The following is a 102,957-nucleotide window of genomic DNA, read 5'->3' as shown; positions in this document are numbered from 1 at the left end:
CAGTTGATTTGCTTACAGTCGCCGCGACTATCGCCGCGGGCTACCCCTCATACTATCTATGTCTTACGTGTTGCGGGGGGCCGATGGAACCACCCCAGAGTTAGCCGGCAGCGGCCGGCCGCTCATAGTATGAGGGGGTGCGCAGCCGCAGCCTCGCACCCCCTCCCCGGACACCGACTAGCCGGCCGACCAACCCGGCCGGGATCCCCCGCGGCATGTCGACCGTCTATCAGGGACGGGTGCGGCAGCTACTCCACGCGCCGGTCAAAGCTGATGCCCGGCACGGACGTTGACCGGGCTCAGCATCGTTCCCCGGGACCCGCCGTTGTGCATGTGCCAGTGCTGGCCATCCCAGTCCTTGGCGCCAGCGCGGAACGCCTCCACGCACCCTTCGGACAGCTCACTGACATGGCCAGCGTACCCGTGTCCCTGCAAGCTCTGGTACTTCTCCACACTGATCTCTGCCGTCGCCATGCCATCTCCTTCACATACCGCCATCCACCATCGAAATCCACGATGGTGGACAACCGCACCACACCCCTAACTGAGCGGCACTGGCGCTAACGGAACACTACAACGCCGCCGACGTTGACCCTCTCAGCGGAGCGTCCAGCGGACATGATTTCTTCGATGCTGCGGGAACAGCCCCTCGGCGCAAAAGGAAGCTCTTTATGGAGTCCCCCCGGCACGCGGCACGCGGCGCCGACGATCCGGGGTGCCGCGGTACCCGGCGGCCGGCACCGTATTCTTATAACCATGACGCACCAGATCAAAACGACCATCACGGGAACAACCCGCGACCAAAACGATAAAGACGGCAACCCCCGGTACACGGTGTCCACCACCGATGGCACCTGGAAGACTGTCGCCGGCGGTCAGGTCGGCTATGGAATCACAAACTCCGAATTCCAAGGTGACGTCGTCCTCACCATCGACGACAACGTCATCGTTGGTGTCGCTACAGCCGATGGACAACACTTCACCGGACGCCAGTCATAGGACCGACGATGATCTCCCTGCTGTCACACGGCCGCTCTCCCGTGTGAGTGCCGAAGGCTGGGGCTTCAGTCCTCCTGTTGAGGGGCATTACGCCGTCAGCCTGTCATCGTGGGCTCTGGCACAGTCGGCCGAGTTCAGCGGCTTGCCGGGTCGTAAGTTCGACGGTGATACTGGCCTCATCGTCCTCGGTGATGTTACGTACACAAAGGTGCCCATCCGACCAAAAGGCCTCGAGGACATCCCCGCCAGCGTCTGTGAATTCGGCCATTACTGTTGAAACCCCCTAACGCAACCAGTCTCGCCGAGCCACCCCGGCTCCGAACTCTGACACGCCAGATCGCAGCGATCTTTTGTTTCGACCAAGTGCCCTCGGATACAGAGCGGAACGACGCTGCAGACCTAGAATTTTCACATGCGCATGTTGGTTATCGCCGATCGATATGATCGCGACTCGGAGCCTGCACTGGCCGATGTGGTTGCCGAACACCGGGTCGACGCGGTAGTCACCGCAGGGGATCTCATCGGCCCGATGCTCACTGGTATCAGCGATGTCCCTGTTCTGACGATGGGTGTCTACGGTAACCATTGCAACGGGACATACCTCGATAAGCTCGGAATCGAGAACCTCCATCTCAGACGAGTTATGCATCATGGCATTTCCTTTACCGGTTTACAAGGTTGCGTTCGATATAAAGCCGGTTCGAGCGACCTTCTGTACACCCAAGACGAGTACCACGCCCTGGTTGCTGCGTTGCCGCCGGCCGACATCCTCGTCACTCACTGTCCGCCCCGGGGCATCAACGATCACACCGACGCCGCTCACGTCGGGATCGACGCTCTTGTTGGTTGGATGGATCGGGCCCGGCCGCGGATGCTCATTCATGGTCACACTTACCCGAAGGCGCCTATCACGATGTGCCGAGGCACTCGGATCGAATACGTCTACGGCACACGAATTGTCGATATCTGACCTGCGGCGACCAATGCGCGTCCGGTCATGAAGCGGCCGCGGGGCTACTGACCGATGGTGGGTGCAGCAAGATCGTGCGCACCGTCTTCGAAGAACCATCCCTGATCGTCCGAGTAGTCCGAAGCGCCCCGGTATTCCGTAGGAGACCCCGCGACCTGCCAGCATGCTTGGTGCCACACGGTGCTGTCTTCTCCAACCGCGCACTGGTACTGGCCGAGGCTGCCGTACCCGTCATAGCTGCCCAACAAGATGCACCCATCCGGTGTAATCGCCACGCCATCATTCATCCAGCGGTTGATCACGCTGGTAGCGCGAGATGAAAGTATCGGGTGCCCACAACCTTTGCAGTTGGCGCTGAAAACCCCATTATTTTGACCTTCCCATCAGACAAGTTGCACTGTATGACCTGCCACTGACAAGTCCTCGACGGATCTGCACCCACCCCCGACGTGCACGGGGATTAGTGGCCGAGTTCCTTGATGCGGCCCTGCACATCCTCCAGGTCGAATACCAGCTGTTCCTTCGAACGCGATCCAGGTATCGCGGCGTCGATCTGGTGCTCAAGCAGCCTTACCATCTGCTTCGCGGTGTCCAGATCCATGTCATCTACGTACATTGCGTCGTTCCTCTCATGCGACCAGCCTCGTCGGGCCTTACTTCAGATGGTCTTCACCGAAACAGTCCACAGCAGCGGCCAGTTCGCGGTCGACCATCGCCTGGAGCTCCTCACGGCTGTACCCGCCGTCGCCTTTGAGAATCCGAATCTTGTAGCCCTCGTTGGCCATGGTTTGCGCTGTTTCCCAGTTACCGATGTAGTCGTAGACCGCGCCGTCGCGCGTGAACGCCAACGCCACGTCGAACCCTTCGGGCGGTTCTGCGCTTGCCCCGGCTGTCACGGGCCCGCGATCTTGCAGCGAGGCGCAGCGTGCCGCGCGGCGCCCGGTCGGCCTACCTTGGCGGTGACACCGCTGTTCATGCTGGTCGGCCTCTGTGGGCCAGCATGGTGTCGATCTGCTTGACAAGTTCGGCGCTCGCGGCCGTCAGAGAGTCGCCCTTGCCGAGCTCGCGGATGCGGTCGACTGCCTCCAACAGATAGTCGAGTTGGGTCTGTAGGTGCGCGAGGGCGCCTGCTGAGGCATGGTAAAGGCCCTCACTGAGGACGGTCTCCAGACTGGCCAACACGGCTTCCGCAGCGTCGAGCACGCTGCCTTGGAGGTGTTGGCGACGCCAGCGCTGGGTGACGCTGACGAGCAGCGTGCGCGCGGCCAACAGCTCGGTAGGCTCATCCATCGTGGTGCTCGTATTCAGCGCGGACAGCGGCGCTGGCTTCCTCGATCGTGCGGCCCTCACCAGGTGCGGCGAAGAGACCTAGATCCCAGTGGCCGCGGTTGATATGCTGGTCCTGGTAGTGGCCTTCGACGACGCATTCGACGACGATCTCGTCGTTACCCCAGTGGCCTATCACCGTCCACGTCTTCGGCGCGTCCGATTCGGTCACACTCATCGATTCTTTCCTCAATCTGCGGGTCGCCGGGGATGTCAACGCGGGATGAACCAGGCAAGTGCTGTTTCATTGCGCACCTTGGCCCGCGCCCCAGGATCCAGGGATTCGCTGCCGAGGTTAAACACGGTGTGTCGGCCGCAATCGACGTTGCCGGCTTTGGTGAACCACAGGTTGACCCGCTCGCCCTCGCGGTCGAACACCACATTGCCGGGCATAGATGAGTGGTAGATCGACCAGCCGTTGAACGCCGCGGCCTCAGTGATATCGCTGTACGCGCTCATGGTCTTCCTCCCTCTACCTTCGCTGAATCGATCTGACAGGATCTCCGCCAAGCCGACTTGTGTTCGTGCCGCTACTCACATCGGGTGGTCGTGGATGGGAACGATCGGGGGTGCGGTCAGGCCCGGGATCGCGGGCAGCTGGGCATCCCGGAAGCCTCGGGCCACGCGGCCTGTGAGGCGGTAGGTGTTGCCATCGCGGGATACCGGCGCCAAGTACCAACTGGTGCCCGTCGGTGTTCCGAGCGTCCCTCCGCTCCGGTATTCGGTCGTGCTCTCGCCGGTGTCGACGTCGACGGTTGTCCACTGCTGTGCCCACTGCACAGACACCAGTGCGTAGAGCTGGTCGGGGTGTTCTGCCGGGACGCCGCCATTGGGAAACAGGTCGACCGGGGTTCCGGCGTCCGGGTGCCGAGGGAACGAATGGACGTGTCCGATCACGAGGATCGTGTCTTGGCTGCCTGATGTCGGTGTGGCTTTGTAGGCCATGTGCTTGGCTCTCTCGATTCTGGCTGTGCGGGGTCAGGGGTCAGGGGTCAGGGATGCTGGATGACGAATGTCGATAGGCAGTCCAGCGCGCGGCGGTCTCGAGGCATCATGTCTCGTGTGTGGTAGCCGTTCTCGTTGCGGGTGGCGGCGATGTCGTCGAGCAGCTCTTGCCGTGCCACGGCGCATCCGCTAGCGAACGCCCCTAAGACCCGTCCCACGCTCCCCTGTGACTGCCACCACGAAGCGATAGTGACCGCGGTCTCTGGTTCGACTTCGCGGCCGCCGCCGCCGTACACGGCCTCAACGTCACGCCGCGCCTGATCGTCGCTGATAACGGTTGCGCTGACTTGAATTGTCTCGTTCATCGGATTCCCCCTTGCGTGGGTGTGGTAGTGATCTGGTGGCGGTTTCGTTCAAAACTGCGGTGTTCGGAGAGCAGCAGCGAGTGTCAGCTGGATCACTGACAACGTTTCCCACGCCGCTCGTCCGTTTCCTCCGTAGCTACCTGCGGTCGCCGCGGTAGACGTCACCTTCGATGTAAGTCAGGAGATCACCGTTCGTGTCTTGGGCCATGAAGTAGTACGTGGCGTTCACCCACACGATGGGCCACCCCGCCTCACGCAGCGCATCGATCATTTGCCTGTCACCGCCAGAGCCGGGGAAGAATGCGTCTGCGGTGTCTTCTTTGTGGTAGTCGTCGGCATTGAATGTCCTGTTCAGGAAGCCGATCACTTCGCTGACGGTTTTAGCTTTCTCGATGTCATCGAGGCAGTCATTCACTGAATTCCAGAACGCTGTCGACATAGTTTCCCTTCTCCGCTATCTACTGCGACTGGCCAACGATCTGTTGCGCCGCACAGTCACATGCCGCGTGCGTACGCATTGTTATCGGCCCGGTGGCGGTGGTCGGGGATGAGCGCATGTGTCGGCCGACTATTTTCCGTCCGCTCGGCGGGCCTTGATCAGGAAGTCAGAACGAGTCTTGGGAATAGTCAACGCCGTTGATGAAGACTTCGCAGGTGGAATCAGCCCCATCGCGAGAGTCGAATACTTCGACGGTTCCTCGTTCACTGTGGCCAGCGACGTCGACCACGACCTTGGCGCCGTCCCGCATGGTCAGAGTGATGCGAGCGCTCTCGCCGTGGCTGATGTCCAAGGTGTGCATTGCTGTCCTTCGTCTTGGTGGTCGCGCCGTAGTAGCGCCGGTTCGGGCCGCGATGGGCCACGTCTAGCGGGCAGCGATATCAGTGCAAAACCATGTTCTCGTCGATCCAGCGAATCCAATACCTGGCTGCGAGGTCCTCCAGCGCCTGGAGGGCCGACTGCTGGCTGTCGCTGTTGTCGTACGCAATTCGAATCATGTGTGAAGCGGCGGTGAGGGTGTCGCGGATCTCGGCGTGATCTTTGAACTCGTCCATCACGGCTTTTCGCTTCTCTGCGGTCAGCGGACTGATATCGGCCGTCACCCCTGGAATGGCACGTAGGCCTGGCGTCAGTGCGCCGATATGCATCGCACTTTCCGACGGCGCGTACACGAGTACATACGTGCAATGTCTCACTACATTCTCCAGTCGTGATGCCGGCTTCAGTCAGGTGTCGCTCAGTGGCAGACACCAATCCTGTTGCGGCCGCGGAATTGAACACATGCGGCGTGAATCGACTCCAGGAATTCCAGACACGATCCGTAGTCACCCCAGCCATTGGGTGGGTTGAGTGGCCGGTAACGCTCGGGGCAGGCTCTCATCGCCGCGATCGCATTTTCGAGTTGGCTGACCACATCGGCGGTGGTGCGGCCGTGGAAGGTGGCGAGGTCTGCACCTGCGAGCCGCCACATGGGGACGAGGTTGCTGGTCATGTTCGCTTCCCACAGCACTTCGTCCTCGTCGTCGCACGAGTAGATCAGGATGTCGTAACTCACAGCGAGACTCCTGATCGGAGCGCGGCTGTCATACGGCGGCCAGCCTTCCGGCCTGCGTGATACACGAACTGATTGCGGCGCTGATCAGTCGGGGCGCCTCATGGAGCAGCATGTGGCCGGCCGTGGGAACTTGCTCGAGCTTGGCCCCGGGGATTCCGGCCGCGAGTTCGTGGGCATGCTGCAGCGGTGTGAGAAGGTCTGCACCACCACCGATCACGGTTGTGTCAGCGGTGATGCGCCCCAGCGTCTGGTACTGGTCATAGGTGCGCAAATCGTGTAGGAATCCGGCCTTCGTCGTCAGGGGCGTCGCGTTGATAGCCCCCGCCGACATCGCGACCATGGCCGCATTGGGTGATCTGCCGTACCCACCCCGCCGAGTCAGCGCTCCACTGATTGGCCGCGCTAAGGCACGAACGGCGTGGTCGGCCGCCGAACGGGGAAGGTGCGCCGCCAGGGCGTACAACGTTGCGGCGGCGGGGGTCGCCAGGAGTCGGCCCAAGCCGCGCTCTGCGAGCTTCCCGGCGGCGGTCGCGACCAGGACCAGCCCTTGAGGGTCCACGGGTCGGTCGGCGGCATTACGGGACAGATACGCCAAGGCCGTCATGCCCCCCATCGAATGACCGCTTAGCGTGACAGCACCGGTCACATCCAGTGCGGCGAGCACATCAGCCAGGTCGTCAGCGAGCTGGTCTACCCGGTAGCTGTGCATTGGTGCGCAGCCTGATTCGCCGTGCCCACGGTGGTCAAAGCAAATGATGCGAATCGCATTGCCCCACTCGCGTTTCAGCTGGCGAATCTGAATTCGCCATGATTCCTTCGTCAGACACAGGCCGTGAAGGGGTACCACGGTGTGATCGGCCCCTTGATCTCCGTACTCGTCGACTGCGAGCTTCACTCCGTCTCTCGTGGTAACGATGTGACGGCGTGCCTGGAGACGCACACTCGCGTCGGCGCTTCCGTATTCCACCTGAGCAGATTCGGTTTGCGCCGAGGTAACCCGGACGCTTTCCACATCCCGTCGAACAGTGTCTACTGATGCCGCAATGTGCATGTGTCCCCCCTGGATTGCACAGCGCCGGGCATATCCTCCGGTTATTCAAATTCTGATCTGCAACGACACCCGCGTGGCGGACGTCGGCTCGTGTCGCCCCTCGAATCGTCCGAGAGCCGAGAACAGCTGCACCGTCAACGGCCGCGTCCCCACCGCCGCCGTCCTAGCGGGCCGATAACGCCGATGCGCTCAAACGCCCCGAGCCCCCGGGGCCGCGCACTGGTGGTCATCGCGCGGGCGGCAGCTCCACGGGCGTCCTTGTCCCGCCAGGACGGCGAGGGCGCTACTTCGCGTTGGCCGACAAGGCGCGCAGCGTGTCGGCGTAACTGAGCCAGTTGCGCTCTTGCAGGTAGCAGGCCGCCAGGCCGAGGTGGGTCCGCAGTTCGTCGACTGCATCCGCTCGGGTGTCTGCGCAACCCACGGTGAACGTGGCGGTGGTGTGTTCGGAGGCGCCGTCGATGTGGACGCGAGCCAGTGCCAGCGCGCAATCGCGGCGGCCGTTGTCGTAGGCCAGTGATTCCGCCATTGTCAGCGCGGTCTGAACAGTCTCCGCCGGAGCCTTGATGTGGGTGCTCACCGCAACTTTTGCTACTGCCGGGCAGCTGGGTGCAAGTGGTGGCATGGTCGAGCTACCGGCTGGCCGGTGTAGTCGCGAATGGATGACCACTGACGCGAGTCTGCTCAACGCGGCCGCCACACGGCGCCGGCGACGTGCTGGGCGGGTCCGCCGGTGGTTGACCACGTCCTTCGAGTTCCCTTCTCCTGCTGCAGAATTCTGATTGCGTGGGCCTGCATACCTCCGTTGGGAGGTGCAGGTGTGGCCCCTGCGTCCTTCGCGTCGGCCTGACGTTCATGTGTCTTAGATCGCTAACGCGCCGGCCAGGTGGCCGAGGTAGTCGAGGATGTCGGCGTTGCGGAAGTCGAGCATGACGATCTGATGTTTGATCTGCTGCTGTTCGGACGTTGGGGCGATCTTCATCGCGGCAATCACGTTCCCTAGCGGGATGCTGTTGAGAAGGCCGCTGGGCCCTTCCTTCTCGAACCGGTGTTCACGATCGAATCCCTTCTCGTCGACGAAGCAGTCGATCCATTGAGCAAACGACATCGGCGCCCCCCTGGCTAGCCCATCGTCAAGACCTGCAACTGCGGCCATTGTGATCCCGGGTAACGCTGGTTCGGTCGTGTCGTGATCGTGTCGAGGTGGTTTTTCGGCGGGGCGGACATGGATTACCGCGGCGGTCCACAGCGGCGCACCGCCCCGTGCCTTGTGCTTTCTACTGCCTGTTCGTAGAAGGTGTGGGGTTTAGACCGTTGCGAGGTCGTCAGCGAGCTTGTGCAGGATGAACTGCTGCAATTTGCCTGAGTAGCCACTGCGTGCGGCGGCCTGCTCGAGGGCTTCGCGTTCCGTCGGCAGCAGGCTCAGTAAGAGTCTCTCGGTACGTTGCCGTTTGTTGGTCCCTTGGCGGCTTGTCCGTTTCACGGAGATATCCAGCTCGGGAACGTCAACCTTCTCCAGTTCGGCTGTATGCACAGTGCCCCGCCTCTCGGACTATTTGACCTGCTGTTTTGCTCTGTAACTGATCGTTATGCCCATCTTAATGAATCATCTCTCGCTAGCCCGTATCAGCCACGGCGTGTCGCGGATAGCCGCGCACGGCTGTTCTGTGCTGTAACAATGCATCGTTGCGGGTCAGTCAGCTACAGACAAGCGGCCTGAGGAGCTACGATGGCTCGACCGACCACACCGAGGACACGCCGATGGGACTTCAAACCCGACCAGAACCTGGTCGGCCCATCATCACCGCTGCCCAAGCCGCCAGGATGCTGCGGCGCGACCTTCGCACCATTCGCCGCATGATCAGCGACGGCCAGCTGGAGGGTGGCGCAAAGCCCGGCAAGACACAGCGCCGTTGGTACGTCTACCTCGATCAAGTCCAACCGGTCGCGTCACCGCCACTGGCCGCGGCCAAAGGCCTCCACGAGGACTCCAGTGAATACCGCAGCCTGCGAGAAGAGGTTGCCGAGCTACGCGCTCAAGTCGCCTCAGTCAACGACGCCAATCAACTGCTCCTGGCTACTCAGGCGCTGATCTTGTCGGCCAATGAGCAGTATCAGCAGGCGTCAACGCAGTTCGCCGACATCGCAGAGGACCAACGAACGCTGACAGATCGCTACCACGCCGCGGCCGGCGCCTATCGCGATTCAGCTCACAATTTCGCCGATGCACTTCGCCACTATCGCGACATCATTGCGCAACTGACAACTCCAGGGAACCTCAGCACCCTCACCGGCCCGGCCGACCAGGACCTATTCCCGTAGTGCGAGCTGATCGGCCGCGACCGGCGGCCGACTGTCCTGCGTGAGGCATGCTGACCCCTGCCACAGGCATTCATTTTCACTCGCCCAGCGGCACGGCCTGGGCCGGAGTTCTCTGTGCGACACCAGAAAAACCGGTCGACACAGACACCGCATGCCAGCCTTGCAGCAGATCCCCTCTAGCGTGACGTTCATGACCACCATCACGGGATCTAGGTGACCATCGGTGCGGGCTGACAATCACGACCCCGTACAAATCGCTGACGGACTATGGGTTTGCTTCGACCCACTCGATATACCTGAGGACCATCCCGATCCAGACCCTTACCGCTACTTGTGGACGCTGACGGGAACCCCGGAGCGTCTCGACACCCGCACCGTGTATTTCCCCTCACCGCCGAACGCCGGCGCTTTGATGCGCGCCAACAATGGCACCGTGAGTGGGCACGCCGACAGCATCGACACTGCCATCTCAGCAGCTCGCGCGCTCTACAGCCGCGTCGCTGGTATTTAGCGAGGAGCCATGGGTCGCACCGCTTCTCGTGTGACTGTGACAACGACTGACCATGCTCGATTCAGTTCGCCTTCGGCGGTGTGGCGGTTCCGTCCAGGACTGCTGGGTACTTCGCCTGACGGATTGGGTGAAGTCGCCTACGAATATGGCCTGGTGGTGTGCATTGGCCCGCTGATCACCGATGTCTATGCCGCGAATCCTGACGGGTCGCTCATTCTGATTGACGACTACCCGATCCAGCTGCTCTCCCGGTATGCCCTATTCGCTGATACCCCTCCCTTGACGATGGCCCAGCGACTGAGTGCACACGACTGCACCGCCATCACCGATTAGTCGAGAACGAATCCCGGCGGGTATAGGCGCGTCACGCCGCCAGGGGACCTCATGCAACCAGTGCTATACACGCTTTCTTAGCAAGGCGACGGTGCGGGGGTTGCGGGATCAGTCGTTGATATTGGGCCAGAAGTTCACTATGTCAGTGACGGTGTAGTGGGGGTCGTAGCTGGGCGGCAAGTTGAATTCCGGCACGATAATCTGGTCGGTGATTGCCTCGCTCAGCAGGTCACCCAGGGTGTCGTAGTCGCCCTCTGCCCATGCCTGAACCGCCTCCGGTTCAACTATGAGGATCGCGTAGTCGTCGCCGGCCGCGGTGGGGATGCGTTTGCCGGGGTAGTCCTTGCCTTTGATGGTCAAGGTCCCTATTGTCTCAACTCCGACGCGCTGCGGTTCGGGTGGCGGGGGCCGGAACACGCCTGGCGGGATCGGCGCCGGAGGTCGCACTTTGGGGTCAAGCGAGTCGCGCCAGGCGACGACTCGCCGCTCGCTGACACCGAGCGTTTGAGCGAAGGCCCGGATTCCGCCGGCGCGGTCGATGGCGGCCCACCTGTCGAGCCACGCTTGATCAACGCCCGTCGGAAGTTCGTTTCGAGCGGCCCAGCGGGCAATGGTCGACTCGGCGAGGCGGCGGCGACCGCTTCGCGTGGCCACACGCCTGGTCATTTCCACCCGCGCACGGCGGGCTGCCTCTGCTAGGCGTGCACGGTTCGTCCGACTGTCCCAGACGCCACCGAGCTCCTGATACTTGCGGGCCTTCAAGTCATTGAAGGCATCCCGGAAGCCGCGGGGGGGCGGGCCTGGTGCTGGCGGCTCGGCCATCCGCGCCCAGCGCACTACGCCGCCTCCGGCTCTTCGACGTGCTTGATGCGGTAGCTGCCGTTGGCGCGGTTGCCGTCGGGCCGCAGCGGTGTTTCCAGCTTCGTAACAGCGAAGTCGGCGGGAACACGGTAGAACCAGGCGTCGGCGAGGACCTCGATCGGGTACAGAGTGTGGTCGGCGGCGATCTGCGTTGCATAGCGCAGTGCACGCCAGCGAGTTACGGCTTCAATCGCCGCATACCAAGCGGGCTGCTGGAATTTGAGCAGCGGGTATTTCCATGCGCTGTCCCCCCCCGCGGAGAGTCGACCCAAGAAGCTGGTGTAGATGGCTTTGATCATCTCTTCGTAGTCACCGCGACCCGCGGCCCGTGCCGCGGCCATCTTGCTGCGCAACGCGCCGGCCCACCCTTTGAGCCATTGGTGTTGTTCTGGCCACACCCAGGCGGCATCGATCGCCAGTTCCATAGCAGCAATGCCGGCGCCGCCCTGGATGGCGGGCGCAGTGAGTTGTTTTACGTCAACGGTGGTTGCCCAGAATGTAGCCGGCTTGTCCCAGAGCATCGCCGGGTGCGGCAAGGGGAGTTTCGGTGACAGTCCGTCGAGGTCGCGGCCCGCAGGTGTGGTGACGAAGAACATGCCGAACGGGGGGTGTTGCTCACCGAAGACCGCGGGGTCGACGTCACTCCAGCCGGGCTTGCCGTAGCCGAGGTAGATGCCTTCTGCTGAGGGAAGGTACGCGGACTGCTGATCCAGTTCGACGTCGATAGTGCCGGCTCGGGTTCGGTGCGGTTTCTTCAGTGTTCCTGGCCCCCACCATTGGCTCGGTAGCCGGCCATTTGTGGTGATTTCCTTCGGCAGCGGGGAAGCCGTCAGGGGCGGCGCGGTCTTGTTGTTCTTGGATTTGGGCTTGGACCGTTTGATCGCGGCCGCGGCCAGCCGACCTCCCACTTGTGACCATCGGGGTGCGGCAAGTGCGCCGTCGAGTTCGAAGAGCCACTCGACACGGTCCGCGAGCAGATGCGCCGCCTCGACTTCATCGTCGGGTAGTTCGGTGTCGGTGCCGTCGATACCAGCCAGGCCACGGTCGTTAGGGCGCGAGGGCGACGGCTCCATCGGGAGGAAGGGCAACAACACGACCTCGGCGGCGCACGACTTACCGTCTGCAGTGAATTTGCAGGTGAACCACCCGGCCTTGTGATAAGTCACTTCACAGCCGAAGAATGCAGCAACGACATCGGGGACGTCATCGGGCACAAGTCCGTCGATCGGAAACCCGATCGCCTCAAGTGCTTCTGGGAACATCCACACCTGCGGGGTTTCCTCGTCCGATACCGACCATTGATAGTGGCTCACGAGCTTGCCGAGATGGTCGGGGCTCTCGAACGGGCGTGACACCACCGCTCCCGCCGGAGTGACGATGCCCCGACTGGTGGCTATCAACACACGGCGGTCCGCTCCTGAATATTCCACGTCGTCCCACTGGCGTGAACGTCTCGCCCAGTGCCCCGAATTCTCGGGTTCCTCCGCCGGCGCGCTGGCGAGCAGATCGGCTGCCGCGGCGTTCTCGTCCTCGGCGGCCGTCGGCGGGGTGCCCGCGAGATAGTTCTGGACGGTGGACTCCCACCATCCACGTGTTGCCCCTTGTTCCGGGTCGCCGATCATCACGTCGGGTGCCGGAAAGTCCGATGGCACCCCGCGGCCCAGCCGGGCCACCACTTGCTGACGCGATAACGCCACCAGGGGGCCATCGATCGGCTCCGCATGCAATTCGGTCAACAAACACACTACGTCGCCGGCGTCACCGCTGGCGTGTATCTGCCATGTCCCAGCAGAAGTGATCAAGTGGTCAGCCATCGTCTCAATCCTCTTCCTCTACTGGCGGTTTGGGTGGTCTGGGCACCATGAACGCCAGACCGGCCGCGAGCTGTCCCCGACGCCATTTGGCCCTGAGTCCTTCCACTGCAGCCGCGGTGCGGCCGAGCCGCAACGCCGCCTCGGGCACCGGGATCGTCATGTCCAACGCGACCAGAGCGTCTTCAACCGACCAGCGAACGCGATGCTTATTGGCGTCCGCGGTGCGCTCGGCGCGCCGACGCGTGTATCGCCGGCGTTCTGCCGCGCTCTTTCGCCCATCCTGGGGGGGCTGATCAGACACCGTCGACCATGCTTCCCTTGTTGTTGGCCAACGCGCTGATCAGACCCTGATATCTCGCGTAACTCACGACAACCGCGACTGGCTGGTCATTCTTGGTAATGACGTACTCGGAATCGTCGGTGGCGACGGCGTCGAGGACCGCCGTGACCGCATCATCGACGATCGCCATTTCAGGCAGTTGCCGGCCGACACTGTGAATGTCACCTGTCATGCCGCCTCCGAATTTCCGATGCCGATCCGAATCACAAACCTACTATAGCCCTCATACTAATAGTTTGAATAGTGTGAGGGTTGAGCCATGTTGGCGAGGCGGGCCATGTGTAACTGATGTGCCAACGTGATCGTCTTCGTCGGCCCGTTGCGATGTTTGCCGATAATGACGTCCACCTCCCCCGCTCTGGGGTCATCCGGCGAGAAGGCATCGGGCCGGTGAAGCAACAGGACAACGTCGCTATCCTGCTCGATACTTCCAGATTCGCGCAGGTCAGAGAGCTGTGGACGCTTATCAGTCCTTTGCTCAGGGCCTCGGTTGAGCTGGCTTATCGCAATCACCGGAACCTCAAGTTCCTTGGCAAGGAGTTTAAGGTTTCTAGATAGCTCGGCAACCTCGACCTGGCGTGATTCGGACCGCTTTCCTGAGGACATCAGCTGGAGGTAGTCGATGACGACCAGACGTAGGTCAGCCTTTTGCCGCAGTCGCCGCGCCTTGGCGCGGATCTCCATCATGGTCAGGTTCGGCGAGTCGTCGATGTAGAGCGGCGCTTCGCTGATTTCGCTCATCCGTCGCGCCATCCGGGTCCAGTCGTCGTCGCTCATCCGCCCCGCCCGCATGTCAGCGAGTTTGATGTTCGCCTCTGCTGCCAGCAACCGCATGACGATCTCGGACTTGCTCATTTCCAGCGAGAAGATGACACTGGCCATCCGGTGCTTGATCGAGCAGGACCGCATGAAGTCCAGACCGAGTGTGGAGTTGTGGGTCGGTACCATGCCCGCCCCCGCCAAGTAGAGATGGTCGTCGTTGTCGACCTGCACGCAGCGCACCGCGACACTGGGCACCCGTCGCACGTCATCGACATGGATCGCCGGCGCCAGAACCGCGGTGCCAACCGCTGAGGCATGCTGTTTCCCCGAACCGGCCGCGGCGATGCTGTCGAGCCCGCAGCGCAGCTGCGCCGTGGTGCGGATACCGGCAATGGTGGGCCACTGATGTGCGGCATCGGCAACAATCACCGTCCCATCCGAAAAGCGCACCTCGTAGCAGGGCCGGCCCAACAAGATCCCGGTGGCCGCCACCACCCGGGTCGGCGCCCCGTCGGCGCCCAGTAGCACGTCGCCGACCTCGACGTCACCCATCGTGGTCCACCCAGTTGGAGTCGGCAACGGCGTGTCCAGCGCCAACGCCTTCCCCACGCCCGGGCGGGCAGCAACAACGATCATCTGGCTGGGGTGCAACCCATTGGTCACCTCGTCGAGCTCGGTGAACCCGCTCGGCACCCCACGCGAGGCACCGCCGTGCGAGGCGATCGCGTCGATCTCATCCATCGTGGGTTGCAGCAAGTCCTCCAGCGGCACGAAATCCTCGGACATCCGCCGTTCGGCCACCGCGTAGATCTCCGCCTGGGCCCGATCCACGATCTCGGCGACATCGGCCCCCTCCGCACCGGCGTAGCCGTACTGCACCACCCGGGTGCCGGCCTCCACCAACCGGCGCAGCAGCGCCTTCTCGGCGACGATCCCGGCGTAGTAGCCGGCGTTAGCCGCGGTCGGCACCGTCGAGATCAGCGTGTGCAGATACGGCGCACCCCCCACCCGAAGCAACAGACCACGCCGATCAAGCTCGGCGGCCACCGTCACCGCATCGGCCGGCTCCCCTCGCCCGTAGAGGTCCAAAATGGCGTCGTAGACGTTCTGGTGCGCCGGGCGGTAGAAGTCACCGGGCCGCACCCGCTCCAACACGTCGGCGATCGCATCCTTGCTCAGCAACATCCCACCCAACACCGACTGCTCGGCGGTGAGATCCTGCGGCGGCTGCCGGCCGGGGTCCTCCCTCGGAGGCTCTCGCACACCCGACGGCGCAGGGGCATCGAGATCGGTGTAGACGTGTTCTCGAGGCCGCCGACGGTGATCTGTGGCTGTCATGCGCTTGCCCGGTGCGAATGTGCGCGCGGCGCAACCAGCTCGGTGGCATCGGCGGCCGCCACGGTCCAGCCGCCGGCCACAAGCGACCTGCTCGTCCCCACATGAGGATCGATCACATCCCACACCGATTCCGCGGTCGGGTACGAATTCCGGCCATACCAGGCGTAGTGATCACCACCAGGCAGGTAGACCAACCATCCTGGATTGCTTGTGGACTGCGTAGACATCGAATGATTTCCTTCCCCGGACTTTGTGAAACAGGTTGTGTTGTCGTCGTTTACGTAAAATTCTCGTTCCTCAGCAGGCCTCCTTACTTGCCCCGACCGTCGCCAGTGCCGCCCCCACGGGAACCGAACCCGAGTTACTGCAGTGGTCATCGCTGTCATCAGTGCTGATGACCTCCCAGCAGTCCTGGCAGACGGGCATAGGCTGCGGCAACTCCTCGCGGGTAATAGCTCCGACAGATCCACAGCGGGCACAGCGGCCAGCCGGAGTCACCGCGAGCAAGTCTTCGATCGTGAGCAACAGCCCCTCCCGGACCGCATGTTGGTCACTGTCGCGGAACTCCGAGGCTGTGGGTTCGTGGACTGCCAACCATGCACGAACAGCGACCCGAAGCGGTTCGCCAGTGAATTGCCGCCGAATAACCCGGGCGGCGTTGACCGCGGCACGCTGGTCATGAAGCACGCCGGACTCCACAGAACGGCGTCCCGGCAAGTTCTTACTGGTGCGATACCGGTCGGCGGTAGCCATCCGTGCGGCGATATCGTGGCCGACTTCAGCGACGATCGCGGCGTACTCCGCCGCGATCCGGTCGACGAAGCGATCAGCATCTGCGGCATGAGCGTCGGTGACCGAAACTGCTGACGCCGAGCAGTTCTTATGAACTGCTGCAGCTGATCTGGCGTGACCGGACTCCGACGAGCCGGGACGGTCAGGCAATCGCCGCAGCCGGGAGGCCAGGAATGCTCCGGGCTTGTCGATCCGGTCGGGCCAAGTCAGCCCCGTCAGCCGCATGTCTGCAACGAGTGCGTCACGGATCTGCTCAGCTGTCCAAAGCTGTGGATCGATACCAGCACTAGTGATTGCATCGCAGATCGTCCCGATGTGGCAGCTCTGCAGACCCCGGCAGAGAGGATCCCTGCGGCCGGCGGGCGTGACGAGTGCCGCCGCCAGCCGCTGCACCTCCAAGGGCCGAGGCGCGGCGCCGCGGCGCCGCGCCTGACGGCGCCGGCCCGTGTGGATTGAAGAATTTTTCTCGGGCGTGCGATCACGCACGCTTGGTGAGTAGTTCTTAACAGGAGGTGTAGAGCTAGTTCCGCCTAACGGCGGTAGCGGGACATTTTCCACAATCCCCGCCTGAGGCGGCAGCGCCGCCGCGGGGGCCCGATCTGTTCGTTGGCAACTCGTGAGGTGCCAAACACTGGGCCGGCAGGCTGCACTCGGCTTAGTGGGTGAGCCGTGCCCACGCGCGGCTTCCATCGCCCATCCCCCGACAGCGAGGATTTTCCATGCGCGGCTGACGGTCTTTACCGCGCAACCCACTTGTTGGGCGACCCGGCCTCTTGTGATGGCGACGTTGCGTCCCGTGCCGTGATCGGCGGCCTCGGCCCACACCGCGGCGATAGCGATCAAGGTCGCTGCTGTCATGGATACGCGCATAGCCCCGCACGTCGCACGAAACGCGGCGGTCTCCGCCCACACGCGAACGCCCTCGATCCACGCCTCTCGTGATGACCACATCGGCACAGTCGCGGGCACCTGACCGCGGCGGCACACTTCGGCACGCCTGGCCTCCACAGTCTGGGCCTTGCCTAATCGTGAATACAGGGCTGCGCCAGCGTGGCACCGAATCGGCTGCGGGTTAGGTACTTGGCCCATCACGCAGCCCCCTGGCCGACCCGGGTGCTGTGTCGACGCTCCGACAGTGGACCGCAGACAGGGGATCCGCGGCGTATTAGGCCGTGGATCGACCTCGATGCAGTCCAGTAACGCAAAGCAACCCGGCGTGCGAGCAAACTCCGCCGCAAGGGCGCGATCCAGCACTGAATCACGCCGCGAGATGCAGCATCACAGCTGGTCAGAACGCTGTGTGGCGGCGCTTGGTCGGCGGCGGATAGACCTAAAAAAGGCAACAACAAACCGCTGGTGCTACTGAGCAAAGTCAGTGCCCTTCTTTACTGGGGCCGCCTAAAGAGGCATTTCTCCGCTACGGCGGCGGCAAGACTTCGTCGACGACCCTTGAACTGCTATGGAATTGGCTGCGTCACGTTGCGGCTATCAGTACGCATCCCCCCTTTTCGTCTGTGTGAAGTGGGGAGAGCTGACTCACTGACGAGGCGCTGCCGCTCTGCGTGGAGCAAAACGTCGCCCGCCGGCGAAAAGGCCGCGGCGAGATCTCGTCGTGCGGCGGCAGGGACACGTGCCTGGCCAGGCAGCCTGTTGCGGCACGGATGGAACCGTTCCTGCGGTGCGGCGAATCCTGTAGCCGACCGACTGGGGCGCTCGAAGGACACGTTGTTACCGGGCCTGGGTGCCGCCCCTTGGATGGAGATGCGGCCATGCCGCAGTGAAGGTGTGCCACGCCAGAAAATCGTGGCCGCGGCGTCCGGCCCCAACCGGGTGCGGAGTGCCCCGTGGTGGCGTGCGGCATCTCGGCGCCGTCAGGATTCCGGTAAGTACGTCCGCCGGAGGACCCTGAGTGATAAGCATGCGGTGCAGTGCTTGTCATGCTTGCACCGCTATCAGGGTATGAACTACCCTGGACCCTGGCATGGTGAAGTCCCTTCGTGTTGCGAGGGGCACGGGATCGAAGTTGGCGCTTCATCTCAACGGCCCGGAGTTCGAGCTCCGGTGGTAGGCATTTCGCTTCCAAGTCCCCCCCTTCAAGGGGGGAGTGCCGTCCTGGCCCCTCTATGTAATTGTTTTTGCTGGTCACATGCCCCGATTGGGGCCCACGGCCCGGTCGCCGCTAAGCCGCCCCTCTCCCACCTGGTCGCCTGAAACGTGCGCGGATATCCGCGCCGCAGGTTAATCGGACCACGACCTCGGGCGATATACGTGGACCGACACGACAACGCGGTTCCGTCGACCCACGCCGACCACCCGATCCCCACTCCGCGCTAAGCCGGCCGCCGCACGCCAACGTCGATCTGCCCAGTCCGGCGCCCATCAGACGGCCTCGCCCCTGCCCCGCCGGTCAAGCAGGACTAGATGGCAAGTGTCACACCGCGGCCGACCAGCCGAGGGCTCTCCGCCACAGTCGACACACAAGTGCTGGAGGTAGCGTTCGTTCTGCTCCGGGGTACTCGCCGCCACGACCGACCCCGACCTCGGGCCCAGGCGCTCCTGGTTGCCGGTTGCGCGCACAGCCGGCAAGGAAGCCATGATCGTCATGACGCCTCCCCAAAATCGAAGCCGATCTCCATCGGCTTCCCAAGGCGCCGTACCACCAGCGGCAAGTAATCTGGCTCCCTCTCGATCGCGATACAACGCAGGTGCTCATGGATGCAGGCCTCCGCTGTCGTCCCGGACCCTGCGAATGGATCGAGCACCACTCCGCCGCGCGGGGTGACAAGACGGACAAGCCAACGCATCATGGCTAGAGGTTTGACTGTCGGGTGGGAAACTCCATCAGCAGTAGGGCGTTCCGAATCGGGAGCCTTGGCCTCATACCGGAACACCGGAAAGAACCGTGACGCGCCTCCTTCGTCGGCCGCGCGGTGCGCGACACATTCGGACTGACCAACGAAGTCGCCGTAGGCGTTCCGGAATTTATCGCTGCCCCTGCGGGTCGGATTCGCGCCGGACTTTAATAGGCCGCTCTGCCGATCGAGTTCGGCGGCCTGCACATCATCAAGCAGCACATTGGGCGGCCACCGTCCCTGGTCGGTAGTACCTGCTGCTCTGCTACCGCCAGCCAGCGAGCCGTCCATACGGCCCTCGTAGGTTGAGTTCTTGGTCTCCTTGTAGTCCCCCACCCGAAGAGGCCGCCCTTGCGCCTCTATCGCCTCTATCCGACAGCCGTTGATGTTGAGTGCCCCGGTTCCGTACTGAAGGACGTTTTCAGCGACTGTTCCGGCGAGCGGTTTGCGGGCCACTACGATCGGTTCGAATGCGGGCTTGAGGCCGGTCCCCCAGCCTTCCCACTGTTTGCCAGCTTCGGTGGCTGGGATCGTCACCGGAATGGCCCCAGGTGTCACCGCTGTCAGGGTGTCGCGATAACCCTGTTCGACGCGGCTGACGCGTTGCAGGCTCGATTGGCCAGCGGAATTGAACCCAACCACCTCACGCTCTGCGCCTGCGGCCTTGTCGATCGCCTTGGATACGTCGAGCGATTTTGGAAATCCCGATCCGTTCAACCACGCAATGTTGTCGCGAATCTCGAACCCGGCGTCCTCGATCGCCGCAGCGAGACGATGCCAGGTACGGCTGCCCCCGAAGGCGATTAGATGGCCCCCCGGCTTGAGTACGCGCGCCACCGCTCGCCACGTTTCGGGGTCAAACGCGATGCCGGTGGCATCCCAGGACTTGCCCATGAATCCGCCGCCGGTGCCGATTCGGCTGCGTCCAGCAGGAGAATTGACATTCAGCGAAGCTGCACCAGTACCGCCCCTCTTGCCGGCGGTCAGATCGTAGGGCGGGTCTGTGACGACTGCGTCGACCGATTCGTCGGGGAACAGCTGATGTGTGCCGTAGCCCAGTTCCCAGTCGTAGCCGAGGTCGTCAGAATTTAGTCTGGTGATGCAGTCGCCACTGTAGAGAGTGACCGCGTCATCGACGTAGTGCGGCGCGGTCCATGGCGCCGTGGCGTTGTCCAGCTTCTGTGATGGTGACTGCATCGAGGACTGCTCTCCAATCGTGCTATGCGGTTTGGGCCACGTAGGCGGCGGCGAGTCGCTTCATGCGGTCCCTGTGTGCTTGTTGCTCAAGTGGATTCGGCTCTCGAATCTCTTCGTCAGGATTCAAGAACTCCTGTGCCTGTAGCGCTTTAAGGTCGAGGGTTTCCAGCATGAACGGGTCGGCGCCGGCGTCGGTGACGCAGAAAATAGCGTCGACATCCTCGAGTTGCCCCGGGCGACACACCCGCCCGATCGCCTGCTTGTGGAAGCCTGGTGACCAGTCGAGTTCGCCGAACACCGCCGTCGAGCACACGTCCTGCAGGCCGTCGAGGCCGACTCCGGAGCGCAGCGACATGATCAGCAACCGACAGTCCCCGTCTAGAAAGGCGTCCACCGCGCGATCCTTCGCGGCGGCGGTCTGCTGCCCGGTGTAGAAACGTGGCTGATAGTTCTTCAGTAACTCGGACCAGATGCCGTAGACCTCCAGATGCCAGCCGAACAGCAGGATCTTGTCGCGGCCGCCGTCGAGCAACAGTTTGACGAAGTCGGCGACGAACGGTGCTTTGGCGATACCGGTGGCCTGACGGAGCCGCCAGTCGAGTTCCCCAGACAGCTTGAACCGGTCCTTAGGATTGGTGTTTTGATCCAAGATGAGCCGGGCCATTTCGACCGCGTTACCGCGCAGCTCCTCGAGAACTTGTGGGTCGGAGGGCACGAACTGCTGAATCGGGTTGGACCTCGGCCTGGGGATGCCCGCCTTGTCGTAGTCGCAGCGATGCATCAACCCTTGCGCCTGCAGATGGGCATGCAGGGCCTGCGGGTTGAGAACCAGAGTCTTGGCGTCTAAACCGCTAGTGCCGCACCATTGCCGAGCGAATTCCTCCTCGGTTCCCAACGAGCCGGGCTTGATCGCGTCGATCACGTAATAGGCCTCGGCGCCATAGTTGTAGATCGGAGTTCCCGACAGGCCGATTACATAGTCGGCGTTCGACGCGATCACCCGCGCTGCGGTGTATTTCTTCGAGTCCTGACGGCGCAGCTCCTGGACCTCGTCGAAAATCACCGTCTTGGCAACCGCTTTCAATTCGTGCTTCCACTTGTCGAGTTTGTGGTAGTTCATCGTGACCAGGTCAGGAAGCCGGCCATCGACCTCCAGGGCCTGCTTGTCGCCGTTGCGCAGCTCCAGACACGTCAGATCCGGATAGAACTTTGCGAGTTGCTTGCGCCACTGCTTCGGCATCCGACCTGACAGGGTGACCGCGACCGCCGGCCGCGCCTGCGGGTTCTCCAACAACGCCAACGAGGTCAAGGTCTTGCCCAGCCCCAGGTCATGAACCGCTAGAGTCCCTCTATTCGCCCAAACCAGATCGCGGGCCTGGCGCTGATAGCCCCGCAACTCAACCGTCGGCTGCACCCAGTCAGGATTAGGCTCCAGCGGCGACTGGCCGGCAAGAATCTGCTGCACAACCGCCTCGGTCCGCTCATGAGCTGCAGCTTGCTGCAGCAGCCGCGCACGATCGGCCGCACAGGCGCTCATAGGCCAGCGCTTCATCACCCATGCGAGTTCGGCGGCAACCTCAGGTGTCGCGGCAAGCCGGATCGCGCCAGTGAAAGTGCAAGCACAGCGAGGGAAAATGCGGTGAAGCCGAACCATCACATCTGGATCGGCCACGACCTCCCACGCACCGCGGACCAACTGGAAGCGACCAGCCATCCGTGGGCTCAGCGCCACCTCTGCTACCTCTGCCACCGCGGTCATCCGAGTAACCCCGACCCGCGAAGGACCACCGGGTAAACCGGCACGTCGTGAATCGTCAAACGCATGCCCTGCAGCGTGACGAAACTCGGCGAAGCCAAAATGATCGCCGCAACCCGTCCATCCTCGGCGTACCGGCCCAACTGCCGAAGGACCTGGGCGCGCGGCGTCTTCAGCTTCACCTCGATCACAACCTGCTCTTCAACGAAGAAGTCCGGTCGGTCGCGCCCCGATAGCCGGAACTCTCGCTCGAACACCAACCCGGCGGCGCTGAGCGCCCGAGCAATCCGGTCCTGGACCTTCTTCTCTCCCCGAGACGGATAGACATGGTCGCCCAACCCCTGCACCACACGACGAGCGACGTCGGCCACGTGGGGATCCACCAGCGCCGCGCTCATCCGGCACCCCCCGGAAAATCTGTGCGTCCGCGGCCATTACCCTGCCCAGGGTGTGTCGGGAGCACGTGGCCTCTGCGATGGGAATTCATCTGGACCCCACCATGTCGAGGCGGTTCGCGGTTGGGTGTTCGCCCCATATGCGGCCATCGAGCTCGCGTCCCGCAGCTGTTTTGCCGACGCGTCGCATCTGAGCCCATGGCCCGATATCTGTTCCGGGCTCCATGGAGATGTCCGGGTGAAAGGGAACGGATTCCACTTGATCGCTGGTGTCGAGCTCCGGGTCGGCGATGCGGTATGCGCCCCATTGTTTGAAGAAGAACGCGACGTCGGCCTGGTTGCATTCGTCGCGCAGAGAGCGAGCCCAATCGGGATGCATCGGCCTGGCTTTCACGCCAGATTCTCCGCCGACGATCGCCCAGTCGAGGCTCCGCAGTAGGTCACCGCCCTGAATGGGCCCCAGGAGTGGCTCAAGGGACACGATGCGGCAGCTTGCGGGTGTATCACGCAATGCGGCGACGCGGATGTCGAACCACCGCTGATTCTCAGCGCTGACACCCAGCAGGACGTTCGGCAATGGCCACATCAGAGCATCAGCCCGCGGCCAGCTGGTCCCCCGAGCGTTGTTGCGCATATTGTGGGCGGCGTTGCGGACCATGGCTTCGAAGGAATGCCCGCATCCTGTAACGTCACGTGACGTTAGAAGTGCCCGCATCCTGGCATGCCGCTTCGTGAGCACAATGAACCTATGCCGCGGTGAAAGCGCCATGACCGCGAAGATCTGGGCGATGTAGGTTTCCGGCACCTGGTTGTGGAACAGGTCGCTGGTGCTGCAGACGAAGATCCGGCGTGGCCTCCGCCACCGCAACGGCTTCTCAAGCCGCTCCGGCCGCAGCGTCACCGCGAACCCGTTGGGCCACGCTTTCGTGCCCGCGAATCGCCTCGCGATGGATGCGGCGTAGCACGAGTTACAACCCTCGGAGGCATGCTGGCATCCGGTGACAGGATTCCATGAGGAACCCGGCATCCCATCGTCACCGCGAGTCCACTCAATGGCGCTACGTTCACCCATGATGCGGCCCTCGTGAAGTAACTGCCGCAACGGGATCGACACCGCCGACCGCGGCCGGCGAAGCCGGGGTTGTCGCCTTGCCCGCGAGGTAGTCAGATGCCCACGCGGACAACCTGTCCCAGTCCGCGTCTATGTAGCGCGACAATGCATCGCCCGGCCGGCACACAGAACCACGGCCGCCTTCGTTGAGGGCCGGGCCAGCTGGCGGTACGACGCCGGCAATGACGGCACACACCCACCGCAGAGCACCAGAACCGCTCAGCCCACTGGCCAGACGAGCTGCGCGAACAAACCCGCGAGGCCCAGACGGCGCGTCATCTCCGGTGACGACGGCAGCTGATGGAGAGGAATCGAGCGCCATCCAGCACAACACGAACAGTTTTGCGTCGCTGGTCAGGTCGGTATCCAGAGCCGCCTCGATCATCCGGCTAGACCCTTGGCCACCTGTGCCGGCCCCCCGGCGACGGTTATGTACGCCGGCTCCAGGCGCTGTGCGGCTACGAAACGCGGCGATGTCGGTGACGTTCCCGGCCCGTGGGCTGCGCGGTGCTCGCAAGATCACGCCGCTCCCCCGATCAGCTCACTGAAACGCCGATCATGCATGCCGGGTACGCTCCACGACGCAACTCCCGGATGGAGCTGCGGTGTAAGGCACAGCGGAACAGCGGATTCTGGTGCATCCGTGGCAGGCAGCGGTTGTGCGCCGCCGGCCGCCCATCCGAGCACGGCCAACGACCCGCCGTGATCGACAACACCGCGCCACAGCACACCGGTGGCCTCACGGGCCCGCTGCGCTCCGACCTGCTGTCCCCAGGCGAGCACGACCAGGTCGCGTTCGTGTGCGATCGCGCTGAGATGTCCGTCGTTCTCCTCGCCGACTGGATCCCGCTGACGCCACAGTTCGGCGGCGTCCTTAGCGGCGAACCCGTAAAGGTAACCGACGTCGACGCCGCCGTACCCCCACGACCTCGCGAGCTGACACATACGTCCTACCGGGCCCGCCGCGTGCCGCTTGCGGGAATTCCAGTCGTTACGGAGGATGCAGCCCAACAATGGCTCTGAACTATCCCATTGCTGGGTCAGCCGGTACCGGTACCTACCGCACGAGCTCGCGACGCAGTGTTCGGTGCTTGCGCCTAAGCCGAACGGCAAGTGCAGATGACCCCCGGACATGAGACGACCCCCCTATCGCCCGGCCCGCGTGCCGGCCGGGGCTGGTGTGCCCGCAACCTCGCCGGCCGCGATCCGCTTCGCTCGCAACAACATGACGGACTCGTCGCTGGCGTACTTGATCTGAACGGCGCCGAGACGGATTGCTTTGGCCCGCACGGTTTCTGTCACGTCGTAATGGGATTTCCAGGTCCCTGGATACTGTGCCCAAGACCGCTTGAGGCCGAGTTGCGCCGCGAACTCGTTGAGTTCAGCGTCGGTATCAGCCATCAGGTGTGACCATCGCGCGGTGATACGGCCAACGGTGGCGTGCATCCGCATGTCATCGACGTACACAGTCATGACAGCGGACCACCAGGCCACGGGAGACCATATGCGGTCAAGCATGTGGTGCAGATGTCGATACCCTCCGGAGTCGACCCCTTACAGGCCGAGCAAGCACCGCCGGCGGTAGGCACGAACGTTGCCACCAGAGCATGGGGCTGATCCGATCTGGCGAGAACTGCCGAGTCAGGAGGCATGGCGAACCACCCGGTAGCCATCGTCGAGCGCGGTCGTGAACGGCCGTGGTCTGCCGCTACCGAGGGGCTCGGCAGTCACGGTGATGGTGTCGCCGTCAACGACCCGCTTGTCTCGGATGACGGACTGCACATCACCCTCCAAAAGCGCTATATCACCCAGCTGTAAATCCCTGGCCGCGCAGACATACATGCGGTTCCCCCCAGTCATCTCCCATTCCCCCCTGTCGCGTAACTGACGCGGCCAACTCCGATCGGGTAGACGCCGGACTCCCCCACCGGATCGCCTGTGCGCGAAGTGTATGAAGAGGTGCCGACACATCCGGGCCGCCAAGTAGCCGGCCCGCCGTTGTTTGCTGGCCCAGCAACCGACTGCGCGAAACGAAACGCGCGGGCGAGCTGTCCAGCGAAGGCGTTCTTCGTCATCGGCGGCAACATGGTCGCCGCGAGCTGGCCGAGCGATGCGGAATCATCGGATGCCCGGTGACGTAAGACATCGACCCACCGAGCCCGCCACACCGGCGTCGTGGACAAGGGGCGCGATAGACCATGAGCGCGCAGAACCTCGAGCGCGGCGCGAGCGGCTTCTGCTTGCCGGGCAGCGGCCCGCTTGGAGCGTTCTTCGTTGGCGGCCGTGAAGCAGTCCGGCACGTCGTCGCGGCCGGGGATCATCGCGACGCCTCCGGCGATAATGCCGCGTCGCGGCGGGATACGGCCGGTAGTGCAACGCCGCCGGCGATCCCGGCCGCCGGGGCCGGGACCTCCCCCCGCCGGCGGCGTTGCAAGATGATGCTGTTCACCGGCCCCCTCCACCGGTGAACAGCAGACTCGGGGGTCGACCTCCGGCCGACCGCAGGTGGCGGAGGCGTCGCCGGCGGGAGCCCCCCCAGCCGCCGGCGACACCTCAGCTCGATTGAACTCATGCCACTGCACCTTCCGTGTGGGCAGTGAGTTCAGGCTTGTGGGTTTGCAACGCATCGCGGGCTGTAGAGAACACCGCGGCGATGTCTTCGCGGGTACGCCCTTCCACGTCGTTGAAAGCGAGGAGATGACCATCGGCTACGCAGCGGCGCAGCTGCAGGATGATCGCTGCGAGCGGAACGATCTGTCCCTGGGCCTTCCACGCCCGCTTGGCGCAATGGTAGATGTCGCAGCGGTCCTTTTCCCACGACCGAAGTGCTGTCATGCGTCCCGCTTCGAGGGCGTTGATGACTCCGTCGATTCCGGTATGTTGCCGGCCCGCCCGCCAGGGTGATGCTGTCGCGGCCATCATCCGGCCCGCCTTGTGTCGACCGTAAGAAGCTGGCCCTTCTTCAGAAGGCGACGCTCTCGCTCGGACAGTCCGCCCCAGACACCAAAACGCTCATCGTGAGACAGGGCGTACTCCAGGCATTGCGTGCGCACTTCGCATCCCAGGCAGACCTTCTTGGCCTCCTTGGTGGAACCGCCCTTCTCAGGAAAGAACGATTCGGGATCGGTCTGGGCGCACAGTGCGCGCTCCTGCCAGCGGTCCAGCTCATCGAGCGAGCTGTCCGGAGCCAGCGAGAGCGGGGTGTATGGCGAATTTGATCGGGCACGCCCGGTGTCGGTTCGCAGTGATGGATCCTGCGATGGGCTAAGCTGATTGGCGTCGTACAAGACAATTTCCCCTGTGGAGTTCCGAACGAGTTCGCACCTCGCTCGGAGCGATGGATCATGGCTGGCCCTCGGTGACTACCCCCCTGTTCACCGGGGGCTCGCCACTTTCTGAGGTTCATCGGACCGATCCGACAGGGTGTCTAGATGTCGCTCTGCCGGGGGGTCGCAAGCGTCAGTTTTGAATTGGTACCGCCTCCTCGTTTCCGAGTTCTTGGTTCCGGCTTCCCTCTGGTGTGTTGAGTGTCGCCGTATGGATGCTGACTGTAATCCCTAAAAAGGGACGCCGTCAACACCCAAATAGAGTCAGTGCTGATTTTTGCTCCCGTGTGACGACCAGATGGGGCCACTCGGCGGACATGAATACTCCAAAAAGGGACAAGATTCGGCGCTATCTTGTCCGTTTGGGACGCTAGGTGCCTCTCTGACCTGGACGTATCATGTGATGTATGACCGGAGCGACCGGTGGAAATGTCCGCCTGCGGGCCGCCCGCGAAAGCCTTGGCCTGTCGTCGCAAGCAGACTTCGTCGACGCCCTCAACACCACAGCTGTCGAGCTAGGTATCGGGGACCTGTCGGTCACAACCAGGACGATCCGACGCTGGGAATCAGCCACCCCCCCGTGGCCCCACCGCCCCCACATCCAAGTACTCGAAGCACTTTTCACACGACCGATCGAGGATCTGGGCTTCACCCCGCGCCGACGCAACAGTGACGCCACCCCTCCACCGCTCGGACCGACACCGCCCAGCCGCGTACCCACCACACAACCAGCCGCGCGGCACCTCCTTCGGGCACCCCTCCCCCACACCGTCACCGCCGAGTACGAGGCGCTGACCGCTATCTACCGGCGCCTGTACTGGTCGGTCCCAGCCCCAATCCTCCAGCCCACCCTGTCGCGCCATGCGGAACTCGGGATGACGCTGTTGAGCGCTGTCCCCGGCGATCAACGAGCCCGCTTCGCGGCCGCAGCGGCGGAATCATGGCTGCTGGTCGGCCGCATCCAGTTTTTCGACCTGCAAGAACCCGAGTCCTCCAAACACAGCTTCGTCTGCGCACTGGAATGCGCGCACGAGGCCGGCGACCACGAGATCGCCGCGGCGATTCTGGCCCACATGGCGTTCGAGCCCGCGTTCACCGGCGACCCCAGCAGGGCAACAGCGTCGCGGGAGAAAATGCGGATGGCCCGCACCTTCCTGCGGCGCGCCGGAGACCCCGCCATCCTGAGCGCGTGGCTCGATGCCGTCGAATCAGAAGTGGAAACACGGTTAGGAAACCCCGATCGCGCCCTGTCCCTCGTTGCACGCGCGGAACAGACCTATTCCGCGACAGCAGACACCCCGGCATGGCTTGATTGGTTCTCGATCGACCGCCTCGGCGCGTTGAAGGCCAACACGCTGCTGGCTGCGGGCCGATCAGTCGAAGCGCGGGTGACCCTAGAAGGCGTGTTGCGTGAACTTCCGGCCGACGCCGTCAAGCAGCGGGCCGTCGTCTACTGCGACCTGGCCGCAGTCGCCGCGCTCACCAGGGAGCCCGACAAGGCCTGCCAGATGCTGACGAAAGCCCTGGATGAGATGGGCGTCGACTGGTACGGGGGAATCGCCGACCGCATCAAAATTGTCCGCAACACCCTCGAAGAATGGGCCCCCACTGCCGCCGTCCGTGCGCTTGACGAGCGTGTCTATGACTGGTCAGCAACCATAAGCGCGGTCTCATGAGCGACGCAGTGTGGGCGAATGCCATTCGCTCCAAACGCGCAGAGCTGGGCCTGTCGCAGACCGAGCTCGCCCGCAAGGCCGGCATCCCCAAGCAGACGTTCCAACGGTATGAAACCGGTGAACGAGAGCCTCAGTTGACGGTTGCGCGCGCGATCGCCGAAGCCCTGGACATCTCGCTGGCGGAAATGGCGGGCCAAATCCAGCCGGCCGAGCAGCTCGAAAGCTCTACGAAGGTGTCGGTGGTCGCTGACATCATCCATTCCCGCAGGTTGGAGCTGCGATTGCCGCAAACGCGGGTGGCCGCCGCGGCCGGTTGCCCGCTGACCGAATACCAGGGCTACGAGTCCGGCGAACTGGAACTCACCCTTGCCGCCGCGACGGCGATCGCCGAAGCCCTGGACATCAGGCTGTCGGTCTTGGCCGGCACTGAACCGAAACCGATCGACTTCAACGGACAGTGGTGGGCGACCTGGCAGGGCGGGCTCGATCGCTCCTCTGAGATCGACCTCCATACCGTGACGGCGCTCCGCGCCGGCGAATCGCTGCTGCTTGATACAGGCTGGCGCGGCGAGCTGCGCCTGTTTGGCGGTGAAGTCGCTATCGGCTGGTACCGGCCACCCGGCGGGGCCACCCGAAGCCGTCAAGGCGTGTTCCTCTGGCTTCCTGCCGGCGACGATTATCTGTACGGCCGCTGGACCGGCGTGGGAGAAAACAACTCCATCACCTCCGGATGGTGCGTGCTCGCCCGCGACGAAGGCAAATCCCGGGCGATCATCGACCAACTGGTGACATCAAATATCCAACCCCGACCCGCGCTGCGCCTACCGAGCCTAAGTAACTGGGGATCGGTAGGTTGAGTCCTTTCCCCTGCTCACGCCTGGCGAGGACGGGAAAGACGCCGCCTGACGCGCTCTCAAGCCCGATCGGTCAGTAGCGCGCCACCGGTTCCGACAGTGAGGCGTCTGCGAGCTTGCTCAACTCACGCGCTTTTGCGAATCGAACGGGTGTGCGAATCTATGGGTAGTATCTGGGCGTGGTCACTTTGCACGTCCAAAAACTGGTTCCCGGCTCTAGCAGGGTGTGCACCGTGTTTTACGCCGGTTGCATCAATGCCACGACGGTGGGTGGGCCGCTCGTTGAGGGCAACGAGTATGCGCGGTGGCTCGTCGGCGATCGAGAGATCCGCCTACGCTGCCAAGACGGCGAGATAGTCGCCGAGGTGAACTGCCCCGGTGAGGGGCGGACGTTGGTCGTCGAGCCGACCCCCTCCCCCTGGCACTTCGACTCCGCCCGCGGTGACTGATCTCCTTCGCGGCGGCCGGAAATCCGTGCTGCCTGCGAGATCTGCAGGCCGTAGGCCGCGGCGTCCGCGTAGATAACGCAGCGCTGTAGTGGCGCCATCACGGTTCATCGGCCCTGGCCGGTCGGCGGCGTCCCGCGCTGGCGCAACGGCGGCGAGCTGGGCGTAGCCCAACTCGGCGCGCAGGTCGCGCACGGTACGGATACCGACTTCCAGGAGTGCGTGCAGTACCGCGCTTTCGGAGAGATCTCCATCTGGGACGGCAGCTAGGTCGGACAGCGCCTGACGGCTGTCGCTGTCGGAGAGCTCGTGTAGGGCGTCGAGGTCGTCCCGTGTGAGTGGCACCTGGCCGCGACGCACCACTGGAAGGCTGAATCGTTTACCCATTCACTAAGTGTGTCAGTGAGTGAATCAAGCTGCCTAGCGGAAAGCGCGGGGCCGGACGTCGTGCCCGCATGCTTGAGGGCGTAGCGGCGATAGCAGCGCAAGCAGTGCAAGCAGCGCTAGGTATGACCTACCGGTGCGTTACCAGCCCCCGTGATGCGCTGACAAGAAAAGCAGTGCGTAGTTGTGTCGTGCACCGCTCTACGTAGCGGAGGGGCGCATTCTGATGGCGTGCTGGGCGGTACATCGGCCAGCACAGGAGGGCAATAAGATGCAGAGCAACGCGGCTACCAGCACCGCAGGGCGGTGCGATGCAGCGCAGAGCTATGCGGCAGTGCGCAGTGCGGTGCTGGACGGTGCATCACATCGAGTCGTAATACAACGCAAGGCCCGCATCGCGCAGCAGTGCAGCGACATGCACACATTGCCAAGCGACACGCCGCAACATACTGCACTGAATGCGATGAGATGCGGGACTGCGCGGTACGGTGCCATGTATCGCTATGAAAGCGATGCTATACAAGCACTGCTAGCAGTGCTAGGAGAGCAACCACATGGAGCGCGGCAAGTACCGCTGCCGTCGCTAGTCGGGCAAGCAGTGCTTCATTGAGTAGCCAGGAGAGCAACGCATGAAAAAGACGGCTATCGCCAACCAGAAGGGCGGCGTCGGCAAGACCGCCACGACACTGGGGCTGTGCAGTGCAGCCACAGCCCTAGGCCACCGCATCCTCGCCATTGACCTAGACCCGCAGGGCAACCTGACACGCGGACTGGGGGTGACCCAAGACGACCTCGCAGAGGTCGCCACGGCAAACGAACTACTCGTCGACCTCCAAGAAGGGACAGCACTCGACGCCATCACCAAAACCCCGTGGCCCGGCATCGACCTCATCCCGGCCACCCTCGAACTGGCAAACCGGGACCTCGACGGCGCCAACGATGTCATCTTCCGACTCCGCGCAGCATTCGAAACCTGCGATCTATCCGAATACGACGCCGCGATATTCGACTGCCCACCCAGCGTCGGACGCCTACTGGTCGGAGCACTCGTGGCAGCTGACCAGGTCGTCTACGTCACAGAGGCAAGCACCGACGGCCTGGGCGGCATCAAGAACGTGCAAGACACGACCGAATTCGTGCGCAAACGCGTCAACGCCAACCTCGAGGTCGCCGGGATCGTAATCACTCGCCGAGAGAACACCGGAGAACAAGACTTCCGTGAGCAAGAGATCCGCGACTACTACGGAAACCTCGACAACGGCGGCCTCGTCGCCCGAACCGTAATCCCCAAACGCGCAGCCTGGAGCGATGCCAACGGACTCTCTCAACCGATCCACTCCATGAAGGGCAACGGTGCGCGAGTACTCGGCAACGCCTTCATCGACCTCTACAAAGAACTCCCAATTGTCAACCATCGGACGAAGGACTAAGGACCATGAGCCTAGAACGTAAGCGCGTACTCGCCCCGGCACGCGGGGACCACCCCGTGTCCAGCCTGATCGACCAAGCCCAAACAGCGCCCGAGCCGCCGCCGGCACCGCCGCGACCCCGGCCTGCTGCCGTACCACCACCGGAACCGAGCGAAGCGGTGGCTCACAAAGAACGCGCGAAAAAGCAGGTCAACTACCGCCTTGACCCCGACCTCATCGACGAACTCGGGCGGGCCAGCATCATCCACAGCTACCGGCAGCAGAAGAAATACAGCCAGAACCACATCGTTGAACTGGCCCTGAGGGACTGGCTTACTGCCAACGGCCCGTGGGAGGAATGACCCACTGACCGCGATTCGCCACTGAGCCGCATAGTCAGCACCCCTCACTGGCTCAACCCAGACGCTGACGGAAAACCCACCCGCCATGACTCCTGCCGCGCTGCGCAGCCTGCAGGATCGCCACCCATCAAACCGAGGGAAGCCCACCATGACCACGCCAGCCGTCGCCATACACCCGCGTGATTCGGCCGCGCCCGCTGATCGATCACCTCGCCTTGGAGACGACGCCGACCAGCGCCGCGCGAAGCGCTTCTTCTGGACCGTGCTCATCCTCGCGACCTGCGCATCGGTCGCGGGAAATGTCACCCACGCCATCCTTAATGCCACCCACGGAACGGCCCCGATCGCTGCCGCCGTCGCCATGGTCCCGCCGGCCGTCCTGCTGGCATCCACCCACGGAGTAGCCGTGCTGGTGCGGGTTCGCGCGGCCGCTGGGTTCATCTACTGGTGCGCCATGATGATGACCATCGGCCTGGCAGTCTGCGCCTTCATCCTGTCTTTCGACGCGCTACGTGACCTTGCTGTCGCCGCCGGAATACGCGCATCGCTGGCGTGGCTGTGGCCGCTGGTCATCGACCTCTCGATCGCACAGACCACGATGGCACTGCTCTCGTTGTCGCGGTGCGCACCCAACCCGAGCGAGCCAGAGCCGGCCACATCTCACCGACCCCACCTGGTCTACACAGCACCAGAACCGGCAGCCGAAGACAACGCTCGGGAGCTGTCGACGCCGACCGAAGCAGACCCAGCCCCTGAGATCTGGCCACCGGGGGAGCGGGCACTGACCGTGAAACTCAACGCCGCCCGGCACCGGCACCCGGCACCCCACCACCGACTCAGTACCACCGAACTGTCCGAGCCAACCGTGATCCGCTGTGACGGTGAAGCCTGCGGCACGGTCGAAGACGCCGACGAAACAGTCCCCGAGCACAGCTCCGCGGCCCGCCACGCGCGCGGCTGGAGGTCCGAGGGCAGCAACGGGTCACACCGACGTGACTACTGCCCGAAGTGTGCACGTTCGCTCTCAGCTGTCACGTGACGAAATAACCCGCCAAGGGGAAAGTCGACATAGCGCGCCGAGGTGGACACTCGGGCCTATGAAGGGGTCAGGGGATGGGCCCCTGGGAATCGGGCAGCAGCGACGCTACCTTTCTGGGGATCGACCTCGATGGGTAGCGTGGCTGTCCGCTCTGACCGCATCTGGGGCATTCTCATTCGGCGGCCAACCCACTGGTGGGCGGGGCATTACGAACGCGTTGGATTGCACCATTGCTGATATCATCAGCGTGATATCGGAGGTGATTATGGAGCAAATCCTGATCCGCAACCTACCTGCGGGCACCAAGGCCGCGTTGCAGGCACGCGCCAAACGGCACCACCACTCCGTCGAGGCCGAAGCCCGCGCGATCCTTACCTCAGGGGTGTCAGAAGAAGAGGTCACGATTGTCGACCTGCTTGCCGACGACAGCCCCGACAGCGACTTCGACTTCGAGCCGGAGCGCCTCCCCCTGACCGCCCGGACCCCGGAGCTGTGACCTACCTCCTCGACACCAACGTGGTGTCGGCCCTACGGAAACCCGACCGCAACCCTGAGGCACGCGCGTGGGCGGTATCGGTCCCACCAGCCGAGCTGTTCGTCGCAGCGAACACCATCGCCGAGATCGAACGCGGCGTCATCGCCAAGGAACGGACGGACACCACTCAAGGCGAGGTGCTACGCAGATGGTTCGAGGCCCGAGTACTGCCCACCTTCGACGGCCGAGTGCTGCCCTTCGACCTGCCAGCAGCTCGCATTTTGGCCACCTATCGGGTACCCGAACATGCCTCGTACGCCGACGCCGTCATCGCCGCGGTCGCAGAATCCACCGACAAGGTGGTCGTGACCCGCAATATCCGGCACTTCCAGCCTCTCGGCGTGCGATGCCTGGATCCGTGGGACCGGTGACGCCGAACTTCGCGATCGAAGCGAGGTCAGCGTGGGGCCTCAAGGTCACCTGCCCCAAAATCAATGAGAATGCCCCAGATTCGGTGAGAACGTACAGTGGCGGTATGAGCGAGATGGTCCGCACAGACGGCCGCGGTCTGGAACCAGCCGTGGTCATGCCGGCGGCACAGGCGAGCTACCTTGCGCTCCCGGCGCCCGACCGTGCGCGTATCGAGGAATTCGCCGCAGACCCGGCCGCCGCAGTGAAACGCACCTATGAGCGGCGTCGGTAACCGTGCCCATCAGTCCTATCAGTGCCTGAATTGAGACATTGCTCGACACCGAGAACATGCGGCGACGATGCCAAGCCCATGACCGCTGGATGCGAGAACATCCCCGTATTGGGGCGTTCAGCGAGCCGTGGGCCGATCGTAATCTCGACGAGTTGGCCAAGCGTTGATGCCAGCACCTGATCACCACGAGGAACCGGACAGGGCCACGAGGGAGGGGGAGGGGCCGATCGGGACCCTCGTGGACGTCATCAGTGGAGCCCACGAGGGCGAACGGCCTTAGCTGACCGGCGGTGCGAGAACCTTGGCCGGGTCTACTACCTCGGCCTTGACGTACTTGAATCGCGTACTGGAGAAAGAGTCCGCGAGCTTCTGAGCTTCGCTGAGGTCATCAAGCCCCTTGAAACCGATCACGACCGTCGCCTGGACCGTCGCAACCTTGTCGCTGTCCGTGCCGTAGACGGTGTCAACCTCGGTGAGGTTATCCTTCCCATCCGGCACTGAGCCGCCAAGATCAACCTTGTCCGAAAAGAACGCGCGCAGTTCGGCGTTCAAAGACTTGATCGACTCTTCGAGCATGTCCACCTTGAGATCATTCCAAGGGAATAGCTCGGCCGAAAACAACACGGGAATCGCCATAGTGGGTGCCCTCCAGACAAACACATTTCTTACGGTCAAGTTTAGGCTAGCAGCGCAGATCGGAGGCCCCTGGAGGCCGACACCTAAACGCCCACACAAATTTTGCGGCCCCGCGTCGGCAGGCTCCCCGCTACGCCAAAGGCCCCCACGTGCCATACGCGGGGGCCTTTGAGCGATGAACAGATCGAGCGTTAGCCGCCCAGCAGTCCGCGAGCCATCTGGTCCGTATGGACGAGGTCCTCGTGGCCCTGGCCGGCCGCCTGGTGAAGCAAGCCGATGAGCTCGTGCTCCTGGGCACGCTGCTGCGTGGCCAGCTGCGAGAACTCCAGACCCGAGTCAACACCGGAACCGGCGTTGTTGTCGCCGAGCTGCCCATAAAGGGTCTGCATGTGGCCGTCCAGGTCCTGCTTGGAGGCCAGGGCCGAGTGAATGCCGGCCAGCCCGCCAGCGATACCTGCGTCATTGTGCAGGATGAAATCCGTCATGTCGTCTCCCTGATGTCGTTGGTGGTCGGATTACCGTCAGATCACATCGCGGCGATCGCCGCGACCCGCGCTGCACCCTGATGGATGGCATCTTCGGACATGTCGGCGAACTGACCGACTCCCTGGTACTTGTCGGTCTGAAGCTGCACGAGCCGGTCAGCAGTCGCCTGCATGTCGGTGGCCTTACCGAAGATCGCGACACCCAGACCGCCCTGCATGTGCGTGGAGGCCAGTTCCTCGGCGATCGACGTGATGTGGCGGGTGTGGCCGCTGTAGTCGTCGCATGCCGACATGCCAGAAGACGAGATCTGCCGCATCTGGTCGTGGGTCAACTTGATGACGCTTTGCATTGAGAAACCTCTCTGTTCGCACTATGTGTGGGTGCGGTTTCTCAACTAAAACCCGGCACCCCCTGTGCGAGAAAGTGTAGCCCGGCTACCCCGCTACGCAAGGGTTTCAGGGCAACGCGCCGTGGATTTTAGGCCGATTTCCAGCATCAGAAAACGAAACGCCCCACATTGGCCGCGCTGACACCCGCCGGCCGCTGACCCGGCCTAGGCTTGGGGCCGATCAGAATCCGAATTCGCGACAAGGCAGGGGGGCCAAAGCGCATGTACCCGGTGTTGGACGAGATACGCGCCAGTATCGCGGAGCTGGAAGCCGTCGACGAGCGCCGGCGGGCGGCCTATGACGAAGCCGTGGGTATCCACCTCAACGATCCCGTAGCCCCGACGGTGATGGCACTGGTGTGGAGGGGCCGTGTCGCCGACCTGAAGTTGGCCGACTCGGTGTGCCAGTTACCACCACCCGACGCCGCGGCGTTGATCAACGCCGTAGTGATCAACGCCTTCAACGCTTGGCACAGCGACTACGTCCGCCGATTAGGCTAGAACCGACCACCGCCGACGACTGGATAGCCGGATGCCCGACACCCCTGACCAGATGAGCGCAGCCCTCGACGAGGTGCGCGAGATTCTCGCCGGGATCGGCTTGGACCCCTCGTCGCACGGGGATGCGGCCGACGCTGTGCGGGCCGCCCTTGCCAAGCGAGGCACACACCTTGATTCTGTTGCTGATGCTGCTCGTGCGGTGTCGCAGGCGGTCCGCGATCGCGCTGCTCTGCTCGCGGTCCGCGACGCACAAATGCCCACCGATGCAGAGATCAGCGCGGCCCAGCAGGCGGTGATCGCTGCGGCGTCCGCGGCAGCCGACGGGACTGGCAGTCAGGCAGACGTGCAAGCAGCCGTCCAGCGACTGTCGGACCTGTTGGCGCAAAAGCAGGCTGTGCAGGAGCAGTTCGAGCATGGGGAGAACAATCTCGCGACCACCCTCGACGACGCCACTAAAGACCTACCGGACGCCCCGGACCTGCCGGGCTTGGGCGGTGGCAATCCTCTGGCCGCACTTCTTTCAACACTCGGGCAGCTGCCTCGCCCACAGCTGCCGATGGGCGGCGCGCCGATGTCGGTCAACCCGGCCGCGGATCCTGCGGCAACAACTCCTGCTGGGGCAGTTGATCCGGCTGCGCTGCTGGATGCGCTCGAGCCAGACAGCGGCGGCAACAGCAGTAAATGGGGTGAGAGACAGCTCGACGACGGTATGACGCCCGGTGAGGGACAAACCCACCTCTCATCGGGATCGTTGCCTGCCACCCCAACCTTGTCCGGTGTGCACACGGCCGCCGATGTCTCCGGAAGACCAGCGAACCCGTTCACGGTTGCAACCCCACCGGGTGCCGCCGGGTCCAGCACAGGCGCCGGCGGTGGGGGAGCGGGTGCCCCGATGGCGCCGATGGCTCCGATGTCGGGATCACGCGGCGCTGCTTCAGGCAAAAGTAAGAACGGCAGCCCTATCATCAATAGGGATCCAGATTTCTCTGGAGCCGACATAGATGTGGAACGCGCTACCAGCGGAATTATCGGACGCGACGAGAAGCATCTAACCGGGGGGAATTGAGAAAGCGCAATGACTACATCGACACCGTATCCAGGAAACGGCGGATCGCTGACGCCGCCGCATCTCGCGGAAATCCCCGGTATGGTCGGCGGCGGCCATTCGACGATCTTTCACGACGTGATTCGGGCGGGGCTCGATCCAGGTGCTGCGTTCGGTGGGGCGTTTTCGTTGCAGCGGGTCGTCGGCGCCGACAGGGTCAATGAGGCCCTGCAGCGCTACGCCGGCAATGGTCCGAGTGCTGGCGGCGGCGTGCCCGATACGGTGCACAGTGCCACGCCCACGCCCAGTGCTCCAGCTGCGTCTCCGACCGCTCCGGCCTCCGGCGGGGCGCCTACTGGCGCACCTCAGGCCGGCGCACCTCAGACCGCCCCGCAGACGAGCTTGGATGGTTCTGTCGGTAGCCCGATGGATAACCCCACGGTGTCGATGCAAAATCCTCCGGCTTCGCCGAATCCCGCCGGTGAGGCGCACGCGAACGCGCCAGCGGCCAGGCCGGATCCTGCGGCCCGGGTTGCGTTGGCCGACCCTCCGCCTTCGGCGGCCGGAAAGGCGGCGGTCAAGGACGCCGAACACACAATGTCACGGATTTTCGCCGAAAAGGGTGCGGCTGCGGCCGTGCGTGAGGGCGGTGTGCTGGCCGCGAAACGCGGCGCTGCGTTGGGCGGGAAAGCGCTGGCGATGACGTTGCTGCGTGCCGGTACGGTGACGCTTCCTGTTCTGGGGTCGGGTATCTCCGTCGCGATGTGGTTGATCGACACTGACGGTCGGAAGGCCTTCAACAACCTGATCGCCTCAACAATTGGTGGCGGCAGCGCTGCCCCGGAGCTCAACGCTCCGCCGGCACCGCCGCGAACCCATTTCCTTCCGTTGACGAACGACGGCAATCGCGACGTCACCATCGAGCAGATGGACCACGGAATGTGCCGTACCAACACGGCCGCGTTCGGCCTGAATCCCGATGATGTGTGGCCAACCGACTCGCCGACCGTTTCCACGCTCAGCGACTTCGGTTCGGTCGCTGACAAGGTCAACGCGTTGAACGCTCAGCTCACCCAGGTCGTTGAGGCCGTGACCAACGTGTACCAATCTGCCGCCAGTGAGCCATACGTCGCTCAGGCATGGACCAACACTAAATCTGGTGTGGAGGCTCTCGCCGACTTCCAGTCAACGGTTCTGCCTGCGATCGGTGCACAGTTGATGGCCGGCGCCACGGCCGCCAACAACGCATATCAGGCGTTTCGCGGTATCAACCTGAAGAACCGGCAGGAGATCAGCAACTCCACCAGCGGCTTGATCCCCTTCTGGACGAACCACGTCAACGCCGGCAATATGTCGGACTCGACTGCAGAACTCAAGACGGCAACCGACGACATGGAACGCATCGCCCAAAAACTGGCGGCCGCGGCCGACCCGTTCGTGATCAAACCCAACTTGGCAACCGCACCCACCTCGCAGCGTCAACACAGTGGCGACGACGTCAGCCATGTCACCCCGCAGACCCCGCCGGCCAGCCAGACGCCGGCGGCCTCGTCGCTGCCGGGTACCACGGCACCGGCCGGGGGCAAACCTGCCGATCCCGCCAAGGACCTCGCGTCGCTACTGCGTAACGCCGCCCCTGGAATGGGGTCGGGAATGCCCGGCCTCGGAGGTATGCCGCAGGTGCCCGGCCTCGGAGGAATGCCGCAGGTGCCCGGTGCGGGCGCCGGCGCTAAGCCCATGAACTTCGATCCCAAGCCGATCGATAAGGATGAGCTGAAAAAGGCGCTGGACGACAAGAAGAAACCCGTCGACGACGCGAAGAAAGCCCCGGGCGAGTCCGGACTGGGAACGCCGGTGGGCACGCCAGGCACCGGCGGGAAAACCCCTCCGGCCACCGAACGGGCCGCAGCAACCCCAGAAAACCCGGCCGCGGCAACCAACACCACCGAGGTCGGTGGCCGAAAGTGGACATTCGACAACCCGAAGGCCGCTGCCTTGGTACACAACCTGTCCGGCACTGACGGTATCGGGCACAAGAGCATCCAACAGGCCGCATCAGAAGCTGGCTACAAATTGCCGCCCCCCGGCCAAGACATCGGTACCCCGGTCGCAGGCATCAATGACCTCAAACCCGGTGACGTCATCATGGGTGCCAACAACCGCAACGGGGTCTTCCTCGGCGTAGTTGACGGGCAGGCGATGGCCATCAACGAACAGGGCGAAGTCAAACCACTCGACCAGGTCGCCGTGTTCGACGGCCCCCACCAGGGAATGTTCCACCTGGCCGACGACGGGGCGCCAGCCACCGGCCAAGTGCAGCAGACCGCTGCCCAGATCCCGCCAGCCGCACCACAGGGCCCACCGACGACCGAAGCCACCAACCCCGGCCTGGCACCCGGCCAGCACACCGGACAACCCGGTCTCGATCCCGGCTCCGTGCCACCAGGCAACTAAGCGGTGAAACAGGTCCGCCATGACTGAAGTACCAGACTTCGCAAATATCCGCGTCGACGAGTCAGGCACCCATACCGCCTACACCCAGGCGCAATCGACACTGCGTGATCACCGCGAAAACATCCTTGATCACGACCCAACCGGCATCGAGGACCCGGCCATCTCCCGGGCACTGCACGGCCACAACGAGACGACCCGCAGCCATATCGACGCTGCCGACGAAGATCTAGACAAGGGCAAACGGGCGGTCAACGCCCTCGGCGAAAGCGACCGCAACAGCGCCGCACGCACCCGAGGCATCGGCCCCGGCGGCATTGCGGCGCTACGCGACGCGCTAAGTCAACCCCAAGGAGCAGCCAACCCCTTCGCTCAGGCACCCGCACCCGCCCCAATGATGCCGGCGCCGGCAATGCCCGCCCCCCAAATGCCGATGCCCACCTCGACGCCGATGGTCAACCTCGCACCTGCAGCGCTCGCACGCTTGATCGCAGGCGCAAATCAACACTCATCCGGCGCCCCGGGCGCACAGGGTGGCGGCAAAGCCCCGCTCCCTCCATCCGGCACCGCACTTCAACCCACCGGCGCGGGAACACTGAGCAAAAGCCAACTCCTGGCAGTGATCGACAAGTCGCTGGACAACAACGGCATCAGCACCAATCCGGAAGTCCGCGCCATATGGCGCGAGATCCAGTACAACCAGATCATGCACGAGAGCAGCGGTCGCGCCGATGCCGTCAACAGGATCGACGACAACGCCGTAGGCGCCATTCAAAGTGACGGAGCGCCAGCACAATCCAGCCGTGGCCTAGCCCAAGTGATCCCCGAAACGTTCGCGCGCTACCACGTCGCCGGCACGTCGAACAACATCTACGATCCCGTCGCGAACGTCTCGGCATCCATCTCCTACATGATGGCCAAATACCACGTGTCAGCGGACGGAAACGGACTCCACGCCCTTCACTCCGAACGCATGGCCGCCGGCTACGGCGGCTACTGAACCACCTGATACCAAGAAGAAGCCCTTCATCTTGGTGTCGCTGCCACAGCCGCGCCAGGCAACCGTAAACTCCGCTTTATGAAAAGCCCCAAGGTGACCGACAGCAGCGGCTGGCGCGCGCCCCGCCCATCCCTGTGGCACCGCTTGATGTACCCGGCTCTGGGCATCCTTGCCCTTATCGCCACGGCCGCGGCCACGCTCGTGCTGACCCGCCATCCTGCACCGCCACCACCCGCCGCGCCTCCGCCTACGCCGACGGCTCACGCGTTGAGTGCACTGGAGGTCGTAGGAATCAACACACTGCTCGAAGCGCAACGCACCGGCGCCCACAAAGCGTCAGGCACCATCACGGTCAACGGGCACACCTTCGGGATACAACTGTCCTACACCGACGACCTAGCGGCCGGGACGGGCGCTGTGACCGCCGGCGGAACTCGCGGCGATGCGCTGCTGGACTCGGGTGTGACCTACCTGCGCGGCGACGTCCGATTCTGGACAGCTCTCGGGGTCACCGGGCCGGTACCGCCCGAGCCGGGCTGGGTCAACATCGGCTCGAGCTTCCTGGACGGCAAACTGTTCTACCCGCCCGTGAAGTGGACAACCGCGCTGGCCCCCACCGCTGAGGCGCGCCTGGATGGAGACAACTACACCGTGGGGAAAGCCTCGGCCAAGATCGGCCCTTCCGGCATCACCCATTACTCCGTCGCAGACGTCAAGGTGAACGTCACAGCGATCCCTGTGAATGCGGTTACCGATATCGCCGCACCCCTAAACGCAGAGCGAGGTCCTGTGCTCGATCTGGCCCGCACCACAGTCGCGGGCCGCTGGGCACTGCCAGGCCCGCCTGCCGAGCCAGAACACCAAGCTTCGCCGACGTCGACGGCATCGGCGCCCACAAGCTCCGCAGCGTCCGCCCCGGCTCCCTAAGCAGCGCGGTTGCCGCGGGTCATCGACCTGACGGGGCTACGCGCCATCTGACCGAGAGGGTCTTGGCGCTGCGGCGCTGGATAGTTCCGTTCCGAAAACAGCAGGTCAGGGCTGATAAACTGAGCGCCTCGCGGGTAGCAAGAAAGGGGGACAGCGTGACCGCCACCGCAGATCGTCCCGCTGCGCTGTTCTCCTATGCTGAGTTCGCGGAGATGATCTCGGCTGGTGAGGACTGGCACTTCGCTGCACGGCTTCTCCGGAACCTGGTGCTTGGCAGCCAGCGGGCCGACGGCACCGACGCGCAGGACTTCATCCACCGCGACCCCGGTCTGACCGGCATCCGCGGCTGGGACTCCATCATTGGTGGCGTCGCCTCCATGACCGGCCGCGGCCGTGTGTCGGACCCCAAGCTTCTGCGGTGGTGCTTCGAACCGGAACGGTACTGCACCGACGAGATATTCAGTCCCTTCACCGTGCCGACGAAATATTTCTGGATCGACTATCTGCGTACCCCAATCGAGCTGCGAGTCCGCAACGTCAGTTTCCCGTCCGGAAATTTGGAAGGTGTTTGATCGTGGGTAGCAGGTCATTGACCGCAGAGGAGATGGCCTGACTCGACGAGATTGAGCGCTATTTGTAGCTCACCGAGCCGAAGTGGATGGGCTCGTCGAAGCCGTCGACGAGCCATTGGTTGTTGTTGCTGAGGATCATCTTCAGGGGAGCATCGATCATATTGAAGGTGTCCTCGCTCGCTGAGGCCTTCGCCGTGACGAGCACGTGGACAGTGGTGCCAGGCTTCGCCGTGGCAGTGTCGGGACTGTCTTTGGCGGCGTTGATGGCTTTCACCTCGATAGTCGCATAGGGCGACGCTGCGATCGCCGTGTCGGTGAAGTTTGAGGACACGAAGCTGCCGAGCCCCCCGGGCTGTGGCTTGCCCGGAAGGGATGGCGGGGGAGCGTAGTAGGCGGTCATGAACTCGCCGACCTTTTTCCCCAGCGGGCTGTTGGTCCCGATTCCGTTGGTGTAGTAGGACTTGACCTCGACTGCACGGGAAGTGTCGTTGACAGGCCGCGGCCACAGCAGTGCCTTGAATGCCCCACCGGCTTGCAGCATCGTGACGCGGTAATACGAACGCACGGACTCTCCCGAATCTGGCCTGATCACTGTGGCCGCCATGGTCAATGCCCACTCGGTCTCCTTACCCGCTGCAGTGCGCAGAACCGGCGGCACGGGGTCGATGTTCAACACCGTATAGGGGTCGCGATTCATTGTGGGTTGCCCAGGCTTGGTAGTCATCGACGCGAGTTTGGCGGCCTCAGAGGTGCCACCTCCGATCGCCACGAGCAGGAAGTTCCGAGCAAAGAACTCCGCACGGATGTAGTCGTTGATGGCGTTATCCACGTCGACCGGGCGGGGCAACGCGCGAAACTTCACCGCGACCACACCACCGCCGACGACCACCAGGGCAAGCGCCAACCAAGCCGCGATCGCGGTAGCGAAAAAAGCTCGCCGTGTCGCGGTGGCGGTGAACTCAATTCGAGGTAAGAGCGGCATGATGAAAGTGTCTTTCCATGAGGTGAGCAACTCGCCGTTATCATAAAGTCAAGTTGATACATCGGACCGGAGGCACGTGCGGAAGTGACGCAAAAGGGGGGCTTCGCGCTCGACCCAGAGGACATGAGCGCAGCAGATAAGCGGCGCATCCATGCCCAGGTCGATGACTTGCTGTCCAATCCGGCGCTCAGCGACGACGCAAGCCTCGAAGCTATCGACGCCCTCGTCAATGAGGTCCTGCCGTCGCCCGAACCTCCGGCGCCTCCGATGGACCTCCCAGCACCGCCCCCCTTGGAGGACTGGGCATTAGACCATCGGCCAGCGCGACAACCCGGCGCTGACGGCGGCGGTGGAAGAGCTGAGTCCGGATTCCCGTCACCGCCGCCTGTCAATGCCCCTGATGAACCCGACGAAGCCAGCGAAGCGGCGACCCCGGATTGGGAGGACCGATTCGCGCTGTGGCACCCTCCGCAACCCGAGCCCATCAATGTGCCTGACGACGTCGCAGACATCACACCAGTCGCCGACCCTGCGCCGCCGCAGGCGCCAGACATGGCAGCGACTGAAGGACTCACCACGTCACCTGCCCCGCAGTCCCCGTTTTCCAGCACGCCGTCGCGATCCCTAGCCGGCGTGTGGGCGGCAATGCCGGCGTGGCTGAGGATCGCGGCCCCCACGTTCCTGATTCTGCTGGTCATCATCGTCGTCGTCATCGCGCTGACTGGTCGACGCGATGCAGGTACCACCCTTGACGCACCACCGCCCGAAGCGGTCCCACCGGAAACATCAGCCCCACTGGTTGACGACATCCTCCATCCCCAGCTGGTAAAGGGGTACTGCGCGGCACCCAATTCCGACGCCTCACTGGCATTCGGTACCGACGATTCCCAGGCATGGGAATGCACCCGCCTGTTCAACGTCGACCACGCAGTGCTTGAAGCTGGCTTCAACCAGCCAGTGGTCGTATCGAAGATTTGTGTGATGCCGGGATTCAAGTTCATCGAACCCAACGGCCGTGATCACTGGAATGAGCATCGTCTGGTGACCCGCATCCTGTGGCGCATCGGCGGCACCCAAATCACACAGAACATCATCCCCACCCGAGAACCGGCGTGCATGACGGTTGCCAACATCGCCGCCCAAACTATCTCGGGCACGATTCAGGCCACTGAGCGACCGCCTGCAGTTCACGAAGGCGGCCCGCTGCCGGGCGTACTGTCAGGCCCGGACAGTCAGAAAGTGGACGAAACGTTCGCGCTCGGCCATATCAGCATCTACGGACACCCGGCAGGGGGAAAGTAGGCACATGCTGACACCCAGGCTGGCGCAACTATGCCACCGCACCCACAACACGGGGAGCCGCACTCAATGAACCCAGAGCTGATCCGCTACTTCGGCAACGGCCTTAATGCCTGGCTGCTGCACCACAGCACCGCGTCCGCCCGCGAAAACTTCCTGTGGTGCACCGAGCAGATCGACGGCACACAATGCGATCTGTACCGGGCACTGGCGGCCCTCGACGACACACCTGCCCCGCCGGCGCTCATCGAGCAGATCTATAAGACCCTGCCCACGTGGGGTCGGCTACTGACCGCGACAGGCCAATCTCTGCAACAGAACCTCACCGAGGACGGAATAATAACCACCGTCACCGCGATCAAAGACCTGGGAATCACGTTCCCGCTGCGCACCCGCACCATCGCCCACCTCGGCTACGCCGCTGTGCTGATCGAAAATGGCCGCTACGACGACGCATTGCAGAGTATCTCCACAGCACCGTCAGCCATCCCGATCACACAGCTGGTTAAGACCAACATCTACTTCAAATCCCAACGCTGGCAAGACGTTATCGATCAAGCCGAAGAAATACGCGCACCGCTGCGCTACGACACCTACGAAAGGCAGACGCCCCCGGGAGATACCGACGCCTTGATCCAGGCGGCTGCCTACCTGATGAGCGGCGCCGGCTACGCCCACCTGGGCAACTTTGTCGCCGCAAAGGACTGCCTCAAAAGGGCTGACACCCACCAATACATCAACATCGGTGCTGAGGCCTGCTACTACCTCGGCCTGATCAGCCGCGCCGAGGGCGACGAGGACGCCGCCAAGATCTTGTTCAACAGCGGCCTGGCCTACGCCAAAACCGAGAAGCTGGTCTCCGCCCTGGCCGACCAGACCATCAGGCTGCGACAAACCACCGCTGAACTCATCAAGCAGCGCACTTCCTACTGGGATATCAACACCGAACCAGACCTCATCGAGATCCAGGCCACCGAACGCGCGGAAAATCAGAGCAGCCTGCTCGCCGCAGCCGGCGAAGAATTGGCCGGCCAGATCGGCATGACCGAAGTCAAAGAACAGGTCCGCCGCCTCAAATCCGATGTCGCCTACGCCCAGGAAGCAGCTCGCCGCGGCCGCGAAACCCGCGCCAAGTCGCTGCACATCGCATTCACCGGCCCGCCTGGTACAGGAAAGACCACGATTGCCCGCGTCATCGCCAGGATCTTCTGCGGCCTAGGCATACTGAAGAAAGATGTCATTGCCGAAGTCCGTCGCGACCACCTTGTCGGTGCACACATCGGTGAAACCGAACTCAAAACCAACGCGGTAATCGACAGTGCCCTCGACGGCGTCCTGTTCATCGATGAGGCCTACTCGCTGGTGGCCCCGGGCAGCAAGAACGACTTCGGCAAAGTAGCCCTCGACACCCTACTTGCCCGGATGGAGAACGAACGTGACCGCCTCGTGGTGATCATCGCCGGCTACGAAAACGAGATCAGCGAAATGCTATCGACGAACGAAGGCCTCAATTCGCGGTTCTCGCGCCGAATCCGCTTCCACTCCTACACCCCAGACGAAATAGGCGAGATCGCCGAAGTCATCGCCACCAAGGGTGGCGCTATCCTGCCGCCGGACTCACGTCAGCTGATCGCAACCGAAACCAGGAATCTACTCATGGTTTCGGATCAATCAGGTAAAAAGCTTCTCGATATAGCCGGGAATGGACGCTTCGTCCGCAACGTCGTCGAAATCGCCGAAGAATACCGCAGCGCACGCCTCGACGGGGCCAACCTCCAAGCGATGTCCGACGAAGAGTTCTTCTCACTCACTCCCGACGACATCGCCCCGGCCCTACGCACGGTCATCGACCCCATCCTCGGCCGCAGACCACCCACCGAACCCGCAGCATCACCGCAGAACTCACATCACGCAGGGGAGAACTGATCCATGGGACGGTCGCAGACCACCAAAGCCCAACTGTCGGGGTATCGGCTGCTGGTACGCCGCATCGAACAAGGAATGACGCGCCGCGACCCACGGCTGCTCACCAACCCGTTCTCAGCGCAGACCGTAGCGTTCATCGTCGGCGGATTCTTGGCATGCTTCGTCGTCGCCGCCGGCCTCTTCATGTCCTTCTTCTCCCCACGGGCAGACCAAAACGGCGCCAGCATGATCATCACCAAATCCGGTGGCATGTACGTGATGTACGACAACACACTGCACCCGGTGACCAACCTCGCCTCAGCGCGACTCATCGTCAACAAAGCCGACACACCCAAAGTCGTCAAAGATGAGGCGCTCGCCGATCAGCCCCGCGGCCAGCTGATGGGTGTCCCGTCGGGCCCGAACAATCTGTCGCAACGCACTGACGACGCGGCCCAGTGGACCGCATGTGACAAACACACCGACGCCGGCGACCTGTCGCTGACCAAAACCGACGTACTGAGCACCACCTTGTTCGCAGGCACCGATTCATTGACCGACGCCGTTGCCCCACTGCGGCCTAACGACGCGGTTCTGGTGAAACTAGCCGCCGCACCAGACCAGCAATGGATGGTCTACAAAGGAGAACGCACACTCATCGGGCCCCAGGATATGGCCACCCGCGCCGCGCTTGGACTCACCCCCGCGGTCTCGACCAGCGCGATCCCCATCTCTGAGGGCCTGTTCAACGCCATCCCCGCCGCTCCCGCGCTGACCGCCCCCTACATCGCCGACCGCGGCCAGGTCAACCCGGCGCTACCCGACGTCCGTAACGGCGACATCATCGTCACCAGCGGAGCCGACGGATCCCGCCAGTATCGGGTCGCACTAGCCGGAGGCGTCCAGCAGGTCAGCGAATTCATCGCCCAACTACTGCTGAACACCGGCAGCGCCGAGATCACCACCCTCGATCTCACCGACCTGTCCCACGCCCCGTTAACCAGCGACATCAACACCAGCCACTACCCGGACCGGGCGCCAACATTTCAGCAGCCACACGTGCTGTGCTGGACATGGCACAAGGGCGCCCACGATCTACGCGCCGCCACCGCAGTGCTGTCGGGAGAGGCGCTGCCGATCTCCCAAGACAACCTGCAAAACCGTGTGCCGCTGTTGAAATCGAACGATCCAGCAGCAACCGCCAACGCCTCATACACCAAGCCAGGACGCGGATGGTTCGTCAGAGTCACCGGATCTGCGCCAGAATCACACGCCGACGAGCAACTGCTCTACATCGACGACACGGGAATCCGCTACTTCATCGGCCCCGACGATCAGGGCAAATACGATTCCACGGTCGCAGCACTGGGCCTAGGTGTCCGCGCCCCGCTACCCATCCCGTGGTCGATCGCCAAGCTATACGCACCCGGATCCACGCTGTCACGCGAGGCAGCACTGACCATCCACGGGCTACTTCCCGACGATCTTCATCAAAGAGCCGTCCCACCGCGCGGTGCAGCACCCGCCGCCGCGGCGGACGAAGACGACGACGAAAACCCATAGCCACCAATAACAATCTGACCGCCACACATTTTTCGACCCAGGGGGAGTTTCGCACCAATGGCCACCGAACCGTTCGTCTCACCGCCACGCACCAACCCTGAACTCAACGACCAGCGCATCATCGTCGACGACCCCGAGCCCCTCGAGGATCAGCAATCAGGCCCCTTGATGACCCGCTTGATTCCGCTGTTCATCGTCCTGATGATGGTCGGATACTTCGCCATGATCTTCGTGACCATGGGATCACGCGGAGCGATGTCGCCGCGCATGATGATGGCACCGATGGGGATGGGCATGATGGCCCTGATGTATCTCGGCGTCGGCGGCCACGGCGGCGGTCAGATGACCGAGCTCAACGGCAAACGCAAGGACTACTTCCTTGGCCTACGCGAAAAGCGCCGACTCGCCCACGAGAACTGCGCACAGGTTCACCAACTCCAAGCCAAGTGCTACCCACATCCAGCCACACTGCTGTCACGGTGCGGAACACCGACGATGTGGACCGTGCGCCCCACCGATGCCGGCCCCGCCGGCGCCGACACCACCGAGGCGCCCCAGGCCATCAAACCCTGGCTCACAGCCCGCGTTGGAGTCGGCCTCGCACGCACCTGGCCCGCCCTAAAGGCCAATGAGGACAAGCAACTGGTCGACGAAAAGCAAGAGCCGGTCACCGCACTGGCACGCCGCAGGTTTTTGCGCACCCAAAAATTCGTCAGCAACTGCCCGCAGGGACTGAGTCTGTGCGAGCTGCCTGCCTACGGATTGCGCGGGGACCCCAAAGCGATCCTGGCGCTAGCACGGGCCATGATTGTCTCGCTCGCATTCAACCACTCGCCACGTGATCTCGCGATCGGCCTCGTCTGTGACGATCCTTCCCGCGCGGAATGGGATTGGCTCAAATGGCTGCCCCACACCCAAGATCGCCATCGCCGCGACAAGTCGGGAACGGCCCGCCTCGTATGGCGGTCCTTGGCAGAATTCAGCGCCGAAAGCGGTGCGCCGGCCGCTGCCGGTGACCCCCATCCCCGCCATACGGTCGTTTTCATCGACACTCCGGACGCCGATGCTGCCTTGCCTGGCGATGTCAGCACCTCCGCGACCACATTCGTTGTTCTGCGTTCGATCAGCGAGTCGATGACCGAACTCGCCGGCAGGTTTCTGGTCTCGGCGGATCATCAGTTCTCCAGCACCCGCCAGAAGAACGTGGCTCGGGCCGATGCCGTCACGGTCCAGCAGGCACGACTGATCGCACAGAAGATGAGCCGCTATCGGCCGCCGAACTGGGACAGTGGCGTCACCGAGACAGTCGTCGACGTCGGCCAGAAGGGCTTTTTTGACGCCATCGGCGTCGGTGATATCGACACTTTCGATCCCCGCCCGACCTGGGCGAAGAACGCCCACGACCCCCACTTCAATATCCCCATCGGCTTCGAAGGGGACGGCTACACCCGCACCAACAACATCGTCACACTGGACTTCGCTGAGGCATCGGTGATGGGCACCGGCCCCCACGGAGCCATTCAGGGGATGACCGGCGCGGGGAAAAGCTACTTCCTCAACGGTGTTGTCTTGAGCTTGGCTACGATGTTCGGCCCCGACAAACTCAACTTCATCCTGATGGACTTCAAGGGTGGGGCCACCTTCGACGGGTGCCAGGATCTGCCACACGTTATCGCCAACATCACCAATCTCGAAGAAGAAGCCGAACTCATCGAGCGTGCCGCCGATGTCATCGAGGGCATCATCCGTAAGCGGCAGCAACTGAACCGTCAGTACAAGGTCAAAGACTCCGTCCACTATCGCCGTTTGCGCGCCAAGGATCCCGACAAGTATCCGCCCTACCCTGAAATCTTCATCATCGTCGACGAGTTCCACGAGTTCATGAAAGCCCACAAGGAACAGGGCTACCTGCGGCTGCTGACCAGTGCTGGAGCCGTTGGTCGGGCCCTGGGCATCCACGTCCTGCCCTGCTCTCAGTTCATCGATGCGAGCCTGCTCCAGGACCTGATGAAACACCTCACGTTCGGAATCTCCATGAAAACTCCCGACGGCGGTGCATCTCGGGTCCTGCTCAAAACCACCGATGCCGCCAAGGATCTACCCATGGGTACAGGTGCGGCCCTGTTACGCCGCGATGTCGGCGACCCCTTGACGGCCTTTGTCAGCTTCGACGTCGAAGCCCCCTACATCGCCCCGCGCAGCAGTTCGCGCACCAAGACCAGCGACATGGACCTGTCGACCACCACCCGCCTGCATTCGTTCGCACTGGCTAACAAGTTTGTCGCGGACGGCGAAACCGATACCGCGCAACCGGACGCCGACAAACCCCAGGATTACCCGAGTCAAAAAGATGTCCTGATTAAACGCATCGCCCAGTTCAACGAGGTGAAGGCCCTCGAACTCTGGAAACCATCGCTGCGTGCTCCTATCACCTATGCCGATATCGATATCACGCCGGCCACCTCGCCGCGGCTGGAGTTCCGGCTCGGCGACACTGACGCCCCCAGACTGCACACACGCCTTCCCTACACAATCGCCCCAGAGGGCGGCAAGGCACACATCCAGGTCCTCGGAAAGGGGCACTCAGGCCGCACCACCGCGCTGGAGGCGATCGTCTGCGGAGCAGCCCGCGCGTACCCGCCGCAGTTCTGCTCCTTCTACTGCATCGACTACGCCGGCGGCAAGCTTGGTGAGCTCCAGAACATGCCCAACGTCGGCGCCTACGCCCGCAAATCGGACACCGACCGAGTCGACCGCCTCATCGGTGAGACCTTCCGACTGCTGGCAATTCGCGAACGCGAATTCGGCTCCCGCGCCAACGTGACCTCGCTGGACCAGTACTTCGAATCACGAAAGGACAACCCGCCCGAAGACGACCCGTACGGGCACTTCTTCCTCGTGATCGACGGCTTCCCCAGCTATGTCGATGACCACGACGAAGCGAAGGAAACATTCGTCCGACTGCTCACCGAAGGGGCCCGTTACGGCGTGCACCTGGTGATCACCGCGGAGTCCTACCAACGTGTCCATATGAAGATGCACGAGCACTTCGGCACCACCATCCACCTGGGAGTCGAAGATCCCAGCATGTCTCTCATGCTCAACAGCCGCACCAAATCGCTTGTGCGCGCCATCCCCGACAACCAACCCGGCCGTTGTGTCGACCTCGAACGCGAACTCGCCGCCCGCATCGTGGTTCCACAATACGAACCGATCCAGCCCACCGGCTTTGAGGGCGGCAACCCCACCTTCGATGAGCACGCCGACTACGGCCACGGGATTGCACGGTTCGTCGAGTCGATGCGTCAGCGATACCCCGAAGCTGAGCACGCACCGACCGTAGACCCGGCCCCGCCGGAAATCGACTACTCGGTCGTATGGGACGTCTACAACCGGTACCGCACCACACTCGTCTCCAAGAGCATCGGGCATACACCGGACCGCGGCGAGCTCGACGCGTGGTGGTCCCGTCAGCCGGCAACGGACAAGCACCTGCCGATCGGTGTCAGCATTGAGGATCTGCGCATCGTCACCGTCGTCGACCAGGTGTCTCCACACCTGCTCGCGGTCGGTGATCCAAAATCGGGAAAGACATCGCTGCTACGCGGCCTGATCAACTCGATCGTCAACACATTCACACCCGAGCAAGCACAAATCGTCATCCTGGAAAGCAAATACGACCTCATCACCGAACAGGCAGAGCTGAACAAGCGCGGGTACCTACTGGCCTACGCCGGCGACAAGAACTCGGCTAAAACCGCCTTCGAGGCAATCGCCAACGAGGTCGGCGCACGCATCCCGTCAATGGATCAGAACCTGACCGCCAACGTGATCAAGAACCGTTCGTGGTACAGCGGGCCGGAGGTGTTCGTCCTGATCGACGGCGCCCAAACCTTCGCCAGCGGTGGCTACGAATTGAACGCTCCGATCACTCCGCTCATCGAGCTGATCGAAGCCCGCAACGACCTCGGATTGCATGTCTACGTCACCGGCGCTGCTCAAGGATTCCCCTCGACGAGGATGAGCAACAAGCTGTACAAAGCACTGGCCGGGTCCAATGCGGCCACACTGCTGTTCAGTGGTCCGATCGCCGAAGGCACGCTCTGGCAGGGAACCGGTATCAAGTTCAAGCCACGCCGACCCGGCCAGGCCGCACTCATCGATCCCGAAACCATGGTTCCCGAAATCATTCAAACAGCGCACGCACGCCCCTGGGAAGAGCACTAGGCGCAAGCAATTGCAACCGTTGTCCGGCGCCAGAGAACTAACGGCTCAAACGCCGGCGGCCTCCTCGAACGTGCTGGCCGTACCGGCGCCGGACAACCGTTCGTAGAGCACCTCGGCGAACCCATCCGCGAAGCGCTCAACCACGTCGAGATGGCCGTTGATGTTCTCGATGTGCTCGGCGGTGATGTCGAACGCGAACATCCCCAGATGGTTGCGGATCAACTCGGCGTTGTCCGAATTCAGACTCGCCATCATGTGGTTGACGCCGTGATAGCGAGCATGGTTCACCTCGAATTCAGTAGGCTCACCCACTGCATCCGCTGGCTTGTACGCACCGAGATCGATCACGGTCAGGTGGCCATTCGTGAAGGTGCCATCGACCATTTCACTACGACTTGAGCCGTCGATCACCTTCACCGTCTGCCCGGGAACACGGTGTTTGACGATCAGCGTCAGGTTCTTGTCGCGCTCGCCAGGAACGGATTTGGTATCGAGGTCGACCTCGGCGAGTTTCGCGGTGTCGTCGAATGTGCGGGCCCAGCGCATACGCCCAGAAGTTAGCCGCACGTAGCCCGGTTCGGTGCTGCGATGCACGTACACGTACTGGCTTCGATCGGTGAGCGCCCAAAAACTACCATCCGGAGCTTCCGCGTTAGCCCACACCGTTGAGCCCTCACCGAGGAACCCCCGCCGGTACAGCTCGGCGAAATCGCTGAAGCATTGAGACAGCACGCGCGCTTCTGCGCCGGCCGGGCTGGCGTAGATGTAAGCCTTCATGCCGGGAGCGTAACCCCGCCAAAGTCACGGCAGGGGCATCACAGGGCCGTGTCGGGGGCCTATTAGGGTCATGACGGGGCTCACACATGGTCAGCGATAAGGCGCTGAATCCGCAAATGGGGTCCAGGTGGGGGAGCCGCTAAAGGTATAGCGTTGCTATAAACGGGTGCATCGCAGCATCAGCAAGCGGTGCAACACACACACGAACAGAAACGGAACCAGCGGATTCGTTTCCGTTCTTCTAGGAGCGCTATACACGCACCCACCGATAGCGGGGCGAGCGCGGGGGCCTGCTCGGCACTCCTGGAAGGGCGAGTAGAGGGCGATAAGGACCTGCCCTGGGGGTACTCAGGGGATCGGGTGATGCAGGACGTTGGTTAGGTTCCAGGCCCAGGTCTGAACGCGGCGCCGGCCCCTCGGCGAACCCCGGCGGGAGGTGGCCGGACATTCACCATCGGTTGTCCACCGGGCGTCCAGATTATCGACTCGCGTCGCGGCCGCCGGCCGGCCCCTGGATCCGCGCCCTTTCCGTTTCGCAGCCCAAAGGCTCGGGCAGTTTGCTGACAAAGAGCTGCTGCGAACAGGCGGTGCTCGCCGGAGTCGCCCCACAACTAACCCCTCGGTGCCGTCTCGCGAAGTACGGCGATGAGAGCCTCCGCAAACCGCCGGTTCTCCACACGCGTGCCCTGCGGCGTGACGCGAATCCACGAGAAGCCGCCCGCCTCGGCAGCTCACCGCGACCCGCACGCGGGCGTGCGCGATCGGCGATGGCCCCACCAAGAACGGGGCCTAAAAACGAAACGCCCACGTGAAAACGAAACGCCCACAAGGGGCCCCGTGCACGACTATTTGCCCGCGCCGTAGTTGTGTCACCGGCGTCGACCCCCACGCAAGGCTGCTACCTTCGCACCGAGAGCAGCCAGAAACATGGGGCTGCTCCTGAGAAGAACGGGCCCGCGCGCCACCACCAAACAGGGCGACGCGCAAACAACAGGGGGAAGTCACATGCTTGATGTCGTCGAGCCTTGGGTTACCGCGTTCGCCGCGCACTCTGACACCGTCCGGTTCCTGGCTGACATCACCAGTGACGGAACTTCCAACGGGTCGATCATGTCGATCGTCCGCAAGGTTATCGCCGGCTGCGCGGTGATTCTCGCCGGCGGCTTCGCCGTTCTGGTCCTGAGGACGGGTATGGCGAAAGAAGAAGGAGGCCCAGGCGGCGGCGGCAAGACGAAGAAGCTGACCGACGAGGCGAAGAACTTCGCCTACGCAGAAGGCCTCATCGCGGTCGTCTGGGTGATCGCCGAAATCGCCGCTCAGGTCTTCGGCGGCGCAGGCTCCTAAAGCAGCGGAATTCGACCGACCACAATGCGAGCCTTCCGTGTCTTCAACGACGTCAGCCGTGTCGATGTCGAATGGACAATCCTCGGGCAGCGTTACCAGTTCCCGTCGATGAGTCTGATCGTGGCCACCTTGGCCACCGGCGCCGCCGCGGCGTTCCTCATCAACGCCTGGGTCGCCGCACCGCTCGTGGTCATCTGTGGGGTGCTCGTGGTCTTCGGCAACTGGCGGGTCAATCAGATGAACCCCACCGGAGCACTCGGGGAGGTCACCCAGCTGAGGATCGTCTGGCGCACAGCCCGCCGACCGATCATCACCACCGGAAGGACATTCAAACGTGGGTGACTACATTCCGCGGATCAGCAAGCGCCCCGGGAATCTGATCTTCAACCGTGACGACGGCACTGTGTGGGCCAACTATCTGCTCCGGGGGATCAACACCAACCCCTACGACACCGACAAGGTCGAGGCGTGCCAGGCCGACAACGATCTGCTGTTCAGCCAGCTGTCCAAACTGCCGGCCTCCGACTTCCTCCTGCTCGGTATCAAAGCCCAAACGCCACACGACACCGTGATGGCCCGCTGTGTCGCCGACATTCCTGGGTTCAACGAGCCCGGCCGCTATCCAGATCTGCTCGCCCAATACAACGCTCTGTACTCTCGGCTCATCTCGGGCGAGCACGCCGAATTCCAGCGAGTCTTTCTCCTCTCGATCGGCTTCCCCGTGAGCCGTTCGATCATCGAATCCTTGATGTCGTCAGTCGCGGTCACCGACCCCCACCGCAACGTCAGCAACCGCGCTATCGAGGAACTCGAAGAGCGCTACTTCCGGGCCCTACCTCGCCAGTTCATGCCTGCCCGAACCACACCCGACCACGTGCGTTGGGTATGGGACCGGGCACGTCAACGAGGCATTACAGTTCCCTCGCCGCCGGACCCCACCGTCACCCGGGCCGCAGCCGATGGCCCGCGCAGCTTCGCCGAGGTGATGATCAACAAGAACGCCGATACCGACGCTCTCTACGAAGACCTCGTGGCCAAAGTCGCCGACGACAACCCGGCCGTCATGACCCGCGGACGTTCAGGGCTTCCCGGTCTCGGGCTGATCATCGCTTTCTGGGTCGCCGCCATGGCCGCGCACCTACTCCCCGGATCCGGCCACCAGTGGATCAGTCCCGGACTTACCCTGCTGGCGGTAGCGGCCACCGTGTTGGGCAGTATGCGGATCAAGCAAACCGGACTACCCGGACGTCATGTTTTGCGGGAGAACTTCCGCTCGACCCGCTGGGCGCGCGCGCTCAGCGTCCACAATGTCGAGACTCGCAGCCCCGAATTCCCCGACGGCTACACCAGCTACCAAACGCAATTGGCGATCGCCCGATTCCCGTCAGTGGAATCCTTCGGAATCAACAGCTTCACCTACCTGGTCGACCAGGAGATCGGCGTCGATGCGGACTTCGCGCTTCGCTTCGACTTCTCCCAGGAGCTCGTCACCAAGACCGGGATGCGCAAGGCACGAAAAGAACTCGACGCCGAGGACAACGCCAACACCCAAGATGAATTCGACGCCGAAGACTACGCAGACCGGCGTACCGAGATGGGGGACTTCCGCCGCGCGGTCAAGGATGAGCCCGCTGCACGAGGCATGCGCATCGCCGCGATCTTCTCCTTCGCCCACCAGAACCGGGAATTCCTCGCCGAGCAGGTCGACGCGATCATCAAGCACTTCACTGACCACGACTTCACCCCGCTCCTACCGGTGGGCGGCCAGTTCGACCTGTGGCAGGCCATGATGCCCGGTGCCTCATGCCCCCCAACAGTCGAAGACCTCAAGCAAACCACGACCGTGCGGTTGTTCAGCGCCTGCATGCCAGTGCGGCGCACTGTGCTCGGCGACCCCATCGGGGTCCCGATCGCCATCAACAAGGAAAACGCACTCGGCCAGATTGTTCACTGGGACATCCTGAACGCCACCGACAAAGGGAATGCGTCGACGGCTTTCTGCGGCGCTCAGGGGGCCGGGAAGTCCGAAGGCCTGAAGGTCACGTTCGGGTTCATGATCGACATGAGGCGGCCAGCGTGGGCGGTCGACCAAACCGACCATGGCGAACTTGAGGTTTTCGCGCAAACCCTCACCGAGCCGGAGATCATCCACATCGCCGACCCGACCGCGTCAAGCACTGGGCCACGATCGCTTGATCCCCTCAAGTGTTTTCCTCCCGCTCTCGCCGCGCAGCTCTTCATGGATTGGTGGCTGCCGTTATTGAGGGGGATCGACGAGGCGTCCGAGGAGGCAGACCTCCTGTCGACGTTGCTGGTCCCGGAATACCGCAAGGCTGTCGGCCTGCACTCCACCCGCGATCTTTTGGACCACCTCACGACGAAAACTGGTGCCGCTTCTCGAAACCTGCAGCTGGCGTTCGGGTTCTGGGCCCGCCAGCCCTACACCCACGCCTTCATCGACCCCGTGATCAACGGCAAGACCATCGAGTACGAGGCGTTCAACCCCACAAAGCTGTGTGTCATCTTCCGCACCCACCAGCTCTCGGTGTATCGGCCAGGCGACGGGGTCGCATTCGAGGATGCCGAAGCCTCACAGCGATTCACCGCCATGGCCTATACCGTCATCGCCCGGCTCACCGCGAAACACTTCAGTGAGATCAAAGGCCCCTGCGGCTTCTTCGGGGATGAGATGAAGTTCTTGAAGGGATCGGCCGTCCTCAAGACACTGATCGAGCAGCCAGACCGCACAGGCCGAAAAGGCGGCAACTTCGTCGTCGCCGCCGCACAGCTGGCCGAAGACTTCGACGACCACTACAAGCTGATCCGCCGCAAGGTCATGCTGCGTCAAGAAACCCGACCCAACGCGGCCGCAGCTCTGGAATGGGGAGACCTTCCACCAACCGACAAACTGGTCACCCGCATGGTTAGCGATACCTCGCCGCCGGATCCCGAACGCAACAACATGCCGCGCCGTGGCCGCGAGGGCGAAGGCTGGTACAACGACGGCAACAACAACACCGGTAGGGTGAAATTCCTCGGCCACCTGCGTGCTGACCGCCGCCGCTACAGCAACACCACCTCATCGCAGATGATCCGCGCCAACGAACTGCGGCAACTCCAGCCCGCCACCCAAGCGGCCCCGAATGGCGATCATCCGACACCGCCGCCCACCCACTCCCGCCCGCCGACGGTGCCGATGCCATGACCACTAGATACTTCGCCGGTGGTATCCCGGCCGCCCCGCCGCCAAAACTTCCCGACGTAGGCACCCGGCCGGGCAACCCGTTCCTCGACTGGCTCGACCTCGCCGACAGCGACGGCGGCAAGATCGCCAACTACAAACTGATCCTGGAACCACACTTCTACGACGTCCTGCACCGGGTCTGCTACGCCGGCGCAACAGAGCTGTTCTACACCCTGTTCTTGATCAGCTCCGCCTACGGCGCCGCACTCATCCAGTGGATTCTCACCCCCAACCAATGGCTGACCCCGCTGGCCGACTTCTACCACGAGCTGACCGCCAAGGTGTACGCCGTCGTCCCGCCGACGGCCATCATGCTGGTCACCTTCTGCGCACTGGTCCTCAGCGTGTTCCTCAACCGCACGGGTACCTCAGCCGCCGGCATGCCACCCCAGATGCGCACCGGAGGCGAACCCGGCCTCCTTAGCCAGTGGATGCCCTCAAACACCCAGATCAGCAAGGCGCAGTGGCAGCGCCTAAGTTCCGGCCTGGTCCTGATGGGCGTGGTCGTCGTCCTGGCAACCAACCCATTCGAGATCATCTCGGAAGTCATGAACGACATCATGGCCGTCGCCTCAGACCTCACCTTCACCAACGGCGCCGGCGGCGCCGGCGCCTACACCATCTCCAACACCGCCAACATGCTGCGATCGGTGTCGTTTCTCATCAACTACCGAGCAGTACTATCCCCCGAATGCGCGCAATCGTGGTCGTGGCTGATCAACCTCGGTGGCGGCAACCCGTCATGCCTGACCCCCGCACAGTCCGCGGCCACCGACCCCGACATCGTTACCGTGCTCCTGGCCTTTGCCGCGATACCCATCGGGTGGGCATTTCTCAAATTCGCCGGGGTCTTGGCATTGAAATTCTTCAACCACTTCAGTCTGACCATCTTCTACGCTCTGCTTTTAGCCTGGATCGCTGCAGCATCCCTGGCCCGCCGCCGCCCCTATGACCCGCTGGGCCGATGCGCGGCCAGGGCGGCCGCCAACGCAGGCCTGGCGACGCTGTTCTATTTCATCGGATCTGCAGGACCAGCACTGCTCATCGAATTGTCCACGTCAGCGCTATCCTTCCTGCCCGCCGTACTGCAGGTACTCGTCGCCGCCGCCGGCTACTACCTATCCGCCAACCTGATCCTGGCGGCCAGCGAAAACCTCGAATCACTGTTCAGCCTGTTCCACGACCGCATAAACAAATCGGACATCCTGAACAATCTCTACGCCCAATCCGGCACCGGCCCGGCGCAGCACACCGCCTGGTCCACCATCACGTCCGGAGTCTGGACAAACCCCTGGTCCTGGACCAAACACCGATACCACAGAGCCCGTGAGCAAGCAGGCGTTAGATGGAGCCAGACACCCAACCAGCCAAACCAGCAACCCCAGGGAGGTGCCGTGCCCACCAACATCATCGCCGACACCCCCGAATCCGAGGCCCGGACCAGCAGGTTTCAACTCTATGAGGGACCTTCAGAAGACCCGATCACCATCGATCCTGACCATCGAGCGACCCGTAGCGATCTCGGCACCGTCCTTGATCAAGACAACCAAGCCATACCTGTCTCAAGTCCGGTCGTCGCCGCCAAGACCGGCACCGATGTCGTCCCCGCGCGCCATGCCGGCATCGAATCCACACCGACGCCTGGACAGGTGTCCGAGCCGCCGGTCGTATGGTTCCGTTCTGGCATACCGCAACTGGCCCCGCCATCGCCGCAATACAGCGCCCCGCCCAGTCTCCTACCCGCTGTCGCCGAGCCCATCACCCCGCCGTCGCCGGCAACGCCCAGCACCCCAACTGCACCGCAACACGCAGGACTAGCTGCGTACCGCGGAAGCATCGACGAGCTGGCGCGCAGACTTCGCTCCGAAGCCGCGCTTCTACACGGCGCACCCACCGGGCAGCCGAGGACCGTCGATGCTGTCGTCGCCTTGAGCACCGCCGGCTATGGCGGCTACGACACGCCGCCGTCAGCCGCCGCGCCTCGCCCGCGCCGCCCGAAAGTCCCCGACCTGAGGTCGGTGCTGGCCGCCGCTCAGTGGACCCACCAGTTCAGTCATAACCGAAATGTGCTGCTCGCGCGGGGTGTGGAAGCACCGCTGAAGCTGTCCGACGAAGACGAGGCAACCCAACGGATCGTCTTCGCCACCGACGCGTCAGGACGCAACAAAGTCGAAGCAATAAATGACCGCGGTTTCGGGGAGTTCGTGTGACATCCACCCGCCAACCAACTGTAAACTTTGCCGTAAGAATGGTCGGTGCTGTGCCGAAAGAAGCAGGGAACATGAAATTCAACTCATCTGAGCTCAACGCCGAAGCGCTACGCGCTGCACGGGCAATGGCCTCTACCCCGAACAGCAACGGGTCATCGGCCGACCCCGATACGCCTACCAGCACCTCAGGGGCACACGCGGAACCGGCAGTCAACCAGTCCCCGGCCGCACGCCCCGCCAGCTCCCAAACCGGAACTGATCCAGCCGACGGCAGCGCCGGCGCCACGGGCACTGATACCTCCACCCCCGCAGACGCCGAGCCCCCAGCGCACCGGGTGAGGGTCCCCGTCCGAACACAGCCTTCCACCACCGCCGAATCCGCCGACCGGCCGACCAGCACCAGTCCCCCGGCCGACGTGTCCCGCGGTGAAGGAACCCCCTTCACTCCACAGTCAGCCCCGCAAACCTCCCTTGATGGCTCCGCCGGCAGCCCCATGGACTCCAGCACCATCGGACACAGCTTCACACCTGAACCACCCGCGGACCACCAGCCGCCACCATCCCAGCCACCTCTACAGCCTCAACCCCCCCCTCTGTCACATCAATACAACCCCTACCAGGGGCCACAGCCATCGTTCGAGCCTGGTCAGCGGTTCCCGATACATACACCAGACCCCGCCAACCCGCCGCACTACATGCCGCCCCAACCCCCACCCCTGGACTTCATCCCGCCTCGGCCCGCCCCTGATATGGGACAACGTGGCTACCAGCCGCCGCCGGACACCTACCAGTCACCCGCGCCGCTACCGCCTATGCCCGGCGCCCTGCCTAGTCGAGCGGACCAGCCCAACCAGCCCTTCGCGCTCCAGCGTTCCCGACGCGAGGGCCCTCAGCAGGGCTGGCGCGCGGCGCTGCACCGCCTGCACATCCCGATCGCAAAGAGCCAAGACGAACTCGAGTACGACCACGACATCGAAAAAATCAACAAGCAGCTCCGCTATGCCAAGGCGATCGGCGTGGCCAGCTTCAAGGGCGGGGTCGGCAAGACCGCTTGCACGATGACACTGGCCTCAACCATCGCCGAACACCGCAACCAGGGCGAAGTTGTCGCGATCGACACCGATCACAACGGCTCGCTCGCCCTACGGGTTAAAGGCGAACAGGAAAGAGACATCAAGCTTTTCGCCGCCGACACCAAGCTGAACTCGGTCAACGACGTCAAGGCGTACATGCTGACCAACCAGCACCGACTGTCGGTCCTCGGGTCCAGCCAATCCCCAGTGGCAGGCCCCTTACAGCCGCAGGAGTATCTACGCACACTGGAGCTCCTGCAACGCAACCACCTCATCGTGGTCGTCGACTTCGACACATCGACAGCCAGCCCCGCGTACGAGACCATCATGAAGAGTCTCGACGCCCTCGTCGTGGTCTGCGCGACCGCACTGGACAGCGCGACCGCCGGACAACACATGATGGAATGGCTACGCGCCCACAACCTCAATGAACTAGCCACGCGCACAATGGTGTTGGTCAATCACCAGAGCCCGGCAAAGCCTTCGCTCGACATCGACGGAACGCTGTCGTACTTCCAAAACAACGAGCAACGCAAAACGCTGGAAATTCCATGGGATGAACACATCGCCGAGGCCGGCCCGATATCGCTGGACCTGCTCAACAAGGCGACCAGACGCCGTTTCGTCAAAGCCGCAGCCCTGCTCATTGACAGCTTGCCATCGACATGATCCAAGAATTCACGGCACTTACCACAACCGAAAACACGGGGGGACACCACAAATGACCGACGTCATCACCGACCGCCAGGCCATCGCCAGTGCCGTCACCGCTGGCCTCGACGAACTCGATGGACTTCGCGACAACTACCTCTCAGCACAACAGCAGGTCGCCGTCGCCGAACAAGCCGCCGAGCAGGCCGCTGATGTCTACGCCGCCAAGATCAATGATGTCCTGGCCACGGGTTGGGCCACCCCCGAAGCACTGGCCCGCCAAGGCCACGAAGTGCCGAAGAAGAAGGCGACACGGGGACGCAAACGCTCCCTTAACGGAGATTCCCCCGAAGCGGCCGCGCAGCCCGAGCTGCAATGACAACCACGCCGGACACCGGACTCAAACTGCAGACCGAAACGGAAGAGAGCTAGCACGTGGCCACCACACAGGCTGAAGCCCGGGTCCAGATCGCAGTCCCAGGACCGACGTCCAATTCGAATGATCCACGGGCACTCGGACATGTCATCGACATTCCCATGCCCAATTACATGACGGTAGGGGACTGCCTCGCCGAGCTGATCCCCTTCCTGCGCCGCGAGCTCAGCCGGGCTGGCAAAGACGTGACATGGCTTGATGACCCCACCGCCCACTGGAGCCTGCGCCGCCCATTCCACTCGCAGCCCCTTGACCCAGAGAAGACCCCCGAGGAAGAAAAGGTCCGGGACGGGACCAGGCTGCTGCTGGTCAAAGAAGACCCGGGGGAGAAGTTCAGCCCACTGTTCGACGATGTCGCCGAGTCCATCACCTATTGGCTGCGCGAACACTTCCCGTCCTGGAACGACAGGATCTCGAGCAAACTCGCTCTCACCGCCCTGCCGGCCGTTATCGCACTCCTGTGCATCCTGGCGACCTATTGGGCCAGCGTCGATGCGCCAGCGTTCAACACCCGCGTGGTCGTGTGCTCAGTGATGACGGTTGGAGCCGTGCTCGCCGCCGCAATCGCGATCGTCGTGATACGTGCAGATAAGCAGAAGTTCCGATCGACCGTCGCACCCTTCCTGATTATCACCTATCTTCTTATCGGCACGGCAGCACTGCTCGTCACTCCGCGCCCTCTGGGGATCTATCAGCTCGTGGTCACCGGCGCAGCACTGTTCACCACTGCCATCTGCCTATCCGTACTCACTCACGCCAGCAACTCCCGTCTGCATTACGGCGTTGCCGCCGCTGCACTAGCAATAACCTTCATCGCCGCCCTCAACATGGCCTACCGCAGTCCCACCGCGGTGCTCGGAGTCCAGCTGGTAACAGTGGGATTCTTGATCGTGCTGATCGCCCCTCGCCTGGCGCTGTCATTGGCGAGGATCTCCCTACCCTATGTGCCAGCCCCTGACGAACGCTATGACTCCGGCGACGGAGTCGGTGACCTCGACGCCGGCAATCTGCCTCGCGAGGGATCAGGCGGCCGGTCCGGCGAATCCATCCTCAACCAGGAAGAACAAATCCTGAACTCCTACGACAGCCATGTCGGGCTTCTCGTCGGCACGCTGGCAGTGCTGTGCGGAACGGGGTGGTTCATCGGCCACAATCTGGACAATCATCACTGGCTGATCTTCTCTTTCGTCATGGTGATCTCACTGGCCCTGGTGTACCGAGGGAAAAGCTACGACGATGCGCTCCTGCAAGCCATCTGCCTCATCGCCGCCACGATCCTGCTCGCATCATTCGGCACGGGATTGATCACCTCAGACAGCCACGAAAACAACCTCACACGGGCCGTCGTCGCCCTGGGTGTCCTCCTGCTGGCGATACTGATCGCAACTGTCTACGCCGTACAGCAACGACGAATTGCCAGCCCGATCGTAAAGCGAGTCATGGAAGTGTTCGAACGGCTGCTCTACGCAACACCGTTCGTGTTCGTCGTCCTCGCCATGGACCTCTACCAGAAGGCCAGGGCACGATAAATGACTGTGCTGCAACGCCTCACCGCGCTCACCGCGACTGCGCTGTCGATCGCCGCAATCGGCTACGCACCCGATTCAGGGGCTATACCGCCACCACAGATCGACCCAGCCGTCGACATCGCCCCTCCAGATGAAGACCCTGCGCCGGCGCTGCCTATGAAGCAACGCACCGTCTGCGCCGCCTCGGCGGTGCTCGCCGACAGTCAATTCGACACCATTCCAGCCAGCGCAGTGTTCCAAGTCGAGGAACTACACAACTTCGCTCGCGGAGACGGCCAAATAGTCGCCGTGATCGACTCCGGAGTCCAGCCAGTCTCGCGCCTACCACGGCTGCGCGGAGGCGGCGACTACATCATGAGCGGCGACGGCCTGTCCGATTGCGACCACCACGGAACTCTCATCGCGGGAATCATCTCCTCCGCACCAGCCCCCGACGACGGCTTTATCGGCGTTGCACCCGGCGCTGAAATCCTCTCGATCCGCCAAACGTCGGCCGCATTCACCGAAGACAAGCCACCCCAGGGCTACAACGAGGCGGACCGGTCCGCTGCGAACCTCTCAGCGTTATCGAAAGCCATCGTGCACGCCGTCAACCTCGGCGCCACCGTCATCAACCTTTCGATCACTGCCTGCGTGGACGCCGGCAGCCCGACCGACCTGCGTGCCCTAGCAGGCGCTCTCTACTACGCGGCGGTCGTCAGAAACGTCGTGGTCGTCGCCGCTGCCGGCAACGTGGGCGGCCAAACCTGCCAACGCAACCCCGGATACGACCCAGCCAATCCCGCCGATCACCGCAACTGGGACGGTGTGATCAGCGTATCGCTGCCGTCCTACTTCTCAGATCTCGTGCTGTCCGTTGCGGGAATGACCCTGACCGGCGACCCCTACGTCAACACGATGCCCGGGCCCTGGGTCGGTGTCGCCGCTCCGGCCATGAACATCATCTCCCTGGACCCGACCGAGCCCACCCCCGGCGCACTAACCAACGCCGGCCTTGTCAAGGACGCCCCGGCCCCATTGAACGGCACAAGCTTCGCCGCCGCGTATGTATCGGGACTGGCAGCCCTCATCCGAGAAAAGTACCCAAAACTCACCGCCCATCAGGTAATCAACCGCATCACCGCCACTGCCCACGCCCCCGCACAGGGACTCAACAACACGATGGGCGCAGGGCCAATCGATCCCGTGGCCGCACTCACCGCACAACTCCCGCCAGGTGACCCCATCGCGCCAGGAGTGCCCAGCGTGCACGCCCCCGCGCCCGCGCCAACCCCAACACCAGACAACGTCGCCCGCGACATTGCCCTCATTGCACTGGCCGCCGCGGCCACCGTGCTCGTCATCACCATGCTCACCGTGTTCGCATTCAGAAAGTCGACACCCAACTCATGAGACGAGACACTCCTTTCGGGCTGCAACTCGGCCTGCCAAATCTCCTATTCCTCGTGGCAGTCGGCATCAGCACGGCTCTGGCCACAGCCCTTACACACCAGGAACGTCTCGGAACCTGGGCCATCGCTGCAGCCGCAGCACTCGCAACCGGAGTCGTGACGTACCGATCACGAACGGCGCTCGGCTGGATCGGCCGCCGAATCTCATTTCGCCGCGCATCCCGCGAAAAGATCTTCGTCGACGAAGCAGACAACACCGGAATCACCTGGGACGGACAGCGCGCTGCTGCCTACATCGAGATCTCACCCCAGCCCTACGAATCCACGATCGTCGGCACAGATCAAGAAACCACGATCCGCAGCCTACCCATTGATGCGATCCGTGAAGAACTGGTCCAGTTCGATATCCGCTGCGATGCAATCACAATCGTCACAATCGGCCACAAATACCACCGACAAACACAACTGGCAACTACCTATCATGCAGCTGTCGGACCAACCCCCGCCCTCCTCTACGGCCGCACCTTCGTGGAAGTAGCCGTAGACCTGAGCCGATCACTCGACAGCGTCTACGCTCGAAGGGGCCACGCCGACGCCCGGACCGGAATAAGCCGAACCGTAGCCGTCGCCGCAGAACGCATCCGCCGCCGTATCGCCAGCTCCGGCTGGAAGGCCAAACTACTCAACCGCGCCGAAATAGACGCACTCAACCTCAACAGCGCCACCAACCTCCTGCCAGCGCTGGAGGCCGAACACTGGGGAGCATGCGGCCCAGCCACCATGCGCGCCATCAGCTACACCCCAGCACGCAGCGCTTGGACAACCGACAACTACCGCGAATGGTGCCGTGTCAACACACACCGGCACGTACAAGTCCTACGTCTGGACCGCCGCCGCGGCATCGACCACGCCGAAATGTACTACGGCTATCTCACCTCCGATCCCAATGCGCTGGAAACCGTTTCAGCCCTAGGCCTTCGGCGTGAGTACGGCCAACAAGGAGACATCCTCACCGCCGCGCTTCCCGCCGCCCGCACAGTACGGCCCACTGCTATCCCCGGCAAGGACATCCCTGAAGGCACTGCGTTTCCCATCCCGCTTGGCGCCGCCGGAATCGGAACCTTCATAGGCCACACCAAGACCCGAGCCCAAGTCTTCGTCAACTTCAGCACCGGCGCCGAACCGTTCTACCTCATCACCCCCGCAGCCATGTGCCAACAACTACTCCTACGCCTTGCAACCAGCGGCCGCAGCATAGACATCACCTTGCCCGGCGACGAATGGAGCCGCTTCGCCACGCAGATCGGCGCCACCTACCACCAAAACTCAGACGCCGACATCATGGTCTGCACTGAAGACTCCGTCACAGACCCGACCCATCCCACCCAGGTCCGCTTGGTATGGACGACCAAACCCTCCATCACCCCACAACACGCCATCATCGCCGGCCGCGACGAATGCACCCTGCACTCGCCCCAACGTCAAATCCGCTACCACTGGTCGGTATCGACCGCCGAAGAGGCACTGTTCACCATCGGCGCGTCCCGCCACGCAGCACCACCCCCGCCATCTGTCCCCGGTCCGCCCCGGCAATCAAGGCACGCGCGGCCTGCCACCTGACCCCGGTATCTGGCGGCATCGCCGGCTAACGCAACGCGGATGCAGGAAGCCACTGCCGAAACACACTTCGAAAACGTGTTAATCCCGACTCTGATCATCTAGGCCGACCACACTCGGAAGATGTGCCGCCTTTACTGGGCGCGATGGACAACATGTGATCTGTGGGGGACAGCAATGGCCAGCAATCGACCGCTAGCGCGAACAGCGCACGGCGCCAAACGCGATCCCGCCGAGCAGGCCGCCGACGCCCGGCGCGCGTTCGATGCCCTGCAAGCCCGCCATCCCGCGGCAATGGCCGCTGCTGCACACGGCCGCCGCCTTGAAGTGCTGGTGGCGCGAATGTCCAACAGCACCGCCTCGCTGGCCGAACTCGCCAGCCAGATGTCGCCGCCGATGACCAGAAGTGCATTCGCCGGCCAGCTGCGCCGCGCGCACACCATGTCCGAAACCCAGGCGTTGCGGCCGCCGCTGAGACTACGTAGCCCCGCCGAGCAGGCTGCCGACGCCCGGCGCGCGTTCGATGCCCTGCAAGCCGGCCAGCCTGCCGGACTTGCCGATACGGTATACCGCCGGTACATCGAAGTGCTGACCGCGCGAATGTCCAACAACGCCGCGTCGCTCGCGGAACTCGCCAGCCAGATGTCGCCACCAATGACCAAAGATGCATTCGCAGCCCACCTGCGCCGCGCGCACTCCGTCGCCGAAAGAGTGATTCTGCGAGCAGAGCGCAAAGCACACGGCGATATGCAGGCCGCAGGCCGCGTCTCGCTGGCCTCGCCGGAAAGTCGGATCACATGACGCTTCAGAACGACGCCCCGGGACTGCTGTTCTCAGAGATCTTGACTCTGATCGCGCACCACGCGACAGCCGCATCCGAACTTGCGATGCGGTTCCAAGATGACGGCGCGGACTTCAGCGGTGATCTTGCGAGGAACCCCGGTCGTTCACGGTCGGGAGGAATCGCATCTTCATCGTGGTGTCGGCGCGTAGCGCAGGCACCTTGGGCTAGTTGGGGCGCTTCTGGTTCTCGATGTAGTCCTTGACCACTGAGAGTGGTGCACCGCCACAGGATCCGGCGAAGTACGAGGGCGACCAGAAGTGTTGACCCCACAAGTATTTGCGGATGTGAGCGGGAAATTCCTGGCGTAGGTGTCGGGCGGAGACACCTTTGAGGCTGTTGACCAGTCGCGAGAGCGCGACTTTGGGTGGGTAGTGCACGAGCAGGTGAACATGGTCGGTTTCTCCGTTGAACTCGCGAAGCTCGGCGCCGAAGTCGGCGCAGACATCGGCCATGATCTGTTCGCACCGGTGCAGGATCTCGTCGGTGAACGGACCGCGACGATACTTTGGTGTGAAGACCAAATGGGCGTGAAGGTTGTAGACCACCGATCGTCCCCTGCGAACATCTGGATCTGGTTCCCACCGTGGTGACATAGACCAATGTTAGATTGTGGACGGACGAGCGGAACGAGCGCTGTCGGTGGTCACGGTTAGGGTGCGGGTATGAAGCAGGTGGTGCAGGTTCGACTGGAGGCTGATGCCGGCCAGTTGGATGCGCTGGTCCGCACTGTGATCGTGTGTAACGACACCGCGAACCTGGTATCGGCCATCGCGCACCGCGAGCGGGTGTTCCGGGGCCGGGAGCTGCGGGCGATCACCTATGCCCAGGCTCGCCAGCACGCCGGACTCGGCGCCCAGGTGGCCCAGTCATGTATTCGCAAGGTCGCAGACGCCTACACCACGTTGAGAGCGAACGTGCGCAACGGCCGGTACGGCAAACCTGGCAGCGCGCGCCGACAGAAGGCGGAGGCGAATCCGATCCGGTTCGGATCGTTATCGGCGCAGCCTTTCGACGACCGCTGTCTTTCCTGGGCACATGACGCCGACAGTGCTACCGGTGGTGCAGTGTCGATCTGGACCGTCGATGGCAGGTTGAAGAACCTGCAGTTCACCGGCGAGTCCGGCCAGATCGCGCTGCTGCGCGCGTATCGCAGCGGCGAAACCGATCTGGTGATCCGCCGCCGCCGGCGCGGTGGAGGCGGGCTGGTGGCGTATCTGATCGCGACTATCGACCTGCCCCAACCGGCGGTGCGCACCGGCGAACACCTGGACACCGAGTCTGGGTGGATCGGGGTCGATATGGGGGTCGAGAACATCGCGGTCACCAACGACCGACCCCTGGCGCGGGAGTTGATGGGCACCTACGGCGCCGGCGCCCCGGACGGGGCGGCCGGGCGTGGCAGCGTGAAAGACCGCCGCACCCGCAACCGCGAACTGCGCCACAAACTGCAGAAGAAGAACACCAAGTCGGCGAAACGGCTGCTGCGCAAACGCGCCCGTAAAGAAGCCCGCTTCGCCGCGGATGTCAACCACCAGATTTCGAAGAGGATCGTGGCCGAGGCTGAACGCACCGGACGCGGAATCGCGGTCGAGGAATTGACCGGGATCCGTGAACGGGTACGGCTCCGCAAGCCCCAGCGCGCCACACATGCCAGCTGGGCCTTCGCCCAACTCGGGGTGTTCCTCACCTACAAAGCAGCTCGTGCCGGTGTGCCGATCGTCCAAGTGGACCCGGCCTACACCAGCCAGCGCTGCACGGTCTGCGGCCATATCGACAGACGCAACCGGACCAGCCAGGCCCGGTTCGTTTGCCGGGACTGCGGATACACCGCAGAACACGCAGATATCCTCGGCGCCGACAACATCGCGCACCGAGCACCAACCACCTGGGCCCAGTCAACGGTCCCCAGCGCGGCGTGAAGCGTGGCAGCCAGTCACGAACAACAGCTGCAAGCCTGGCCATTCATGGCCAGGTAGTTGACTCACCACATGAACCGCATCGATGCCATGCGTGCTGCGATCGCTGCACACCTAGGCGCCGAGTCGACACCTGCGACTGCCGACTTTCCCTGGCCAGAGGGCGTCCCGCGGGTGTGCCTCTTACCCACTGGAGTGCCACCGCTGCTCAGAACACCGTGCCTGGCGATAGAGGGCAACCCGGGCACGTTCGAGGCCCGCAGCCAGGACGGGGCCGGCTCGTATCCGCTTGACCAGCTCCCGGTCGATGCTTACCCCTTGGCGCCGAGCGAACACATCCAACGAAATTGATGAAATATCCGGTGGCAGTGCGCGTATCCGCACTTTGGTAAGCGCACGATGCGCGAAAGCTGTCGTCGCAATGTATGCCGGCGGTCGGCCACGTGGGAAGAACGGGGGAAGCAGTGACGGACAATCGGTTCAAGGTCGGGGACCTGGTGCAGATCAAGCACGAGTACGAGGTGATCGGCAACCCGAGCCTTTTTCGTATCCGCAGCATCGCGGCAGGCAAAGCAGTGCTCGGACAACTCGGCGATAACGATGACGAGTACCACGGCCTCGACACCGAGATCGACCTCGATGATCCGGAACTGATCGCGCCGCACCCAGAAATCCTTGCGATGTACTCACGGCACGTCGTCTGACCCAGCACCGGTCTGGTACCGGCATGGTACCAATAAAATGGTACTATTGGAGTATCACTGTCGGGGAAGGAAGCCATGCCCGCCCTCAATGTCGAGTTCACTGAAGAAGAACTGGCGGTCGTGCGGTCCGCGGCCAGCAATGCCGGCGCGTCGATGCGGTCGTTCGCCAAGCAGGCGATCCTTGACAAAGCCCGCGATCGCCATGGCCGAATACAAGCACTAGCCGACGAGATCGCTGTGCGCTCGAACGAGTTGAACAAGCGACTCGCATGACCGATATTCCGAGCACCGGCGAGGTACTGATCGCCGCCGAACGTGCATGCGGATTCCGCCCCTTGGTACGGGACCCGGGCTTGTTCGAATCGAGCCTGTTGCGCCCGGCAACAACCCTGCTCGGTGAGGACGCCTACCCCAGCGTCTGGGACAAGGCCGCCGCGCTACTGCACTCACTAGCAAGCACTCAATCGCTCGCCGACGGCAACAAACGCACCGCCTGGGCGGCATGCTGGCTGCTGCTCGGCCTCAACGGCCACCACGTCTCGCCGACCCTCGACGTCGATGCCGCCGAGATACTTGTTCTTTCCGCGGCCTCCAACAAACTGACGTGGGAACACATCACCACGCAACTACCAACCTTCGCCCAATGAAAATCACCAAACCACCTGAAGGGCAACGACTATGAAATTCGGAATCCAGGAAGGCGCATTCACCGGCAAGCTCAACGTTGGCTTGCTCAATTCCCGTAACACGAGCTTCCTCGCCGGAGAAGACATCGTCGACCCCGACACCGGTGAACTCGTAGCCGGCATGGAGGACTACCTATCCACCCTCCACCACGAAGACTGCACCGACATGGCTATCAGGGTCGTCGCCGAGCACATCATCAAGCACTACGGTGGCCGCCTTGCCATCGACTACAAAGACGGCACAGCATTCGAGATCGAGATCAACAACACGACGACAGCCCGGCCCGCATGAACCGCACCAGCCCCGCACGCAACGAGATGAGCGTGGACCATCGGGAACGCCCGTGCCGACCCGCGGCGGCCGTCATGATCGACGACCCAGACAGCCGTGACCTCGACGATGCCATCACCGTGCGATCCACACCCTCCGGTTGGACCGCCACCGTGCACATCGCCGCCGCCGCGGATGCGATCGCCGCCGACAGCCCCACCGACCACCGGGCCCGCGCCAGCATCGAGACCACATACCTCCCACACAAGACGACTCCGATGCTCGGCAACCTCGAACGCGCCGCAACGCTGTCCGCTGGCCAGCCCCGCTCCGCGCTGTCGGTCTCAGCCACCTTCGACACTGCCGGTACCTGCACCACCACCGAACTCACCCGCACCCACCTGCCCGCCGGCACCTGCATCCGACTTCCCTACAGCCGAGTACCGAAAGTCCTCGCCGACACCAGCCACCCACTACACCAACAACTCACGGCCGCACACCAGCTGGCCGACACACTGCTCGCCGCCCGCCGAGCGGCCGGCGCCCTCGCCGTCTACGACCTCAACCACGGGTTCGCCATATCCGAGGAAGGGGCCATCACCTACATCCCGCAACAGCAACGCAACGCGGGCTACGTCATCGTTCAGGAACTGATGATCGCCGCCAACAACGCGATCGCCTCATGGTGCATCGACCGCGACCTGCCCATCTTGTTCCGCAACCACCGCACCAACCTGACCAGCACCAATGGCGCAGACCTCACCGCCGACATCGCGGCCAGCCTGCACGACCCCGAACTGTTCGACCACCTACGTGAACGCATCAACCGCACCATGGGGAAGGCCACCTACGCGTCGACACCGCGCGGCCACCACGGCCTACGCCTCATGGCCTACACCCACGCAACCTCACCGCTGCGCCGCTACGCCGACCTCGCCACTCAGCGCATCATCCTCGACTACCTCGACGGTCGCCCCAGCCCGTACACCCTCGCCGAGCTCGAAGACATCGCCAACCACATCAACACCACAACCGCGCGTCGGCGCCTGGACCGCGACGACCACTTCAAACAGCAACGCCGCAAAGAGGCCGCCGCGCACATCCTCGACGGCACCTACCAGAACCTCGACCCAAAGCAATGGCGGAAAATGTTCGACCTAATGACCAAAATTGCACCCACACAAGGAATCGAAGCCGAACTCCACCGCCGCCTTGACGAAGAACTCCTGCTGCCCAACGATGTCGCCCGCCTGGCCACCGCCGGGCCAGCCTGGCAAAGCATCCAACGGCGCCTCTACCCGAAGATCCAAGCTGCACACCCTGAATTCGGGCCCAGCGCGATCAACGGATGGAGACAAATCATCGGCCACACCGCCCCAATCGAGATCGACGAGACCAGAGATCCCAGCAGACCGACCCACCAGCCGCTCTTCGCTGCCCGCGCGCGTACCGGCGATCTCATCGGCCGCTGGCAGACCGGCAAATCCAAGAAAACGGCTCAAGCCGACGCAATGTGGGACCTGCTCGCCGTCATCGGCGGCCACAGTCCCTCCGGCTCAACCGGTGACGAACCACCGGCGTGGGAGCCAGCACCGACTACTGCACCGGCCGCCACAACCGACACGAACTCCGCCGCTACAGTGACCCCAACGCCCACATTTGCGGCTCTTTCAGACTCACTGCGCACTCACCTGGCCGGTATCAGCGGTAAGAAACGATCCAATGCTCTCAGCAACCCAGTCGGCTGGCTCGCCAGCCTGAGCATGACCCACAACCTCGGTGATGTCGACTACCACTACCAGAGTGAAGGCCCAGCACACGCAATAACATTCACTTGTACCGCAACCATCGCAGGACACACCTCGACAAACACGGCCACCGCCAAGAACGCTGCTCGCGTCGGCGCTGCCACAGCGCTCGTCGAAGCCCTCATCGCCGGGACTGGCACCATTGCGTCCCAAACGGACAATCTGAGATGAACACGCAGCTCGACTGGCCAATCAACACGGTCCGCTGGACTATCGCTGTCACCAGCCAGAATCGCCACCACTGGGTCGCTGCAGGTACCCGAGAAGGCTCAACCGATTTAGCGGTCGAGCAGATCCCGATCGAGTGGATACCCGAACCACCCGCCCCGGGACCCGGTTACGACTTCGAATACACACGACTCTCCGGACGCACCGGGGTGGTGCTGGTTGGCGTGCGCACTCCGAGCGGGACCCGATACGGCCTTGACGAGGCCGCGATCATCGATCGGCAACGCACCGGAAGGATCGAAGACGCGCTCAGCGAGGTGTCCACGCTCGGCTGGGCCGCCGGATATCTTCTCGGTGCCGCCCAAGACGCCTGGCGCCTGGTAGTCGCAGGACCGCGCAAGGCTGCCGCGGCAGCGCTTGATGACGGTACCGGCGCGGACATGCAAAATGCCCTCCGGACAGTTCTCACCTCCGCCGCCAGACACGGATGGTGGCCCCAAGACCCCGACGACATCCGCTTGACCAACGATGACACCTACGTCGGTTACCTGAAAATCCCTCTCGCACAGCGGCATGCACGGGCACCCATTCCGGGATTAACAGCCGGGGCCACCTCGGCCGAGGTCTACCAACACCTTGCCAGCTTGTGGGAACATTGACCCGACTCCATCCCGACACCGACTCTCAAGCGGAGAAGCACGTGGTGAACGACGATCTCAGCGCCAAGGCGGCGCGGCACCTGGCAGCGCGTCTCACCGATTCCGGGACTGAGATCTCCACTGACCGAGTGCAAGAGCTCGCGGCGGGCCGGCCGGCCACAGATGGCGAAGCCGACGCAATCAGCCAACTAGGTCTTCTAATGATGGCCGAATACAGCAACCGCGGCGGCAAAGAGTGGGCACTGGTCGGCCAGCCCCTCGACGGCGCATCAGCCGACGACGCAGTTGCCAGGATGCTGCGGTTCTGCGGCCGACTCCTGGGCCGTGCGGAGTGAACCACCGATCGGGTTGGTCGTAGTGCGGCGGACCCCGGCTTCTGCCGTGGGGAGGACGTCAAATTAGATCCTCCGGCCGCCCGGACCGACCTATTCAGCGGTGTGCCCCGCCGTCCTGCGACCCTTTTCCATCGGGCCCAGCGCAGGTCACACCGAGTGCCGCGATCAGGGTGTCGCGCTGCGAGTCGGTGGCGGTGAGCGCACCTTGGCGCATCATCTGGTAGGCGCTGGCTTGCGCCAGAAGCAGATAGGGGGAGTAGTCGGCGCGGGGATCCATCGTGGCGACGACATCGACCGGGCCAGCTTGCTCACTAAGACCAGCCGTCAGCCGCTGGTACGCCGCCGCGAACGTATCGACGTTGGTGATCACCGGATCGTCGGGATGGGCAAGCCGGTATAACACCCAGCCCTGCGCAACTGCCACATCGCCACCGATCGGGATCTGATCGATGATGGCCCGCGCGATCGGGGTCGGCCGGCCATCGTCATCGAGCCCCGGGGCCGGCGGCCCCTCGGCCAGCTGCTCAGCTGGCTCCGGCGCGCCACCAGTACCTTCATCGCCGGCGGCAGGCTCAACAACCGGATCTACTGTTGGTGCGACTGTTTGGGTTACCGATGGAGGCTTCACGCAGATATCGGGCACCGGTACCTGCCACGTCTGGTCACCACGCCCACCGAACAGCCACGCTGCGGCCGTGTCAGCGACCGTGATCGGGAACTGCGCAAAGGCGCCCATCGTGAGGACCACAAATAGCATCACTGCAGCGGCCGCAACGAGCACGAACCACCGGCGCCGCCCACCTCTGCGCCGGCGCATCGCCAACGCCAGAAGGGGCGCTCGCCGCGCCGCCGCTAAAACGCCCCCTCGAACCGCACGAATAACGCTGGCATGCATACCGCAACACTAAACTTCTGTTTACAGCAGGCCGCCCAGCTGCGCGACGTGTTGGACTGATTTTGATGGAGGGAGCATCCGTGGTGGTCACGGAACCAGAAGCCGATGAGGCACAGTTCGACCAGCGCCACCTGATCGAGCTCTACAAGCGGGGTTTGATAAACGAGCTGCCCTACGAACTGGGCCCGATGCCGGTAGTCGACACCAGCCCCGCTGTGGCCGCTGACCTGAGTCGCTGGAACATTGTCGACTCCTCAACTGGAGCCCTCACTCCTGCGGCCGCCGAGACCCTCGCCGGCCTGGTCAACTACGAATGGGCGGTGTGGGGCATCGTCCTGCTCTACAACGAACGACAAGCGATCGTCTCCGACCTGCCCAGCGAATTCGTCCAGTACGGCGTTCACTTCGCGCAGCGCGCCGTTCCGAGGGTGACGTTCCTGATCGGGATGCGGGAGCAGACCCTGACGACGGCGACGTTGGCCGCTGGCCGGATGGTCATCACATCGGATCTCGTCCGCGGCGGCGAACAGCAGGCATATGCCGATACTGCGGCGATAGTGTCTGCCATCCTCGACCCCCAACAGGTCTGGAATCCCTACCCGATGCAAGAGCTGGCAATCCCGGCCGCAACGGCCGACGCCCTCAAAGGAGACCGTCGCGAGGAGTTCGCCGACGACGACAAGTTCGTCGACGCCGTCGATGCCACCAGCACAGGCCTCAAGGAGGCAAAACTAGCCACACCGACGGTACGAGCACTGGTTGAGCTCCTCGAACGGGACAACGTGGCCGTCGCACAACTGTGCCTGACGCGCCGGACCCCGCTGGGTAAACGCACTGCCCGCAACAACGCGGCCGGCGTTCTGTTCTTCGCAGGAGACAAGGACGGGGTCGTGGTCAGCTACCCGACACGCGCGATCGACGGCCGCCCGTGGATCACTTACGAGCCGGCAACCGCGGCGAGCATGACCCGTGCGATCGCCGCGCTCCACACGGGCCTTGAGAACGCAACGGAGGATGACGTGACCATTGCCTGAAAGCCCAGCATAAACACACAAAACAAAACGCCCGACTATCGTCAATTACGGGGTGGCGAGTGCGTCAACATCGACTATTGTGGGTGATCATCATGCGACCCACCTTCTCGTGGGAAAGGGGACTGAGGGGACATGCTTTTTGGAATGACAAGCCTGGCCGGCATGGGAGGCTCAGTAGCTGTTCTGCAGGGCATCCAGGCCCAACTCATGGCCATGACAGCCGCGAACTCGGCCACCGCGATGGCTGTGACACCGCCCGGCAATGAGGGCGCATCCGCGCTGGCCATGGCCAAGCAGCAGGCCAACGCCGCCGAGTTCGGCGCAATGTTCGGGGCGGGCCTGGAGCAGATGCAAGAGCTCCTAGTCTCGCTGACCGCATCCACGGCGGCCACCGGGCTCAGCGACGCAGCCAGCGCAGCAAGGGTCTAGGCCGAGCAGCATAAGCAGCCCACCACTGCATAGAGCCGCCCCTGCCCCACCTGTTCCTGCACGGCGCTCAGTGGTCACGAGACTCACCGAAGGGGGACCGCCTTGACGACAGAGCCGTGGGGCGGCTACATGCCTGAAATCAACGCCGGACGATTGGAGACCGGCACCGGTGTGGCCACCTGGATGGCGTCGGGTGCGATGTGGACCGACTTCACCGCACTAGTCGGCGAAGCGATGGCCGTCATGGTTGGCGAACTGGCGACTATCGGCGTCAACTGGAACGGCACAGCGCCGATCCAACTGACCGGAGTAACCGGACCATTCATGGCCTGGTTGGCCGAGATGGAAGTCATCGCAACCTCCAACGCACTGGCCTGCTTCGCAGTGGCTTCCGCCTACGCCACCGCCCAAGGCGCGATGGCCCCAGTTCCCGAAGTCAACGCCAACCGGATCTCCGAGGCCATCGCCGTAGCCACGAACTTTCTGGGAGTCAACAGCGGGCTCATCGCCGCCCTGAATGCCGACTATGCCCGGATGTGGGGCCAAAACGGAGCCACGATGATGACCTACGACGAAGCATGCCAGGCCGCCACCATCCCCAGGCCCGTGTCCCCCCCACCGCCGTTGGCCAACGCCGCGAGTTCTGGCGCGATGCTCGGCGAGGTCGCTGCCCAACAAGCCATCAACCAGGGCATCGGCGAGAGCACCGACGCCGCCACCCAGGCCCTCAGCCAGGGAGTGGAAGACGCAAGCAGCGGGGCACAGGCAGCTGGATCCCCCGAATCGATGATGTCGAGCATGCTCGGGTCAGTCGGACAGTTCGCCAACATGCCAAGCCAAATGGGCAGCAGCCTTACCCAGCCGCTGAATTCGCTTACCCAGCCCATCAATTCACTGACCCAACCCTTCCAGTCGCTGATGGGGCAACTAGGCGGCCAAACCACCGACGCCGGAAGCTTCGGACTTACCGGCCCGCCGTCGGCGGCGTTCACCGGATTCAATTCAGCGGCAGACGCCGGCGGCGCATCAGCCGGCGGCGGCGGAATACCATTGGGCGGCGGACTCGGCGGCAGCATGCTCGCCCATGGCTCCTACATGGGCGCCTCCGGTGCACCCGTCAAATCCGGTCAAGTCTTCACCGGCGTCTCAACCAGACCTACGATGGGCACCGTTGCGCCAGGCGGATTCGGCGGCGGCGCTGCCGGCGGCGGCGGAATCGCCCCGATGATGCACGGCGCCGGATCCGGCGGCACCAACCGCCCTGGGGCCGCCGTCATCTCCACCGGCAAGAACACAGAATCCGAAGTCGCGGCCCGCGAGGCCAGAGCCATGTTCCGCTGATTGAAAATCCAATAATGAACCCGACATCGCCCAACCGCCGCTGGTGGCTCATCGCTGCGTTCGCTACGCTCGCCGCCTGGCTGGTCGGCGCCTACCTACCCGCGACCTCGAACCTGTGGGTTCACCTGAATCTCATCGCCCCAGCCGGCCACCACCACCTGCTGACCTTCCCGCTGGCTTACCCCGCGGTCGGCGTGGACCTCCATACCCTCGCCTCCCTTACCGGCCTCATCATGACCCTGGCGGCGGCGGTCCGCTGGATCACCTACCTCGAACACTTCACCCCCCAGCCCCCCCAACAACTACCGGCAGGAGAACCGGCACCCCGATCCGCCGCGCCAACACCCACACCCGGGCCGTAACGCGTCACAATGGATACCTAAGCCAGCAACCACAAGCCAGGGGGAAAACGACATGGCAACAGATAATCCAGCCAGCAACTCGGCAGCTCCAGTTACCTCCGCGAACCTGGACAACCTGCGCACGGTTTCAGCACAACTCAGCAGTGTCGCCGAGGACCTCGCCGCCGTGCTGCCGCAGATCAAGGAAGTCATCAGCGCAGTCCAACAAGAGGCATCCCAGCAAAACCAGACGACAGACGGCGCCCCGTCGCCCTACTACTCGCCACTGCTGGATTCGCTGGCCACGGTCGGCCGCAAAGTCCATCAAAACATTGAGCAACTTCACCAGAACGTCACCGGCGACGCCACAGCCCTGAAGACCATCGCCGACGCCATGGGCCAAAGTCGCGACAACTCCGTCCAGCGAGTCAACGAGATCTGACGATCGCCCCGCCACACCGCTCCGCAACTACCACCGCGAGCACCCCTAGCAACCCATGCGCACATAGCTCACCTAGCATGTATAGCACGTAAAGATATGCGTTACCGGCTAGGCGGTGCAGGTCTATGCAACGCTCCCCGCTGACCACGCTCACGGCGGGCCTGGCCGCCCGACACCGATACGCCCCCAAAGACCAGAGCGGCCAGGGACAACACCACATCAGCGCTCCGTCTTCAGCGAGACTGGGGCCGGCCCCACGCAGCTCTCGGCTCCGATGGCAACGGACTACAACAACCATCGAATCGGACCGCACACCCCAGACATCCCGAGGGAATCGCCGGCCGAACAATAACGTCATGTGACGAAACGGCGGCCACACCGGAATGCCTCCGGGGGAGGGGCCGCCAACACCCATAATCGCCACCTCGTGTCCGTTCTCATTGAATCTGGGGCACATTTACTAGTCTGACCTGCATTGCCCCAGATTGGATGAGAATTTCGATCGCGACGTTTCTCATTGAATCTGGGGCTACCCTGCTTCCGCGCCCGGCTGCGAGCGCAGCAGGGTAGCCGGAATGGTCTCCTGTCGATTCCGTTGGCTCGGGTACGTCTTCGGTATAACTACTGTGATCGTGTCTCTCGTGACACACGATCATGATTCTGTGGTGCGCTCGCTCGTGTTGGTAGTTCGGGTGCCGGCTGCGGCCTTTGAGCACCTTGGCCACCGCCCGTTTTAGATTGTCATAGCGGATACGGGCCGGGACATCACCAAAGTGGTTGAACGCCAACACATGCCGATGCAGGAGCGCCTCCTGGCCCTGAGTGGTGAAGTTGCTCCGAGCTAGAGGGCGAACGCTCCGCCTTTGATGAGGATGAGGGCCCCGATTGTGATCAGTGCAACGGGCAGAACGATGTGGCCCCAGCGTGAGAGTGCTTTGGCGATGATCGGGTGGGAGGCGAAATATCGGCCGGCCGCGCACCAGATGGCCACACCGATGAGGAACACGATGATGTAAACACCGATGGTGGCGATCGTTGAGACGGCGAAGATCGGAACGTACACGCCGATGTTGTCGCCGCCGTTGGCGAAGGTGATGACTGCGACCTGCCAGGTGCCAGGCGTCAACAGTGTTGCGGGATCATCGGTCGGCGCCGGTTGGGTGCGGCGATCCCGCCAGGCCAGCCATGCCGCCCGCAGCCCCAACACGATGGGCAGCAGCCCGAAGTACGGCAGTGCGGCTGGAGGAAGCAGCGTGGCACCCAGGAGTGCGCCGCCGACCGAAACTGCCAAGATGGCGGTGAAGCCGAGGTACTGACCGGCGGTCACTCGGATGGCTGCGCCACGATGACCGGGCGCCTGGCCGAACATCACCGCGAGGACCACGATGTCGTCGATATTGGTGATGGCGAAGGTGGCGATCGCCTGAACGAGTGTGGCTGGGCTCAGCACGGCCAATGCGACCAGCTTCGAGTGAAATCCCACCGCATCGGGTGAGCCTACTGCTCAGCAGGCCCCGCGCTCCCGCGCACCAACGACCTCCAGTGGGGCGGAAATTCATGACGACTGCCGGGGTCAACGGACTTGACGAAATACATGCCTCCGGTGCCACGGAGGTGGCTCCTAGAGGTATCGACATACGTCATCGGCGCTGCATGATTCCGGGTCGACGCTTTCGGCGCCCTGCCGCAGCCGGGCGATGGTCTCGCGCAGTGCCACCAGTGCGCTGATCTGCTCGTCGAGGTCGGTCAGTCGGATGTCGAGCAGGTCGCGCACGTGCGTGCACGGCGCGTGGCCGCTGTCACGGATGTCGAGGATCTGCCGAATCTGGGCGAGGCTGAACCCGGCGGCCTGTCCCCGTCGGATGAAGCCGACCCGGGCGATCGTGTCGGCGGCATAGTCGCGATACCCCGCCGGGGAACGTTCGGCGGGCGGGAGCAGGCCTTCGTCTTCGTAGTAGCGCAGCGTCGCGGTGGTGGCCCCGGTCGCCTCGGCGAGCTTCCCGATTCTCACGATGTCTCCTCAGAACACTTGACCTTCAAGCCTACTTGAAGGTCAAGGATGGGTGCATGAGTCAGGGATTGGACCTCGCGGTCATCGGTTCCGGCGGCGCGGCGATGGCCGCGGCGATCCGCGCTACCGCGCTCGGCAAGTCCGTCGTCATGATCGAGCGCGGCATCTTCGGTGGCACGTGTGTCAACACCGGCTGCGTGCCGTCAAAGGCCCTGATCGCAGCGGCCGAGGCCCGGCATACCGCAGCCGACACTGCCCGGTTCCCGGGGATCGCCACCACGGCCGGCCCGGTGGACATGGCGGCCCTGATCGCCGGCACGCACGATCTGGTGGAGTCGCTGCGCTCAGAGAAGTACCTCAACGTGGCCGAATCGTATGGCTGGCAGCGCATTCAGGGCCAAGCGCGGTTCGCCGGAACCCCGGACGCGCCCGTCATCGAGGTCGGCGATGCCACCATCGAGGCCGAGCACTACCTGATCGCCACCGGCGCGAACCCAGTCATCCCGCCCGCATTCGAGGGCGTCGCCTACCTGACCTCGACCACCGCGATGGAAGTCACCGAGGTCCCGGAGTCGCTGCTGGTGATCGGCGGCGGCTACGTCGCGTTGGAGCAGGCGCAACTGTTCGCCCGGCTCGGGTCAACGGTGACGGTGCTGGTCCGCTCCACGCTGGCATCGAAGGAAGAGCCGGAAGTCGGCATGGCGCTGCTGGAGGTGTTCGCCGACGACGGCATCCGGGTGGTGCGCCGCGCCACGGTGAGCGAGGTCGAGCAGGCCGACGATCAGGTCACGGTCACCGCGACCATCACCGGCGGAACGCAGCAGTTCCGTGCCGCGAAAGTCCTCGTCGCCACCGGCCGCCGTCCGAACACCGACGGCCTGAATCTCGAAGCGGTGCAGGTCAAAACCGGCGAGAACAACGAGGTCGTGGTGAGCGACGGGCTGCAGTCGTCGAACCCACGGATCTGGGCGGCCGGCGACGTGACCGGGCACCGCGAGTTCGTCTACGTCGCCGCCCATCACGGCGCGATGGTCGCCGACAACATCTTCACCGACGCCGGCCGCAGGGTCGACTACCGCCATCTGCCCCGCGTGACGTTCACCAGCCCCGCGGTCGGTGCGGCCGGGACGACCGAGGCCGAGCTCCTCGCCGCCGGGACACGGTGCGACTGCCGGGTGCTGCCGCTAAAACATGTGCCGCGTGCGGTGGTCAACCGAGACACCCGCGGTTTCATCAAACTCGTCGCCGACGCCGGCACCGGCCGCATCCACGGCATCACCGCCGTCGCCAAGGATGCTGGCGAGATCGCCGCCGCCGCGGTCTACATCCTCGACGCCGCGATGACCGTCGACCAGGTCGCCGGGTCCTGGGCCCCGTATCTGACCATGGCCGAAGGCATCAAAATCGCCGCCCAGTCCTTCAGCGCCGATATGTCCCGACTGTCCTGCTGCGCATCCTGACGCATGGCTCACTCGAAAGGTTCCTGATGCCCAATTTCCTTGACCGCCTGACCATTCCGGAAGAGTCCGGGCTCGACCCGACGATGCTGGTGCCGTTGCTGCGGCTGCTCGCCGCCGGCGAGCCGGTCACCGTGGAGGCGCTCGCCGCGGCCGTCGGCCTCCCGGTTGACGAGGTGACCCGGCGTCTGGCCGCGGTACCCGACACCGAATACGACGAGCAGGGCCGCATCGTCGGCCAGGGCCTGACCCTGCGCCCGACCCGCCACCGATTCACCGTGGCCGGCCAAGAGCTCTACACCTGGTGCGCCCTGGACACCCTCATCTTTCCCACCATCCTGGACCGGCCCGCCAGCATCGAATCCGAATCACCCGTCAGCGGGCACCCGATCAGGGTCTCGGTCGGCGAAAACGGTGTCACCAGCGTGCAGCCCGAGACCGCGGTGGTCTCGCTGGTCAACCCCGACGACCTCACCTCGATCCGGTCCTCATTCTGCAACCAGGTGCACTACTTCACCTGCGCGCAGGACGCCGCGCCGTGGCTCGCCGAGCACCCCGAAGGTCAGATCGTCAGCGTCGCTGAGGCCCACCAACTCGGCGCAGCCCTGACCACACAAATCCTTACCCAGCTCCATACCCCGCCAACTGCCCACCCCGGCTGCTGCAGCTGACCAGCCGCACCCAACCTGATGAGGAGAAATCAATGAATCAACGTCCACGAAGAAATCCCGTGCTGCTGGGTGCGGCAGCGGTGCTGGTGACGGCCCTGTGTTGCGCCGCGCCAGTCCTGATCGCCGGCGGCGCGCTCGCCGCCGTGTGTGGACTGCTCGAGAATCCATGGGTCATCGGGGCAGCCGTCGCGCTGCTGCTGGCGGCTGTGGTCGCCTTCGCCCGCCGCGGTCAACGCGGCGATCACTGCTGTCCCGCCGACAGCCATTCACCCGCGACGCACACGCTCGACGACCTGACGAAAGGAAGCATCGACAATGTCTGAAACGCGTTCGTTTACACCCCACAGGTGGGCGGGCGTTACGGCTGTGATGCTGGCAGCGGGCGCGCTGACCGCGTGCGGCCAATCGGCCACAACCAGCAATCCGACCTCACCGCCACACGCCAACGCCACAACCCAGGCGACGGCGGCGACACTGACCACGGTGGACGGCAAAACCGTCGAACTGCCCGCTGCCGCCCCGACCGCGATCCTGTTCTTCTCCTACGGGTGCGGCGAATGCGTCGGCGGCGGTAAATCCCTGGCCGCTGCTCGGGCGGCCGTGGAGAAAGCCGGAGGCAGCGCCAAGTTCCTAGCCGTCGACATCGTCCCCACCGAGAAACCCGCCGATGTTCGCCACTTCCTGGACCAGATCGGCGGCACCAGCCTGCCCGCGGTCGTCGATACTAACGGGGCCCTGACCAGCCGCTACCAGGTGACCGCGCCGACCACCGCCCTCGTCATCGACCCGTCCGGGCAGATCAGCTACCGCGGCCACGCCCCGTCCCAGGATCAGATCCTGGCCGCCCTCGGCAGCAGCGCCGCACGGTGAACCTGCTCGCGCTCGCGTTTACCGCTGGCATGCTCGCCCCGGTCAACCCCTGCGGGTTCGCGCTGCTACCGGCGTGGATCACCGGCACCATCGCCACCGGCGGCACCGATGCGGTGCTCGTGCGGCTGGCCCGGGCACTGCGCACCGGGGCCGTCCTGACCATCGGGTTCACCGGCACCCTCACCCTCGCCGGTATCGCGATCAGTGCCGGTGCCCGGACCCTGGTGACGGCTGCTCCCTGGCTCGGGATCACGATCGGGCTCACCCTGGCCATCTTGGGCGGCTTCATGCTCACCGGCCGCACCATCGGTCTGCGTATGCCTGCCCGGACGCGTCATCGGCCGGACTCCCCAACAGCCGGTGGTGTGCTCGCGGCCGGAATCGGCTACGCCCTGGCGTCACTGTCCTGCACCTTCGGGGTACTGCTCGCGGTGATCGCCCAGGCCCAGGCCACCAGCGGATGGGGCGGTCTGCTGGCAGTGTTCACCGCATACACAGCCGGTGCCGCCACCATCTTGATGCTGGTCAGCGTCGGCACCGCCATCGCCGGCACGGCCCTGACCCGGCATCTGGGTATCCTCGCCCGCCACGGGACCCGCGTCACCGCCGTTGTCCTCATCGCCACCGGCGCCTACCTCGCGTGGTACTGGCTGCCCGCGGCCACCGGGCACACCGCCAGCGGCGGCAACCTGCTCACCGGCTGGTCGGCCACCGCGACCGGATGGCTGCAGGACCACGCCCTCCCGGCCAGCGTCATTGCCGCCTTCGCTGTGGTGGTCAGCGCGGTGGCCGCGTGCTGGACCACCCACCGCCGGCCAATCACCGGCAAGCAGCGCCGCCGGTGATGATTCACCGGCCGATACACCCAGCCAGATACCACTGTCCCTAACGATTAGAAAGCCGATAGATACAACCGTCGGACACAGTCAGATGCACACCACAAGTGCCTTACTGATAAGGCACATTCAAGACTGCCGACCCCTAAGCGCGACACGCCAGTTCTGCGCCGTCTGAGCGTGTCGTCAATACGGCAGTGGCGAATAGGCGTCGGTACTGCGCCCATTGCTCGACGGGGGTGGCGTCGGCATGGTGGGCGCCGGTGCGTTCGTTGATGCGGTCGAGCAGTAGCGTCGGCCAGGCGGGTTCCGTTGGCGTCCTGGGCTGTTCAACCCGAGGGCGAGCTGTGAGCAATGTTGCGGCTACGGCGATCACATCGGGGTAGGCCACCACGTGCGCTTCTAGGCCATTCTGCAGAATCCCCGCCGCCACGTGACGCTCTGCGTGAGCCCAGAAGACCAGGATGTGGCGGGCGTCGCCCAAGGCGTCATGAAGGTCGACCTCTGAATACTGACGGGCCAAGCGCCGATGCGTGCGCCCGGCACTGAGCACCGTGGGCCGGTCACGAAGATCCACCTGGTCGTCAAGAACGCGCGTTGGTGAACCGATCCAGCGTCGGTGACGGTGGCATACGGAGACATGTGCAGGCAGGTAGCAGTAGACGGGTTCGTGTATTCCCTTGCGTGCCATACATCTTTGACACAAAGGGCGGCGGAGATATTGCTTGAGCGCGGTGGGGTCGCCAGCAAGCCCGCAGAGACGGGACCGGATTACCTGCTCAGGTTGGCCGCTGACGACGGCCAACCAGTCCGGTCGCGGCCGGGCTGCGCATGATTCGGCGACATGGCCGCGCAGTGTGGAGACGCCGATATGGTTGGCGCGGGCCAGCCTGTCGATGTAGGACGATACGGCTTCCCAACGGAACGGTGCGATCGTTCGCGGGAGCCGCTGGCGTGGTCCGCGCGGCCACGGCCTGACAGTTGCCACGTCAGCTGGCCGTGCGGGCCGCGGCCGTGTGGGCGGCGTAGTCGATCAAAATATCGTCCATGGCCTCGCGGGTGATGTGCTCGGTGCCGTCGAGCATCGCTTGGATTGCTGAAGCCCGGATCAAGTGGGCCAGGCTGCCGATCATCCCGCCGGTGCGGCGGTGCAGGTAACGGGCCTGGGCGACAAGGCTTCCCGGTTCGTGTCGATGCAGACGCAAGGTACCTTCCATGGCGGCGACGAGTTGTCGCCACTCCTTGGCGTCGGGGAATGCGCTGGTGTGGATCACCCCGCAACGGCCGGCCAACTGCCGTCCCCGCGTGCCGGTGAACAGCCCCGAGCGTTCCACTTCGATCCCGGCGTAAACGAATGTCGCAGGCAGATGCTCGGTGAAGTATTTGAGGTGGTCGGACAGTTCTTCGCCGGCGCGGGTGTCGAGGTTGAGGTTGTGGATTTCATCGACCACCACGATGTCGGTACGGGCATCGATGAGCACCTGGCACACGGCATCGGAAATATCGGTCACGTTCATCCGCTGATTGAGCGTGGGAAGCCCCAGAAACCGTGCGAACTCCATCGCCAACTTGCGGGGCGACCCTTTCGGCGGGGCCGTCACATACACCACCGGAATCCGGCTCTCATCGCCGGGAAACCGTGCACGGGTGCGCAATTCGTGAAACCGACCCAGTTGCTTGATCGCCGTAGTTTTCCCCGTCGCTGCCCCGCCGGAGATGATCAGCCCGCGCCGGGCCCCGATCTCGCGCTGGTTGAGCAATGTCAACAGCCGGCCCTGATGGGTGATCGCTTCGATCGCCGACGTGGTGACCACCACCAGCTCCGAATGATGCGCAACCCGGGCCTCGTTGTAGGCCGTCCGCTCGTCCTCACCGAGGCTGGCCCACTCGTCGTCGGCGAGCAACGTGAACTCCGGCGGATCGGCATCAACAAAACGCCGCCAGCCCTCCAGCGTCGTGGTCGGCTGGCGGCGATCCTCTAACTGACCCACCGCCGCAATCTCGGTCACAGTCGCCACGTTTGGGCCTCCTTGCGTGCATCAAACACCGGCAGGGGTATGACCTCCGCCATCTCGCCGTCATCGTCGAAAGTCTCGTTGTCGGCGGCCCGTTCCGACGGTGACGGGCCATGATGTTCGGATGATTCCGTCGGGTCCGGCCAGTCCCGGCCGGCGCTCGCGGCGCTGGTCCGTCCAGTCACTCGGCGCTCGGCTTTCGTCTGCTGCTGCGGCCCAGCGGCGGCGCGGTCCAGCAAGTCCTCCGCGATGGCCGCAATCTCCGCTTCCTGGGTCTTCTGGGCCCCTCTGCGGTCGGCTACGGAGCGGGCGTGGCGCCACAGTGTCTCGCCGAACGGCACCGGCGAGGACCGAAGGTGCGTCCACGTCGCGGCCAGCCATCCGTCTTCGTGGTGATTGCGCACCCAAATCCTCGACACGTCATACGGGTCGTAGTGCACTTCCCACTGTCCGTTACGGGCATCGACCCCGGAATGCTGGCGCCGGTATGGGTTGAGCGCCTTGGCGTCATAGGTGCGATGGTTGATCCGGACCCCGTAACTGTTGATTGTGCGCCACTGCACGGGAAGCAATTCGATATAGTCGTCGGCGTCCAGTGGGACCGGTACATAGCCAGCCACCTCAACGAGGGCAGTGTATTTCTCGTTGGGAGACAACGCTTTCCCCGGCGTCACCGGATCCCGCAGGCCATCGTGGGGGCGGTTCTGCCACACCGCGATGATCCACTCGTCCAGCAGCGCCTGCAGCTCAATCATCGACCACACCGCGTCGTCCTCGGCGTTTTTCCCACGCCGCTCCACCGATGAACCGACGTAACCGGCCACGTACTGTGCGAACAGGGTGCCCACCGACTGCAATGTCCGCTCGATCTTCGGCTTATCGGTCGGGCAGTCGGGATGAGCCGGCTGCAGATTGATCCCCAATGTGCAGCACGCTTGCCGAAATGTTTGGGACAGATACGCTTTCCCGTGATCGCAGACGATCGTCTCGGGAGCGATCACCGGCCTGGCCGCAGCATCGGCCAGGCGCTGATCGACACTGGTCAGGCTGTGGTGCGGAAGTACCGACCGGGACATCCGCAGCGCATCGGCCCATCCCGGGCGCATCGGTTCGGGCGTCAATGCCCGCGCCAAGAGCAGTGACGCGTCCACTGCTTTGGTCGTCGGTCGCAGCACCGCGGCCGGGATGGACCGCGTAGCGTTGTCGACCATCGCAGTCAGCTCGACTCGGTCTACCATGCCGTCATCGAGCACTACCCGTACATCCAGAAGGGTTGAATCGATTTCCACCATCTCGCCGGGGCGCACCACGGTGATCGACCCGAATGGGCCATCGGGCTGCTTGGACAGCGATCGCCGCGTCCGTGCTGACCCGAACGTGTGCCGTCCTTCCGCGAGGCGCTTGACCAGCCGGTAGAAGGTGGGCTGCGACGGCATCGCGGGCGCGTCGTCGGCACCATAGGTGGCCACCAGCGTCTTGGCGACCCGCCGTTGCAGACGCTGCACCGTTCCCGTTGACAGGTCGGTCTCGCCCTCGATCGCATCCCGCACCGCGGCGACGACACGGTCGTCCACACGGCCGAATACCGCGCGCCGCCGATTATGGCGCCCGTCAACCACTCCCAGGAGCCCGTCCCGTTCGTAGGCAAATCGGCGACGCTGCAACGCATTCCGACTCACGTCGTGGCCGGCGGCACGCAGCTCGTCCAACTTGGCCAGCTCACGCTGCCGCAGAGATCGTTTCGCCGTGTCGAACTCTGGGCGGGGACGAATGCCCGCGGCCGTCCCAGGCGGGCGGCCGCTGAGGATCTCCACGATGTGGCGCTCCCACCACCGTGCTTGCTCGACGGCTGCCTCGGGAATGCCAGCCAGCATTTCCTCAGAACACAGTGGCGGTCGCGACCCCGACACCAATTCCAATGCCGGATCAACCATCAGCTGCGAGAGCGGCACCACAATCTGCTCGCCGACAGCGTCAACCAGTCGAGCTGATCCGCCCGACAGGGTTACGACGGTGAAAACACCTGCTGATAAACGGATTTCGTCTCCCTCTCGGACGACACCCGTTCGCACGTCAGGTCACCACCCGGTCCCGAGGCCAATCGCCGTGTCGTCGCCAAGTGCCGCTCCTTGCAGATCGGCAACTAAACGGCCGTGCCAGAGCAGATGAAACAGTACGGGCAGCACCACCAAAGGAGTCCCGACCGCGTGCACACCAGCCATCAACGGACGGACCCGAGCGAAGACCTCCGCCAGTTGATCAGCCAAACCGATCTTCAATACTCGCGGATGCCGATAACCCGACAACCAACGTAGATTCGCCCGCAGCACTGGATCGAGGGAACCGACACGCAGGTAATCCCAACCGACCATCGCGCACGTGGCGGCAGACCGATCGAACACGTCCCGATCAGCGTCAGAGATCCGGTCGTCCTCACGAACGTCGACTACGACGACAGATCCATCGCGGCGCCGCACGAAGTAGTCAGGAGCATGCCGCGTGCCGTCACGCCAATGAATCCAAAATGGTTGCGACAGAACACCAACAACATCCGGATCGGCATCCAACGCCATCAACTGGTCACGTTCTACCCAGGACTCGTGACCTACATGTGCGCCGGTTGTGGCGAACCACCACAGCCCGGGAAAGTTACGCTGACCTCGAAACGAGGGGAAATTCCGCACTGGTGAACAGTCCAACTCAAACCGGGTTGCAGCACATCGGTCCAGCGATTGCCGCGTGCATCCCTCGCGGGTGTTGAACTCCAAGTCCACTGCACTCGCTACACCTGGCCCAGCCGAAACAGCCGACGTCAGCACACATAAACGCTAAGCCTCGTGCCCCAGATTCAATGAGAAAGACACGCACTTACCCCAGATTCAATGAGAATGCCCCAGAATCAATGAGAACGGACACCTCGGGCGGTCACCGGACGCAAAACCAGCCACGACTACTCCAACGCCTCGAACGCCAACCATGCTGCCGGGAAGGCGGAACAACCAAGCGGCTCAACAAAACCCGATCACACCCGTTCAACGTCACCCATCGGGTCGAAAGATAGATGCCCGCATCGGGTACACGGGTCGTGGCCCTATTCCCGCGCCGCGGGCCGGTAGCCCAGCGATTCAGCGCACGACGCGCACAATGTCTTGAGCCAGCGGTTGCGGTCATGCAGAATCCCCGGCTCCCCGCAACGCTCGCAGGTGATCTCCGCGACCTGCTCGGCCGCAGTGATGATGTCGCGGAACATCGCCCACAATGCCGACCGCCGGGCCTCACTGGGCTGACAGTAATAGCGGAGACCGCCTAACTTTTCCTTCACCTGGTGCACAACGTAGTCGGGGTCGATCCCAGCGAGCTGCTCATCGAGCGTGGCCACCAGCGGATACCAACCGGCGTCGAGGCTGATCCAGCGGCCCCACCCGTCGGGGATTCTCCGCAAGATCCGCCCTAGCGCATCCGCGTGCTTGCCGGCGTCAGCGGGCACATGAAGAGAGTTGAGCAGCTTGTCCCGATCGACATCGCAGGACGCGAGCCGATTCAACGCGCCCAACGCTTCTTCATTCGATGCAGTCCCCTCCCGCAGATGCACAGATAACTCGCGCATGTCAGACGTCGCCGCCGCCCAACGGACCTTTTCCGCCTCGGTAAGTTCCGGAAACTCCTTGTCCTGCATTACAGATACATCCCATCAGGAACGACCGGCCGATACCGGCCTGAACCCACCTCCGCAATCAGGGACGCTGTGCTGACGCCCCCATCCTTGGCCGCCAGCACAGCGCGGCGAACAATCTCACGGATATCGCTCCCGCTGGTGTTTGCGGGAAACCCGGCAACAACCGTCGCGGCATCCACCGCCTCGCCCCCGGGAAGGCCCGAAACGAGGGCTGCCAGGATCCGGCCGGCCGCGCGATGGCCAGGGAACCCGACCTCAACGATCGAATCAAACCGCCCGGTCCGAATCGCAGCCTTATCCAAAGTCGCGGTATCGTTCGTCGACGCCAACGTCAGAATCCTGGCATCCGGACGAATATCCATGGCCTGCAGCAACTCCGACAAACCGCCACCGCCGGCCGCACGCCCACGACACCACAGATCCACATCTTCCAAAATCAGAAGCACCGGCCCGCCAAGACGCTGAGCCTCCTCGACCACCGCGGTGAGCAACTCGGCGCCAGCCTTCGCCTCAACGTAAACGACCGTGAACTCGCCAACGACCTCACGCGCCACAACCGCGCTCACCGCGGACTTTCCAGTCCCCGGCGGCCCACACAACAAGACACCACGCCGCGCCCCCAGGCCGTGCGCGTTGAGCACCGTGTGATGGTCGCGCACCGCGGCCAACCCGAGGTCGATCTCAGCCCACACCTCGTCAGGCGCGATCACATTCTCGCGGGTCGCTGTCGCCGGCAGATCAATGACAGACAAAGACAATCCACGCGAATAACTTGCCCGCACCGCACGTCCCCGGTACGGGTTCAAACCGTTCGCACGCTCAGCCAGCCGGTCCAGCACGACGCGAACATCAGCCTGATGCTCGGGCCTCACATAGGCACTGACCTCCGCCGAGTGCATGACGGACTCACGCGCCTCGATATAGATGACGCACCCGGCCTCAGCCAGCAACGTGCCGGCGGGAAAGAACACTCGCAAGCACAGCGGATGCCGATACACCTGGCCACCGACATCGGTCTGTGTCCACTTCGGCGGGTTGGAGTACTCACCAGGCCCGATCTCGCAAACCTGCGAGTACTCATCGATCCACTCAGCCAGCGCCAGCGCAGTCGTAGTCCGAGCAACGGGACTCAGCGGACGCTCCTCGTCAAGCAGGTGCCCGCAATCGGCCACGCCGAGGCAACGAGCCGTGAACCGCTCAGCGCTCTCCGTACCATCGCGGCCGGTGACACCCACCAGCAGCTCCCCAAGAGCACGCAACGCGGGCCGCGCACCGACCTCGAGGCCGTCCAACCACGCCGCAACATCGGCAATGGGCCGGCGGCGCACGTCGGCGCCGCCGGCCAGTCCGGCGGTCAGATCGCTCAATTCCTTATCGGTCAGGCTCATGATCTCGCGTGATTGCATCGACAGATGGGCAGTCGTACAGATTCGCACCCGCCGGCCGCCGCGTCAACAGAATTCCAACCGACACGCCCGGAAATATGCCGCTGCCACCCGCCGCGAGTCGATCACCCGCGCTGAGAAACCACCTCGCCCCGCAAGCAGGAAACGACCTCAGTCGGCCCGTCGTGGTAAACCTCAAGCAGCGCAAAGGCGGGAGAGATGAGGGAGGAACATGCAGGATGCGACCATCCGAATGGTGGGCTTCCCGCTCGGCAAGATCGTCGCTGCCTTAACGCGAGGCGACACAGCCACCGATACCGCGGTGAACGTCAGATTAGCCGAGGATCACGCGCAGGCCGCCTACTTCGTCGCGGAAGCGCTAGACAAGATCGTGTTGAACTGGGAAGGCGGGAAGCGGACCTCAAATTCCTCCACGAATTCGTCGCCGCCTTCCCCGACCCATACGAACAACTACCACCAGCACCAGAATTCACGCGAGCAGACCGCATCTAGAGGGCCGCGCTCGGATGAATCGGCCACTCAACCACGACCACCTACCGGACAGAGACCCATGACCGACATCGGCCCCACGGAACTGCCGGACGAGTACATCAACGTCGACGGCACCGCTGTCAAAGTGACATTCCACGCCGGCGAACGACAGATCACCCTCGACGAGTTCAACCTGGCGAACGCCACGAACGGCGCCACGCTGCGCGCCGCCTGCAAGGGCGAAGACTTGCCCTTCACCGGCACGAACGCCACCAAGGCCAGACGGCTTGTTGCGGCCGGCCTGACCCACGCCCAGGTCGAAGAACGCTACGGCTGGCGCGCACGAACCCGCATCAAGGACTGAACCCGGCAGCCGGGCGGCACCGCCGAATCAGACCGCCGGCGAAAAAACAGCGTGCGAACCGGGCTGCCTCCCAGCGGCCACCCGTGCGGCCGGGAACACTCAAAGGAACGCCGCACCGCAGCCGGTGACCGGCGAACTGCATCCGCCGCTACCGGAGGGAGATAGCGCCATGTCAGGAAGCGTGCCAGACGCCCGCTACGACCGCCCCGGGCCCCACGTGGCATTGATGGACCCCGACGGCTGGAACGACCAGCCCCATTGGCAGCTGAACCACGGGTACTACGGCGTAGTCCAGGCAGACGGCCTCGCACGGTGGAGCGTGGAAGCAGCCGAGGGATTCGGCTCCGTCGGAGACCAGCAGGCGCTGAAACAGATCGACCAGCACTGCTCGGCAATATCGCACATCGTCGCCCACCACGGCGGGTGCGGCCACATCGGTATCCGACTCCGAGTTGTCGCCGACAACGGCAAGCTGAGTGTGTCCAGCTTCGACTCATTCCTCCCGCTGGGGGTGGTGCACGCCGACGGAACCTATTCGACGCAGGAACCGGTGGACCGCCGGATCGAGCCCTACACAGGATTGGAGTACCGCTGATGGAAAGAATCCAAGCCAGCACCGCAAGGATCGTGGCCGAGCAGGGCCGCGGGCGAGCATATGAAATGAAGCTGGCTGCTGCCCGCATAGCCACGATCCAGAACATTGCAGCACTGATCCGTGAGGTAGACGGCGCACACACCCTTGGTGCTGCCGCACTCGCTGAAGCACTCGTAGACCGGGGCGTCACCGTTGACCCCACCACGGTGCCCCGGCGATGAGCCGGCCGCTGATTGCCTGGACACACGAAGTCCACGACCACATGGACTGCCCGGACGATGGCGACATGTCGTCGGGGACATCCTGCCGGCACACCGTCGACCTCGACGGGCTTCGTAAACGCGCGCAGGACTACCTCGACTCCTTCGGGGCAGGCAACTGGGGCCGCGACGACGATGTCTGGATCGACATACTCCGCCCCTCCACGACCACCGCACCCGAAGACGCAATCCTGATGGGCAGGTTCATCTTCGCGGTATCACCCGATGCCATCCTCGCCGTCATCAATGCCCTCGAAAATCAGCGTCCAGCCAAGACCACAGGAAACCCGAATCGGCTGGAAGTCATCACCACCGTCGACCAACTCGACGCGCTACCAGGCGCAGTCCACAGCGATAGTCCAGCGGCCCGTGTTGACGGCGCAGTCATCAAGAGCAAGACCGGCGCCATCTACGAGAAGAACGCCGACGGAACGTGGGCCACCGACGGCGCTCCACACGTCCCCGGCAGCAGCATCGCCTTACACGCACTCCTGTTATGGTCGCCGGCCTGGCAAGGCGAAGCTTCAACTCCTGGGCTGCGTGACATCGCGTGAAGACCGACCACGGAACTCAACAAGGGAAACTGCGGAACAAAGGAGCCAATGAAGTGGCTACTGACAACGAAAGCCGAACGGGCGACACCGAATCCGTATCACTGCCGGTCTTCGAGTTCGACGAATGGGGCGCGCTCGTCGACGCGCTGGAATCGACGACCAGCGAGACGCCAGATGCCGCGTTCACCGAGGAATTGCAGACGGTATTCGAGCGGGCGAGGGAGCTGAAACTAGCGACCTCCACGAGCCCGCTAACAGCAACCTAAACCACAACCAAGGAGACGACGATGGCTATACCAACCATAGCGAGCGAAACGACCCCCGATGAACTCCCCACCCTGCCCGACGAAGCACTCGAGGCTATGCCTGAATACATCTTCGACACCTGGCACAAGATGCTCTGGCGGCTAGAAGTCGACGGAATGTACGGCCTCGAAGCCTCCAACCAACCATGCGCCTACCTGCGACGCAGCATCCGCGAGATACAAGAGGCCCGCGGCGAATTCGTAGCACTGGCGACCGACCGCCGGGCCCGCGACACCACCTGGCAACTCACGCCCGCCGAGCCCCAAACCTAGGAGGACGCCGTGACCAGCGACGAACAACCCACGACTGGCGACCTCACCCAGGCCCTAGACCATCTCCGCGCACCAATCGCCCCGCTAGGCCTCAGACCAGGCGGCGTGCATCACAGCCGCGGTGGTCGGCCCGCCGGCGCGTTCCGCCCCCGCAATTCGGCGAAGATGCGCCGGCGAACGATCACCATCACCGGTCTGCTGGCCGCAATCACGTCGATGCTGGCAGCGATCACAGTGGCTGTAGGCGCCCCGTCAGCCGCCGACCCCGATGACCCGGAACCGCCGGCCCCGTGCCCTGCTGCGGCCACGGTCACAACGACTGTGACTGTCACACTCGCCCCACCGCCCCCGCCGCCACCATCCAGGCTCCCCTCGTATCCCGGCAGTTCACTGGGCTAAGCGACGGTGATGACCCAAATCAAGCAGGTCCACATCCGAAATGTGCAACGGCACGCAGAACGTGCCATCGCGCGCCGAATCGGGCACACGCCCGGCACGATCATCTCCGTGCAACGCGACCATTCCCAACGCGAAGCGGTCGTACTGCACCTGAACTCCGGGGGCAACGCCCGCGCCGCCGAACAGGAGTTACGTAGCCACGGCTATTCCGTCGAGCCGACAGGCTACGACCCATACGCACCAGGGCATTACGGAGTGCAGCTGCGTGTTGCCCCGCCAGACATCAACCACGGGGGACCACCACGATGACATCGAATGCAGACCTCTACGCCCACCCGCAGCATGTCGACGACCTGCTGCTGGCGTTCCCCGCACGACTGGGCGACCTGCTACCGCCTCTGGAAGCGATCCCAGCCGACTACCCGCACCGCGAGGATTGGCAACGATTTCAGCACGCGTGGTTCGCCGGCACACTGCCCGACAACTACCCGATACAGGCCGCCGCCGGCGTCGACGTCGAAGCCGCATGCCGCCACCTAGCGGCGATCCAGCGATCATTCGAGCCCAAACATGAGCACAAGGTCGCAGCCGTCGCGTGGTTGGCCAGCCGCTGGCTCGTGCATGCCACGAGCAACGCAGAGCGGGGTGACTGAGAAGCGATGAATCAAGCCCAAGCACTTCGAGAGACGGTCAGGATCGCCGAACAGCACTCAATGCCAGAGCTACCCGGCAGCCAATTAGGTCTGTCGCACCTGCGGGCGATGCTTGAGACAGTGAGCAACTCGAATTTCTCAGACGCGAAGCTGGGCCGGTGGCTGGGCTGGGCGCAGTGCGCGCTGGTTGCTGCCGACGTGGGTGTCACGCTCGCCGACATGAAAGTCCTCAACGCCGAGCTTTGCGAGGCCGGTGAACGATGACGCACATCGCCGGAACGAATCGCCTCGGCCCAATGGCTCCCGACTCAGCCGGGGGCGCCGTGGTGGCGATCGGGCATCCATCAGGCGATGGCCGATGAACACCACCGCGGAAACACTCGCCGCGATCCGCGCCGCAGCTCGGGCGGCAGACTACATCGAGATCCGCGGCAGCAGCCCAGAGGCTGAGGACACGCATATCATCTTCGGCGACGCAGAAATGGCCGACGACTTCCTCCATGGGCCCGGTGTACTCGGCAAAGCTATCGACGTGCACATCAACTCCCGCGGCGAGGTCGAGCGCGCGACACTGCGAATCGACACCGCGATCATCGAGGACGTGCGAGTGGAGCACGGCACTACCGACCAGCGACTGATCCGCGCTGTCGCGTTGTTCACCGACTACCCGGCTCGCGAAGACCGCCAGTAGCAGTGCCGGAGCGGATACGCACCGGGCGAGGTCCCAGCATGATCGAACTCATTGCCACGACGGGCCAGTCGTCAGGCGCCGGAATGCCGCACGTCACTTCGATGCGGAGTGATCGATGATCCTGAAGCCAGTCCCAGGTGCCCGCAGGCTCCAGGCGGCAGCCGACCCGAAGCCCTTCGAAATCAACGTCGGAGCCCTCTCCTCACGCCATGTCGGCCTCACGGTAGCCATCCGCAAGGGGCGAAACATCCTCACGGGCCCGTTGATGCATGCTCCGACCGAATCGATGACCAGACCGCTTCTCGTCCTTCAACTGGGTGAATTTCGCACGGCACTGCACCCGGGTGCCACGGTGATGGTCATCCCGGACGACTGCAAGGCGACGATCACGGTCGCCCCGAAGGCACCCGCGAATGAGCAGGACTGAACCGCCCGGTCAGCGTCGCCGAGAAAACAGCCCGTCAAATCGTGTTGCTTCAGCACCCGGCTATCGGTGCGGGCCAGACTCAGAACTACAGCCGCCGGGGGCGGCAGCACGGGGCAGGGGGCAGCCCATTCGCCGGCACGAATGGCCGCGATGGGGCTTCCTGATTGACGAAAGAGGACCGCATGAACACCGGTGAAATCATCCCGCTGCCCGAGGGCGAATTCGTGTTTGGTCTGGCAGATCATGACCACCACATCATCACCAGGACAGAGGCCCTGGAAGCACTCGAACTCGTCGGGGAAGATCCGCGCCTGGTCACCGCCGCTTCCATTTGCAGGCGCCTCGTCGGGCTTGCCACCGCGTGGGGCCCATACAGCCATACCGCAGCGCTGCTACATCCAGGGCGTTGCGCAGACTGCGCCTGGATCTACGCGCTACACCACGGTGAAACGGAACAAGAGATCACCACGTACACCAGCCTCGACGAGATCGACGCCGCGGCGATCGCCGCCGCCGGCGGCGACCCACACCTGGGCCGACGACTACTCACCGCGATCGGCGAAGACTCAAAGCTAGACCACGGCAGCCAACTACTCGAACCCTCTCAACGATCCCAGCTACTGGCCCAGGCCAGCCGCCACCTTCCCGTGATAGCGCGATGCGAGGAATGCCTCGAAATCGGCATCAGCAACGCTCACAGCCCCGGAACCGAATGCCCGTGCCAGGAAATCATCTGCCCGGGCTGCACCATCTCCGCCGCCGGGTCCTGGGCCGGTGAATGGGAAGGCACCCTGTTGCCCGAATGCACCGTGACCGCCCCCTGCGCAGTACTTCGCACCATGGCGGCCCACTACCGCATCGAGATCAACGAAATGAGCGAACTCCGATGACCACCCCTCGCAAGATCGAAGTCGGAGACACAGTCCACCACCACCGCTTTCCCGACGACCGCGGCGTAGTGGAAAGCATCGACCACAACGGCTACGTGAACATCCGCCTCGACAACGGCCAGGCCATGGGGGGACCCCTCAGAATATGGACGCTCGCATGAAACACCATCACGAAACCAGTGATCCCGAGAGGCGATTCGATGCCCAGGCATGACGACCACACCAACTCCAAGTGGTGGGCAGAATACGCCACCTACCACTCTCCGAGACTCACCGTCGGCGAACACCACGCACAGGGAGGCGTGACCATCCCCTACGAGGCCGACCTTGACCCACACGACCCCGCCGACGTGGCCGGCGCCTTCGCCAAACTTCCCGACAACTGGACGATGATCGGCGAAATCCAAGAAATAGACCCAAACTTCTTCGTCGCCCAAGTAATCCCCACCGACAACACACCGCCCACCCGCTAGCCAACCCCAGCCCGAAGGAAACCCAATGGAGATGACCGTCGAATTCACCGACGTCTACGACGGAACCGAACATGCACGTACCGAAACCATTGATGTCCCCGCCCCCGATCCCAGCGACACCGATGACCTACGTGACTGGTCCGACGAACACCTATTTCCGTTGACCGGCGATGGCAAACACCCCACCGGCAACGCCGGCTACTTCGCCGAAATCCTCGCCTGCACCGAGCGCCCCGACCTCGTCGGCCGCGAATTCGACTGGGGCGTTTGAACCAACGACCGAACAACCACAGGACTCAACGGCCCGAGAGGACACGGTATGCGACTCAGCGCACAAGTAACCGGCTTCACCCTGCATTCCGAACAAACACGCACCGTTAACGCCGACGTCCCAGCGCCAGGGACAGAATCGCTACGGGCCTGGGCAAGCGAACACCTGATCGACCTCGACCCCTTCCAGCGCCCCGACGAGAGCGGACTACGCGTACTCATCACCGAATGCTCAGAGCGACTCGACCTAGTTGGCCGCCAATTCGACTGGCACTGGCAATGATCGACACAGACCAACGACAAGGCATCATCCGCGACGCAGAAGCGATCCACGGAACCCAGAACGACCGCCCCCCAACCCCACCCCAGCCCCGCGAACCCGACGAACGCATCCAAGACGGGGGAGAACGCACCGGGCCCGCCGACAGCCCCACCGACCACATCACCGAGAATCGGATCTGATCATGACGTACAACGGGCGCGCTGTAATGGCAGAAGTCGCCGAAATGAACGGATGGAGCGTCATCCCCGGAAAAGACAGCCACGGAGGGGTGACACCATCCGGCGGTGAGCTCGTTGCCTACGAGCGTTACGGCACTCAGATCCTGATTGAGTGGACCCCGGAAAACATCGCGGGATTCATCGTGAAGAATCACGGCAACCCTGACCAGGCCGTCGCCGCCGGCCCGCTCGGCCTGATCACCGCTCGCGGATGGCTCGAAAGCGAGGAGACGTGACGGCCGCCCCGGCGGCGTGTGACTGCGGTAACCAAGCTGCCGCCGGCGAGACCCGATGCGAATGGTGTCTGGAATCCGCAGCGGCCAAAGCTACTCAGATGACACCGCACATCTGGCGGTGCGCCACGTTCACCGGGGCCAAGTCCTGTTCGGTGTGCGGCCTCCTGCCGATCGATCCGGTCGACAGCTACAGCAACTGTCCCGGACCCGCCACGGCGACATGATCCCACCCGCAAACACTTGAAGGGAAAACAACCCCGATGCCCGCACCACGACTCCGCGACATCGCCCTCTGGCTTCACGACAAGCAATGCGTCAGCCAATGCACCGGCGACGCCCGCATCGACCACACGAAACGTACGCAGTACGCCGCGGCTCGCGAGATGATGGCTGCACAGAACCGTGAACAACTCGCAGGGCTCGTCCACGCCAAGTTCTGTCCGCTATGGAATGAACGGCCACACGGCATCTACTTCATCAACCGGTCGGATGCCGCATGCGGCAACGACGGTAACGCACACGCCTCCCAAATGGCCGAATCCGTGGCGTTCAAAGAACTAGCCGGACTGCTCGGAGTGCTCTGAAACACCCGCTGACAGAACAGATGTGAAGCGCATCGTCGGGTAACCGTGAATACTTCCGGTAGACCGTCGGCACCATGGTCACCGGTTGCGGCCCTGTCCGCCTCTTTGATAATCGGTGCGTTGGATCAAGCGACGGCACCACGGCTGAACAAGGGCTGTGGAAGCGTTTGCGGCAGTCTAATCGGCAGCGATACGTCGTTGTCGTGAGCAACAGCGAGTGCCCGCATCAGCACCTGCGATAGAACCCGTGCATCGTCGTACGCATCGTGCGGCCGCGCCTGCGGGATGTCCCAGTGCTGCGCCAACGTGGCGAGTTTCACGTTCCGCACCCCCAGATTCAACTTTCGAGCCAGTTCGACAGTGCACAGCACCGACCCGATCGGAAGGGCGAGGCCAGCGCGGCGAGCTTCGGCAGCCAGGAATGCGTAGTCGAAAGCGGCGTTGTGAGCAACGAGGACGCGGCCGTTGAGAACCTCGGCGAGGTCGTCGGCGAGGTCGGCGAATCTCGGCCGGCCCGCCAGCATCTGTGCAGTGATGCCGTGGATGTCAGTAGGACCGGGATCCACACCTGGATTGAGCAAACTGATCACCGCCCGGCCCGCACCCCCGTCGGCGTCGATGGTGAGGGCGGCGATGCTAATGACCCGGTCCTCGTCAGGATCGGGTCCCGTAGTTTCGACGTCGACGACAGCCCAAGGCATCTTCATGCGGACAGCATCGCAGGCCCCACCGACAAGCCGTTGGACTGGCCCTTCGGTCCGGAACGCCATCGTGCGGAAGCCCCCTGCCGGCCTCCAGAAGGTACCGGGTACATCGGCGGGGTAGACCGAAAAGGTTCCGACCCGCCGGCGGGACCGTGGTTGAGAGCACGAGGCTCAGGCCGCGTACGTCTTCGACGCCATCGCATGCACAGGTCTTCGCTGGGATTATCGCCGCGCTGAAAAAACAGGCCTCAAGGAAGCCGAGGTTCGTTGGAAAGGCGGTATCGGAACGCAGAATCTGGCAATGGACACACGCGTTGGGGTGCGGCAATCTCGGCGGGGTCGCTGCGGCCCAGACCCCACTACCCACCAGGCCGACGCGACCGGACACCACTTCACGGCCAACACTTCACGCAGCTCGCGGAACGAACTACTACTCGGGTGCATCGACCGATCCTGCGCCCGCCCGGTATTCCGGCAGATCGCTGAAGTATTACGAGAAGCGATCAACGTGGGCCAGTTCGCCACCGAAAGCCCGCTCCCATCCGAGTCGGCACTGATCGCCCACTTCGGAGTGGCGCGCATGACCGTGCGCCAGGCGCTACAGCTTCTTCGGGAGGAGGGCGTAGTGCGACCTGTACAAGGAAAGGGGGTCTTCGTCCGCAGCCAAAACCCAGCCACCGCTCACGATGCACCCTCCTGGCCAAACGGGGTACCACGAGCCTGGCTACTGCCAACCGGAGTACCGCCGCTCATCCACACACCCTGCCTAGCAGTCGAAACGAACATCGGAACCTTCATCGCCCAAACCTGCGAAGAACGCCGCACCTACCCGTTAGGCCAGTTGCCTCCAAACGCACAGCCCTTGATCCCCGGCCGAGTCACCAACCAGGTGGCCGCGGCGCCAGTACACGCACCTCGACAACAGCACACAACCGAGCCCTACGCGCGTAACCCTGCGCCTTGAGTAGAGATCGCCCGCCGCGCAACCGTTGACGCACCGCGACGCCCGCACCTCCGACCAGTTAGGACACCTTCCCATGACCTGGCAAACATCCGCTGACGCCCTCTACACCAAAGCGATCACAACAATCCGCGCCTCCCGAACAGACTCAAAAACACTGGCAGCGCTGTCCCCGCTCGAGCTACGCGCATGCGCTCTCACCGCGCAACTCAGCCGCCGAGCATCCAGAGACAAAGACCTCGACCAGATAGGTCCCCAGGCGCTACACCTACTGATCCGATTCGGCGACTACAACATCGGGGCACACCGAGTCGTGTTCCCGGACAAAAACGTTGTCTACAAGCTCGCCTTCGGCAGCGAAGGCGACCTCGTGAACGACATCGAAGTCCGCGGCGCAATCCCCGCCCCCGTAGCCCGGTGCTCTTGGGCCCAAATCGACGGCATCCAGGTCATTGAGATGGAGCGCGTCGATGTCGTCGACGCCCGCAAGTTGTCAGACGACGAACTACGAGAAGCACCGTGGTGGGCCGACGTCGACCAGTGGGTGATCGGCAAGACTCCCGCCGGACGATTCGTGGTGTTCGACGCCGGCCAGTTCGGCCGCTTCAACCGTGACCTGTTGTCCGCAGCACAGTTCGAGCGCTACCGCCGAGTGTCGACCACGCACGGCGACGACGGCACGATCAACCAGCCCAACTGAACTCCGGTCCAGCCAGCGACACGGGAGACCCCTACCCGAGCGTATAGATAAGCCGTGCATCCGATGGCGGTTCGAATGGTCATGCGAGCCATTCCGAGATGGGACATCAACCCCGCTTCGGACGGAAACCGATCCCCAGGGCCGTACCCACCGCTCGCGAACCTAGGCCTGCAGCTGATCAGCGATCTGCCTAAAGAGCGGTCAACCGCCGTATTCGGATTGGAGGCACTCGACGCGCTCCTCGCACGGCTCGGTGAGGCAGTCATCAATAGATCTGTCGCAATACTGGCACATCACACACCTGATGTTCATTCGGTAGCAGTCCCGGCGAACCGCTGGAATATGCCGGCCCGTTCGACCTCAATCACCGCCTCGTGGCGCGCCTGCTTGGCGGCAAGCAGCGAGAGTTCGGCCAGTTGGGCCAGCAGCCCGTCGGCCACCTCCTGAGTCAACACGGCGGGATTGAGATCGAGGACCACTTCGACCGCTCCTGCTGCACCAAAGTCGAACAGCAGCCGCTCGACGCTGCGTTGTTCACTGGCCATAAGCTGCAACGCAGCAACGATCGGCGCAGGATTCCACTCGGCGGGTAGCGGATCACCGGTCCGCGTCGGCCCGTTCCCTCGATCGACCGTCACTGCGCACCCACCTTCTTGTCGAATCCAGGTGGATCTCCGGCGCCATCCCACACCGACGCCGCTGCCATCGCCGCGAGGTGCGCTCCCTGCATAGATCGTGGCGCACCGGTCTGGTCAACGCCATGCCCGAAGTAGCAGTACCCGCGCGAATAGGTAACGGGGTGATCCACGCATCCGGGTGTCCTTGGAGAGAGGACCACCCGGTAGTTGAAGAACATCTTCAGGACGTCGACGCAAGCGGACCCGTCCGGCAGCACCTTCACGCACCACCCGCCGTCGATGATCCGCGGCTCCTCGGCCAAGGAAGGCAACGTCATCGGAATCTCCTGTTGAGGTGCGCTTTCTCGACATCAATGTAGCGTTGAGATTGGAGCAGGTCAGTCGTTCTGCGTAGTCGCTGCGATGGTGAACCCGGGCGCGTCAGTGAGTCCAGCACTGCTCAACCGGGTCCCACCACTGATCGCGGTCGTTGTTCCATTCCGGGGCGAAATCGCCAACTACAGTATTGAACTCGCTAGAGGTGTCGCCCCCGGTCATTGGAGGTAACCGTTCGCGACACAGCGGCCCAGCGCACAGATCGCCTTCACCACAGCCTGAAGCCCGACCCAAAACAACTCGGGGCTGATGAGAGCAACCGCCGCTGCGGCGAGCAGGACCACCCACGCAAAGATTCCC

The 102,957-nt window shown here is 63.6% G+C and carries 121 protein-coding genes (1 of these 121 running past the window's edge); 70 read left to right on the top strand and 51 right to left on the bottom strand.

Annotation, left to right across the window (positions count from 1 at the left end; translation table 11 throughout):
* Positions 1–264 precede the first annotated feature (264 nt).
* Complete coding sequence (locus AC5Y36_RS03005; protein ID WP_500039368.1) at positions 265–474, bottom strand: hypothetical protein; 210 nt, start codon at positions 472–474, stop codon at positions 265–267.
* A gap of 282 nt (positions 475–756) precedes the next feature.
* Between AC5Y36_RS03005 and AC5Y36_RS03000 the strand changes: the two genes are divergently transcribed.
* Both AC5Y36_RS03000 and AC5Y36_RS02995 read left to right on the top strand, forming a co-directional pair.
* Positions 757–999, top strand: coding sequence for a hypothetical protein (locus AC5Y36_RS03000; protein ID WP_500039367.1), 243 nt, complete (start codon positions 757–759; stop codon positions 997–999).
* Between the two features lie 412 nt (positions 1,000–1,411).
* Entirely contained in the window at positions 1,412–1,969 is a 558-nt protein-coding gene (locus tag AC5Y36_RS02995) for a metallophosphoesterase family protein (RefSeq protein ID WP_500039366.1), read from the top strand.
* Between the two features lie 44 nt (positions 1,970–2,013).
* On the opposite strand, the gene AC5Y36_RS02990 is transcribed toward AC5Y36_RS02995, so the two are convergent.
* The 16 genes from AC5Y36_RS02990 to AC5Y36_RS02915 form a co-directional block, all read right to left on the bottom strand.
* Positions 2,014–2,271 (bottom strand): hypothetical protein, encoded by a 258-nt coding sequence (locus tag AC5Y36_RS02990; protein WP_500039365.1) that lies wholly within the window; start codon positions 2,269–2,271, stop codon positions 2,014–2,016.
* Between the two features lie 158 nt (positions 2,272–2,429).
* Complete coding sequence (locus tag AC5Y36_RS02985) at positions 2,430–2,585, bottom strand: hypothetical protein (protein ID WP_500039364.1); 156 nt, start codon at positions 2,583–2,585, stop codon at positions 2,430–2,432.
* Between the two features lie 37 nt (positions 2,586–2,622).
* A complete protein-coding gene (locus tag AC5Y36_RS02980) occupies positions 2,623–2,865 on the bottom strand; it encodes a hypothetical protein (protein WP_500039363.1) in 243 nt (80 codons plus the stop codon).
* A gap of 76 nt (positions 2,866–2,941) precedes the next feature.
* On the bottom strand, positions 2,942–3,259 hold the full coding sequence (locus AC5Y36_RS02975; protein ID WP_500039362.1) for a hypothetical protein: 318 nt from the start codon (positions 3,257–3,259) through the stop codon (positions 2,942–2,944).
* On the bottom strand, positions 3,252–3,473 hold the full coding sequence (locus tag AC5Y36_RS02970; protein ID WP_500039361.1) for a hypothetical protein: 222 nt from the start codon (positions 3,471–3,473) through the stop codon (positions 3,252–3,254). The genes AC5Y36_RS02975 and AC5Y36_RS02970 overlap by 8 nt, the downstream gene beginning before the upstream one ends.
* A 35-nt stretch (positions 3,474–3,508) precedes the next feature.
* Positions 3,509–3,754: a hypothetical protein gene (locus tag AC5Y36_RS02965; RefSeq protein WP_500039360.1), complete on the bottom strand. Its 246-nt coding sequence runs from the start codon at positions 3,752–3,754 to the stop codon at positions 3,509–3,511.
* A gap of 75 nt (positions 3,755–3,829) precedes the next feature.
* Entirely contained in the window at positions 3,830–4,240 is a 411-nt protein-coding gene (locus AC5Y36_RS02960; RefSeq protein ID WP_500039359.1) for a hypothetical protein, read from the bottom strand.
* Between the two features lie 47 nt (positions 4,241–4,287).
* A complete protein-coding gene (locus AC5Y36_RS02955; RefSeq protein WP_500039358.1) occupies positions 4,288–4,605 on the bottom strand; it encodes a hypothetical protein in 318 nt (105 codons plus the stop codon).
* Between the two features lie 136 nt (positions 4,606–4,741).
* Positions 4,742–5,044, bottom strand: coding sequence for a hypothetical protein (locus tag AC5Y36_RS02950; RefSeq protein WP_500039357.1), 303 nt, complete (start codon positions 5,042–5,044; stop codon positions 4,742–4,744).
* A gap of 166 nt (positions 5,045–5,210) precedes the next feature.
* Positions 5,211–5,405, bottom strand: coding sequence for a hypothetical protein (locus tag AC5Y36_RS02945; protein WP_500039356.1), 195 nt, complete (start codon positions 5,403–5,405; stop codon positions 5,211–5,213).
* A 79-nt stretch (positions 5,406–5,484) separates the two neighbouring features.
* Positions 5,485–5,706 carry a hypothetical protein gene (locus AC5Y36_RS02940; protein ID WP_500039355.1) on the bottom strand — a complete coding sequence of 74 codons (222 nt, stop codon included), beginning with the start codon at positions 5,704–5,706 and terminating at the stop codon, positions 5,485–5,487.
* Positions 5,707–5,840: 134 nt separating this feature from the next.
* Positions 5,841–6,158 (bottom strand): hypothetical protein, encoded by a 318-nt coding sequence (locus AC5Y36_RS02935; RefSeq protein ID WP_500039354.1) that lies wholly within the window; start codon positions 6,156–6,158, stop codon positions 5,841–5,843.
* A gap of 28 nt (positions 6,159–6,186) precedes the next feature.
* A complete protein-coding gene (locus tag AC5Y36_RS02930; protein WP_500039353.1) occupies positions 6,187–7,053 on the bottom strand; it encodes an alpha/beta fold hydrolase in 867 nt (288 codons plus the stop codon).
* Positions 7,054–7,492: 439 nt separating this feature from the next.
* Complete coding sequence (locus AC5Y36_RS02925; RefSeq protein ID WP_500039352.1) at positions 7,493–7,786, bottom strand: hypothetical protein; 294 nt, start codon at positions 7,784–7,786, stop codon at positions 7,493–7,495.
* A 282-nt stretch (positions 7,787–8,068) separates the two neighbouring features.
* Entirely contained in the window at positions 8,069–8,314 is a 246-nt protein-coding gene (locus AC5Y36_RS02920) for a hypothetical protein (RefSeq protein WP_500039351.1), read from the bottom strand.
* Between the two features lie 198 nt (positions 8,315–8,512).
* Complete coding sequence (locus tag AC5Y36_RS02915) at positions 8,513–8,740, bottom strand: hypothetical protein (RefSeq protein WP_500039350.1); 228 nt, start codon at positions 8,738–8,740, stop codon at positions 8,513–8,515.
* A gap of 227 nt (positions 8,741–8,967) precedes the next feature.
* Here AC5Y36_RS02915 and AC5Y36_RS02910 point away from each other — a divergent pair, with 227 nt between their 5' ends.
* On the top strand, positions 8,968–9,528 hold the full coding sequence (locus AC5Y36_RS02910) for a helix-turn-helix domain-containing protein (protein WP_500039349.1): 561 nt from the start codon (positions 8,968–8,970) through the stop codon (positions 9,526–9,528).
* 327 nt (positions 9,529–9,855) lie between these two features.
* Here AC5Y36_RS02910 and AC5Y36_RS02905 read toward each other — a convergent pair whose 3' ends face one another.
* Positions 9,856–9,996 carry a hypothetical protein gene (locus AC5Y36_RS02905; protein WP_500039348.1) on the bottom strand — a complete coding sequence of 47 codons (141 nt, stop codon included), beginning with the start codon at positions 9,994–9,996 and terminating at the stop codon, positions 9,856–9,858.
* Positions 9,997–10,048: 52 nt separating this feature from the next.
* On the opposite strand from AC5Y36_RS02905, the gene AC5Y36_RS02900 reads away from it, so the two are divergent.
* Positions 10,049–10,372, top strand: coding sequence for a hypothetical protein (locus AC5Y36_RS02900; protein WP_500039347.1), 324 nt, complete (start codon positions 10,049–10,051; stop codon positions 10,370–10,372).
* Positions 10,373–10,480: 108 nt separating this feature from the next.
* Here the strand turns inward: AC5Y36_RS02900 and AC5Y36_RS02895 are convergent, their stop codons facing one another.
* The 12 genes from AC5Y36_RS02895 to AC5Y36_RS02840 all read right to left on the bottom strand — a co-directional run bounded on the left by AC5Y36_RS02895 (position 10,481) and on the right by AC5Y36_RS02840 (position 25,063).
* Entirely contained in the window at positions 10,481–11,026 is a 546-nt protein-coding gene (locus tag AC5Y36_RS02895) for a hypothetical protein (RefSeq protein ID WP_500039346.1), read from the bottom strand.
* A 182-nt stretch (positions 11,027–11,208) separates the two neighbouring features.
* Positions 11,209–13,047, bottom strand: coding sequence for a hypothetical protein (locus AC5Y36_RS02890; protein ID WP_500039345.1), 1,839 nt, complete (start codon positions 13,045–13,047; stop codon positions 11,209–11,211).
* A gap of 4 nt (positions 13,048–13,051) precedes the next feature.
* Positions 13,052–13,348, bottom strand: a complete 297-nt coding sequence (locus AC5Y36_RS02885; RefSeq protein WP_500039344.1) for a hypothetical protein — start codon at positions 13,346–13,348, stop codon at positions 13,052–13,054.
* Positions 13,341–13,559, bottom strand: coding sequence for a type II toxin-antitoxin system prevent-host-death family antitoxin (locus tag AC5Y36_RS02880; RefSeq protein WP_500039343.1), 219 nt, complete (start codon positions 13,557–13,559; stop codon positions 13,341–13,343). Before AC5Y36_RS02880 ends, AC5Y36_RS02885 begins: the two co-directional genes overlap by 8 nt.
* Before the next feature lie 56 nt (positions 13,560–13,615).
* A complete protein-coding gene (dnaB, locus tag AC5Y36_RS02875; protein WP_500039342.1) occupies positions 13,616–15,487 on the bottom strand; it encodes a replicative DNA helicase in 1,872 nt (623 codons plus the stop codon).
* Positions 15,488–15,784: 297 nt separating this feature from the next.
* Positions 15,785–16,765: a hypothetical protein gene (locus tag AC5Y36_RS02870; RefSeq protein WP_500039341.1), complete on the bottom strand. Its 981-nt coding sequence runs from the start codon at positions 16,763–16,765 to the stop codon at positions 15,785–15,787.
* Positions 16,766–18,879: 2,114 nt separating this feature from the next.
* Positions 18,880–20,328, bottom strand: coding sequence for a DNA-methyltransferase (locus AC5Y36_RS02865; protein ID WP_500039340.1), 1,449 nt, complete (start codon positions 20,326–20,328; stop codon positions 18,880–18,882).
* Between the two features lie 22 nt (positions 20,329–20,350).
* Positions 20,351–22,087, bottom strand: a complete 1,737-nt coding sequence (locus tag AC5Y36_RS02860) for an SNF2-related protein (protein WP_500039339.1) — start codon at positions 22,085–22,087, stop codon at positions 20,351–20,353.
* Positions 22,084–22,482, bottom strand: a complete 399-nt coding sequence (locus AC5Y36_RS02855) for a hypothetical protein (protein WP_500039338.1) — start codon at positions 22,480–22,482, stop codon at positions 22,084–22,086. Before AC5Y36_RS02855 ends, AC5Y36_RS02860 begins: the two co-directional genes overlap by 4 nt.
* A gap of 85 nt (positions 22,483–22,567) precedes the next feature.
* Positions 22,568–23,551 (bottom strand): DUF5131 family protein, encoded by a 984-nt coding sequence (locus AC5Y36_RS02850; RefSeq protein ID WP_500039337.1) that lies wholly within the window; start codon positions 23,549–23,551, stop codon positions 22,568–22,570.
* A 558-nt stretch (positions 23,552–24,109) separates the two neighbouring features.
* Positions 24,110–24,724: a DUF1643 domain-containing protein gene (locus AC5Y36_RS02845; protein WP_500039336.1), complete on the bottom strand. Its 615-nt coding sequence runs from the start codon at positions 24,722–24,724 to the stop codon at positions 24,110–24,112.
* A gap of 12 nt (positions 24,725–24,736) precedes the next feature.
* Positions 24,737–25,063, bottom strand: a complete 327-nt coding sequence (locus AC5Y36_RS02840) for a DUF4031 domain-containing protein (RefSeq protein ID WP_500039335.1) — start codon at positions 25,061–25,063, stop codon at positions 24,737–24,739.
* A gap of 177 nt (positions 25,064–25,240) precedes the next feature.
* Between AC5Y36_RS02840 and AC5Y36_RS02835 the strand changes: the two genes are divergently transcribed.
* On the top strand, positions 25,241–25,408 hold the full coding sequence (locus AC5Y36_RS02835; RefSeq protein ID WP_500039334.1) for a hypothetical protein: 168 nt from the start codon (positions 25,241–25,243) through the stop codon (positions 25,406–25,408).
* Between the two features lie 380 nt (positions 25,409–25,788).
* Positions 25,789–26,058 (top strand): hypothetical protein, encoded by a 270-nt coding sequence (locus AC5Y36_RS02830; protein WP_500039333.1) that lies wholly within the window; start codon positions 25,789–25,791, stop codon positions 26,056–26,058.
* 100 nt (positions 26,059–26,158) lie between these two features.
* Here the strand turns inward: AC5Y36_RS02830 and AC5Y36_RS02825 are convergent, their stop codons facing one another.
* Both AC5Y36_RS02825 and AC5Y36_RS02820 read right to left on the bottom strand, forming a co-directional pair.
* Positions 26,159–26,512: a hypothetical protein gene (locus AC5Y36_RS02825; protein WP_500039332.1), complete on the bottom strand. Its 354-nt coding sequence runs from the start codon at positions 26,510–26,512 to the stop codon at positions 26,159–26,161.
* Positions 26,509–26,835, bottom strand: a complete 327-nt coding sequence (locus AC5Y36_RS02820; protein WP_500039372.1) for a WhiB family transcriptional regulator — start codon at positions 26,833–26,835, stop codon at positions 26,509–26,511. The genes AC5Y36_RS02825 and AC5Y36_RS02820 overlap by 4 nt, the downstream gene beginning before the upstream one ends.
* Positions 26,836–27,323: 488 nt before the next feature.
* On the opposite strand from AC5Y36_RS02820, the gene AC5Y36_RS02815 reads away from it, so the two are divergent.
* The 8 genes from AC5Y36_RS02815 to AC5Y36_RS02780 all read left to right on the top strand — a co-directional run bounded on the left by AC5Y36_RS02815 (position 27,324) and on the right by AC5Y36_RS02780 (position 34,264).
* Entirely contained in the window at positions 27,324–28,592 is a 1,269-nt protein-coding gene (locus AC5Y36_RS02815; RefSeq protein WP_500039331.1) for a helix-turn-helix domain-containing protein, read from the top strand.
* Positions 28,589–29,449, top strand: coding sequence for a helix-turn-helix domain-containing protein (locus AC5Y36_RS02810; RefSeq protein WP_500039330.1), 861 nt, complete (start codon positions 28,589–28,591; stop codon positions 29,447–29,449). Before AC5Y36_RS02815 ends, AC5Y36_RS02810 begins: the two co-directional genes overlap by 4 nt.
* A gap of 1,456 nt (positions 29,450–30,905) precedes the next feature.
* The gene (locus AC5Y36_RS02805) at positions 30,906–31,706 is read left to right on the top strand and encodes a ParA family protein (protein WP_500039329.1); all 801 of its coding nucleotides are present in this window, start codon (positions 30,906–30,908) and stop codon (positions 31,704–31,706) included.
* Positions 31,707–31,762: 56 nt separating this feature from the next.
* A complete protein-coding gene (locus AC5Y36_RS02800; protein WP_500039328.1) occupies positions 31,763–32,047 on the top strand; it encodes a hypothetical protein in 285 nt (94 codons plus the stop codon).
* A gap of 148 nt (positions 32,048–32,195) precedes the next feature.
* Positions 32,196–33,086, top strand: a complete 891-nt coding sequence (locus tag AC5Y36_RS02795) for a DUF2637 domain-containing protein (RefSeq protein WP_500039327.1) — start codon at positions 32,196–32,198, stop codon at positions 33,084–33,086.
* Positions 33,087–33,351: 265 nt separating this feature from the next.
* The gene (locus tag AC5Y36_RS02790) at positions 33,352–33,582 is read left to right on the top strand and encodes a FitA-like ribbon-helix-helix domain-containing protein (protein WP_500039326.1); all 231 of its coding nucleotides are present in this window, start codon (positions 33,352–33,354) and stop codon (positions 33,580–33,582) included.
* Entirely contained in the window at positions 33,579–33,992 is a 414-nt protein-coding gene (locus AC5Y36_RS02785; RefSeq protein WP_500039325.1) for a type II toxin-antitoxin system VapC family toxin, read from the top strand. The genes AC5Y36_RS02790 and AC5Y36_RS02785 overlap by 4 nt, the downstream gene beginning before the upstream one ends.
* A gap of 104 nt (positions 33,993–34,096) precedes the next feature.
* Positions 34,097–34,264, top strand: coding sequence for a hypothetical protein (locus tag AC5Y36_RS02780; protein WP_500039324.1), 168 nt, complete (start codon positions 34,097–34,099; stop codon positions 34,262–34,264).
* Between the two features lie 276 nt (positions 34,265–34,540).
* Here the strand turns inward: AC5Y36_RS02780 and AC5Y36_RS02775 are convergent, their stop codons facing one another.
* The 3 genes from AC5Y36_RS02775 to AC5Y36_RS02765 form a co-directional block, all read right to left on the bottom strand.
* The gene (locus AC5Y36_RS02775) at positions 34,541–34,900 is read right to left on the bottom strand and encodes a hypothetical protein (protein WP_500039323.1); all 360 of its coding nucleotides are present in this window, start codon (positions 34,898–34,900) and stop codon (positions 34,541–34,543) included.
* A 191-nt stretch (positions 34,901–35,091) separates the two neighbouring features.
* On the bottom strand, positions 35,092–35,385 hold the full coding sequence (locus tag AC5Y36_RS02770) for a hypothetical protein (protein WP_500039322.1): 294 nt from the start codon (positions 35,383–35,385) through the stop codon (positions 35,092–35,094).
* Positions 35,386–35,426: 41 nt separating this feature from the next.
* Positions 35,427–35,735, bottom strand: coding sequence for a hypothetical protein (locus AC5Y36_RS02765; RefSeq protein ID WP_500039321.1), 309 nt, complete (start codon positions 35,733–35,735; stop codon positions 35,427–35,429).
* Positions 35,736–35,996: 261 nt separating this feature from the next.
* Here AC5Y36_RS02765 and AC5Y36_RS02760 point away from each other — a divergent pair, with 261 nt between their 5' ends.
* The 6 genes from AC5Y36_RS02760 to AC5Y36_RS02735 all read left to right on the top strand — a co-directional run bounded on the left by AC5Y36_RS02760 (position 35,997) and on the right by AC5Y36_RS02735 (position 42,270).
* Positions 35,997–36,275: a hypothetical protein gene (locus AC5Y36_RS02760; protein ID WP_500039320.1), complete on the top strand. Its 279-nt coding sequence runs from the start codon at positions 35,997–35,999 to the stop codon at positions 36,273–36,275.
* A gap of 31 nt (positions 36,276–36,306) precedes the next feature.
* Positions 36,307–37,341, top strand: a complete 1,035-nt coding sequence (locus AC5Y36_RS02755; protein ID WP_500039319.1) for a hypothetical protein — start codon at positions 36,307–36,309, stop codon at positions 37,339–37,341.
* A 9-nt stretch (positions 37,342–37,350) separates the two neighbouring features.
* Positions 37,351–39,774 carry a hypothetical protein gene (locus AC5Y36_RS02750; protein ID WP_500039318.1) on the top strand — a complete coding sequence of 808 codons (2,424 nt, stop codon included), beginning with the start codon at positions 37,351–37,353 and terminating at the stop codon, positions 39,772–39,774.
* 19 nt (positions 39,775–39,793) lie between these two features.
* Positions 39,794–40,771, top strand: a complete 978-nt coding sequence (locus AC5Y36_RS02745) for a transglycosylase SLT domain-containing protein (protein WP_500039317.1) — start codon at positions 39,794–39,796, stop codon at positions 40,769–40,771.
* 78 nt (positions 40,772–40,849) lie between these two features.
* Positions 40,850–41,698, top strand: coding sequence for a hypothetical protein (locus AC5Y36_RS02740; protein WP_500039316.1), 849 nt, complete (start codon positions 40,850–40,852; stop codon positions 41,696–41,698).
* Between the two features lie 155 nt (positions 41,699–41,853).
* On the top strand, positions 41,854–42,270 hold the full coding sequence (locus AC5Y36_RS02735; RefSeq protein ID WP_500039315.1) for a hypothetical protein: 417 nt from the start codon (positions 41,854–41,856) through the stop codon (positions 42,268–42,270).
* A 58-nt stretch (positions 42,271–42,328) separates the two neighbouring features.
* Here AC5Y36_RS02735 and AC5Y36_RS02730 read toward each other — a convergent pair whose 3' ends face one another.
* Positions 42,329–43,252: a hypothetical protein gene (locus AC5Y36_RS02730; RefSeq protein WP_500039314.1), complete on the bottom strand. Its 924-nt coding sequence runs from the start codon at positions 43,250–43,252 to the stop codon at positions 42,329–42,331.
* A 123-nt stretch (positions 43,253–43,375) separates the two neighbouring features.
* Between AC5Y36_RS02730 and AC5Y36_RS02725 the strand changes: the two genes are divergently transcribed.
* The 4 genes from AC5Y36_RS02725 to AC5Y36_RS02710 all read left to right on the top strand — a co-directional run bounded on the left by AC5Y36_RS02725 (position 43,376) and on the right by AC5Y36_RS02710 (position 52,246).
* Positions 43,376–44,554 carry a hypothetical protein gene (locus AC5Y36_RS02725; protein ID WP_500039313.1) on the top strand — a complete coding sequence of 393 codons (1,179 nt, stop codon included), beginning with the start codon at positions 43,376–43,378 and terminating at the stop codon, positions 44,552–44,554.
* 66 nt (positions 44,555–44,620) lie between these two features.
* Positions 44,621–46,477, top strand: a complete 1,857-nt coding sequence (locus tag AC5Y36_RS02720) for an AAA family ATPase (RefSeq protein WP_500039312.1) — start codon at positions 44,621–44,623, stop codon at positions 46,475–46,477.
* Between the two features lie 3 nt (positions 46,478–46,480).
* Positions 46,481–48,019 carry a type VII secretion protein EccB gene (gene eccB / locus AC5Y36_RS02715; protein ID WP_500039311.1) on the top strand — a complete coding sequence of 513 codons (1,539 nt, stop codon included), beginning with the start codon at positions 46,481–46,483 and terminating at the stop codon, positions 48,017–48,019.
* A gap of 57 nt (positions 48,020–48,076) precedes the next feature.
* Entirely contained in the window at positions 48,077–52,246 is a 4,170-nt protein-coding gene (locus AC5Y36_RS02710; RefSeq protein ID WP_500039310.1) for an FtsK/SpoIIIE domain-containing protein, read from the top strand.
* A gap of 45 nt (positions 52,247–52,291) precedes the next feature.
* Here AC5Y36_RS02710 and AC5Y36_RS02705 read toward each other — a convergent pair whose 3' ends face one another.
* A complete protein-coding gene (locus AC5Y36_RS02705) occupies positions 52,292–53,023 on the bottom strand; it encodes a hypothetical protein (protein WP_500039309.1) in 732 nt (243 codons plus the stop codon).
* Positions 53,024–53,950: 927 nt separating this feature from the next.
* Between AC5Y36_RS02705 and AC5Y36_RS02700 the strand changes: the two genes are divergently transcribed.
* The 10 genes from AC5Y36_RS02700 (at position 53,951) to AC5Y36_RS02655 (ending at position 67,319) form a co-directional block, all read left to right on the top strand.
* Positions 53,951–54,367 (top strand): hypothetical protein, encoded by a 417-nt coding sequence (locus AC5Y36_RS02700; RefSeq protein ID WP_500039308.1) that lies wholly within the window; start codon positions 53,951–53,953, stop codon positions 54,365–54,367.
* A gap of 24 nt (positions 54,368–54,391) precedes the next feature.
* Positions 54,392–54,709: a hypothetical protein gene (locus AC5Y36_RS02695; protein WP_500039307.1), complete on the top strand. Its 318-nt coding sequence runs from the start codon at positions 54,392–54,394 to the stop codon at positions 54,707–54,709.
* A gap of 61 nt (positions 54,710–54,770) precedes the next feature.
* A complete protein-coding gene (locus AC5Y36_RS02690; RefSeq protein WP_500039306.1) occupies positions 54,771–57,572 on the top strand; it encodes an ATP-binding protein in 2,802 nt (933 codons plus the stop codon).
* Positions 57,569–59,821 (top strand): hypothetical protein, encoded by a 2,253-nt coding sequence (locus AC5Y36_RS02685; RefSeq protein ID WP_500039305.1) that lies wholly within the window; start codon positions 57,569–57,571, stop codon positions 59,819–59,821. The genes AC5Y36_RS02690 and AC5Y36_RS02685 overlap by 4 nt, the downstream gene beginning before the upstream one ends.
* An 812-nt stretch (positions 59,822–60,633) precedes the next feature.
* Complete coding sequence (locus AC5Y36_RS02680) at positions 60,634–61,563, top strand: MinD/ParA family ATP-binding protein (protein ID WP_500039304.1); 930 nt, start codon at positions 60,634–60,636, stop codon at positions 61,561–61,563.
* A 52-nt stretch (positions 61,564–61,615) separates the two neighbouring features.
* Positions 61,616–61,924, top strand: coding sequence for a hypothetical protein (locus tag AC5Y36_RS02675; RefSeq protein ID WP_500039303.1), 309 nt, complete (start codon positions 61,616–61,618; stop codon positions 61,922–61,924).
* A 56-nt stretch (positions 61,925–61,980) separates the two neighbouring features.
* On the top strand, positions 61,981–63,510 hold the full coding sequence (eccD, locus tag AC5Y36_RS02670; protein ID WP_500039302.1) for a type VII secretion integral membrane protein EccD: 1,530 nt from the start codon (positions 61,981–61,983) through the stop codon (positions 63,508–63,510).
* Positions 63,511–64,902 (top strand): type VII secretion-associated serine protease mycosin, encoded by a 1,392-nt coding sequence (gene mycP / locus AC5Y36_RS02665; protein WP_500039301.1) that lies wholly within the window; start codon positions 63,511–63,513, stop codon positions 64,900–64,902. It abuts the gene before it with no gap.
* A 53-nt stretch (positions 64,903–64,955) separates the two neighbouring features.
* A complete protein-coding gene (gene eccE / locus AC5Y36_RS02660) occupies positions 64,956–66,521 on the top strand; it encodes a type VII secretion protein EccE (protein ID WP_500039300.1) in 1,566 nt (521 codons plus the stop codon).
* A gap of 174 nt (positions 66,522–66,695) precedes the next feature.
* Positions 66,696–67,319, top strand: coding sequence for a hypothetical protein (locus AC5Y36_RS02655; protein ID WP_500039299.1), 624 nt, complete (start codon positions 66,696–66,698; stop codon positions 67,317–67,319).
* 207 nt (positions 67,320–67,526) lie between these two features.
* Here AC5Y36_RS02655 and tnpA read toward each other — a convergent pair whose 3' ends face one another.
* On the bottom strand, positions 67,527–67,955 hold the full coding sequence (gene tnpA / locus AC5Y36_RS02650; RefSeq protein WP_500039298.1) for an IS200/IS605 family transposase: 429 nt from the start codon (positions 67,953–67,955) through the stop codon (positions 67,527–67,529).
* Between the two features lie 69 nt (positions 67,956–68,024).
* Between tnpA and AC5Y36_RS02645 the strand changes: the two genes are divergently transcribed.
* From AC5Y36_RS02645 to AC5Y36_RS02610, 8 genes are all read left to right on the top strand, one after another.
* Positions 68,025–69,281, top strand: coding sequence for an RNA-guided endonuclease InsQ/TnpB family protein (locus AC5Y36_RS02645; protein ID WP_500039297.1), 1,257 nt, complete (start codon positions 68,025–68,027; stop codon positions 69,279–69,281).
* A gap of 461 nt (positions 69,282–69,742) precedes the next feature.
* Positions 69,743–69,982: a hypothetical protein gene (locus AC5Y36_RS02640; RefSeq protein WP_500039296.1), complete on the top strand. Its 240-nt coding sequence runs from the start codon at positions 69,743–69,745 to the stop codon at positions 69,980–69,982.
* Positions 69,983–70,057: 75 nt separating this feature from the next.
* Positions 70,058–70,255 carry a hypothetical protein gene (locus tag AC5Y36_RS02635; protein ID WP_500039295.1) on the top strand — a complete coding sequence of 66 codons (198 nt, stop codon included), beginning with the start codon at positions 70,058–70,060 and terminating at the stop codon, positions 70,253–70,255.
* Complete coding sequence (locus AC5Y36_RS02630) at positions 70,252–70,629, top strand: type II toxin-antitoxin system death-on-curing family toxin (protein WP_500039294.1); 378 nt, start codon at positions 70,252–70,254, stop codon at positions 70,627–70,629. The genes AC5Y36_RS02635 and AC5Y36_RS02630 overlap by 4 nt, the downstream gene beginning before the upstream one ends.
* Positions 70,630–70,660: 31 nt before the next feature.
* Positions 70,661–70,960, top strand: a complete 300-nt coding sequence (locus AC5Y36_RS02625) for a DUF7446 family protein (RefSeq protein ID WP_500039293.1) — start codon at positions 70,661–70,663, stop codon at positions 70,958–70,960.
* Complete coding sequence (locus AC5Y36_RS02620) at positions 70,957–72,918, top strand: RNB domain-containing ribonuclease (RefSeq protein ID WP_500039292.1); 1,962 nt, start codon at positions 70,957–70,959, stop codon at positions 72,916–72,918. The genes AC5Y36_RS02625 and AC5Y36_RS02620 overlap by 4 nt, the downstream gene beginning before the upstream one ends.
* Complete coding sequence (locus tag AC5Y36_RS02615; protein WP_500039291.1) at positions 72,915–73,574, top strand: hypothetical protein; 660 nt, start codon at positions 72,915–72,917, stop codon at positions 73,572–73,574. Before AC5Y36_RS02620 ends, AC5Y36_RS02615 begins: the two co-directional genes overlap by 4 nt.
* A gap of 41 nt (positions 73,575–73,615) precedes the next feature.
* Entirely contained in the window at positions 73,616–73,909 is a 294-nt protein-coding gene (locus tag AC5Y36_RS02610; protein ID WP_500039290.1) for a hypothetical protein, read from the top strand.
* Positions 73,910–74,003: 94 nt separating this feature from the next.
* Here AC5Y36_RS02610 and AC5Y36_RS02605 read toward each other — a convergent pair whose 3' ends face one another.
* Complete coding sequence (locus AC5Y36_RS02605; RefSeq protein ID WP_500039289.1) at positions 74,004–74,804, bottom strand: hypothetical protein; 801 nt, start codon at positions 74,802–74,804, stop codon at positions 74,004–74,006.
* Positions 74,805–74,884: 80 nt separating this feature from the next.
* Here AC5Y36_RS02605 and AC5Y36_RS02600 point away from each other — a divergent pair, with 80 nt between their 5' ends.
* From AC5Y36_RS02600 to AC5Y36_RS02580, 5 genes are all read left to right on the top strand, one after another.
* Entirely contained in the window at positions 74,885–75,838 is a 954-nt protein-coding gene (locus AC5Y36_RS02600) for an ESX secretion-associated protein EspG (RefSeq protein WP_500039288.1), read from the top strand.
* Between the two features lie 144 nt (positions 75,839–75,982).
* Positions 75,983–76,267: a hypothetical protein gene (locus tag AC5Y36_RS02595; protein WP_500039287.1), complete on the top strand. Its 285-nt coding sequence runs from the start codon at positions 75,983–75,985 to the stop codon at positions 76,265–76,267.
* Positions 76,268–76,369: 102 nt separating this feature from the next.
* Positions 76,370–77,608 carry a PPE domain-containing protein gene (locus AC5Y36_RS02590; protein ID WP_500039286.1) on the top strand — a complete coding sequence of 413 codons (1,239 nt, stop codon included), beginning with the start codon at positions 76,370–76,372 and terminating at the stop codon, positions 77,606–77,608.
* A 14-nt stretch (positions 77,609–77,622) separates the two neighbouring features.
* On the top strand, positions 77,623–77,970 hold the full coding sequence (locus AC5Y36_RS02585) for a hypothetical protein (RefSeq protein ID WP_500039285.1): 348 nt from the start codon (positions 77,623–77,625) through the stop codon (positions 77,968–77,970).
* Between the two features lie 52 nt (positions 77,971–78,022).
* Complete coding sequence (locus tag AC5Y36_RS02580; RefSeq protein ID WP_500039284.1) at positions 78,023–78,391, top strand: hypothetical protein; 369 nt, start codon at positions 78,023–78,025, stop codon at positions 78,389–78,391.
* 841 nt (positions 78,392–79,232) lie between these two features.
* Here the strand turns inward: AC5Y36_RS02580 and AC5Y36_RS02575 are convergent.
* Together AC5Y36_RS02575 and AC5Y36_RS02570 are read right to left on the bottom strand one after the other, a co-directional pair.
* On the bottom strand, positions 79,233–79,874 hold the full coding sequence (locus AC5Y36_RS02575; RefSeq protein WP_079481877.1) for a cadmium resistance transporter: 642 nt from the start codon (positions 79,872–79,874) through the stop codon (positions 79,233–79,235).
* A gap of 138 nt (positions 79,875–80,012) precedes the next feature.
* Positions 80,013–80,402, bottom strand: a complete 390-nt coding sequence (locus AC5Y36_RS02570) for a heavy metal-responsive transcriptional regulator (RefSeq protein WP_005148625.1) — start codon at positions 80,400–80,402, stop codon at positions 80,013–80,015.
* 56 nt (positions 80,403–80,458) lie between these two features.
* Between AC5Y36_RS02570 and merA the strand changes: the two genes are divergently transcribed.
* Genes merA through AC5Y36_RS02545 form a run of 5 tightly spaced genes read left to right on the top strand, consistent with a single transcriptional unit; the run spans position 80,459 to position 84,245 of the window.
* Entirely contained in the window at positions 80,459–81,862 is a 1,404-nt protein-coding gene (gene merA / locus AC5Y36_RS02565; protein ID WP_005148655.1) for a mercury(II) reductase, read from the top strand.
* Between the two features lie 26 nt (positions 81,863–81,888).
* Positions 81,889–82,530 (top strand): organomercurial lyase MerB, encoded by a 642-nt coding sequence (gene merB / locus AC5Y36_RS02560; RefSeq protein ID WP_005148656.1) that lies wholly within the window; start codon positions 81,889–81,891, stop codon positions 82,528–82,530.
* A gap of 32 nt (positions 82,531–82,562) precedes the next feature.
* Positions 82,563–82,853 (top strand): mercuric ion transporter MerT, encoded by a 291-nt coding sequence (gene merT / locus AC5Y36_RS02555; RefSeq protein ID WP_005148657.1) that lies wholly within the window; start codon positions 82,563–82,565, stop codon positions 82,851–82,853.
* Positions 82,854–82,899: 46 nt separating this feature from the next.
* Positions 82,900–83,400, top strand: coding sequence for a TlpA family protein disulfide reductase (locus AC5Y36_RS02550; RefSeq protein WP_225433764.1), 501 nt, complete (start codon positions 82,900–82,902; stop codon positions 83,398–83,400).
* Positions 83,397–84,245, top strand: coding sequence for a cytochrome c biogenesis CcdA family protein (locus AC5Y36_RS02545; RefSeq protein WP_024444598.1), 849 nt, complete (start codon positions 83,397–83,399; stop codon positions 84,243–84,245). Before AC5Y36_RS02550 ends, AC5Y36_RS02545 begins: the two co-directional genes overlap by 4 nt.
* Before the next feature lie 980 nt (positions 84,246–85,225).
* Here the strand turns inward: AC5Y36_RS02545 and AC5Y36_RS02540 are convergent.
* From AC5Y36_RS02540 to AC5Y36_RS02520, 5 genes are all read right to left on the bottom strand, one after another.
* A complete protein-coding gene (locus tag AC5Y36_RS02540; RefSeq protein ID WP_005148661.1) occupies positions 85,226–86,254 on the bottom strand; it encodes a TniB family NTP-binding protein in 1,029 nt (342 codons plus the stop codon).
* The gene (locus tag AC5Y36_RS02535; RefSeq protein ID WP_005148662.1) at positions 86,242–88,206 is read right to left on the bottom strand and encodes a TnsB C-terminal domain-containing protein; all 1,965 of its coding nucleotides are present in this window, start codon (positions 88,204–88,206) and stop codon (positions 86,242–86,244) included. Before AC5Y36_RS02535 ends, AC5Y36_RS02540 begins: the two co-directional genes overlap by 13 nt.
* Positions 88,207–88,329: 123 nt before the next feature.
* On the bottom strand, positions 88,330–89,070 hold the full coding sequence (locus tag AC5Y36_RS02530) for a TnsA-like heteromeric transposase endonuclease subunit (protein WP_011894084.1): 741 nt from the start codon (positions 89,068–89,070) through the stop codon (positions 88,330–88,332).
* Between the two features lie 272 nt (positions 89,071–89,342).
* Positions 89,343–89,927, bottom strand: coding sequence for a hypothetical protein (locus tag AC5Y36_RS02525; RefSeq protein ID WP_500039283.1), 585 nt, complete (start codon positions 89,925–89,927; stop codon positions 89,343–89,345).
* On the bottom strand, positions 89,927–91,315 hold the full coding sequence (locus AC5Y36_RS02520) for an AAA family ATPase (RefSeq protein ID WP_500039282.1): 1,389 nt from the start codon (positions 91,313–91,315) through the stop codon (positions 89,927–89,929). Before AC5Y36_RS02520 ends, AC5Y36_RS02525 begins: the two co-directional genes overlap by 1 nt.
* A 229-nt stretch (positions 91,316–91,544) precedes the next feature.
* Here AC5Y36_RS02520 and AC5Y36_RS02515 point away from each other — a divergent pair, with 229 nt between their 5' ends.
* The 5 genes from AC5Y36_RS02515 (at position 91,545) to AC5Y36_RS02495 (ending at position 94,155) form a co-directional block, all read left to right on the top strand.
* Positions 91,545–92,168, top strand: coding sequence for a hypothetical protein (locus AC5Y36_RS02515; protein ID WP_500039281.1), 624 nt, complete (start codon positions 91,545–91,547; stop codon positions 92,166–92,168).
* Positions 92,169–92,337: 169 nt separating this feature from the next.
* Positions 92,338–92,763, top strand: coding sequence for a hypothetical protein (locus tag AC5Y36_RS02510; protein ID WP_500039280.1), 426 nt, complete (start codon positions 92,338–92,340; stop codon positions 92,761–92,763).
* 217 nt (positions 92,764–92,980) lie between these two features.
* Positions 92,981–93,577 carry a hypothetical protein gene (locus AC5Y36_RS02505; RefSeq protein ID WP_500039279.1) on the top strand — a complete coding sequence of 199 codons (597 nt, stop codon included), beginning with the start codon at positions 92,981–92,983 and terminating at the stop codon, positions 93,575–93,577.
* A gap of 53 nt (positions 93,578–93,630) precedes the next feature.
* On the top strand, positions 93,631–93,843 hold the full coding sequence (locus AC5Y36_RS02500; RefSeq protein ID WP_500039278.1) for a hypothetical protein: 213 nt from the start codon (positions 93,631–93,633) through the stop codon (positions 93,841–93,843).
* Between the two features lie 21 nt (positions 93,844–93,864).
* Entirely contained in the window at positions 93,865–94,155 is a 291-nt protein-coding gene (locus tag AC5Y36_RS02495) for a hypothetical protein (RefSeq protein WP_500039277.1), read from the top strand.
* A gap of 387 nt (positions 94,156–94,542) precedes the next feature.
* Here the strand turns inward: AC5Y36_RS02495 and AC5Y36_RS02490 are convergent, their stop codons facing one another.
* Positions 94,543–94,704 (bottom strand): hypothetical protein, encoded by a 162-nt coding sequence (locus AC5Y36_RS02490; RefSeq protein ID WP_500039276.1) that lies wholly within the window; start codon positions 94,702–94,704, stop codon positions 94,543–94,545.
* 155 nt (positions 94,705–94,859) lie between these two features.
* Here AC5Y36_RS02490 and AC5Y36_RS02485 point away from each other — a divergent pair, with 155 nt between their 5' ends.
* The 11 genes from AC5Y36_RS02485 (at position 94,860) to AC5Y36_RS02435 (ending at position 99,279) form a co-directional block, all read left to right on the top strand.
* Positions 94,860–95,207, top strand: a complete 348-nt coding sequence (locus AC5Y36_RS02485; RefSeq protein ID WP_500039275.1) for a hypothetical protein — start codon at positions 94,860–94,862, stop codon at positions 95,205–95,207.
* A gap of 120 nt (positions 95,208–95,327) precedes the next feature.
* The gene (locus tag AC5Y36_RS02480; RefSeq protein ID WP_500039274.1) at positions 95,328–95,471 is read left to right on the top strand and encodes a hypothetical protein; all 144 of its coding nucleotides are present in this window, start codon (positions 95,328–95,330) and stop codon (positions 95,469–95,471) included.
* Positions 95,472–95,565: 94 nt separating this feature from the next.
* On the top strand, positions 95,566–95,898 hold the full coding sequence (locus AC5Y36_RS02475) for a hypothetical protein (RefSeq protein ID WP_500039273.1): 333 nt from the start codon (positions 95,566–95,568) through the stop codon (positions 95,896–95,898).
* 115 nt (positions 95,899–96,013) lie between these two features.
* On the top strand, positions 96,014–96,325 hold the full coding sequence (locus AC5Y36_RS02470) for a hypothetical protein (RefSeq protein WP_500039272.1): 312 nt from the start codon (positions 96,014–96,016) through the stop codon (positions 96,323–96,325).
* Between the two features lie 182 nt (positions 96,326–96,507).
* Positions 96,508–97,215, top strand: a complete 708-nt coding sequence (locus AC5Y36_RS02465) for a hypothetical protein (protein ID WP_500039271.1) — start codon at positions 96,508–96,510, stop codon at positions 97,213–97,215.
* Positions 97,212–97,376 carry a hypothetical protein gene (locus tag AC5Y36_RS02460; RefSeq protein ID WP_500039270.1) on the top strand — a complete coding sequence of 55 codons (165 nt, stop codon included), beginning with the start codon at positions 97,212–97,214 and terminating at the stop codon, positions 97,374–97,376. Before AC5Y36_RS02465 ends, AC5Y36_RS02460 begins: the two co-directional genes overlap by 4 nt.
* 39 nt (positions 97,377–97,415) lie before the next feature.
* Positions 97,416–97,688: a hypothetical protein gene (locus tag AC5Y36_RS02455; RefSeq protein ID WP_500039269.1), complete on the top strand. Its 273-nt coding sequence runs from the start codon at positions 97,416–97,418 to the stop codon at positions 97,686–97,688.
* Between the two features lie 25 nt (positions 97,689–97,713).
* Positions 97,714–97,959, top strand: coding sequence for a hypothetical protein (locus AC5Y36_RS02450; protein WP_500039268.1), 246 nt, complete (start codon positions 97,714–97,716; stop codon positions 97,957–97,959).
* 278 nt (positions 97,960–98,237) lie between these two features.
* The gene (locus AC5Y36_RS02445) at positions 98,238–98,420 is read left to right on the top strand and encodes a hypothetical protein (protein WP_500039267.1); all 183 of its coding nucleotides are present in this window, start codon (positions 98,238–98,240) and stop codon (positions 98,418–98,420) included.
* A 2-nt stretch (positions 98,421–98,422) separates the two neighbouring features.
* Positions 98,423–98,695 (top strand): hypothetical protein, encoded by a 273-nt coding sequence (locus AC5Y36_RS02440; protein WP_500039266.1) that lies wholly within the window; start codon positions 98,423–98,425, stop codon positions 98,693–98,695.
* A gap of 260 nt (positions 98,696–98,955) precedes the next feature.
* The gene (locus AC5Y36_RS02435) at positions 98,956–99,279 is read left to right on the top strand and encodes a hypothetical protein (RefSeq protein ID WP_500039265.1); all 324 of its coding nucleotides are present in this window, start codon (positions 98,956–98,958) and stop codon (positions 99,277–99,279) included.
* Between the two features lie 125 nt (positions 99,280–99,404).
* Here the strand turns inward: AC5Y36_RS02435 and AC5Y36_RS02430 are convergent, their stop codons facing one another.
* Positions 99,405–100,049, bottom strand: a complete 645-nt coding sequence (locus tag AC5Y36_RS02430) for an exonuclease domain-containing protein (protein WP_500039264.1) — start codon at positions 100,047–100,049, stop codon at positions 99,405–99,407.
* Positions 100,050–100,284: 235 nt separating this feature from the next.
* Between AC5Y36_RS02430 and AC5Y36_RS02425 the strand changes: the two genes are divergently transcribed.
* Together AC5Y36_RS02425 and AC5Y36_RS02420 are read left to right on the top strand one after the other, a co-directional pair.
* Positions 100,285–100,947: a GntR family transcriptional regulator gene (locus tag AC5Y36_RS02425; protein WP_500039263.1), complete on the top strand. Its 663-nt coding sequence runs from the start codon at positions 100,285–100,287 to the stop codon at positions 100,945–100,947.
* A 73-nt stretch (positions 100,948–101,020) separates the two neighbouring features.
* Complete coding sequence (locus tag AC5Y36_RS02420) at positions 101,021–101,644, top strand: hypothetical protein (protein ID WP_500039262.1); 624 nt, start codon at positions 101,021–101,023, stop codon at positions 101,642–101,644.
* Positions 101,645–101,952: 308 nt separating this feature from the next.
* On the opposite strand, the gene AC5Y36_RS02415 is transcribed toward AC5Y36_RS02420, so the two are convergent.
* From AC5Y36_RS02415 to AC5Y36_RS02405, 3 genes are all read right to left on the bottom strand, one after another.
* Entirely contained in the window at positions 101,953–102,282 is a 330-nt protein-coding gene (locus AC5Y36_RS02415) for a hypothetical protein (RefSeq protein WP_500039261.1), read from the bottom strand.
* A complete protein-coding gene (locus AC5Y36_RS02410; RefSeq protein WP_500039260.1) occupies positions 102,279–102,599 on the bottom strand; it encodes a hypothetical protein in 321 nt (106 codons plus the stop codon). The genes AC5Y36_RS02415 and AC5Y36_RS02410 overlap by 4 nt, the downstream gene beginning before the upstream one ends.
* Positions 102,600–102,815: 216 nt before the next feature.
* Positions 102,816–102,957, bottom strand: partial view of a hypothetical protein gene (locus AC5Y36_RS02405; RefSeq protein WP_500039259.1) — the 3' portion only. The gene runs 38 nt beyond the window's last position; only the last 142 of its 180 coding nucleotides appear in the window; the start codon falls outside the window, past its right edge; it ends in the stop codon at positions 102,816–102,818.

It is taken from the genome of Mycobacterium sp. NGS50, from assembly GCF_059812545.1.
This window is presented reverse-complemented; position numbering and strand designations above follow the sequence as displayed.

Coding starts and splice junctions, on each gene's coding strand:
- AC5Y36_RS03005 (WP_500039368.1), bottom strand. CDS start 474: ATGGCGACGGCAGAGATCAGTGTGGAGAAGTACCAGAGCTTGCAGGGA.
- AC5Y36_RS03000 (WP_500039367.1), top strand. CDS start 757: ATGACGCACCAGATCAAAACGACCATCACGGGAACAACCCGCGACCAA.
- AC5Y36_RS02995 (WP_500039366.1), top strand. CDS start 1,412: ATGCGCATGTTGGTTATCGCCGATCGATATGATCGCGACTCGGAGCCT.
- AC5Y36_RS02985 (WP_500039364.1), bottom strand. CDS start 2,585: ATGTACGTAGATGACATGGATCTGGACACCGCGAAGCAGATGGTAAGG.
- AC5Y36_RS02975 (WP_500039362.1), bottom strand. CDS start 3,259: ATGGATGAGCCTACCGAGCTGTTGGCCGCGCGCACGCTGCTCGTCAGC.
- AC5Y36_RS02970 (WP_500039361.1), bottom strand. CDS start 3,473: ATGAGTGTGACCGAATCGGACGCGCCGAAGACGTGGACGGTGATAGGC.
- AC5Y36_RS02965 (WP_500039360.1), bottom strand. CDS start 3,754: ATGAGCGCGTACAGCGATATCACTGAGGCCGCGGCGTTCAACGGCTGG.
- AC5Y36_RS02960 (WP_500039359.1), bottom strand. CDS start 4,240: ATGGCCTACAAAGCCACACCGACATCAGGCAGCCAAGACACGATCCTC.
- AC5Y36_RS02955 (WP_500039358.1), bottom strand. CDS start 4,605: ATGAACGAGACAATTCAAGTCAGCGCAACCGTTATCAGCGACGATCAG.
- AC5Y36_RS02950 (WP_500039357.1), bottom strand. CDS start 5,044: ATGTCGACAGCGTTCTGGAATTCAGTGAATGACTGCCTCGATGACATC.
- AC5Y36_RS02945 (WP_500039356.1), bottom strand. CDS start 5,405: ATGCACACCTTGGACATCAGCCACGGCGAGAGCGCTCGCATCACTCTG.
- AC5Y36_RS02920 (WP_500039351.1), bottom strand. CDS start 8,314: ATGTCGTTTGCTCAATGGATCGACTGCTTCGTCGACGAGAAGGGATTC.
- AC5Y36_RS02910 (WP_500039349.1), top strand. CDS start 8,968: ATGGGACTTCAAACCCGACCAGAACCTGGTCGGCCCATCATCACCGCT.
- AC5Y36_RS02905 (WP_500039348.1), bottom strand. CDS start 9,996: ATGGCAGTGTCGATGCTGTCGGCGTGCCCACTCACGGTGCCATTGTTG.
- AC5Y36_RS02900 (WP_500039347.1), top strand. CDS start 10,049: ATGGGTCGCACCGCTTCTCGTGTGACTGTGACAACGACTGACCATGCT.
- AC5Y36_RS02890 (WP_500039345.1), bottom strand. CDS start 13,047: ATGGCTGACCACTTGATCACTTCTGCTGGGACATGGCAGATACACGCC.
- AC5Y36_RS02880 (WP_500039343.1), bottom strand. CDS start 13,559: ATGACAGGTGACATTCACAGTGTCGGCCGGCAACTGCCTGAAATGGCG.
- dnaB (WP_500039342.1), bottom strand. CDS start 15,487: ATGACAGCCACAGATCACCGTCGGCGGCCTCGAGAACACGTCTACACC.
- AC5Y36_RS02865 (WP_500039340.1), bottom strand. CDS start 20,328: ATGCAGTCACCATCACAGAAGCTGGACAACGCCACGGCGCCATGGACC.
- AC5Y36_RS02860 (WP_500039339.1), bottom strand. CDS start 22,087: ATGACCGCGGTGGCAGAGGTAGCAGAGGTGGCGCTGAGCCCACGGATG.
- AC5Y36_RS02855 (WP_500039338.1), bottom strand. CDS start 22,482: ATGAGCGCGGCGCTGGTGGATCCCCACGTGGCCGACGTCGCTCGTCGT.
- AC5Y36_RS02850 (WP_500039337.1), bottom strand. CDS start 23,551: ATGGGTGAACGTAGCGCCATTGAGTGGACTCGCGGTGACGATGGGATG.
- AC5Y36_RS02845 (WP_500039336.1), bottom strand. CDS start 24,724: ATGTCCGGGGGTCATCTGCACTTGCCGTTCGGCTTAGGCGCAAGCACC.
- AC5Y36_RS02840 (WP_500039335.1), bottom strand. CDS start 25,063: ATGACTGTGTACGTCGATGACATGCGGATGCACGCCACCGTTGGCCGT.
- AC5Y36_RS02835 (WP_500039334.1), top strand. CDS start 25,241: ATGGCGAACCACCCGGTAGCCATCGTCGAGCGCGGTCGTGAACGGCCG.
- AC5Y36_RS02830 (WP_500039333.1), top strand. CDS start 25,789: ATGAGCGCGCAGAACCTCGAGCGCGGCGCGAGCGGCTTCTGCTTGCCG.
- AC5Y36_RS02825 (WP_500039332.1), bottom strand. CDS start 26,512: ATGATGGCCGCGACAGCATCACCCTGGCGGGCGGGCCGGCAACATACC.
- AC5Y36_RS02815 (WP_500039331.1), top strand. CDS start 27,324: ATGACCGGAGCGACCGGTGGAAATGTCCGCCTGCGGGCCGCCCGCGAA.
- AC5Y36_RS02810 (WP_500039330.1), top strand. CDS start 28,589: ATGAGCGACGCAGTGTGGGCGAATGCCATTCGCTCCAAACGCGCAGAG.
- AC5Y36_RS02805 (WP_500039329.1), top strand. CDS start 30,906: ATGAAAAAGACGGCTATCGCCAACCAGAAGGGCGGCGTCGGCAAGACC.
- AC5Y36_RS02795 (WP_500039327.1), top strand. CDS start 32,196: ATGACCACGCCAGCCGTCGCCATACACCCGCGTGATTCGGCCGCGCCC.
- AC5Y36_RS02790 (WP_500039326.1), top strand. CDS start 33,352: ATGGAGCAAATCCTGATCCGCAACCTACCTGCGGGCACCAAGGCCGCG.
- AC5Y36_RS02780 (WP_500039324.1), top strand. CDS start 34,097: ATGAGCGAGATGGTCCGCACAGACGGCCGCGGTCTGGAACCAGCCGTG.
- AC5Y36_RS02775 (WP_500039323.1), bottom strand. CDS start 34,900: ATGGCGATTCCCGTGTTGTTTTCGGCCGAGCTATTCCCTTGGAATGAT.
- AC5Y36_RS02770 (WP_500039322.1), bottom strand. CDS start 35,385: ATGACGGATTTCATCCTGCACAATGACGCAGGTATCGCTGGCGGGCTG.
- AC5Y36_RS02765 (WP_500039321.1), bottom strand. CDS start 35,735: ATGCAAAGCGTCATCAAGTTGACCCACGACCAGATGCGGCAGATCTCG.
- AC5Y36_RS02760 (WP_500039320.1), top strand. CDS start 35,997: ATGTACCCGGTGTTGGACGAGATACGCGCCAGTATCGCGGAGCTGGAA.
- AC5Y36_RS02755 (WP_500039319.1), top strand. CDS start 36,307: ATGCCCGACACCCCTGACCAGATGAGCGCAGCCCTCGACGAGGTGCGC.
- AC5Y36_RS02750 (WP_500039318.1), top strand. CDS start 37,351: ATGACTACATCGACACCGTATCCAGGAAACGGCGGATCGCTGACGCCG.
- AC5Y36_RS02745 (WP_500039317.1), top strand. CDS start 39,794: ATGACTGAAGTACCAGACTTCGCAAATATCCGCGTCGACGAGTCAGGC.
- AC5Y36_RS02740 (WP_500039316.1), top strand. CDS start 40,850: ATGAAAAGCCCCAAGGTGACCGACAGCAGCGGCTGGCGCGCGCCCCGC.
- AC5Y36_RS02730 (WP_500039314.1), bottom strand. CDS start 43,252: ATGCCGCTCTTACCTCGAATTGAGTTCACCGCCACCGCGACACGGCGA.
- AC5Y36_RS02725 (WP_500039313.1), top strand. CDS start 43,376: ATGAGCGCAGCAGATAAGCGGCGCATCCATGCCCAGGTCGATGACTTG.
- AC5Y36_RS02720 (WP_500039312.1), top strand. CDS start 44,621: ATGAACCCAGAGCTGATCCGCTACTTCGGCAACGGCCTTAATGCCTGG.
- eccB (WP_500039311.1), top strand. CDS start 46,481: ATGGGACGGTCGCAGACCACCAAAGCCCAACTGTCGGGGTATCGGCTG.
- AC5Y36_RS02710 (WP_500039310.1), top strand. CDS start 48,077: ATGGCCACCGAACCGTTCGTCTCACCGCCACGCACCAACCCTGAACTC.
- AC5Y36_RS02705 (WP_500039309.1), bottom strand. CDS start 53,023: ATGAAGGCTTACATCTACGCCAGCCCGGCCGGCGCAGAAGCGCGCGTG.
- AC5Y36_RS02700 (WP_500039308.1), top strand. CDS start 53,951: ATGGGGCTGCTCCTGAGAAGAACGGGCCCGCGCGCCACCACCAAACAG.
- AC5Y36_RS02695 (WP_500039307.1), top strand. CDS start 54,392: ATGCGAGCCTTCCGTGTCTTCAACGACGTCAGCCGTGTCGATGTCGAA.
- AC5Y36_RS02685 (WP_500039305.1), top strand. CDS start 57,569: ATGACCACTAGATACTTCGCCGGTGGTATCCCGGCCGCCCCGCCGCCA.
- AC5Y36_RS02680 (WP_500039304.1), top strand. CDS start 60,634: ATGCCCGGCGCCCTGCCTAGTCGAGCGGACCAGCCCAACCAGCCCTTC.
- AC5Y36_RS02675 (WP_500039303.1), top strand. CDS start 61,616: ATGACCGACGTCATCACCGACCGCCAGGCCATCGCCAGTGCCGTCACC.
- mycP (WP_500039301.1), top strand. CDS start 63,511: ATGACTGTGCTGCAACGCCTCACCGCGCTCACCGCGACTGCGCTGTCG.
- AC5Y36_RS02655 (WP_500039299.1), top strand. CDS start 66,696: ATGGCCAGCAATCGACCGCTAGCGCGAACAGCGCACGGCGCCAAACGC.
- tnpA (WP_500039298.1), bottom strand. CDS start 67,955: ATGTCACCACGGTGGGAACCAGATCCAGATGTTCGCAGGGGACGATCG.
- AC5Y36_RS02645 (WP_500039297.1), top strand. CDS start 68,025: ATGAAGCAGGTGGTGCAGGTTCGACTGGAGGCTGATGCCGGCCAGTTG.
- AC5Y36_RS02635 (WP_500039295.1), top strand. CDS start 70,058: ATGCCCGCCCTCAATGTCGAGTTCACTGAAGAAGAACTGGCGGTCGTG.
- AC5Y36_RS02630 (WP_500039294.1), top strand. CDS start 70,252: ATGACCGATATTCCGAGCACCGGCGAGGTACTGATCGCCGCCGAACGT.
- AC5Y36_RS02625 (WP_500039293.1), top strand. CDS start 70,661: ATGAAATTCGGAATCCAGGAAGGCGCATTCACCGGCAAGCTCAACGTT.
- AC5Y36_RS02620 (WP_500039292.1), top strand. CDS start 70,957: ATGAACCGCACCAGCCCCGCACGCAACGAGATGAGCGTGGACCATCGG.
- AC5Y36_RS02615 (WP_500039291.1), top strand. CDS start 72,915: ATGAACACGCAGCTCGACTGGCCAATCAACACGGTCCGCTGGACTATC.
- AC5Y36_RS02605 (WP_500039289.1), bottom strand. CDS start 74,804: ATGCATGCCAGCGTTATTCGTGCGGTTCGAGGGGGCGTTTTAGCGGCG.
- AC5Y36_RS02595 (WP_500039287.1), top strand. CDS start 75,983: ATGACAAGCCTGGCCGGCATGGGAGGCTCAGTAGCTGTTCTGCAGGGC.
- AC5Y36_RS02585 (WP_500039285.1), top strand. CDS start 77,623: ATGAACCCGACATCGCCCAACCGCCGCTGGTGGCTCATCGCTGCGTTC.
- AC5Y36_RS02580 (WP_500039284.1), top strand. CDS start 78,023: ATGGCAACAGATAATCCAGCCAGCAACTCGGCAGCTCCAGTTACCTCC.
- merA (WP_005148655.1), top strand. CDS start 80,459: ATGAGTCAGGGATTGGACCTCGCGGTCATCGGTTCCGGCGGCGCGGCG.
- merB (WP_005148656.1), top strand. CDS start 81,889: ATGCCCAATTTCCTTGACCGCCTGACCATTCCGGAAGAGTCCGGGCTC.
- merT (WP_005148657.1), top strand. CDS start 82,563: ATGAATCAACGTCCACGAAGAAATCCCGTGCTGCTGGGTGCGGCAGCG.
- AC5Y36_RS02550 (WP_225433764.1), top strand. CDS start 82,900: ATGCTGGCAGCGGGCGCGCTGACCGCGTGCGGCCAATCGGCCACAACC.
- AC5Y36_RS02525 (WP_500039283.1), bottom strand. CDS start 89,927: ATGCAGGACAAGGAGTTTCCGGAACTTACCGAGGCGGAAAAGGTCCGT.
- AC5Y36_RS02520 (WP_500039282.1), bottom strand. CDS start 91,315: ATGAGCCTGACCGATAAGGAATTGAGCGATCTGACCGCCGGACTGGCC.
- AC5Y36_RS02515 (WP_500039281.1), top strand. CDS start 91,545: ATGCAGGATGCGACCATCCGAATGGTGGGCTTCCCGCTCGGCAAGATC.
- AC5Y36_RS02510 (WP_500039280.1), top strand. CDS start 92,338: ATGTCAGGAAGCGTGCCAGACGCCCGCTACGACCGCCCCGGGCCCCAC.
- AC5Y36_RS02505 (WP_500039279.1), top strand. CDS start 92,981: ATGAGCCGGCCGCTGATTGCCTGGACACACGAAGTCCACGACCACATG.
- AC5Y36_RS02495 (WP_500039277.1), top strand. CDS start 93,865: ATGGCTATACCAACCATAGCGAGCGAAACGACCCCCGATGAACTCCCC.
- AC5Y36_RS02485 (WP_500039275.1), top strand. CDS start 94,860: ATGACATCGAATGCAGACCTCTACGCCCACCCGCAGCATGTCGACGAC.
- AC5Y36_RS02475 (WP_500039273.1), top strand. CDS start 95,566: ATGAACACCACCGCGGAAACACTCGCCGCGATCCGCGCCGCAGCTCGG.
- AC5Y36_RS02470 (WP_500039272.1), top strand. CDS start 96,014: ATGATCCTGAAGCCAGTCCCAGGTGCCCGCAGGCTCCAGGCGGCAGCC.
- AC5Y36_RS02465 (WP_500039271.1), top strand. CDS start 96,508: ATGAACACCGGTGAAATCATCCCGCTGCCCGAGGGCGAATTCGTGTTT.
- AC5Y36_RS02460 (WP_500039270.1), top strand. CDS start 97,212: ATGACCACCCCTCGCAAGATCGAAGTCGGAGACACAGTCCACCACCAC.
- AC5Y36_RS02455 (WP_500039269.1), top strand. CDS start 97,416: ATGCCCAGGCATGACGACCACACCAACTCCAAGTGGTGGGCAGAATAC.
- AC5Y36_RS02450 (WP_500039268.1), top strand. CDS start 97,714: ATGGAGATGACCGTCGAATTCACCGACGTCTACGACGGAACCGAACAT.
- AC5Y36_RS02445 (WP_500039267.1), top strand. CDS start 98,238: ATGATCGACACAGACCAACGACAAGGCATCATCCGCGACGCAGAAGCG.
- AC5Y36_RS02440 (WP_500039266.1), top strand. CDS start 98,423: ATGACGTACAACGGGCGCGCTGTAATGGCAGAAGTCGCCGAAATGAAC.
- AC5Y36_RS02435 (WP_500039265.1), top strand. CDS start 98,956: ATGCCCGCACCACGACTCCGCGACATCGCCCTCTGGCTTCACGACAAG.
- AC5Y36_RS02430 (WP_500039264.1), bottom strand. CDS start 100,049: ATGGCGTTCCGGACCGAAGGGCCAGTCCAACGGCTTGTCGGTGGGGCC.
- AC5Y36_RS02425 (WP_500039263.1), top strand. CDS start 100,285: ATGGACACACGCGTTGGGGTGCGGCAATCTCGGCGGGGTCGCTGCGGC.
- AC5Y36_RS02420 (WP_500039262.1), top strand. CDS start 101,021: ATGACCTGGCAAACATCCGCTGACGCCCTCTACACCAAAGCGATCACA.
- AC5Y36_RS02410 (WP_500039260.1), bottom strand. CDS start 102,599: ATGACGTTGCCTTCCTTGGCCGAGGAGCCGCGGATCATCGACGGCGGG.